General features: G+C 63.4%; 136 protein-coding genes, 2 tRNA genes and 1 pseudogene (2 of these 139 only partly in view). 61 read left to right on the forward strand and 78 right to left on the reverse strand.

What is annotated here, in order from left to right:
* From eat to GL4_RS06795, 4 genes are all read right to left on the reverse strand, one after another.
* On the reverse strand, positions 1 to 1,333 hold the 5' portion of the coding sequence (gene eat, locus GL4_RS06780; protein WP_045365939.1) for an ethanolamine permease. It extends 77 nt beyond the left edge of the window; the window shows 1,333 of its 1,410 coding nt (coding positions 1–1,333); it begins with the start codon at positions 1,331 to 1,333; its stop codon lies beyond the left edge, outside the window.
* 186 nt (positions 1,334 to 1,519) lie between these two features.
* Positions 1,520 to 2,284 (reverse strand): Crp/Fnr family transcriptional regulator, encoded by a 765-nt coding sequence (locus GL4_RS06785; RefSeq protein WP_045365942.1) that lies wholly within the window; start codon positions 2,282 to 2,284, stop codon positions 1,520 to 1,522.
* 187 nt (positions 2,285 to 2,471) lie between these two features.
* Positions 2,472 to 2,720: a zf-HC2 domain-containing protein gene (locus tag GL4_RS06790; protein WP_045365946.1), complete on the reverse strand. Its 249-nt coding sequence runs from the start codon at positions 2,718 to 2,720 to the stop codon at positions 2,472 to 2,474.
* On the reverse strand, positions 2,704 to 3,246 hold the full coding sequence (locus GL4_RS06795) for a sigma-70 family RNA polymerase sigma factor (RefSeq protein WP_045365949.1): 543 nt from the start codon (positions 3,244 to 3,246) through the stop codon (positions 2,704 to 2,706). The genes GL4_RS06790 and GL4_RS06795 overlap by 17 nt, the downstream gene beginning before the upstream one ends.
* Before the next feature lie 617 nt (positions 3,247 to 3,863).
* Here GL4_RS06795 and GL4_RS17160 point away from each other — a divergent pair.
* Complete coding sequence (locus GL4_RS17160; RefSeq protein ID WP_045365952.1) at positions 3,864 to 4,022, forward strand: DUF3309 family protein; 159 nt, start codon at positions 3,864 to 3,866, stop codon at positions 4,020 to 4,022.
* A 34-nt stretch (positions 4,023 to 4,056) separates the two neighbouring features.
* Here GL4_RS17160 and GL4_RS06805 read toward each other — a convergent pair whose 3' ends face one another.
* Positions 4,057 to 5,187: a YihY/virulence factor BrkB family protein gene (locus GL4_RS06805; RefSeq protein ID WP_045365955.1), complete on the reverse strand. Its 1,131-nt coding sequence runs from the start codon at positions 5,185 to 5,187 to the stop codon at positions 4,057 to 4,059.
* Positions 5,188 to 5,377: 190 nt separating this feature from the next.
* On the opposite strand from GL4_RS06805, the gene GL4_RS06810 reads away from it, so the two are divergent.
* Genes GL4_RS06810 through GL4_RS17455 form a run of 3 tightly spaced genes read left to right on the forward strand, consistent with a single transcriptional unit; the run spans position 5,378 to position 6,302 of the window.
* Positions 5,378 to 5,656 (forward strand): DUF883 C-terminal domain-containing protein, encoded by a 279-nt coding sequence (locus GL4_RS06810; protein ID WP_156137425.1) that lies wholly within the window; start codon positions 5,378 to 5,380, stop codon positions 5,654 to 5,656.
* Between the two features lie 12 nt (positions 5,657 to 5,668).
* Positions 5,669 to 6,070 carry a hypothetical protein gene (locus tag GL4_RS06815; protein ID WP_045365961.1) on the forward strand — a complete coding sequence of 134 codons (402 nt, stop codon included), beginning with the start codon at positions 5,669 to 5,671 and terminating at the stop codon, positions 6,068 to 6,070.
* A gap of 25 nt (positions 6,071 to 6,095) precedes the next feature.
* Positions 6,096 to 6,302 (forward strand): hypothetical protein, encoded by a 207-nt coding sequence (locus GL4_RS17455; RefSeq protein ID WP_156137426.1) that lies wholly within the window; start codon positions 6,096 to 6,098, stop codon positions 6,300 to 6,302.
* Between the two features lie 81 nt (positions 6,303 to 6,383).
* Here the strand turns inward: GL4_RS17455 and GL4_RS06820 are convergent, their stop codons facing one another.
* On the reverse strand, positions 6,384 to 6,587 hold the full coding sequence (locus GL4_RS06820) for a CsbD family protein (RefSeq protein ID WP_045365964.1): 204 nt from the start codon (positions 6,585 to 6,587) through the stop codon (positions 6,384 to 6,386).
* Positions 6,588 to 6,752: 165 nt separating this feature from the next.
* On the opposite strand from GL4_RS06820, the gene GL4_RS06825 reads away from it, so the two are divergent.
* From GL4_RS06825 to GL4_RS06835, 3 genes are all read left to right on the forward strand, one after another.
* Positions 6,753 to 7,661 (forward strand): adenylate/guanylate cyclase domain-containing protein, encoded by a 909-nt coding sequence (locus tag GL4_RS06825; protein ID WP_052464203.1) that lies wholly within the window; start codon positions 6,753 to 6,755, stop codon positions 7,659 to 7,661.
* 33 nt (positions 7,662 to 7,694) lie between these two features.
* A complete protein-coding gene (locus GL4_RS06830) occupies positions 7,695 to 8,534 on the forward strand; it encodes a transglutaminase-like domain-containing protein (RefSeq protein ID WP_045365970.1) in 840 nt (279 codons plus the stop codon).
* A gap of 157 nt (positions 8,535 to 8,691) precedes the next feature.
* Positions 8,692 to 9,762 carry a SphA family protein gene (locus GL4_RS06835; RefSeq protein ID WP_082025538.1) on the forward strand — a complete coding sequence of 357 codons (1,071 nt, stop codon included), beginning with the start codon at positions 8,692 to 8,694 and terminating at the stop codon, positions 9,760 to 9,762.
* Between the two features lie 155 nt (positions 9,763 to 9,917).
* On the opposite strand, the gene GL4_RS06840 is transcribed toward GL4_RS06835, so the two are convergent.
* Positions 9,918 to 10,586, reverse strand: a complete 669-nt coding sequence (locus GL4_RS06840; RefSeq protein WP_244462696.1) for an ion channel — start codon at positions 10,584 to 10,586, stop codon at positions 9,918 to 9,920.
* Between the two features lie 162 nt (positions 10,587 to 10,748).
* On the opposite strand from GL4_RS06840, the gene GL4_RS06845 reads away from it, so the two are divergent.
* From GL4_RS06845 to GL4_RS16655, 4 genes are all read left to right on the forward strand, one after another.
* Positions 10,749 to 12,032 carry an SDR family oxidoreductase gene (locus tag GL4_RS06845; protein ID WP_045369673.1) on the forward strand — a complete coding sequence of 428 codons (1,284 nt, stop codon included), beginning with the start codon at positions 10,749 to 10,751 and terminating at the stop codon, positions 12,030 to 12,032.
* Positions 12,033 to 12,034: 2 nt separating this feature from the next.
* Positions 12,035 to 12,511 carry a DUF2269 family protein gene (locus GL4_RS06850; RefSeq protein WP_045369675.1) on the forward strand — a complete coding sequence of 159 codons (477 nt, stop codon included), beginning with the start codon at positions 12,035 to 12,037 and terminating at the stop codon, positions 12,509 to 12,511.
* A 314-nt stretch (positions 12,512 to 12,825) separates the two neighbouring features.
* Positions 12,826 to 15,111, forward strand: a complete 2,286-nt coding sequence (locus GL4_RS06855) for an efflux RND transporter permease subunit (protein ID WP_045365976.1) — start codon at positions 12,826 to 12,828, stop codon at positions 15,109 to 15,111.
* Positions 15,112 to 15,177: 66 nt separating this feature from the next.
* Complete coding sequence (locus tag GL4_RS16655; RefSeq protein WP_052464205.1) at positions 15,178 to 15,633, forward strand: hypothetical protein; 456 nt, start codon at positions 15,178 to 15,180, stop codon at positions 15,631 to 15,633.
* Positions 15,634 to 15,668: 35 nt separating this feature from the next.
* On the opposite strand, the gene GL4_RS06865 is transcribed toward GL4_RS16655, so the two are convergent.
* The 3 genes from GL4_RS06865 to GL4_RS06875 all read right to left on the reverse strand — a co-directional run bounded on the left by GL4_RS06865 (position 15,669) and on the right by GL4_RS06875 (position 18,727).
* Positions 15,669 to 16,661: an SMP-30/gluconolactonase/LRE family protein gene (locus tag GL4_RS06865; protein WP_045369678.1), complete on the reverse strand. Its 993-nt coding sequence runs from the start codon at positions 16,659 to 16,661 to the stop codon at positions 15,669 to 15,671.
* 44 nt (positions 16,662 to 16,705) lie between these two features.
* Positions 16,706 to 17,335 (reverse strand): SGNH/GDSL hydrolase family protein, encoded by a 630-nt coding sequence (locus GL4_RS06870; RefSeq protein WP_045365979.1) that lies wholly within the window; start codon positions 17,333 to 17,335, stop codon positions 16,706 to 16,708.
* Positions 17,336 to 17,404: 69 nt separating this feature from the next.
* Positions 17,405 to 18,727, reverse strand: coding sequence for a PQQ-dependent sugar dehydrogenase (locus tag GL4_RS06875; protein ID WP_045365982.1), 1,323 nt, complete (start codon positions 18,725 to 18,727; stop codon positions 17,405 to 17,407).
* Between the two features lie 250 nt (positions 18,728 to 18,977).
* Between GL4_RS06875 and GL4_RS06880 the strand changes: the two genes are divergently transcribed.
* The 8 genes from GL4_RS06880 to bcsS all read left to right on the forward strand — a co-directional run bounded on the left by GL4_RS06880 (position 18,978) and on the right by bcsS (position 29,769).
* Positions 18,978 to 20,279, forward strand: a complete 1,302-nt coding sequence (locus GL4_RS06880) for an efflux RND transporter periplasmic adaptor subunit (protein ID WP_082025540.1) — start codon at positions 18,978 to 18,980, stop codon at positions 20,277 to 20,279.
* Positions 20,276 to 23,437: an efflux RND transporter permease subunit gene (locus GL4_RS06885; protein ID WP_045365985.1), complete on the forward strand. Its 3,162-nt coding sequence runs from the start codon at positions 20,276 to 20,278 to the stop codon at positions 23,435 to 23,437. Before GL4_RS06880 ends, GL4_RS06885 begins: the two co-directional genes overlap by 4 nt.
* A gap of 216 nt (positions 23,438 to 23,653) precedes the next feature.
* Positions 23,654 to 25,111 (forward strand): circularly permuted type 2 ATP-grasp protein, encoded by a 1,458-nt coding sequence (locus tag GL4_RS06890; RefSeq protein ID WP_045365988.1) that lies wholly within the window; start codon positions 23,654 to 23,656, stop codon positions 25,109 to 25,111.
* Positions 25,105 to 26,064 carry an alpha-E domain-containing protein gene (locus GL4_RS06895; protein ID WP_045365991.1) on the forward strand — a complete coding sequence of 320 codons (960 nt, stop codon included), beginning with the start codon at positions 25,105 to 25,107 and terminating at the stop codon, positions 26,062 to 26,064. Before GL4_RS06890 ends, GL4_RS06895 begins: the two co-directional genes overlap by 7 nt.
* Before the next feature lie 3 nt (positions 26,065 to 26,067).
* Positions 26,068 to 26,877, forward strand: coding sequence for a transglutaminase family protein (locus GL4_RS06900; RefSeq protein WP_045365994.1), 810 nt, complete (start codon positions 26,068 to 26,070; stop codon positions 26,875 to 26,877).
* An 11-nt stretch (positions 26,878 to 26,888) separates the two neighbouring features.
* Positions 26,889 to 27,635: a proteasome-type protease gene (locus tag GL4_RS06905; RefSeq protein ID WP_244462697.1), complete on the forward strand. Its 747-nt coding sequence runs from the start codon at positions 26,889 to 26,891 to the stop codon at positions 27,633 to 27,635.
* On the forward strand, positions 27,632 to 28,816 hold the full coding sequence (locus GL4_RS06910; RefSeq protein ID WP_244462698.1) for a calcium:cation antiporter: 1,185 nt from the start codon (positions 27,632 to 27,634) through the stop codon (positions 28,814 to 28,816). The genes GL4_RS06905 and GL4_RS06910 overlap by 4 nt, the downstream gene beginning before the upstream one ends.
* 164 nt (positions 28,817 to 28,980) lie before the next feature.
* Positions 28,981 to 29,769, forward strand: a complete 789-nt coding sequence (gene bcsS, locus GL4_RS06915; protein WP_172653314.1) for a cellulose biosynthesis protein BcsS — start codon at positions 28,981 to 28,983, stop codon at positions 29,767 to 29,769.
* Between the two features lie 353 nt (positions 29,770 to 30,122).
* Here bcsS and GL4_RS06920 read toward each other — a convergent pair whose 3' ends face one another.
* From GL4_RS06920 to GL4_RS17825, 6 genes are all read right to left on the reverse strand, one after another.
* A complete protein-coding gene (locus GL4_RS06920; protein ID WP_208430906.1) occupies positions 30,123 to 31,325 on the reverse strand; it encodes an extracellular solute-binding protein in 1,203 nt (400 codons plus the stop codon).
* A 57-nt stretch (positions 31,326 to 31,382) separates the two neighbouring features.
* Positions 31,383 to 33,158: an AsmA family protein gene (locus GL4_RS06925; RefSeq protein ID WP_045366002.1), complete on the reverse strand. Its 1,776-nt coding sequence runs from the start codon at positions 33,156 to 33,158 to the stop codon at positions 31,383 to 31,385.
* A 139-nt stretch (positions 33,159 to 33,297) separates the two neighbouring features.
* Entirely contained in the window at positions 33,298 to 34,995 is a 1,698-nt protein-coding gene (locus GL4_RS06930) for an ABC transporter permease (RefSeq protein WP_045366005.1), read from the reverse strand.
* Between the two features lie 61 nt (positions 34,996 to 35,056).
* Positions 35,057 to 35,578, reverse strand: coding sequence for a hypothetical protein (locus GL4_RS17725; protein WP_052464208.1), 522 nt, complete (start codon positions 35,576 to 35,578; stop codon positions 35,057 to 35,059).
* A gap of 10 nt (positions 35,579 to 35,588) precedes the next feature.
* Complete coding sequence (locus GL4_RS06940) at positions 35,589 to 36,638, reverse strand: Fe(3+) ABC transporter substrate-binding protein (RefSeq protein WP_045366009.1); 1,050 nt, start codon at positions 36,636 to 36,638, stop codon at positions 35,589 to 35,591.
* A gap of 317 nt (positions 36,639 to 36,955) precedes the next feature.
* On the reverse strand, positions 36,956 to 38,443 hold the full coding sequence (locus GL4_RS17825) for a sensor histidine kinase (RefSeq protein WP_045366012.1): 1,488 nt from the start codon (positions 38,441 to 38,443) through the stop codon (positions 36,956 to 36,958).
* 316 nt (positions 38,444 to 38,759) lie between these two features.
* On the opposite strand from GL4_RS17825, the gene GL4_RS06950 reads away from it, so the two are divergent.
* From GL4_RS06950 to GL4_RS06970, 5 genes are all read left to right on the forward strand, one after another.
* A complete protein-coding gene (locus GL4_RS06950; RefSeq protein WP_052464209.1) occupies positions 38,760 to 39,266 on the forward strand; it encodes a phasin in 507 nt (168 codons plus the stop codon).
* A 391-nt stretch (positions 39,267 to 39,657) separates the two neighbouring features.
* Positions 39,658 to 39,734 (forward strand) — tRNA-His (locus GL4_RS06955).
* A 181-nt stretch (positions 39,735 to 39,915) separates the two neighbouring features.
* The gene (locus tag GL4_RS06960; protein WP_045366015.1) at positions 39,916 to 41,229 is read left to right on the forward strand and encodes a DUF6538 domain-containing protein; all 1,314 of its coding nucleotides are present in this window, start codon (positions 39,916 to 39,918) and stop codon (positions 41,227 to 41,229) included.
* A 31-nt stretch (positions 41,230 to 41,260) separates the two neighbouring features.
* Complete coding sequence (locus GL4_RS06965) at positions 41,261 to 41,446, forward strand: hypothetical protein (protein WP_045366018.1); 186 nt, start codon at positions 41,261 to 41,263, stop codon at positions 41,444 to 41,446.
* A gap of 2 nt (positions 41,447 to 41,448) precedes the next feature.
* On the forward strand, positions 41,449 to 41,691 hold the full coding sequence (locus GL4_RS06970) for a hypothetical protein (protein ID WP_045366021.1): 243 nt from the start codon (positions 41,449 to 41,451) through the stop codon (positions 41,689 to 41,691).
* On the opposite strand, the gene GL4_RS16660 is transcribed toward GL4_RS06970, so the two are convergent.
* The 14 genes from GL4_RS16660 to GL4_RS17735 all read right to left on the reverse strand — a co-directional run bounded on the left by GL4_RS16660 (position 41,688) and on the right by GL4_RS17735 (position 52,444).
* On the reverse strand, positions 41,688 to 42,209 hold the full coding sequence (locus GL4_RS16660; protein ID WP_052464210.1) for a host-nuclease inhibitor Gam family protein: 522 nt from the start codon (positions 42,207 to 42,209) through the stop codon (positions 41,688 to 41,690). The genes GL4_RS06970 and GL4_RS16660 overlap by 4 nt on opposite strands.
* Positions 42,206 to 42,511, reverse strand: coding sequence for a hypothetical protein (locus GL4_RS17730; protein WP_045366024.1), 306 nt, complete (start codon positions 42,509 to 42,511; stop codon positions 42,206 to 42,208). Before GL4_RS17730 ends, GL4_RS16660 begins: the two co-directional genes overlap by 4 nt.
* A 63-nt stretch (positions 42,512 to 42,574) precedes the next feature.
* Positions 42,575 to 43,069, reverse strand: a complete 495-nt coding sequence (locus GL4_RS06985) for a hypothetical protein (RefSeq protein ID WP_045366026.1) — start codon at positions 43,067 to 43,069, stop codon at positions 42,575 to 42,577.
* A 71-nt stretch (positions 43,070 to 43,140) separates the two neighbouring features.
* A complete protein-coding gene (locus GL4_RS17165; RefSeq protein ID WP_082025543.1) occupies positions 43,141 to 44,190 on the reverse strand; it encodes a phage tail tip lysozyme in 1,050 nt (349 codons plus the stop codon).
* A gap of 108 nt (positions 44,191 to 44,298) precedes the next feature.
* A complete protein-coding gene (locus GL4_RS06995; RefSeq protein ID WP_156137430.1) occupies positions 44,299 to 44,667 on the reverse strand; it encodes a hypothetical protein in 369 nt (122 codons plus the stop codon).
* On the reverse strand, positions 44,633 to 45,133 hold the full coding sequence (locus GL4_RS07000; RefSeq protein ID WP_045366032.1) for a hypothetical protein: 501 nt from the start codon (positions 45,131 to 45,133) through the stop codon (positions 44,633 to 44,635). The genes GL4_RS06995 and GL4_RS07000 overlap by 35 nt, the downstream gene beginning before the upstream one ends.
* Before the next feature lie 2 nt (positions 45,134 to 45,135).
* Complete coding sequence (locus GL4_RS07005; protein WP_045366034.1) at positions 45,136 to 46,062, reverse strand: hypothetical protein; 927 nt, start codon at positions 46,060 to 46,062, stop codon at positions 45,136 to 45,138.
* A gap of 1 nt (position 46,063) precedes the next feature.
* Positions 46,064 to 47,440, reverse strand: a complete 1,377-nt coding sequence (locus GL4_RS07010) for a hypothetical protein (protein ID WP_045366036.1) — start codon at positions 47,438 to 47,440, stop codon at positions 46,064 to 46,066.
* A 2-nt stretch (positions 47,441 to 47,442) separates the two neighbouring features.
* Positions 47,443 to 48,600, reverse strand: a complete 1,158-nt coding sequence (locus GL4_RS07015; protein WP_045366039.1) for a hypothetical protein — start codon at positions 48,598 to 48,600, stop codon at positions 47,443 to 47,445.
* Positions 48,593 to 49,465 carry a hypothetical protein gene (locus GL4_RS07020; RefSeq protein ID WP_045366042.1) on the reverse strand — a complete coding sequence of 291 codons (873 nt, stop codon included), beginning with the start codon at positions 49,463 to 49,465 and terminating at the stop codon, positions 48,593 to 48,595. Before GL4_RS07020 ends, GL4_RS07015 begins: the two co-directional genes overlap by 8 nt.
* Positions 49,466 to 49,476: 11 nt before the next feature.
* Positions 49,477 to 49,755 (reverse strand): hypothetical protein, encoded by a 279-nt coding sequence (locus GL4_RS07025; RefSeq protein WP_045366045.1) that lies wholly within the window; start codon positions 49,753 to 49,755, stop codon positions 49,477 to 49,479.
* Positions 49,748 to 51,247 (reverse strand): hypothetical protein, encoded by a 1,500-nt coding sequence (locus GL4_RS07030; RefSeq protein WP_045366047.1) that lies wholly within the window; start codon positions 51,245 to 51,247, stop codon positions 49,748 to 49,750. Before GL4_RS07030 ends, GL4_RS07025 begins: the two co-directional genes overlap by 8 nt.
* Positions 51,248 to 51,253: 6 nt before the next feature.
* Entirely contained in the window at positions 51,254 to 51,877 is a 624-nt protein-coding gene (locus tag GL4_RS16665) for a phage adaptor protein (protein WP_052464211.1), read from the reverse strand.
* Positions 51,878 to 51,880: 3 nt separating this feature from the next.
* Positions 51,881 to 52,444, reverse strand: a complete 564-nt coding sequence (locus tag GL4_RS17735) for a hypothetical protein (RefSeq protein ID WP_045366050.1) — start codon at positions 52,442 to 52,444, stop codon at positions 51,881 to 51,883.
* Between the two features lie 87 nt (positions 52,445 to 52,531).
* Between GL4_RS17735 and GL4_RS17740 the strand changes: the two genes are divergently transcribed.
* Positions 52,532 to 53,119, forward strand: coding sequence for a sulfotransferase family protein (locus GL4_RS17740; RefSeq protein ID WP_172653315.1), 588 nt, complete (start codon positions 52,532 to 52,534; stop codon positions 53,117 to 53,119).
* Here GL4_RS17740 and GL4_RS07050 read toward each other — a convergent pair.
* From GL4_RS07050 to GL4_RS07150, 22 genes and pseudogenes are all read right to left on the reverse strand, one after another.
* On the reverse strand, positions 53,116 to 54,414 hold the full coding sequence (locus GL4_RS07050; protein WP_172653316.1) for a sialidase family protein: 1,299 nt from the start codon (positions 54,412 to 54,414) through the stop codon (positions 53,116 to 53,118). The two genes, GL4_RS17740 and GL4_RS07050, sit on opposite strands and share 4 nt — an antisense overlap.
* Positions 54,415 to 54,512: 98 nt before the next feature.
* Positions 54,513 to 55,016: a hypothetical protein gene (locus GL4_RS07055; protein WP_045366060.1), complete on the reverse strand. Its 504-nt coding sequence runs from the start codon at positions 55,014 to 55,016 to the stop codon at positions 54,513 to 54,515.
* Positions 55,017 to 55,021: 5 nt separating this feature from the next.
* Entirely contained in the window at positions 55,022 to 55,882 is an 861-nt protein-coding gene (locus tag GL4_RS07060) for a hypothetical protein (protein WP_045366063.1), read from the reverse strand.
* 17 nt (positions 55,883 to 55,899) lie between these two features.
* The gene (locus GL4_RS07065) at positions 55,900 to 56,313 is read right to left on the reverse strand and encodes a hypothetical protein (RefSeq protein WP_045366066.1); all 414 of its coding nucleotides are present in this window, start codon (positions 56,311 to 56,313) and stop codon (positions 55,900 to 55,902) included.
* Between the two features lie 49 nt (positions 56,314 to 56,362).
* A complete protein-coding gene (locus tag GL4_RS07070) occupies positions 56,363 to 56,695 on the reverse strand; it encodes a hypothetical protein (protein ID WP_045366069.1) in 333 nt (110 codons plus the stop codon).
* Between the two features lie 93 nt (positions 56,696 to 56,788).
* Positions 56,789 to 57,232 (reverse strand): Bbp16 family capsid cement protein, encoded by a 444-nt coding sequence (locus GL4_RS07075; protein ID WP_045366072.1) that lies wholly within the window; start codon positions 57,230 to 57,232, stop codon positions 56,789 to 56,791.
* Between the two features lie 83 nt (positions 57,233 to 57,315).
* Positions 57,316 to 58,323 (reverse strand): major capsid protein, encoded by a 1,008-nt coding sequence (locus GL4_RS07080; protein WP_045366075.1) that lies wholly within the window; start codon positions 58,321 to 58,323, stop codon positions 57,316 to 57,318.
* A 95-nt stretch (positions 58,324 to 58,418) separates the two neighbouring features.
* Positions 58,419 to 59,507: a hypothetical protein gene (locus GL4_RS07085; RefSeq protein WP_045366078.1), complete on the reverse strand. Its 1,089-nt coding sequence runs from the start codon at positions 59,505 to 59,507 to the stop codon at positions 58,419 to 58,421.
* The gene (locus tag GL4_RS07090; protein ID WP_045366086.1) at positions 59,504 to 59,809 is read right to left on the reverse strand and encodes a hypothetical protein; all 306 of its coding nucleotides are present in this window, start codon (positions 59,807 to 59,809) and stop codon (positions 59,504 to 59,506) included. The genes GL4_RS07085 and GL4_RS07090 overlap by 4 nt, the downstream gene beginning before the upstream one ends.
* The gene (locus GL4_RS07095; protein ID WP_045366089.1) at positions 59,809 to 61,917 is read right to left on the reverse strand and encodes a portal protein; all 2,109 of its coding nucleotides are present in this window, start codon (positions 61,915 to 61,917) and stop codon (positions 59,809 to 59,811) included. The genes GL4_RS07090 and GL4_RS07095 overlap by 1 nt, the downstream gene beginning before the upstream one ends.
* A 2-nt stretch (positions 61,918 to 61,919) precedes the next feature.
* Positions 61,920 to 62,444, reverse strand: a complete 525-nt coding sequence (locus GL4_RS07100; RefSeq protein WP_172653317.1) for a chalcone isomerase family protein — start codon at positions 62,442 to 62,444, stop codon at positions 61,920 to 61,922.
* A 7-nt stretch (positions 62,445 to 62,451) separates the two neighbouring features.
* Complete coding sequence (locus GL4_RS07105) at positions 62,452 to 64,023, reverse strand: terminase TerL endonuclease subunit (protein WP_045366094.1); 1,572 nt, start codon at positions 64,021 to 64,023, stop codon at positions 62,452 to 62,454.
* Positions 63,968 to 64,477 (reverse strand): hypothetical protein, encoded by a 510-nt coding sequence (locus GL4_RS07110; protein ID WP_045366097.1) that lies wholly within the window; start codon positions 64,475 to 64,477, stop codon positions 63,968 to 63,970. The genes GL4_RS07105 and GL4_RS07110 overlap by 56 nt, the downstream gene beginning before the upstream one ends.
* Before the next feature lie 138 nt (positions 64,478 to 64,615).
* Positions 64,616 to 64,978 carry a hypothetical protein gene (locus tag GL4_RS07115; RefSeq protein ID WP_045366100.1) on the reverse strand — a complete coding sequence of 121 codons (363 nt, stop codon included), beginning with the start codon at positions 64,976 to 64,978 and terminating at the stop codon, positions 64,616 to 64,618.
* The gene (locus tag GL4_RS07120) at positions 64,950 to 65,411 is read right to left on the reverse strand and encodes a hypothetical protein (RefSeq protein WP_045366102.1); all 462 of its coding nucleotides are present in this window, start codon (positions 65,409 to 65,411) and stop codon (positions 64,950 to 64,952) included. The genes GL4_RS07115 and GL4_RS07120 overlap by 29 nt, the downstream gene beginning before the upstream one ends.
* On the reverse strand, positions 65,408 to 65,674 hold the full coding sequence (locus GL4_RS07125; RefSeq protein WP_045366105.1) for a DUF2829 domain-containing protein: 267 nt from the start codon (positions 65,672 to 65,674) through the stop codon (positions 65,408 to 65,410). Before GL4_RS07125 ends, GL4_RS07120 begins: the two co-directional genes overlap by 4 nt.
* A gap of 13 nt (positions 65,675 to 65,687) precedes the next feature.
* Positions 65,688 to 66,077, reverse strand: coding sequence for a hypothetical protein (locus tag GL4_RS17975; RefSeq protein ID WP_045366107.1), 390 nt, complete (start codon positions 66,075 to 66,077; stop codon positions 65,688 to 65,690).
* 79 nt (positions 66,078 to 66,156) lie between these two features.
* Positions 66,157 to 66,747: pseudogene (locus GL4_RS17980) on the reverse strand (DNA cytosine methyltransferase); the annotation flags it as partial.
* The gene (locus tag GL4_RS07140; protein WP_208430907.1) at positions 66,708 to 67,472 is read right to left on the reverse strand and encodes a DNA-methyltransferase; all 765 of its coding nucleotides are present in this window, start codon (positions 67,470 to 67,472) and stop codon (positions 66,708 to 66,710) included. The pseudogene GL4_RS17980 and the gene GL4_RS07140, both read right to left, overlap by 40 nt.
* A 43-nt stretch (positions 67,473 to 67,515) precedes the next feature.
* Positions 67,516 to 67,713, reverse strand: coding sequence for a Com family DNA-binding transcriptional regulator (locus tag GL4_RS18205; protein ID WP_172653318.1), 198 nt, complete (start codon positions 67,711 to 67,713; stop codon positions 67,516 to 67,518).
* A 193-nt stretch (positions 67,714 to 67,906) separates the two neighbouring features.
* A complete protein-coding gene (locus GL4_RS07145) occupies positions 67,907 to 68,200 on the reverse strand; it encodes a hypothetical protein (protein WP_045366112.1) in 294 nt (97 codons plus the stop codon).
* 2 nt (positions 68,201 to 68,202) lie between these two features.
* On the reverse strand, positions 68,203 to 68,664 hold the full coding sequence (locus tag GL4_RS07150) for a hypothetical protein (RefSeq protein ID WP_045366115.1): 462 nt from the start codon (positions 68,662 to 68,664) through the stop codon (positions 68,203 to 68,205).
* Between the two features lie 313 nt (positions 68,665 to 68,977).
* Between GL4_RS07150 and GL4_RS07155 the strand changes: the two genes are divergently transcribed.
* Positions 68,978 to 69,184 carry a hypothetical protein gene (locus GL4_RS07155; RefSeq protein ID WP_045366118.1) on the forward strand — a complete coding sequence of 69 codons (207 nt, stop codon included), beginning with the start codon at positions 68,978 to 68,980 and terminating at the stop codon, positions 69,182 to 69,184.
* A gap of 303 nt (positions 69,185 to 69,487) precedes the next feature.
* On the opposite strand, the gene GL4_RS07160 is transcribed toward GL4_RS07155, so the two are convergent.
* Positions 69,488 to 70,000, reverse strand: coding sequence for a DUF6362 family protein (locus GL4_RS07160; RefSeq protein WP_156137435.1), 513 nt, complete (start codon positions 69,998 to 70,000; stop codon positions 69,488 to 69,490).
* A gap of 279 nt (positions 70,001 to 70,279) precedes the next feature.
* Between GL4_RS07160 and GL4_RS17470 the strand changes: the two genes are divergently transcribed.
* Complete coding sequence (locus GL4_RS17470) at positions 70,280 to 70,435, forward strand: hypothetical protein (RefSeq protein WP_156137436.1); 156 nt, start codon at positions 70,280 to 70,282, stop codon at positions 70,433 to 70,435.
* Between the two features lie 9 nt (positions 70,436 to 70,444).
* Here GL4_RS17470 and GL4_RS07165 read toward each other — a convergent pair whose 3' ends face one another.
* The 15 genes from GL4_RS07165 to GL4_RS07230 all read right to left on the reverse strand — a co-directional run bounded on the left by GL4_RS07165 (position 70,445) and on the right by GL4_RS07230 (position 76,523).
* Entirely contained in the window at positions 70,445 to 70,882 is a 438-nt protein-coding gene (locus GL4_RS07165; protein WP_045366124.1) for a hypothetical protein, read from the reverse strand.
* Between the two features lie 13 nt (positions 70,883 to 70,895).
* Complete coding sequence (locus GL4_RS17475; protein WP_156137438.1) at positions 70,896 to 71,045, reverse strand: hypothetical protein; 150 nt, start codon at positions 71,043 to 71,045, stop codon at positions 70,896 to 70,898.
* Entirely contained in the window at positions 71,042 to 71,293 is a 252-nt protein-coding gene (locus GL4_RS07170; protein WP_045366127.1) for a hypothetical protein, read from the reverse strand. The genes GL4_RS17475 and GL4_RS07170 overlap by 4 nt, the downstream gene beginning before the upstream one ends.
* Entirely contained in the window at positions 71,290 to 71,514 is a 225-nt protein-coding gene (locus GL4_RS07175) for a hypothetical protein (protein ID WP_045366130.1), read from the reverse strand. Before GL4_RS07175 ends, GL4_RS07170 begins: the two co-directional genes overlap by 4 nt.
* A 4-nt stretch (positions 71,515 to 71,518) precedes the next feature.
* Positions 71,519 to 71,758 (reverse strand): hypothetical protein, encoded by a 240-nt coding sequence (locus tag GL4_RS07180; RefSeq protein WP_045366133.1) that lies wholly within the window; start codon positions 71,756 to 71,758, stop codon positions 71,519 to 71,521.
* Positions 71,755 to 71,949: a hypothetical protein gene (locus GL4_RS07185; RefSeq protein ID WP_045366136.1), complete on the reverse strand. Its 195-nt coding sequence runs from the start codon at positions 71,947 to 71,949 to the stop codon at positions 71,755 to 71,757. Before GL4_RS07185 ends, GL4_RS07180 begins: the two co-directional genes overlap by 4 nt.
* The gene (locus GL4_RS07190; RefSeq protein WP_045366139.1) at positions 71,946 to 72,233 is read right to left on the reverse strand and encodes a hypothetical protein; all 288 of its coding nucleotides are present in this window, start codon (positions 72,231 to 72,233) and stop codon (positions 71,946 to 71,948) included. The genes GL4_RS07185 and GL4_RS07190 overlap by 4 nt, the downstream gene beginning before the upstream one ends.
* The gene (locus GL4_RS07195) at positions 72,230 to 72,514 is read right to left on the reverse strand and encodes a hypothetical protein (RefSeq protein ID WP_045366142.1); all 285 of its coding nucleotides are present in this window, start codon (positions 72,512 to 72,514) and stop codon (positions 72,230 to 72,232) included. The genes GL4_RS07190 and GL4_RS07195 overlap by 4 nt, the downstream gene beginning before the upstream one ends.
* A complete protein-coding gene (locus tag GL4_RS07200) occupies positions 72,511 to 73,629 on the reverse strand; it encodes a DnaA N-terminal domain-containing protein (protein WP_045366145.1) in 1,119 nt (372 codons plus the stop codon). Before GL4_RS07200 ends, GL4_RS07195 begins: the two co-directional genes overlap by 4 nt.
* Entirely contained in the window at positions 73,626 to 73,832 is a 207-nt protein-coding gene (locus GL4_RS07205; protein ID WP_045366148.1) for a hypothetical protein, read from the reverse strand. Before GL4_RS07205 ends, GL4_RS07200 begins: the two co-directional genes overlap by 4 nt.
* Positions 73,829 to 74,005 carry a hypothetical protein gene (locus tag GL4_RS17480; protein ID WP_156137439.1) on the reverse strand — a complete coding sequence of 59 codons (177 nt, stop codon included), beginning with the start codon at positions 74,003 to 74,005 and terminating at the stop codon, positions 73,829 to 73,831. Before GL4_RS17480 ends, GL4_RS07205 begins: the two co-directional genes overlap by 4 nt.
* Entirely contained in the window at positions 74,002 to 74,256 is a 255-nt protein-coding gene (locus tag GL4_RS07210; RefSeq protein WP_045366151.1) for a hypothetical protein, read from the reverse strand. The genes GL4_RS17480 and GL4_RS07210 overlap by 4 nt, the downstream gene beginning before the upstream one ends.
* A 238-nt stretch (positions 74,257 to 74,494) precedes the next feature.
* Positions 74,495 to 75,172 carry a hypothetical protein gene (locus GL4_RS16670; protein ID WP_052464214.1) on the reverse strand — a complete coding sequence of 226 codons (678 nt, stop codon included), beginning with the start codon at positions 75,170 to 75,172 and terminating at the stop codon, positions 74,495 to 74,497.
* 153 nt (positions 75,173 to 75,325) lie between these two features.
* Positions 75,326 to 75,796, reverse strand: a complete 471-nt coding sequence (locus tag GL4_RS07225) for a hypothetical protein (RefSeq protein ID WP_156137441.1) — start codon at positions 75,794 to 75,796, stop codon at positions 75,326 to 75,328.
* A gap of 469 nt (positions 75,797 to 76,265) precedes the next feature.
* Positions 76,266 to 76,523, reverse strand: a complete 258-nt coding sequence (locus GL4_RS07230; RefSeq protein WP_045366160.1) for a hypothetical protein — start codon at positions 76,521 to 76,523, stop codon at positions 76,266 to 76,268.
* A 114-nt stretch (positions 76,524 to 76,637) separates the two neighbouring features.
* Here GL4_RS07230 and GL4_RS07235 point away from each other — a divergent pair, with 114 nt between their 5' ends.
* From GL4_RS07235 to GL4_RS07340, 24 genes are all read left to right on the forward strand, one after another.
* Positions 76,638 to 76,922 carry a helix-turn-helix domain-containing protein gene (locus GL4_RS07235; protein ID WP_045366163.1) on the forward strand — a complete coding sequence of 95 codons (285 nt, stop codon included), beginning with the start codon at positions 76,638 to 76,640 and terminating at the stop codon, positions 76,920 to 76,922.
* 468 nt (positions 76,923 to 77,390) lie between these two features.
* Complete coding sequence (locus tag GL4_RS07240; protein ID WP_045366166.1) at positions 77,391 to 77,741, forward strand: hypothetical protein; 351 nt, start codon at positions 77,391 to 77,393, stop codon at positions 77,739 to 77,741.
* Entirely contained in the window at positions 77,738 to 77,989 is a 252-nt protein-coding gene (locus tag GL4_RS07245) for a hypothetical protein (protein ID WP_045366169.1), read from the forward strand. Before GL4_RS07240 ends, GL4_RS07245 begins: the two co-directional genes overlap by 4 nt.
* A 50-nt stretch (positions 77,990 to 78,039) precedes the next feature.
* Positions 78,040 to 78,459 (forward strand): hypothetical protein, encoded by a 420-nt coding sequence (locus GL4_RS07250; RefSeq protein WP_045366172.1) that lies wholly within the window; start codon positions 78,040 to 78,042, stop codon positions 78,457 to 78,459.
* Positions 78,456 to 78,749 (forward strand): hypothetical protein, encoded by a 294-nt coding sequence (locus GL4_RS07255; protein WP_045366175.1) that lies wholly within the window; start codon positions 78,456 to 78,458, stop codon positions 78,747 to 78,749. The genes GL4_RS07250 and GL4_RS07255 overlap by 4 nt, the downstream gene beginning before the upstream one ends.
* On the forward strand, positions 78,746 to 79,162 hold the full coding sequence (locus GL4_RS07260; RefSeq protein WP_045366178.1) for a hypothetical protein: 417 nt from the start codon (positions 78,746 to 78,748) through the stop codon (positions 79,160 to 79,162). The genes GL4_RS07255 and GL4_RS07260 overlap by 4 nt, the downstream gene beginning before the upstream one ends.
* Positions 79,162 to 79,326, forward strand: a complete 165-nt coding sequence (locus GL4_RS17485; protein WP_156137445.1) for a hypothetical protein — start codon at positions 79,162 to 79,164, stop codon at positions 79,324 to 79,326. Before GL4_RS07260 ends, GL4_RS17485 begins: the two co-directional genes overlap by 1 nt.
* Positions 79,323 to 79,649 (forward strand): hypothetical protein, encoded by a 327-nt coding sequence (locus GL4_RS07265; protein WP_045366182.1) that lies wholly within the window; start codon positions 79,323 to 79,325, stop codon positions 79,647 to 79,649. Before GL4_RS17485 ends, GL4_RS07265 begins: the two co-directional genes overlap by 4 nt.
* A gap of 115 nt (positions 79,650 to 79,764) precedes the next feature.
* Positions 79,765 to 80,076, forward strand: a complete 312-nt coding sequence (locus GL4_RS07270; protein WP_045366185.1) for a hypothetical protein — start codon at positions 79,765 to 79,767, stop codon at positions 80,074 to 80,076.
* Positions 80,073 to 80,588 (forward strand): ASCH domain-containing protein, encoded by a 516-nt coding sequence (locus GL4_RS07275; RefSeq protein WP_052464215.1) that lies wholly within the window; start codon positions 80,073 to 80,075, stop codon positions 80,586 to 80,588. The genes GL4_RS07270 and GL4_RS07275 overlap by 4 nt, the downstream gene beginning before the upstream one ends.
* A gap of 17 nt (positions 80,589 to 80,605) precedes the next feature.
* Entirely contained in the window at positions 80,606 to 81,040 is a 435-nt protein-coding gene (locus GL4_RS07280; protein ID WP_045366188.1) for a helix-turn-helix domain-containing protein, read from the forward strand.
* Positions 81,040 to 81,438, forward strand: a complete 399-nt coding sequence (locus GL4_RS07285; protein ID WP_045366191.1) for a hypothetical protein — start codon at positions 81,040 to 81,042, stop codon at positions 81,436 to 81,438. Before GL4_RS07280 ends, GL4_RS07285 begins: the two co-directional genes overlap by 1 nt.
* On the forward strand, positions 81,438 to 81,830 hold the full coding sequence (locus GL4_RS07290) for a hypothetical protein (RefSeq protein ID WP_045366194.1): 393 nt from the start codon (positions 81,438 to 81,440) through the stop codon (positions 81,828 to 81,830). Before GL4_RS07285 ends, GL4_RS07290 begins: the two co-directional genes overlap by 1 nt.
* The gene (locus GL4_RS07295) at positions 81,823 to 82,221 is read left to right on the forward strand and encodes a hypothetical protein (protein WP_156137447.1); all 399 of its coding nucleotides are present in this window, start codon (positions 81,823 to 81,825) and stop codon (positions 82,219 to 82,221) included. Before GL4_RS07290 ends, GL4_RS07295 begins: the two co-directional genes overlap by 8 nt.
* Positions 82,218 to 83,987: an ATP-binding protein gene (locus GL4_RS07300; protein WP_045366200.1), complete on the forward strand. Its 1,770-nt coding sequence runs from the start codon at positions 82,218 to 82,220 to the stop codon at positions 83,985 to 83,987. The genes GL4_RS07295 and GL4_RS07300 overlap by 4 nt, the downstream gene beginning before the upstream one ends.
* Positions 83,984 to 84,241 (forward strand): PadR family transcriptional regulator, encoded by a 258-nt coding sequence (locus GL4_RS07305; protein WP_045366203.1) that lies wholly within the window; start codon positions 83,984 to 83,986, stop codon positions 84,239 to 84,241. The genes GL4_RS07300 and GL4_RS07305 overlap by 4 nt, the downstream gene beginning before the upstream one ends.
* Complete coding sequence (locus GL4_RS07310) at positions 84,238 to 84,438, forward strand: hypothetical protein (RefSeq protein WP_045366206.1); 201 nt, start codon at positions 84,238 to 84,240, stop codon at positions 84,436 to 84,438. Before GL4_RS07305 ends, GL4_RS07310 begins: the two co-directional genes overlap by 4 nt.
* 69 nt (positions 84,439 to 84,507) lie before the next feature.
* On the forward strand, positions 84,508 to 84,744 hold the full coding sequence (locus GL4_RS07315; protein ID WP_045366209.1) for a hypothetical protein: 237 nt from the start codon (positions 84,508 to 84,510) through the stop codon (positions 84,742 to 84,744).
* The gene (locus GL4_RS07320) at positions 84,737 to 84,973 is read left to right on the forward strand and encodes a hypothetical protein (RefSeq protein ID WP_045366212.1); all 237 of its coding nucleotides are present in this window, start codon (positions 84,737 to 84,739) and stop codon (positions 84,971 to 84,973) included. Before GL4_RS07315 ends, GL4_RS07320 begins: the two co-directional genes overlap by 8 nt.
* Before the next feature lie 253 nt (positions 84,974 to 85,226).
* Positions 85,227 to 85,529 (forward strand): hypothetical protein, encoded by a 303-nt coding sequence (locus tag GL4_RS17750; protein WP_045366215.1) that lies wholly within the window; start codon positions 85,227 to 85,229, stop codon positions 85,527 to 85,529.
* 14 nt (positions 85,530 to 85,543) lie between these two features.
* On the forward strand, positions 85,544 to 85,759 hold the full coding sequence (locus tag GL4_RS18210; protein ID WP_045366218.1) for a DNA-directed RNA polymerase subunit alpha C-terminal domain-containing protein: 216 nt from the start codon (positions 85,544 to 85,546) through the stop codon (positions 85,757 to 85,759).
* Positions 85,760 to 85,956: 197 nt separating this feature from the next.
* Positions 85,957 to 86,289, forward strand: a complete 333-nt coding sequence (locus tag GL4_RS17895; protein WP_052464216.1) for a hypothetical protein — start codon at positions 85,957 to 85,959, stop codon at positions 86,287 to 86,289.
* A gap of 96 nt (positions 86,290 to 86,385) precedes the next feature.
* A complete protein-coding gene (locus GL4_RS17760) occupies positions 86,386 to 86,553 on the forward strand; it encodes a hypothetical protein (RefSeq protein ID WP_172653320.1) in 168 nt (55 codons plus the stop codon).
* Between the two features lie 65 nt (positions 86,554 to 86,618).
* Positions 86,619 to 86,807, forward strand: a complete 189-nt coding sequence (locus tag GL4_RS07340) for a hypothetical protein (RefSeq protein WP_045366221.1) — start codon at positions 86,619 to 86,621, stop codon at positions 86,805 to 86,807.
* 137 nt (positions 86,808 to 86,944) lie between these two features.
* Here GL4_RS07340 and GL4_RS17490 read toward each other — a convergent pair whose 3' ends face one another.
* On the reverse strand, positions 86,945 to 87,112 hold the full coding sequence (locus tag GL4_RS17490; protein ID WP_156137449.1) for a hypothetical protein: 168 nt from the start codon (positions 87,110 to 87,112) through the stop codon (positions 86,945 to 86,947).
* Between the two features lie 569 nt (positions 87,113 to 87,681).
* Between GL4_RS17490 and rpoD the strand changes: the two genes are divergently transcribed.
* Positions 87,682 to 89,694 carry an RNA polymerase sigma factor RpoD gene (rpoD, locus tag GL4_RS07345; RefSeq protein WP_045366224.1) on the forward strand — a complete coding sequence of 671 codons (2,013 nt, stop codon included), beginning with the start codon at positions 87,682 to 87,684 and terminating at the stop codon, positions 89,692 to 89,694.
* Here rpoD and GL4_RS07350 read toward each other — a convergent pair.
* Positions 89,691 to 90,185, reverse strand: a complete 495-nt coding sequence (locus GL4_RS07350) for a septal ring lytic transglycosylase RlpA family protein (RefSeq protein WP_082025549.1) — start codon at positions 90,183 to 90,185, stop codon at positions 89,691 to 89,693. The genes rpoD and GL4_RS07350 overlap by 4 nt on opposite strands.
* A gap of 125 nt (positions 90,186 to 90,310) precedes the next feature.
* Positions 90,311 to 91,306 (reverse strand): AI-2E family transporter, encoded by a 996-nt coding sequence (locus tag GL4_RS07355; RefSeq protein ID WP_082025550.1) that lies wholly within the window; start codon positions 91,304 to 91,306, stop codon positions 90,311 to 90,313.
* A 399-nt stretch (positions 91,307 to 91,705) separates the two neighbouring features.
* On the opposite strand from GL4_RS07355, the gene GL4_RS07360 reads away from it, so the two are divergent.
* Entirely contained in the window at positions 91,706 to 92,512 is an 807-nt protein-coding gene (locus GL4_RS07360; protein WP_045366227.1) for a bestrophin-like domain, read from the forward strand.
* 189 nt (positions 92,513 to 92,701) lie between these two features.
* The gene (locus GL4_RS18215) at positions 92,702 to 93,289 is read left to right on the forward strand and encodes a sce7726 family protein (RefSeq protein WP_045366229.1); all 588 of its coding nucleotides are present in this window, start codon (positions 92,702 to 92,704) and stop codon (positions 93,287 to 93,289) included.
* Here GL4_RS18215 and GL4_RS17180 read toward each other — a convergent pair.
* Both GL4_RS17180 and GL4_RS07370 read right to left on the reverse strand, forming a co-directional pair.
* Positions 93,263 to 94,258, reverse strand: a complete 996-nt coding sequence (locus tag GL4_RS17180; protein ID WP_082025551.1) for a beta family protein — start codon at positions 94,256 to 94,258, stop codon at positions 93,263 to 93,265. The genes GL4_RS18215 and GL4_RS17180 overlap by 27 nt on opposite strands.
* Positions 94,259 to 94,950: 692 nt before the next feature.
* Positions 94,951 to 95,619, reverse strand: coding sequence for a GNAT family N-acetyltransferase (locus GL4_RS07370; protein WP_172653321.1), 669 nt, complete (start codon positions 95,617 to 95,619; stop codon positions 94,951 to 94,953).
* A gap of 594 nt (positions 95,620 to 96,213) precedes the next feature.
* Between GL4_RS07370 and GL4_RS07375 the strand changes: the two genes are divergently transcribed.
* Positions 96,214 to 97,509: an adenylate/guanylate cyclase domain-containing protein gene (locus GL4_RS07375; protein ID WP_045366235.1), complete on the forward strand. Its 1,296-nt coding sequence runs from the start codon at positions 96,214 to 96,216 to the stop codon at positions 97,507 to 97,509.
* Positions 97,510 to 97,675: 166 nt separating this feature from the next.
* Positions 97,676 to 98,032 carry an aspartate 1-decarboxylase gene (gene panD, locus GL4_RS07380; RefSeq protein ID WP_045366238.1) on the forward strand — a complete coding sequence of 119 codons (357 nt, stop codon included), beginning with the start codon at positions 97,676 to 97,678 and terminating at the stop codon, positions 98,030 to 98,032.
* Between the two features lie 22 nt (positions 98,033 to 98,054).
* On the opposite strand, the gene GL4_RS07385 is transcribed toward panD, so the two are convergent.
* Both GL4_RS07385 and GL4_RS07390 read right to left on the reverse strand, forming a co-directional pair.
* The gene (locus tag GL4_RS07385) at positions 98,055 to 100,139 is read right to left on the reverse strand and encodes a protein-L-isoaspartate(D-aspartate) O-methyltransferase (RefSeq protein WP_425283188.1); all 2,085 of its coding nucleotides are present in this window, start codon (positions 100,137 to 100,139) and stop codon (positions 98,055 to 98,057) included.
* A gap of 118 nt (positions 100,140 to 100,257) precedes the next feature.
* Complete coding sequence (locus tag GL4_RS07390; RefSeq protein WP_045366244.1) at positions 100,258 to 100,977, reverse strand: SIMPL domain-containing protein; 720 nt, start codon at positions 100,975 to 100,977, stop codon at positions 100,258 to 100,260.
* A gap of 174 nt (positions 100,978 to 101,151) precedes the next feature.
* Here GL4_RS07390 and GL4_RS07395 point away from each other — a divergent pair.
* The 3 genes from GL4_RS07395 (at position 101,152) to GL4_RS17495 (ending at position 103,060) form a co-directional block, all read left to right on the forward strand.
* A tRNA-Ile gene (locus GL4_RS07395) sits at positions 101,152 to 101,228 on the forward strand.
* Between the two features lie 245 nt (positions 101,229 to 101,473).
* Entirely contained in the window at positions 101,474 to 102,769 is a 1,296-nt protein-coding gene (locus GL4_RS07400; RefSeq protein WP_045366247.1) for a dicarboxylate/amino acid:cation symporter, read from the forward strand.
* 150 nt (positions 102,770 to 102,919) lie between these two features.
* Complete coding sequence (locus GL4_RS17495; protein WP_156137451.1) at positions 102,920 to 103,060, forward strand: hypothetical protein; 141 nt, start codon at positions 102,920 to 102,922, stop codon at positions 103,058 to 103,060.
* Between the two features lie 68 nt (positions 103,061 to 103,128).
* On the opposite strand, the gene GL4_RS07405 is transcribed toward GL4_RS17495, so the two are convergent.
* Positions 103,129 to 103,824, reverse strand: a complete 696-nt coding sequence (locus GL4_RS07405) for a sulfotransferase family 2 domain-containing protein (RefSeq protein ID WP_045366250.1) — start codon at positions 103,822 to 103,824, stop codon at positions 103,129 to 103,131.
* A gap of 74 nt (positions 103,825 to 103,898) precedes the next feature.
* Complete coding sequence (locus tag GL4_RS07410; protein WP_045366253.1) at positions 103,899 to 104,291, reverse strand: TerB family tellurite resistance protein; 393 nt, start codon at positions 104,289 to 104,291, stop codon at positions 103,899 to 103,901.
* Between the two features lie 171 nt (positions 104,292 to 104,462).
* Here GL4_RS07410 and GL4_RS07415 point away from each other — a divergent pair, with 171 nt between their 5' ends.
* Entirely contained in the window at positions 104,463 to 105,506 is a 1,044-nt protein-coding gene (locus tag GL4_RS07415; RefSeq protein ID WP_045366256.1) for a mitochondrial fission ELM1 family protein, read from the forward strand.
* Between the two features lie 107 nt (positions 105,507 to 105,613).
* Entirely contained in the window at positions 105,614 to 107,272 is a 1,659-nt protein-coding gene (gene ettA, locus GL4_RS07420) for an energy-dependent translational throttle protein EttA (RefSeq protein WP_045366259.1), read from the forward strand.
* Positions 107,273 to 107,278: 6 nt separating this feature from the next.
* Here the strand turns inward: ettA and GL4_RS07425 are convergent, their stop codons facing one another.
* Positions 107,279 to 107,354 carry the 3' portion of a class I SAM-dependent methyltransferase gene (locus tag GL4_RS07425; RefSeq protein WP_045366262.1) on the reverse strand. Its footprint extends 761 nt past the window's final position, so 76 of the gene's 837 nt are visible here — the last part of the coding sequence; its start codon lies off the right edge, out of view; the stop codon is at positions 107,279 to 107,281.

A 107,354-nucleotide genomic window follows, 5' to 3' on the forward strand; every position in this document is an offset into this window, starting at 1 on the left:
TGGCGTAAACGACCGCCGCGCCTATGAGCACCCGCGGGTCGACAAGGAACCCGGCCACCACGGCGGCGCAGGCAAGCACCAAGGCGACGCCCGAGGTGAGTATACCACCCGGCGTTTTGTACTCGCGCTTGAGATGCGGCTCCCTGATGCGAAGTGCGATATGCGAGGCCATCATCATCACATAGGAGACGGTCGCCCCGAACACGGCGACCAGGATCAACAGGTCCCCTTGTCCCGTAAGCGACAGAAGGAAGCCGATGATGCCGGGCACAATCAACGCCACGTAGGGTGTCTTCCGCTCGCTTGTGAGCGACAGGAAGCGCGGCAGATAGCCAGCGCGCGACATGGCAAAGGTCAGCCGCGAATAGCCGAAGATGATGGAGAAGAAGCTGGCCACAAGTCCGGCGAGGCCGACAAAGTTCACGAACCGGCTCACCAGCGTCGGCCCGTTATAGACGTTGGGCGACTCGAGCGCGGCGACCAGCGGGTTGCCGGAATCCTGCAACGCCGCCGAGCCTGCGCCACCGGGCCCAAGCACCAGGATCAACGCCGCGAAGAGAAGCAGCACGGCCATGCCGCCGATCAATCCTCGCGGCAGATCCCGCTTCGGATCTTGCGTCTCCTCCGCGGCGAGAGGCACGCCCTCGATCGCCAGGAAGAACCACATCGCGTACGGGATCGCCGCCCAGATCCCGAGATAGCCGAAGGGTAGGAAGCTGCTGGCCCCGGCCGCGTCGGTCGCGGCGATGTCGAACAGCTTGTCGGCACTGAAATAGGGAACCATGGCGACGCAGAACGCGATCAGCGCCACCACGGCGACCGCGGTGATGATGAAGATGAGACGCAGCGCTTCGCCCGCGCCATAGACATGGATGCCGAGAAAGACCGCGTAGAAAGCGAGATAAACCGGCCAGCCGTCGATGCCGAATAGTGAGCCGCAATAGGCGCCGATGAACACGGCGATCGCGGCCGGCGCGATGGCATATTCCATCAGGATGGCGACGCCGCAGAGAAAGCCGCCCCACGGGCCGAAGGCCCGCCGGGCAAATCCGTAGCCGCCGCCGGCAGTTGGAGCGATGGTCGAGAGCTCGGCGAGGGAGAAGCACATACAGGTGTACATCGTCGCCATGAGCAATGTTGCGACGAAGAGCCCGCCCCAGCCGCCTTGCGCGAGGCCGAAGTTCCAGCCCGCGAAGTCCCCGGAGATGACGTAGGCGACGCCGAGGCCGACGAGCAGCATCCACCCCGCTACGCCACGCTTCAACTGTCGATGTTCGAAGTACCCTTTGCCAACCTTTTCGTACTCGACTCCACTCGAATGAGGCGTTTCCATTGGTCACTCCCCCTGGGTAGCCGTGGCTGATCGCCGGCAATTGAGAATAGTCCTCCCGCGCCATCCCTCAAATAGCTATCTGCGCAGTCTGCACCGCCATTTGCGCGGCCGGCCCATCGGCCATACGCACGGAGAGGGCGTAGGCCGACGCCCGATCGTGTCGCGAGGAAGCCGTGGCCCCAGGAACTAGATGAACGGGCGCACCGGCAGCGATGCCAGCTCGGCATTCGCCACCCGGGCGAGACCCTCGAGATCCTTGATATGAAGTTTCGGCGGGTGCCAGTCGATCAGGTTCTCGCTCGTGAGCTTCTTGATGGTCTTGTTGGTGTGCACGTGCGAGAGGCCGAGCGCATCGGCCAATTGTTGCTGCGTGAACGGAACATCGACACGGCGCCCGCGCGCCATGCCGAGCTGCTGAATGCGCAGGAAGACGTTCAGGAGAACCGAGGCGACCCGCTCGATCGCCGTCCGCCGCCCCACGGTCAGCAGGTTCTCGTCGAGCATGAACTGCTCGCGCGCCGCAAGCCAGGTCAGGTCGAATCCGAGATCGGGGTAATGCTCGTAGAGGTGCCAGACCTTCTCGCGCGGAAACACGCACAGGACGACGTCCGTCAATGCCTCGACGGAATGATCCATCTCGCCGAACATAGACGATTGAAGGCCGAAAAAGTCGCCGGGAAGTCCGAAGTTCAAGATCTGGCGCCGCCCGTCATCGAGCAGCTTGTAGCGGAACACCCACCCGGACAGTATCGTGTACAGGTGCGCGCTGTTGTTGCCCTCCAGGAAGATGGTCGTGCCGGCATCGGCGACCAATTCTCCGCTCTTGAAGGTCTGAACGAAGTCCAGCTCCTTTTCAGTGAACGCGCGAAAGGCTTCGTTGCCCCGGAGAGGGCAGTGCTTGCATTTGATCTGCTCTGTATTGGGGGAGCGGCCCGGCGGTGTGAGTGTCATGGCCCGAGTCTCAAAGCGAACGGCGCGCGGGAGTTTAGTCGACCGGGAGCGATAGGTCACTGAAACAAATATGGCCCCAAAGGCCACCCGTTTGGAGCTTCTTGCATGTCGGCTCCATGTTTGTTGTAGCGCCGCGGCTCTGCTGCGCCTTCATGTGGCCGGCGCACGTCCGGCAGGCGGGACGTTGCTAGGCCTTCGAGGAACTGCCGGCCGCCGCTGCACAGGACCTCAGCGTGTCGGTCAACCTGTCGGGGACCGGTTCATCCAAGATGTTCTGTCCGAGGCCGCGTATCATTTGATTGGTCAGCCACAGCGCAGCCACCTTGCGTCTCAGGCCGGGATCCGCTGCGACATGGGCGGCAAACGCTGCGGCCTCGCGCGCCGAAAGCCTGCCGTCCAGGAAAGCGTGGATATTGTCGTCAGAGGGCGTCAGCAACGGTCTTACTTCGTTCATAGGGGCGCGGTACGCCGTAGTCCATGAGCGCGCTCAAGCTGCCGCGGGCGCGCGATAGTCGCGATTTGATCGTTCCCATCGTCACGCCGAGAACTTCGGCAGTCTGCTCGTAGGTCATCCCTTCGATGACGATGAGGCTCAAAATCTCGCGGTGGTCTGGGCTCAGGGACATAAACGCCCGTTCGAGCTCCGAGAGCATCAAACTGTCCTCTTGTTGCGCTGGAAGCTCCCGTGGCGCGGCCGTTCCCAGCTCCTTGAGCGACAGGCGCTCCCGCTTGGCTCTGCGACATTCGTTGAAGAACACATTTCTAAGGATGACGATCAGCCAGCCTTGAAGGTTTGTGCCCGGCTCGAAAGAGTCGATCCGCGCGATCGCTCGGGCAAGACATTCCTGCACGAGGTCGTCTGCCAGTTCGACATCGCGCGCCAGAAAGCGCGCGTAGCGCCGTAACATCGGAATTTCCGACTCGACCTGCGAAACCGTCTCAGTTTGTGTGCTTTCCGGCATCGTTGCTTTTCCTAACCGCCACGAGTGGCTCCACGACCGGACAAAGCCGATCGGTGGACTGCAGCACGAGCGCGGTCCCTCAAAGCGCCGATGCGCATGAGCAAAGTGGTTTCCAAGAGCGAGTGCGCATTGCATGAGGGGGCAACACCCGCACTCCATGTTCGTTCCCCCGGCAAGAACAAAGAAGTTCGCCGAGGTTTCGCTCGGAGTCATAGCAAGCCGGTGCGGGATCCGAATTAAGCTATGCTAATTGCACCGCGAATTTGATTGGTTGGACCGATCACGGAAAAAGGGATGCGAAAGTGTCCTGAACGCCGGCGCAGGTCGTGAACAAGGCGCCGCTTTGCGCATCGGGTCGGCTTGACTTCATTGCCCCGACGGATGCTAGCCGACGCCCAATGCAGGCCTGAGGAACAAAGCCGGCCGTCTCGTGTTGCCCGTCGAAGCATCAGGAAAGGCGGAAGGGCAACATGCACAACATTTTCTACCTCATCGGGGTCATCGTGGTCGTGGGCTTCATCCTGTCGTTCCTCGGCGTTCTCTAGGACGAAGCCTTCACGCTTCGGACGGTTCCAACTAGGCGCCCGCCCACCCAAACAATTTAGGAGAACTACGACATGAGCCTTGGGACAATTCTCGTCATTATCCTGATCCTCGCCCTGATCGGCGTGATCCCCAATTGGGGCTATAGCCGCGGATGGGGTTACGGTCCGTCGGGGATCGTGGGTCTCATTCTCGTCATTGTACTGATTTTGGCGTTGCTCGGACGGATCTGACGCTTCCTAACGGGACGTCCCTTGCCGCACGTCCTTAGTGCCAGGCTTTGCCGACCGTGTCCGCCATGACGGCGCCACGCGCTCCGAGCGGTTGCTCGGGGCGCACGGTCGTGTCTTCCGCCGTCTGATGCTCGAGCTCGGCGTTCAGTTCCGCACCGAACAGGACGATGATGACTGAAACCCAAAGCCACATCATCAACCCGATGACCGCCCCAAGCGAGCCGTAGGTCGCGTTGTAGTTCGCGAAATTGGAGAGATACCAGGAGAACAGGCTGGACGCCGCGAGCCAGCATAAGGCCGCGAACACGCTCCCGATACTGAGCCACTGCCATTGCGCCGCAGTTCGGCTGGGGCCGTAGCGGTACAACAGCGCCAGCCACAGCAGCACGACGATCAGCAGCGCGGGCCAGCGAAGAAGCGAGATGATCCGCTCGTTGACGGTTTCGAGCCCCAGCCACGGCAACAGGATCGGGGTGACGACCACCGCCGCCAAGGCCAAGAACACGAAGACGAGACTTCCGATCGTGAAGGCGAACGAGACCAGCGTCAGCTTCACGAAGCTGCGCTTCTCGCGCTCGTCGTAGACAACGTTCAAGGAATCGATGATCGCCTTCATGCCGCCGTTGGTGCTCCAAAGCGCGAAGGCGAGTCCGATCAAGAAGCCTAAACCCAGCGACCCGGACCGCGCTTCCGACACGCGCGTGACCTGGTCGCGAATGATTGCGACGACGTCGTTGGGCACAACCCCTGCCAAAACGGAAAGCTGCGCGTTGATCTCGGCGGGATCGGATACGAGCCCGTATAACGAAACCAACGCCGTCAGGGCAGGGAACAGCGCGAGCAGCATGTAGAAGACGACGCCCGCGGCCACGGCAAGCAGGCGGTCCTTCTGGAGTTGATTGTAGATGCGCCACAGCACGTCCATCCAGCCCGTGCCGGTGATGCCAGTCGGGGACGAGGCTGCGCGTCCGCGGCCGGGCTCGCTCTTCCGGCTTTCATGAACACGGTGGGGTTCCTGGGAGGGCCGCAGCTCGCTGTCGTTCAATGTTGCTCCCGACGCGTCCGTGCCCCGGTCCCGCCGGGAACCGTCTAGTCGGAATGCGAGGGCAAAAAGCCCCGCGAGCAGAACGATGTCAGTCAATAGTGAGTTGCGGCTGTTACTCATGGTTCGAGATTTTCCGGCATGGTCCCCGTCGTTTCAATTGCCGCCGACGGTCCTGGAACTTCGCGCCGGCGCGCTCGGACGCATCGTAAGGGTGCGCCCCCGGGGCGCCCATCGATCGCACATCTCATCGAGCAGGGAACAATGAGCGCAAGCTGGTGTTCCCAAGCCATTCATGACCAGGGGAGATACAATGTCTACAGGAAGAGGCGACCAAAGTCGAAACGACGCCACTGCCATGGCGCGCGAGCATTTCGACAAGCTTGTCGACGAAGTCGGCAAGATGCAGTCCGAGTTGAGCGCCATGGGCGCGAAGGTCAGCAAGCTCGCAAGCGAAAGCTTGAGCCACGCTCGGGCGGGCGCTGCGGAAGGCGTGCACGAAGCCGAAGAGGCTGTACGGCGCAACCCACTGGCTGCCCTCGCGATTGCCGTGGGGCTCGGGCTGCTGCTCGGCGCCTTCATGCGGCGATAAGAGCCGCGCACGATGGTTCTTACGCTGATTTCCCAAGCCAAGCAGCGCATCGAGCAGTCGGTCAGCGCGCTTGTTCACAAGGCCATCGTCATCTCGGTTGCGATCGTCTGCCTTCTGTTCGCCGCCGCTTTCGGTCTCGTGGCCGCCTACTATGCGCTTGTCGAATCCATGGGCTTCCGCCCCATCGAGGCCGCAGGCATCATTGCGGGATGTCTGTTGGGGTTGGCTGTCGCCGTTCTCGCGATACTGCCGTTGGCAGTGCGCTCAAAACCTCGCGCGGCATCTGCCGTTGCGGCGCCTGCGGAGGTTTTGGCGCTCGCGGACAAGGGGCTTGCCAGCGCCACGCAACGCGTCGGAGCCCTTCCGTTGGTAGTGATCGCCTTCGTGTCGGGCTTCCTGGTGACCAGACGGTAGCGCGTGGCCGAGTGAGACAGCAGGCATGGAAAAACTCACCGATCGCGAGTTGCGCAGCGCTCTTTTCAAGGCCGATCTGAGTGCGAGGAAGCGGTCCTACGCCAGAGAGCTTCTGCGGCGGCGCTACGACTCGAAAGGCAAGCATGCATGGCGAAAACTCTGGGTCGGGACGCTCTATTGGCTGGGCTCGTGCCGCGCCGCGCTTTCCCGACGGCTTTCAGGCGCGCGATGAAACCTCAACCGGCCGTACCAACAAAGAAGGGGCAGCCCGTTGGGGCCGCCCCTTTGGATAGGAGGGGGGACGTGAGCGATGCTATCCCGAGATGCTTTTCATCCAATCGTCGACTTGGCGTTCCGCCTCTTCTTTGGCCACGCCATAGCGCTCTTGCACCTTGCCCACGAGCTCGTCGCGGCGACCTTCGACGACATCAAGGTCGTCGTTGGTCAAATTGCCCCATTTCTGTTGCGCCTTGCCGCGCAATTGCTTCCAGTTTCCTTCGATCTGATCCCAATTCATTTCCTTCGATCCTCCTTGCGATGCAGTTGAATGCTTTGAGAACATCAAAGGTGCTGTCATGTTCCCTCCGATTTTGGGACGCACGGAACCGGAGCAGCCGCATAGGAATTGTCAGTGCAAGGTCCTGCAGGGTGAGTGCAGATGTCACACGATTCGAAAGATCTAATGGAACCGGTACCAACATCGCCGCGCATCGAACGAAAGCTCGTCGTCATACTGGCCGCTGACGTGGTGCGTTTCTCGTCTCACATGGAGCATGACGAGGAGCGAACGCTGCAACTTCTTACGGAGCGTCGGAAGCTGATCGATGAGCTTATAGAGGCTCATGCCGGTCGCATCACGGGCACCGCCGGCGACAGTGTGGTCGCGGAGTTTGCGAGCGCCGTGAATGCCGTCGACTGCGCCGTGAAGATCCAGCGCAACATCATGCGTGTGAACGCCAAGGAGGGTGAACATGGCGGCCTGTCCTTCCGTATCGGCGTGAACGTAGGAGACGTCATGGTCAAGGACGCCGACATCTTCGGCGATGGCGTCAATGTCGCCGCGCGCCTCGAGTCGCTGTCGGAACCGGACGGGGTTTGTCTGTCGCGTGGCGTACATGAATATGTGCGCAAGTTGACGAGCTACGTCTTCGCGGACCTGGGTGAGCAGTACGTCAAGAACATCGAGCAGCCGGTACGCGCCTACCGCATCGTGTTCGAGGATGGCGAACCTGTCATGTCCGAAGAGGACGAACCGAGTCAGGAAGCGCTCGACGTGGAACCGCATGAGCCACCGGAATACGAGCTCGCGTTTTGGGAAAGCATCCGGGACAGCGATGTCGTTGCTGAGTTCGAGGCGTATCTCGACAAGTATCCGGAAGGTGCATTCGCCGCACTCGCCGCCGAGCGACTACGGGCGCTTTCCGAGAAGAAAGACGAGCCGGAGTTGCCTGAGGCGGATCCCGTCGAACTCGCCTACTGGGAGAGTATCAAGGACAGCGAAAACGCTGCGATGTTCCAGACCTATCTGGAGACCTACGCTGAAGGCGCCTTCGCTGCCATTGCCCGGCTAAAGGTCGCGCAGCTCGGTTAGCGTCGTCCATCACACCTAAGGAACACAATAAAGATGACGGTCAAACTCGGCTGCAACCTGACCTATGAAGTCACCGCGGATACGATTTTCGTTTTCAATGTCGAAGTCGCGCGCTTGGCAGCGAACGCCAACCTAAAGGACACGGTCACGGTCAATCCCGGCGCCAATGTCGAGTTCTACGAGAGCCCGGTTCGGAGGAACCGTTATCTGCGCGTTCCGGCCTCCCCAGGGACGTTGTCGCTTCACTACGAGGCGGAGCTTACCCTCGATGTCGTCCGAGCGGATCCTCAGACGCTGGCCGAAGTGCCGGTCGCCGAGCTTCCGTTCTCACTACTGCCATACCTCTTGCCGACGCGCTTCGTACCCTCGGATCGGGTTGCCGGTTTCGCTCAGGCGGAGTTCGGCCAGCTCCCCAAAGGTCACCAGAGAGTCAGCGCAATTTGCAATTGGATCAACGATCATATCGCCTACACGCCGGGGAGCAGCGACGCGGAGACCACGGCGGCGGAGACAATCATGAACCGCGCGGGCGTGTGCCGCGATTTCGCGCATCTCGGGATCACCTTCTGCCGCGCGCTCGGCATCCCCGCACGCTACGTCACGTGCTACGCATACGGCCTCTCGCCGCCCGATTTTCATGCGGTCTTCGAAGCCTATCTCGGTGACCGCTGGTGGCTGTTCGATCCGACGCGTCAGGCCGCGCTCGACGGTTTGGTGCGCATCGGTGTCGGACGTGACGCCGCCGAGGTTGCGTTCGCGACGCTCTTTGGCGGTGGAACAGCCTCGCCACCGGAAGTCTGGATCAATCGGTCGGACCGCACTCCTTCCGATGTGTGGACGACCGACGCTATTAGCCTCGAGGGGCTCTCGTGACGCGACAGCGACCGGTTGCATGTTGAAGCGGCAACGATTTGTGCGCTTCGGGTCGAGGAGCAATTCAGGCTGCAGACGGGAGGGGCAAAGACGTCTAAACTCTGACGCCTGAGCATTTGTAAGGCCGGAGGTTGAGACTTACAAAAGGGGGGGATAGATGGCGATACACCGCAATCTACTTGCTGCCTTGGCGGTAGGGATCACAGGCTTCGGGGCGGCTGATACTCAGGCGGCTGAGAATGCGAGCGGCTGGTATGCCCTTGGGACAAAGGCATCCATGGCCGGCTTCCTGCCTCCGCCCGGCACCTATTTCGTCGACGTGAATATGTATTACGAGGGCACTGCGAGCGCCACGTCCGCGGTTGGCGTCGCGTTGCGGGACATCAGCCCGGCGGCGCGGCAGCTCAATCTCAAGGGCGAGCTTTTGGTTGAGGCGACCGCCGACGTGACTGGCAAGGTCTACTACAACCTGCCGTCCGTCTTGTGGGTCGCACCCGAGAAGGTGCTCGGCGGCAATGTCGGCTTCGGTGCGATTGTTCCCTTTGGTACGAAGGACGTTGATCTCGATCTCGACGCCCTCGCGACTCTCAGTCTGGGGCCGCCGATCAATCGGACCTTCACTCGGGGACAGACCTTCAGCGAAACGGACAGTTCGACCGATTTTGGCGATCCGGTTCTGAACGCGGTCATCGGCTGGCACGAGGGCAACTTCCATTGGAACGTGAGCGCGCTCGTCAATGTGCCCATCGGTCCATGGAGCAACAGCAGCAGCTCGAACCTATCCTTCAATCATTGGGGACTCGATACGACGGCGGCAGTGACGTGGCTCGACCCGAACATTGGATTGGAGCTCTCCGCGGCGCCTGGCTTTACCTTCAACTGGGAAAATCCCGACACCGATTACACGACGGGAACCGAGTTCCATGTCGAGTTCGCGGTCCTGCAGCATTTCTCTCCGAAATTCGCCGTCGGTGTCGCAGGGTTTCACTACCAGCAAGTCACCGGCGATAGCGGCGCGGGCGCCAGGCTGGGAGACTTCAAGGGGCGCGTGACGTCGATCGGTCCTGTGATGACGTACAATTTCCAACTCGGAGAGATTCCGGTCAGCACGCAGCTCATGTGGACGCACGACTTCGATGTCGAAAATCGCCTGAAGGGCGACCTTGGCCTGCTGACGGTATCGCTGCCCCTTTCGGGGAGTTCGCCGGCGCCGCCGGATATTGAGTGATCGCCGCGCCGTAGGCTCCAGGTCGCCGCAGGTCCGGGTAGGGTCGAATGCCGAGCCGCGAGCCGGCACCGTTCGAAGCCGGTCTTGGTCTCCACTGCGAGCCCGACTGTAAAAGCAAGGCGAGCACCGGGCCGGCCGATCGGCTGAAAGCTTGGCTAGGGCCGGCGCCGGTCCTCGATCTCAAGCGTCACAATCCGCGCCAACAGCGTCGCGGGGTAGAGCTGTCCGACCATGGCTTCCACCAGGACGAGGCTTCGCGCCACAGGATGCAGTGCCGTGATGTCGCCTGAGCCGATTCCCGTCAGCGCCCCGAAGCTGAAATAGATCATCGTGTCCGCCAGAGACGCACTGTCCTTTACGATATAGCCGGAGAAGGCATTCTCGGACGCGGCGCCGATGAACGTGAAGATCGCGCTGAACGCTAGACCGATGACAAGATAGAGCAGGATAGCGCCCACCACCCGGTGATAGGTCACACGTCCGGGTGCGAAAACCACGCGTCCCACCTCGCTCATGAGCGCCAGGCTGATCAGCAGCCACGCCGTCGCATCGAGATACACGTCGACCATAGAGGGATGGAAGTGCCGGCGAACGGAGGCGATGGCCGCGAGCAAGAGGGCGACCAGCAGAGTCCAGAGAGCGACGCGTTTTCCGGACAGGACAAGGACCGCGCCGGTGAGAACGGTCACGAGCGCGAACCCGATTTCTTGAATACCGGGAATTCTCTCGGCGCGAAGGGGCGCGAGGACGAAGATCAACACTGCAAGCAAGATGGTCAGCGCCGTAAGCAGTGGGTCTTGCCACCGCTCCCGCAGTTCGCTCATGCTCCGGACCATAGCGTTTCCCCAATTCCCTGATCACGCCGGCGGCGGACGCGCGGCACGCGACCGGACTATACTAGGCGTTGGGTCATCGGGGGAGTGATGCAGGCAAGTCAGAGCAAAGCACAAGATGTGGGCGCGAGCGCGCCGCGCGCCGCTGCCCGGTTGCGCATCCTCGTCCTTGGCGGAACGGGCTTGATCGGCGCGGCGGTGTCGGCGCGGCTCCTGGCCGATGGACATGATGTGGTCAGGCTCGCTCGTTCCGTCCCTGCGCACGCGGACCGTAGCCGTGCGATCGCAGCCAATATCGCAAAGCTCACGCGGGAAGAGGACTGGTTCCCGTACCTCGAGGGGGTCGATGCCGTCGTCAATTGTGCCGGTGTCCTCCAGGACAGCGCACGAGACTCGACCGCGGGCGTTCATCGCGATGGAATGGGCGCGCTGTTTCGGGCGTGCGCCGCGCGGCAGGTGCGGCGCATCATCCAGATTTCGGCGATAGGCGTGGACAGCCCCAACCCCACGGCATTCTCCCGGACCAAGCAAGAAGGCGACACGCTTCTCATGGGCTGCGATCTCGACTGGGTGATCCTGCGCCCGGTCGTCGTGATCGGACGGGCGGCCTCTGGCGGGAGTGCTCTGCTGCGGGCGCTTGCTGCGTTTCCCGTCCTGCCGGTCCCCGCGGACGCAGAGCCCTTCCAGACGGTTCAACTTGATGATCTGACTGAATCGGTGGTCTTCTTCCTGAAGCCCGAGGCGCCGTCGAAGCTAACGTTGGAAGTCGCGGCGCCGGAGCTTCTGCGCTTCCAAGACGTCGTCGCCGCGTTCCGCCGATGGTTCGGTTGGAAGCCGGCCAGGATCATTCGCCCCCCGAAAGTGATCGAGCGCCTCGTCTACAGGCTGGGCGATGCCGTCAGCTGGCTCGGCTGGCGTCCGCCCCTGCGCAGCACGGCCAGGCTGGAGATCGAACGGGGTGCCGCCGGCGATCCCAGCGCCTGGATCGAGACAACCGGCATCCGCCCGATGTCTCTCGAGGATGGGCTCGCGGCCGAACCGCCCTCGGTTCAGGAGAGATGGTTTTCGCGGCTCTACCTTGTGAAGCCCGTGGTCTTCGGCGTCTTGGCCCTGTACTGGGTCCTCACGGGTTTGATTGCGCTCGGTCCCGGATGGCAGGCGGCCGTGGGCCGGTTTAACGCGAGCGGCGTCGGCGCTCTCGGGCCGTGGCTGGTCGTGGCGGGTTCGGTGGCGGATATCGCGGTCGGGCTGGGGATCGCCTACCGGCGGACGGCGCGGCTAGCGCTTTGGGCCGCGCTGGCGCTGTCCGCCGCCTATCTCGTGGCCGGAACGATCCTTCTGCCGGCGCTTTGGATCGATCCGCTAGGGCCGCTCATTAAGGTCGTTCCGATTGGCGTACTGATCTTCGTCGCCCTGATGATCCTGGAAGAGCGCTGATGCTGACCTATCTCGCGCTCAAATACCTGCACGTCATCGGGGCTTGCGTCCTCTTGGGGACTGGCGCGGGCATCGCCTTCTTCATGCTGATGGCCCATCGCACCCAGGACGCAGGCGTCATTGCCGGGGTGGCGCGCATCGTGGTGATTGCCGACTACCTCTTCACGGCCACGGCGGTTGTCCTGCAGCCGGTGACAGGTTTGGCGCTGGCGTGGCAGGCGGGGTACGCGCTTCACCAAGGATGGATCGTCGTTTCCGTCCTCCTGTATCTGGCAGTCGGCGCACTGTGGGTGCCCGTGGTGTGGATGCAGGTGCGTATGCGGGATTTGGCCGCCTCGGCACTGCGGGCGGGGACGCCCCTCCCGCCGCAATACCACACGCTCTTTCGCTGGTGGATCGCGTTCGGCATTCCCGCCTTCGCCGCGGTGCTCGTCATCGTTTGGCTGATGATCGCCCGTCCGACGCTGCAGCTTTATTGAGTGGCCCGAAAACGCCATTCCCCGCAGGCGGGTCCGCCCACGGACCATGGGGGCGGAAATCTGGCGTTGCAGCCTCGCTAACGTCTTAATTTGCGCTTCAAAGTCAACGGATTCGGAGCCTGCAGAGGGGAGTGGGCCCTCTCGAGCCCGCGGGACCGGGCCCTGGGCATCGGCCCCTCGCTCGTGCTCTAGTGGACTGAAAGGGGGCGCGATTCTAGGATCTGCGCCGGCCGCCGGCGTGGGCGGTCAAGTTTGGGGGGAAATGCGATGTCGGCGATGCAGCCCATTTCGAGGCCTGGGAGACTCTGCGCCTGATGTCGGCTGGGTTTGGCCTTGAGAAGATTGGGCTGCTCGCCCTGCGGTTCCCGCGCGCGACCCTTTTGCTCATTGTCTTGATTACGCTGCCGCTGGCCTACTTCTCGACGAAAGTCGGCTTCTCGAGCGACATTCGCGAGATCTTTCGTTCCGGGACCGTCGACTATGCCAAGTTCCAGCTGGTCGAAGAGCAATATCCCGACAGCGGACAGGATGTTCTGCTGCTCATCCAGTCCGACAACCTCTTCACGGTCAAGAATCTCGAGCGGCTGCGGGATCTCCACCTGGAGCTGAGCTTCGCCAATGGCGTTAGGGATGTCGTGTCGATGTTCTCGGCCCGCCATCCGCCGGACAATGCCGGCGGCGCCGAGCCTCTCTTCCCGCCGGAGATTACCGAGGAGGATCTGCCGGAGGCGAAAGAAGCGATTCTCGACCACCCGCTCGTGGCCAGAAAGCTGCTGTCGCCTGACGGGAAGACCACGCTCTTCGTGATCGCGATGCAGCCTTATCCGGATATCGAAGAACTGCGGGTCGTCGCGCGTGAATTGCGCGATGTGACGGAGCGCATGCTCGAAGGGACCGATATGACGGTCCAGTATTCGGGGCTGTCGTTCTTGCGCCTCGAAATCGTCTCATCGCTCATGGCCGACCAGATGACCTTCATCTCTGTCGGCTTCCTGATCGTCCTGCTTATCTCCTGGCTCTTCTTTCACAGCATTACCTATGTCTGCGTCGCAGCGCTTCCATCCGTCGTCGCCGTCATCTGGCTGAGCGGGGTCACGGGTTGGCGCGGAATGGAGGTCGACGTTATGAGCGGGGTCGTGCCGGCCCTCGTCATCGTGCTCGTGGTGGCGAGCTCGCTCCATCTTCTCTTCAAGGTCAGACGCGAACTCGCCGGGGGCGCCGACGTCTACGACGCGGTGGACCGGTCCGTGCGCGAGATCGGGCCTGCCTGCGTGCTGGCCTCGCTGACGACGGCCATTGCGCTGTTCTCGCTGACCCTTGTGCCGCTGAAGATCGTGGCGGGCTTCGGCCTCACGGCGGCGATCGGGACCGCGATTGCGTACCTTGTCACCATCACGGTCGTGCCGTCGCTAGCCTTTCTGCTCCTCAGCCGTGTGAAGAGGAAAAAGTCGCTGGGGAATAAAGCCGACCTGGCCTTCGGCGCGGCAAGCCGTTGTTGCCACGGCGTTGCGCATTTCGCGCTGGTGCGGCCGCGGTTGGTGCTCGGGTGCGGTCTCGTCCTCTTGGTCGGCGCCGGCATTCTCTATGCGCAGATCAGTCCGCGCTACCAATATCGGGAATACCTGCCCGAACGCAGCCCGGCGCATCTCGCCATGAATGCCATCGACGACCGGCTTGCGGGAACCGAGAACATCTTCGTCCATATTCAGATGCCGCCGGGCACGCGGATCGACAGTCCCGAGAGCGCGGAGCTCGTGAAGAAGGTCGATGCGATCGTCGCCGGGTTGCCTTTGGTTCGCAGCGTGACGTCGCTCTATGGCATCGAAAGTTGGGCGGTTGCCGGCGAGATGACTGAAGACAGGTTCTTCAGCCTGCTCCAGGAAGCCAAGACGCCGCTCATGGACAGAATCCTGTCGGTAGACGACAACTCGACGCTCGTCACCGGATATTTCCCGGGCACCGATGCCGCGGACCTTCTTCCGGTGGTGAAGGAACTGGAAGGCAAGCTCGACAAATTGCGCGCCGCCTATCCGAACGTCGTCTTCACCGCGACGAGCCTCTCGGTTCTATCCGCGAAAGCCAGCTACGAGATGATCGCCCAGTTGAACAGAAGCCTTCTTCTGGCAATCTGCCTCAACATCATGCTTGTCGGTCTGGTGTTCCGCTCGGTGCGCGCGGGCCTCTACTGTATTTTGCCCAATCTGCTTCCGATCATGGTTGTCGCCGGGTTCCTCTACCTTTCCGGGTTGGGCTTGCAGTTCACCAGCGTCGTCGCCTTCACGATCGGGTTTGGTATCGCGGTCGACAACACGATCCACATCCTCAACTACTACGGGCTGATGCGCTCTCATGGCCGGGCCGTCGGACCCGCACTCGAGGAAACGCTGACCACCATCGGGCCGGTTCTGACGGTCGGGACGGTAGTTTTGATCTCCGGATTCGCCGCGACACTCCTGAGTCAGCTGCCGAATCTGCGCCTTTTCGGCGAAGTTGCGATTATGTTGCTTGCCACAGCCCTGTTGGCGAACTTACTGATACTCCCCGCGACGATTGCAATCCTGGAAGGTGGTCCGCTAAAGAAGAGCGGATCGCGGCATTGATGGCTGATTGGGGGCTTTAGCCATCGTGCCTTGTGGGCATTGAGCGGAGGTACATTTATGCAAGTGATGGGGAACCGTCTTTCGCGCGGGTATTCGATGGTGCCGGGTCGAGAATTTGCGCAGGTCACCGGACGCGCGTTTTGTGGGTTCGCACTGCTTGCCCTCACGGTGGCGATGGCGCCCTCCACGGCGGCCTCGGCGGCGGCGCTGGCTGGAGAATGGAGCGGCGAGGGCACGGTCACTCAGACCGAAGGGCCGACGGAGAAGGTCCGCTGCCGCGTAAGCTACAAGCAGGAAAGCGCCAAGGTTTTCGGTGTCGTGGCCAAGTGTGCCTCCACCTCGCAGATGATGAATCAAACCGGTGAGCTTCTGGAGGTCCGTCCCGGGGTCTTCACCGGCGAATTCAATCTCACCCAGTATGATGTCAGCGGCCGCGTCCGCGTCGTCCTCGACGGCGAGACGCAGACCGTGACCTTCAAGAGCCCAAAGGGCGAGGGCGAGGTTATCCTCAACCGCCAATAGGGGCGCCGCTCACGAGTTCATGCCGCGCCCGTGGATCACGCGTTCCTCGAGGTCGAGACGCCTTTCGCCTTGACCTTGGCCTGCCAAATCTGCGTGTCGCCTAAGATCAAGAGCACATCGTTGTCGGGGCCGCCGAAGGTGAAGTTGGCGACGCCCGGCGCGACTATCTCGCCCAGAAGGTCGCCCTCCGGTGAGAAGACCTGCACGCCCGTCGCCGACGAGGTGTAGACCCGTCCCTTCGTATCGAGCTTGATGCCGTCCGGGCAGCCCGGCGACACCGTTGCGAACAGTCTGTCGCCGCGCAGATGGCGGCCCTTGTGCACGTCGAAGGCGCGGATGTGATGCGGCAGATTCACGAAATAGGTGCCGGGGGCCTGATTGGCGCCCGTGTCGGTAATGTACAGCACGCTCTCGTCGGGCGAGAACGCAAGGCCGTTCGGCTTGTCGAACGAGTCCGCCACCACGGCCGTCTCGCCGCTCGCGGGGTCGTGGCGATAGACATACGCGCCGATCTTCGCGGCCGGTTTGAAACCTTGCAGTTCGCCGTAATTGGGATCGGTGAACCACACGGTGCCGTCCGACTTCTCAACGACATCGTTCGGCGAGTTGAGGGGCAGGCCGCGCCAGGCATCGACGATCGTTTCCAGGGCGCGCGTCGCAAGATCCATCCGGCTGATCTGCGCCCGCTCATCGAGCGTGCCTTGTTCGCAGATCAGAAGCCGCCCCTTGCGGTCGAGGCACATCCCGTTCGCCATGTTGGACGGTTGCCGCACGACCTCGAGCCGGCCGGCTTCGAAGGGGAAACCGTCGCCCTTCAAGGCAAGCCGCATGATGGCAATGTTCTTGGGGCCCGGTTCCGGCACGGTGGTGAAATAAAGCGCGTGTTCGGCGGCCACATAGACCGGGCCCTCATGGGCGTTCGTCTCGATCAGGACGCGCCGTTGGAAGTTCTTGCCGAGGACCTTCCGGAATTCGGCCTGGAAGCAGGTGTAGCTGTCGGCTTCTGGCTTGGCTCTTTCGTCCGTCATGAAAGACCTCCGTTCGAGCGGCGCGAAAACGCGCATGCATGCGTCTATAACAAGGGTTCCACGACCTTGCCGATCGCGATGCCGAGCGTGCGCTGTGCGTCTGGGTCGAGGTGCACGCCGTCGACGGCACTCACCTTGACGACTTCGCCCGCGTTGAAAAAAGCAATGCCGTAAGACTTGGCGACGGTCTCGTAGGCCGCAGCCAGTCCTCGGGACGTCCCCTGTCCCCCGGAATACATCAGCGCCATTTCAGGGTTCAGCGACCCAAGCGGCGGCGGCGCTACAAGGACCATTTTGGGCGTGGTGCGGCCGGGCCCGCTCTGGCTCGCATTGACCGCCTCGACCAGCGCCGCGCTGTTCATGGCGATCCGTCCCGCTGACAGGCCGTAGCAGGGCGCACTGTCATTCGTTCCCAACATGACCACGACGACGTCGAGGGGCGCGTGTGCCTCCAGGAGCGGTGGGAACATGGCCATGCCATTTCGATAGGGTTGCGCAGGATCGTCCGTTGCGATGGTTCTCCCATTCAGGGCTTCATCGATCACGCGAGCGCGTCCCTGTAGCGCGGCTTCCAGAGCGCGGGGCCAGCGGTCTTCCGGCGCAAACCGCGTTCCGTCCTTGGGATTGTAGCCCCAGGTGATCGAATCGCCGAAGCACAGGATGGTTTTCGTCACGGATGTCTCCTCGGTCCCTTGGTGCCGCCCGGGCGGCTGTGGTCAGTCTCAACAGCGTCAGTCTCGACGTCATTGCGTGGCCGGCGCAACGCGCCAAACGGTATTGCCCACATCATCGGCCACCAGCAGGGCGCCGGTCCGGTCTTCCGCGACGCCAACGGGACGCCCATAGGCCTTGCCGTCCGTCCCGAGAAATCCCGTCAGGATGTCTTCGGGCTCGCCCGACGGCGTGCCGGCCTCGAACGGCACGAAGATCACCTTGTAGCCGCTCGGCGGCCGGCGGTTCCAGGACCCGTGCTGGCCGATGAAGGCGCCGCCCCGGTAGCGCTCGGGGAACAGGTCGCCTGTGTAGAAGGCAAGCCCGAGCGAGGCGGTGTGCGGTCCGAGCGCGTAATCGGGCACGATGGCCGTCTTGACGAGATCGGGGCGCTGCGGCTGCACCCGCGCATCGATGTGGTCGCCGAAATAGCTGTAGGGCCAGCCGTAGAAGCCATTCTCCTGGACCGAGGTCATGTAATCCGGGACGAGATCGCTGCCGAGTTCGTCGCGCTCGTTGACTGACGTCCATAGCTTTCCGCTGTCCGGATGGAACGCGAGGCCCACCGGATTGCGAAGGCCCGACGCGAACAGCCGCGACGATCCGCTTTCGAGGTCGATCTCGTGGATCGCCGCGCGTCCTTCCTCGCTGTCGAAGCCGCGCTCGCCGACATTGCTGTTGGACCCCACCGAGGCATAGAGCTTCGTGCCGTCGGGGTGCGCGACAATGTTCTTGACCCAGTGAATGTTGACCGGGCCGGCGGGGAGGTCCGCGATCGCTTCGCCCTTGGCCGTAATCTCGGTGTCGCCGCTGCGGTAGGGAAACCGGACGATGCCGTCCGTGTTCGCGACATAGAAGCTGTCGCCGACGAGCGCCATGCCATAAGGCGAATTGAGCCCTGAAAGAAACGTCGTGCGCGTCTCGGCCACGCCGTCCCCGTCGCCGTCGCGTAAGAGCGTGATCCGGTTGGGGCTCTCCACACCGGCGCCCGCCCACCACATGCCGAGCTTCATCAGGTGCCCCATGATGCCGTCGGTCATGCCAGGTTGCGGCGGCGCGGCGCTCTCGGCGGCCAGCACATCGCCATTGGGAAGGACATAGAGCATCCGCGGATGATCCAAATTTGCCGCGAAGGCGTTCACCGCCAGGCCGTCCGCGGCTTCCGGGGATTTCCCGTCGGGCCAGCCCGTCGCTTCGGCGATCACCACGGTGGGCAAGGCGGTTTCCACGGGCGGCGGCAATTCGGGGTTCGGGCCCATTCCTGCCGAGACAGGCAACGTGGCCTCCTCGCCGCAGCCCGTCAGGAGAAGGCAAGCCAACGCGGCGAAGAAACCGGCGATCAGACGTCTATGCATGGGGCTTCAGATCCTCGCGGCCGCCAACTTTGGCCAATTCTGGGCAGGGACGGGACGTCGGCGGTCAAATTGGTGTGAAACGGCCGTTAAGTGCCTCGGCCGTTTGAGTTTTTGCGTGTTCAACTGCGACATTGCGGCCTTTCAGCCTATGGGACCGTGCAGGCGAGTGAGATAATGTGATAAGCCCCACCGCGAAGTCGTGAATCGCAGTTTTGCGGGCGACCGCAGTCATCCTCCTCGGATCAACAGAATGCAGCAGAGAAACGAAAGCGCCAAGCGCGAGGCACAGAACTCGAAGGGCGGCAAGCCCTCCGCGTCCGATACGCCTGCATCCACGCCGCCGTCGGCGTCGGGCCGTGGCGGCAGGCTCCTCTTCATCACGCTGGCTGTGCTGGCCGTGGCCGGGCTCATGTACTGGTACATGTCGGCCCCTCAAGAAGCGCAACAGGCCGGCGCCCCCGGCGGCGCGCCGCCCGCGCCCCCGGTGACCGTCTCCACGCCTCTGGTCGAGACGCTGCGGGAGTGGAGTGACTTCACGGGTCAATTCAATGCCCAGGAATCCGTCGAGATCCGCGCCCGGGTCAGCGGCTACCTGGAATCAGTCAATTTCAAAGACGGCCAGTTGGTGAAGAAGGGCGACCTTCTCTTCGTTATCGAGCCGCGTCCGTTCGAGATCGCGCTCGACTCGGCCAAGGCCGATCTCGCCCAAGCAGAAGCCCAGCTCGAACTTGCCAAAGTGCAGCTCGAACGCACGTCCGAGCTACACAAGAAGAACTACGCATCGGGGCAGACCTTCGACGAGCGCGCCGCGGAAGTGAAGAACGCGACCGCGGCCCGCGATCGCGCCCGCGCGGAAGTCGATCAGGCGCAGTTGAATCTGGACTACACACGCGTTCTGGCGCCCGTCTCCGGCCGCGTGAGTCGCCACGAAGTAAGTGTCGGCAACCTGGTGGTCGGCGGGACCGGCGATACGACGCTGCTCACGACCATCGTTTCGCTCGATCCGATCTGGCTGACGTTCAACATCAGCGAAGGCGACGGCATGACCTACAAGCGCCTTATCCAGAAAGGCGAGGTCGAATCCGCCCGCACCAACAGCGTCGCGGTCGAAGGTCAGCTCATGGACGAGACGGACTGGCCCCTGAAGGGCACGATCGACTTCGTCGACAACCAGTACGACCGCTCCTCCGGCACGATCCGCGTCCGCGCGTCGTTCCCCAACAAGGACCTATTCATCACGCCCGGGCAGTTCGGCCGCGTGCGCGTGCCCATGTCCCAGGAAAAGCCGACGATGCTCGTGCCCGACGCCGCCGTGGTTACGGATCAGTCGACAAAGCTGCTGTTCACCGTGGCCGAAGACGGAACGGTCGTGCCGAAACCCGTGGAGCTCGGTTCTGTGACGGATGACAACTTGCGTGTCGTCCGGAGCGGCATCACGCGCGACGACAAAGTTATCATCAACGGCTTGTTGCGGGCGCGGCCCGGTCAGAAGGTCACGCCGCAACCGGGCGAGATCAAGCCGCAAGGTCAACAGGCCACCGCTCAACAATGAAGCTCTCGCACTTCTTCATCGACCGGCCGATCTTCGCCGCCGTCATCTCGATCCTCATCACGCTGATCGGCGGCGTCGCCTATTTCAGCCTGCCTGTCGCGCAGTATCCCGAGATCGCGCCTCCTTCGATCCAGGTGACGGCGCAGTATCCGGGCGCGTCCGCCGAGATCGTCGCCAACACCGTCGCCACGCCCATCGAGCAGGAAGTGAACGGCGTGGACGACATGATCTACATGACGTCCCAATCCACCGGCGACGGTTCGATGGCGCTGACCGTGACCTTCAAGCTCGGCACGGATCTCGACACGGCGCAGGTGCTCGTCCAGAACCGGGTTGCGATCGCCACGCCGCGATTGCCCGAAGAGGTGAGGGCGCTCGGCGTGCAGGTCGTGAAGCAATCGCCGGACCTCATGATGGTGATCCATCTGAGTTCGCCCGACGACAGCCGCGATCTCCTCTACGTCTCGAACTACGCGACCCTGCACGTGAAGGACGTGTTGTCGCGTATCGACGGCGTGGGCAACGTCACGATCTTCGGCGCCCGCGACTACTCCATGCGGGTCTGGCTCGACCCCGATAAATTGGCCGCGCGCAATCTCACTGCCGGCGATGTGCTGGCGGCGTTGCGCGGACAGAACGTGCAGGTCGCGGCCGGCGTCATCAATCAGCCCCCGGTGCCCCAGCCGGGCGCCTTTCAGCTCAATGTCGAGACGCAAGGGCGACTGACCACGCCCGAGGACTTCGGCAACATCATCGTGAAAGCCGAGGATCAGGGGCGTGTGGTGCGCGTGCGCGACGTGGCGCGCGTCGAGCTCGGGGCGGCAGACTACAACCGCAACGGCTATCTCGATGGCCGCATCGCGATCCCGATGGGTATTTTCCAGCGTCCCGGCTCGAACGCACTCGCGACCGCCGCGGAGGTGGAAGCGGCCATGGAGGAAATGTCCAAGTCCTTCCCGAGCGGTTTGCGCTACGACATCGTCTACAACCCGACGGTCTTCATCTCCGACTCGATTGAGGCCGTGCTGCATACGATGTTCGAGGCCGTCATCCTCGTGGTGCTCGTCATCGTCATCTTTCTCCAGACGTGGCGCGCCTCGCTCATTCCGATTGTCGCCATCCCGATCTCGCTGATCGGAACGTTCACGGTCCTGTCGGCGATCGGTTATTCGCTGAACAACCTGTCGCTGTTCGGCCTCGTGCTTGCCATCGGTATCGTGGTCGACGACGCGATCGTGGTCGTAGAGAATGTCGAGCGGAACATTCGCGAAGGATTGAAGCCCCGCGAGGCCGCCTATCGCACCATGGACGAAGTGGGCACGGCGCTGATTGCCATGACCTTGGTCGTCTGCGCGGTGTTCATTCCGACCGTCTTCCTCAGCGGCATTCTCGGCCAGTTCTTCCGCCAGTTCGCTGTGACGATCGCGACCGCCACGCTGATCTCGCTTGTTGTGTCGCTGACACTCAGTCCAGCCCTTTGCGCGTTGCTCTTCAAGCCGCACGGCTCCAAGGAAAACAAGGGTCCGATCGGACGGGTGCTCGACCGATTTTTCGGCGTGTTCAACCGCGGCTTCGATTGGGTGGCGAACAAGTACGGCGCGCTCACGGGACGGCTCTTGCGCGTCTCGGGGATCATGCTGGCCGTGTATGCCGGGTTGATCGGATTGACCGTCTTCCAGTTCCGGTCCGCGCCGACAGGCTTCATCCCGAACCAGGATCTCGGCTACCTCATCAACATCATCCAGTTGCCGCCGGGCGCATCCTTGTCGCGCACCGACGAGGTCGCACTCAAGGTAACCAAGATCGCGCTTGAGACGCCGGGTGTCGCGCATGCGGTGCCGATTGTCGGCCTGGACGGCGCCACTTTTACCACCGCATCCAACTCGGCCGTGGTGTTCACGCCGCTGGAGCCTTTCGGCGAGCGGGCCAAGAAAGGGCTGAGCGCGGAGGCGATCTCCGGTGCGCTCAACCAAGGTTTCGCCAGCATCGAGGATGCGTTCATCCTGAGCATCTCGCCCCCGCCGGTGCGCGGTATCGGTACGACGGGCGGCTTCAAGATGGAGGTCCAGGACACGAAGGGCTCGGCTCTGTCTCAGCTCGCCGAGGTGGCGCAATCGCTGATGGGGGCAGCCAACCAGGACCCGGGCCTGTCGCGCGTGTTCACGACGTTCAACACGGGCACGCCCAGCGTCTATGGGGACATCGATCGCGTGCGTGCGGAGATGCTCGGCGTGAATTCGGATGACATCTTCGAGACCCTCGAAGTCTATCTCGGCTCCCAGTATGTGAATGACTTCAACTTCCTTGGCCGTACATACAGAGTGACGGCTCAAGCGGACGGGAAGTTCCGCCAGGATCTGCATGCGATCTCGCAGCTCAAGGCACGCAACGCGGCAGGCGAGATGGTGCCGCTGGGCTCGGTCGCCTCGTTCCGGGATATCACCGGGCCGTACCGGGTCGAACACTTCAACCTTTTCCCGGCAGCCGCCGTCCAGGGCGCAACGAAACCGGGCTATTCGAGCGGCTACGGTCTCGAGGCCATGGAACGGATCGCGGAGCAGGTCCTGCCCGAGGGCTATTCCTACCAATGGACGGAGCTCGCCTATCAGGAGAAACAGGCGGGCGACACCGCCATCTTCGTTTTCACGGCGGCCGTCGTGTTCGTGTTCCTTCTGCTGGCCGCGCAATACGAAAGCTGGGGGCTGCCGCTCGCGGTCATCCTGATCGTGCCCATGTGTCTGCTCGCCGCGGTCAGTGGACTGTTGCTGCGCGGCATGGCCGTCGACATCCTGGGCCAGATCGGTTTCGTCGTGCTGATTGCCTTGGCTGCGAAGAACGCCATTCTGATTGTCGAATTCGCGCGGCAGAACGAGGAGAACGGGCAGGACCGTATCCAGGCGGTGGTCGAGGCGGCGCGTGTGCGGTTGCGGCCGATCCTGATGACGGCCCTGGCCTTCATTCTGGGTGTGGTGCCGCTCGTCATCGCGACAGGGGCCGGGTCGGAAATGCGCCAGTCGCTGGGGACGGCCGTGTTCTCGGGCATGCTCGGCGTTACAGCGTTCGGCCTGATCTTCACGCCGATCTTCTATGCGGTGGTCCGGAAGATCATGCCGGACCGCAAGTCCCCCGAGGAAGAGAGCGTCAAGCCCGCGGAGTAGGGGTGTTTTACGCCCAACGGCCTTGGGTCCGGACGCGCATCGTGCGTATGGGACCGCTTTGCGGTGGGCAAGCTCAGCCCGCTGTTGCCCAATCCGGTAGCATCCGATTATGATGCCTAAAAAATACGACCACGGGACGGAAACGGACGCGAGGAACGGGAAAACCAAGGCGCATAACGGAGACGGCTGAGTTTGCCGCAAGACACAGAGACGCTGATGGCAGGGGAAGTCCCAACGGACTCTGCTGAGTATTACGCCAAATTTTTCAATGAGATGAAGGATTCCGAGGGCAATGTGCGGCCTGCTTATAAGCAGCTCGCCGAGTTCCTCGACGGCCTTTCGCTCGAATCCCTTGCAACCAAGCAGGAAGCCGCCGACGCGCTCTTCCGCAGGCTTGGCATTACCTTCGCTGTCTATACGGAAGGCGGCTCCACCGAGCGGCTGATCCCGTTCGATTTGATCCCGCGCATCCTGCACCACTCCGAGTGGGACTTGGTTGAGCGCGGCTGCCTTCAGCGGGTGAAGGCGATCAACATGTTTCTGCATGACATTTATCACGATCAGGAGATCCTGAAGGCCGACCTCATTCCGGCGGAGCTCGTGTTCAAGAACTCCGCCTACCGGCCCGAGATGATCGGGGTCGATCTTCCCAAGGACGTCTATGCGCACGTCGCCGGCGTCGATCTCGTCCGTACTGGCGAGCGCGACTTTTTCGTGCTCGAGGACAATGTCCGCACCCCGTCCGGCGTGTCCTATCTTCTCGAGAACCGGGAAATCATGATGCGGCTGTTCCCGGACGCCTTTAACGGCCAGGCCGTGTCGCCGGTCGGAAACTATCCCGAACGGCTGCTGGAGAATCTGCGCGCCGTCGCGCCGGGTGGGGCCGAAGATCCGGTCGTCGTGCTGCTGACGCCCGGCCGCTACAACAGCGCGTATTTCGAACACGTCTTTCTGGCCGAGCAGATGGGCATCGATCTTGTCGAAGGCGTCGATCTGTTCGTGCGAGACGGCTATGTCTGGATGCGCACGACCGAGGGTCCGGTCCGCGTCGATGTGATCTATCGCCGTCTCGACGACGACTTCATGGACCCGCTGGCCTTCTATCCCGGATCCTTGCTCGCGGTTCCGGGCCTGTTGTCGGTGGTGCGCGCAGGCCGCGTCGCCCTCGCCAACGCGCTGGGAACCGGCGTGGCCGACGACAAGGCCATGTACACTTACGTGCCCCGCATGATCGAGTTCTATCTCGGCGAGCACGCGATCCTGAACAACGTTCAGACCTATATGCTGCGCGATCCCAAGCAGTGCCAGTACGTGCTCGAGAATATAGAGAACCTCGTCGTGAAAGAGGTCCAGGGCTCCGGCGGCTACGGCATGCTGATTGGGCCGGCGTCGACCAAGGCGGAGCAGGAGGCCTACAAGGCGCGCGTCCTGCAGGACCCGGCCAATTTCATCGCTCAGCCGACACTGACGTTGTCCACGTCGCCGACCTTGTGCAACGGAAACATCGAGCCGCGTCACGTGGACTTGAGGCCGTTCGTGCTCTCGGGCAACGAGACGTCCGTCATCCCAGGCGGTCTGACCCGCGTGGCGCTTCGCGAGAAGTCCCTTGTCGTCAATTCGAGCCAAGGCGGCGGGACCAAGGACACTTGGGTTTTGGAGCGTGGAGCATGCTGAGCCGGACCGCCGAGGATCTGTTTTGGATGGCGCGTAACATGGAGCGCGCCGAAAACACCGCCCGCATGCTGGAGGTGAGTTTCCGGCTGACCTTGCTGCCGACGTCGCTCGGCCGGGAAGAACAGTTCGAGCCGATCCTGACCATCGCGCCGGGTGACGATAATTTTCACGAGCATTATGACGCGCTGACGCACGAGAACCTCGTCCGCTATGTCGCGCTGGATCCGGAAAACAACGGTTCGATCTACTCGCTCATTCGCAACGCGCGCGAAAACGCGCGTGCCCGCAGGGCCTCGATCTCGAGCGAGGCGTGGGAGACACTGAACGCGACCTGGCTGCAGATGCAGAGCTTCGACTACGACGAGGTCGAGCGCTGGGGCTTCCGGGATTTCTTCGACTGGGTCAAGGAGCGGTCCCATCTCTTTCGGGGCGTCGTCTTCGGCACCATGCTCCACGACGACGGGTTCCGGTTCTTGCGCCTCGGCACCTTCATCGAGCGTGCCGACAACACGGCCCGCATCCTCGATGTGAAGTACCACGTCTTGCTGCCCGTTACCGAAAAGGTCGGCGGCTATGTAGACTACTACCAGTGGGCGGCGCTGCTCAGGTCAGTGGGCGCGTACCGCGCGTACCGGCGCATCTATCACGACACGATCTATCCCTGGCGCGTCGCCGAGCTCCTGATCCTGCGGGAAGACATGCCACGCTCCCTGCATCACTGCTATGCCATCGTGCTGTCGACCCTGGACGAGCTGGCGAAGGAGAAGCCGCTCGAGTGCCGCCGCCTCGCGGGCCAGAGCCATGCGCAACTTTGCTACGGGCAAATCCAGGATGTGTTCCGTGAAGGCCTGCACGAGTACCTGACCCGATTCATCGAGGACAACCACGCCTTGGGATCGCAAATCCAAGAGGACTTCCTGATGACCCCGATGGTGATGGCGGAGGCCGTCTGACGCATGCTGATCCGCATCGAGCATTCCACGTCCTACGAGTACACGGAGCCGCTTCTGGCGACGACGCAGTACCTGCGCATGACGCCGCTGTCTGGCAGGACCCAGGCGGTGGAGAATTGGGCCCTGATTTGTCCGGGCGCGTCGACGACGCCCTGGCAAGACCAATACGGCAACGCGTGCCACACGCTCACGATGAGCAAGCCCGTGGATCGTCTCGATATCCGGGTCAGCGGCCTTGTGCGGACGCGCGATACCAGCGGCGTCGTCGGCGTGGCCTCTCCGGAGCTGCCTGTCATGCTGTATCTCCGCGAGACGTCGGCGACGGTGGCCACGGACCCGATCCGTGAGCTCGCAATTGCAGCCCAGGGCAAGGACGAGAGGGACCGGATCGAGGTGCTGCACGACATCATGTTGGCCATCGCCAAGGCGGTGGCCTACAAGCCCGGCGAGACCCACGTCCACACGACCGGCGCCGAGGCTTTGGAGCAGGGCAGCGGCGTGTGTCAGGATCTCGCGCATATCTTCTGCGCGGCCGCCCGCTCTCTGGATATTCCGGCCCGCTATGTCAGCGGGTACATGACCCAGGGCATCGGCCACGACGCCCATGCGGCAAGTCATGCCTGGGCAGAGGCATTCGTTGACTCTCTCGGCTGGGTAGGGTTCGATCCCACCAATCGCGCTTGCCCCGATGAGTCGTATGTCCGGACCGCAATCGGTCTCGACTATTCCGAAGCCGGTCCCATGCGCGGCGTTCGGGCAGGCGGCGGTGAAGAAGAAATGAGTGTCCGCGTCAGTTTTCCAAATCAGCAATAAAGCCGGGGACGGTGGGATCAGTGACGTATTGCGTCGGTATTCTGCTCGATGAAGGGGTGGTGCTCGCGTCGGATTCCCGCACCAACGCCGGCATCGATCGCGTTTCAACCTTCCGAAAGATGTTCACCTTCGAGCGTCCGGGCGAGCGGTTCTTTACCCTTCTCACGGCGGGCAATCTGTCGCTCACACAGGGCGTGATAAGCCTCATCGGCGAGTGGCTGGAGACCGACGACCCGGAGAAGGATCTCTACGCCGCGACCTCGATGTTCAACGCCGCGCGGATCATCGGCCGGGCCCTGCGCGAGGTGCACAAGGTCGATTCAGGCTATTTGCAGCAGCACGACATCGACTTCTCCGCCTCGTTCGTACTCGGCGGCCAGGTGCGGGGCGGCAAGCTGCGGCTGTTTCAGATCTATGACGCGGGCAACTTCATCGAGGCCATGGGCGACACGATCTATTTCCAGATCGGTGAGGTCAAATACGGCAAGCCTATCCTCGACCGTGTGCTGCGCCGGGAGACGAGTTTGAAGGACGCCGCCAAGTGCGCCTTGATCTCCTTCGATTCGACCATGCGCTCGAATGTTTCCGTGGGGCCGCCCATCGATCTGATGATCTACCGGCGCGACACGCTGAACCGCGCCTTCACCATCCGGCTTGAGGAGGACAACCCCTATCTGCAGGAGCTGCGCGAAGGGTGGGGGACCGCGCTGCTAAACGCCTTCCATACTGTCGGCCACGACCCAGGCTGGGTCCTGTGAGCTCGGCGGCCGCACCCCGAACACTTCTCGGCATCCTGCGCGCCGAGCTCGGTCTCATCGCCGGTATCGTCACCACGGTGCTGTTTTTCACCGTCGGCAAGGGATGGCTCGGCTACCTGGACAGTTTGCCGTGGCTTGCCCTCATGTTCGTATGGCTGTTCGGGGTCATGATTTGGTGCGCGTTCGGCGTCGTGCGCCATGCGGACGCTCTGGCCGAACTCTTGGGCGAGCCGTACGGCACGCTGATCCTGACCCTTTCGGTCATCAGTATCGAAGTCGCAATTCTCGCGACCGTCATGCTGGGCAAGACTCCCAACCCCACGCTGCCCCGCGAAACCATGTTCGCCATTCTCATGATCGTTCTCAACGGGATGGTCGGGACCGTGCTCGCGGTCGGCGGGTTGCGCTACGTTCAGCAGCAATACAATCTGCAAGGCGCACTGGCTTATCTCGCGGTTATCACGCCGCTCGCCTTCTTGGCGCTGGTGATCCCGACGTTCACGCAATCGACATCGGGGCCGACGCTGCAATGGCAGCAGGCAATCGTCATCGGCGCGATGACCGCGCTTCTCTACGCGGCGTTTCTCAGAATCCAAACGACGCGGCATCGGAAATTCTTCGTGCAGCCGAAACTCACCAGCGCGGGCAAGAAGGTCGGGAAAACTCCTGCCGTAACGCCAGCGGGTACCGACGCGGACATAGCCGACTCCGCCGATCACGGCCTGATCTATTCCGGCCCGGCCCATGCCGTGCTGTTGCTCGCGACGCTGCTGCCGGTTGTTCTGCTGTCGAAGCCCCTGGCGGCGCTGCTCGACCACGGCATCGCACAGATCGGCTTGCCGAATGCCCTGGGCGGCGTCGTGATCGCCATGCTGATCCTCTCGCCCGAATGGACGGCTGCGCTCCAAGCGGCCATGCGCGATCAGCTGCAGCGTGCCGTGAATCTCAGCCTTGGCAGCGCGCTCTCGACGATCGGACTGACCGTTCCCGTCATGCTCGCTATCAGTGTGTTCACCGGAACCCCCCTCAAGCTCGGCCTCAACTCTGTCGACATCGTTCTGCTGTCGGTGACGCTGTTCGTCTGTCACATCACCTTTTCGGGGGCGCCTACCAACATTCTGCTGGGCTTCGTGCATCTGGTGTTGTTCGGCACGTACTTGCTCCTGATCTTCAAGCCATAGGGCCGGCCCTCGCCCTCGACTTTTTTTCGAACTTTGTGGAGAACAAAGCACGCATCCGCTTACCCATGGTTGTGGCCTGAGCGCTTCCGCGCAGCATGGTTGCCGGGCTTTATGCAACGCACCGTCTACGATGGCTGATCGACAACCACAGGTGGAGCGGGTGGGTGACGGCGGACGGGCTACGCGACGCGGCGGATGGGGCCACCTGCCGCGCCTGGGTCGGCGGTTTGGGGTTACTGCTCGCTGTCGCCACAGGCGCCGTGTTTGCCGCTGGGGCCGCCAGGGCAGGCGAGGCGGCAGCGCTCCGGCACGAAGTCTTCGGCGGCGTCGAAACCGCAAATAACTACACAAGCATCTATGCCGGGGGCGGGTATGCGTTCGGCGCTGGTTTCGGTGCGCCGGGCTGGCGGCTTCGGACCGTCGCGGCCTGGAGCCCCTACGACTATGACGGTGCGCTGTTTGACGGCGCCGCCTATCGCCGTACCGCGTTCAAGGGCGAGGCCGCGTTCCTCACCGTGCAGGCCGGGTACGAATTTCACCAGGGCCGGACCGTCGCGCGTGCCTTCGCGGGCATCGAAGCGGCCGACCAAACCATCACGCCTTTCGATCCAGGCAATTCGGTTCAAGGAACCGAACTCGGTCTCAGGCTCACGGTCGAGACTTGGACGGACATCTCCGATCGCTGGTTCCTGTCTGCGGATGGCGCTTATGGCACCGCTTTCCAAGAGTACTGGCAACTCACCCGCATCGGCTGCCGCGTCGGGCCGATCTTTGCGGTCGGTCTCGAGGGCGGTGTGCTCGGTAATCAGGAATATGACGCAGGACGCGGCGGCGCTTTCGTTCGCGGTGCGTTCAAGGCTTTCGAAGCCACCGTATCGGGCGGATTCACGGGCGACTATCTCCTAAGCGACCCGAGCGGCTATCTCGCGCTTGGCCTCTATCGGAAGTTCTAGAGAAGATCGTTGCCGTGCGGCCGAACCGTCGCCGAAAGAAAGCTCAGCCTTGTCGCAGCTGGCTGGCGCCTGGCCTCGGCTGCCGGTCAAAGTGCACTGCCGGCCCCGCCCCGGCAGTGCTTTGAAACGCGAACCGCCCCGGCGGGCGGCCCTTAGGATGGTGCGTTCTGTGTAGAGAGTGTCCAGGAAGGGACTCGCCTCGAAGATGTTTGCGCTTCGAAAACGAAGACCCGAAGACTCGCTCCATCGGAAAGGATGACACGAAGTTTGCAGACAGCGCAATTGGACGATGCGCTTATACCCGCACTTTCTTGCGTGCTGTGGATGCGCGCAGACGTCCGAGCGCGCGCCTCTCAAGGAGCGTTTGTTTCAGGCGTCGCAGACTCATCCGACGCATTGCGCTTAGGTTGCTCGGGGCTTGCGGTTTTCGGTGCGCGCAAACTCGCAGCCCATGCGGCGAAGCGCTTGTTGAGAGCATCGCCGTTCTCCTCCCACCAAGCCTCATCGAATCGCAGGGCCTTCCGAGAGTTGTCGGGCGCCGTCGGGAGAAATCGCTGCATATCAACGCCGATTGCCGGATGCTTGCCGACCAGCGCGAGGGCCGATGTCCGCATGGGACCGTAGGAGGTGAGCCTGGCTTGGGCAGCCAGTTGAGCCGGCTCGATTGCGAAACGGATGAAGCGCATCGCTTCGTCCTTGTTCGGCGCACTCGCCGGAATGGCCCAGGCATCCAGGTCGTAGATTTGTCCGTCCCACAGGATCTCGAGATTGCGGTCGACAACCGCGGCGCGGAAGATACGGCCGCTATAGCCGGCAGCCATCGCGGCCCGGCCTGCCACGACCCACGCCATCGGCTCCTCGGGCTTGGTCCACAGAAGGATGCTGCCTTTGATCTTATCGAGAGCGGCGAAGGCCCTGTCCGCGCCTTCGGGTGTCGCGAGCTCCTGGTAGAGGCTGCCCGGCGCAACCCCGTCCGCCAGCAGGACCAGTTCGAGCGTGCGCTGCGCGTTATTGGGGAGGGCGCGTTTGCCGGGGAACCGGGTCGTATCCAGCAGCGCGCCGATGGTATCCGGCATGGTGCCCTGGAACGCTTTACGGTTGGCGACGATCGCCATGGCCCAGGCTAAGGAGGCCACGCCGCATTTCGATATGGCGCCTGGCAGGAAATCGTCCGATGCATCGCCATCCGTCTTGAGCGATTCCGGATCGATCGGTTCCAACAGGCCTTCGTTGCAGAGCGTTTCGAGTGTCCCGGCCGACACATCCACGACGTCGACCGGTGTCTTGCTGTTCTCAATCAGTGATCTGACGTTCTCAATGTCGCCGCCATAGATCTCCGTGGCGATCGCGGTTCCGGTCTTCTTCGCATACGGTTCCAGCAGCGCAATCTGCTGGGCGCGGCCATACGCGCCGCCCCAGGTGGCGATGTTCAAGGTCTGTTGCGCCCATGCCCCGGTCGGCCCGCTGCAGGCCAAGACGAACGCGAGCGCTGCGGCAACGCGGCGGCGTGGGGGCAGGCCGTTGGAAACGCGGGGCGGGGCGGAGTGGTGCAACACAAGCAATGACCGTCGGTTGTCGTCGTGTTCGTTATAGTCAGCCGTTCAAGGCGTGCGCTACTGTTTCTCCGTGTCCTGTTCCGGTACAGCGGCACCCGGAGCCACCGCCGGCGCGCGCGCCATCTCCGGTGCCGTGAGAGAACCGTTGATCGTGATGCCTGGCTTGGTCCCGGAAACGGGTTCGTCGGCATCAGGAGGTACCTCAGAATCCGCCATTCGCAGATCCCAATCAAGGGTCTGGCGCGCGATGTCCAGGCCGCCCGCGCCCGAGACGGGCTTGCCGCCGGTGGTCATGCGGAAGCTCTGACACCACAAATGTCCGGCCGAGAGGCTGCAGTCCGCTTTCAGCTCCGAAAACGGGGTGGCCGCGCCCTGGCTCCAGCCCGTTGCTTCGGCGTCCGGCTTGGACAGGAGCGTCGACAGATCGATGGGCAGCGTTCCGTCTTCGGCCGTCACCATGACGTCGCCTGCAAGGCCGCGAATGAGTTCGTCTTGGGTGGTGCCCCCTGTCGACACATCGGCGTTCACCGTGCCCGATCCCGTCATCGGCACGCTCAGTCCAAGCGACTGCCGGCAGGAGTCGATCGCGACACCTGCGAGGCTGCCTGCCAATGCCGCTTCCACGCGGGGCGACGAGAGGTCGAGATCGAACCGACCCTCGGCCTGACCGCCGCAAATCTCCAACGCGCCGATCTCGCTGGAAACGACGCCCTTTTTTGCGTTGATCGTAAGTCCGCCGCCGCCGAGCTGGAGACCGCCCGCCGATAGAGCCGCCGCCGAGACGCGGAGGTCTGCATCGAGATGCTTGAGCAGCACCCAGTCGAAGAGAGGCGCGTCCGCCTGCGCGGGCGCGGCGCCCAAAAGGTACGGGTCGAGCGACAAGGCTTCGAAGGCGAGCGTGCCGTCGATGCGCGGACGCGCTCCTGCGGTGAGCGCCAGAAGACCCACGGCCTCGTTGCCGTCGAATTCGAACGTGCCGTCGTCGAACGTCAGGGTCGATCCGAGCCAATGCACGCGTCCGGTGGCGCTCGCATCCTTCAGGCTTTCGCCCTCGGGCAAGGCGACCCCGACCCAGGCCAGGAAGTGGCGGATGTCGGGCAGCTTGGCCTCCAAACGACCTTCGCCGCCGAGTTCCTCGCCCAAGTGCATCGTTCCGGTGAAGCGGGCCGTGAGAGGAGCGGACGTGACTTTCAGCGTGAGCGGCGAGCTTTGCCCGGTTTCGGTCGCCCTCGTCCTGCCCCGGTCCATCGAGAAGGTGACCTGCTCGCCGTTGAAGACGAACGAGCCCATGGCCTCCAACGCGCCAAGTTTGCCGCGCGTGTTCAGGCGCAGATCGAGCTTGCGCAGGAGCGGCTGGCCTGCGGTGGGCTCCACGACACCCCGATGGATGCGCACGCTTTCGATGGGCGCCCCCGCCAAAAAGGCCGTGAGCTTCCCGAGCACCGCCTTGGCAGTCCGTGCCTCTTCTCCGGGCTTAAGCGTGAGTGTCGGCCCATCCAGACGCATCGCGCTGAACGAGACATTCCCGACAAGCAGATCCGGCAGCGACAAGGTGAGGCGGAACTTGGGAGCGGTGATGGATTGGACGCTTGGCAGTTTTTCGGCGTCCGATAGTGAGAAGCCACCCTCGATCGAGGGCGGCAGGTAACGCACCCGAAGCGGTTCCGCGAGCGTCACGCTTCCGCCGGTCCAGTCCGAGAGGGATGCCTCGACACGGCCCCGGAGGTCTGCCGGCGGACCTGCCGGCCGCAAGAGCAGAACCACGACGCCGACGGCGATGACCGCGAGAAGTCCGGCAAGAAGCCATTTCCAAATAGATTGGCGCGGCCCCATCCCGACCCTTCCACGTAACGCGCTGCATGGGTTCGTCCCGCGCGGATCGGCTGTCCGTGAACGACCGGCGGACAGTGCACCCCCACAGGTGCCGAAAACCGAGACGTGGCAAACCCAAGAGCCTCATTCTCTTGGGTTATCAGGAAATTGGCAACGCCAATTCCTCCTTCGTTTCGATCGCTTGGACGCGCGAGCCCGTCATGCCGGGCCGGCTCTTGGCAATGATTCCATGGAGAAAAAGTACCGGCACCAGGCTGACCAGGACGATGGTCAGAGCCGATAGACCGGCCTCTTCGAAGCGGTAGAGCGAGGCCAGGGTGAACACCTGAGTAGCCAGCGTGTCGAAGTTGAAGGGGCGCAGCAGCAACGTGGCCGGGAGCTCCTTCATGGAGTCAACGAAAACGAGCAGCGCGGCCGCACCCAGCGTGGGGCGGAGGAGGGGAAGATGGACGCGCCAAAGCATCTGGGTCACCGACGCGCCCAAGGTCCGGCCGGCCGCGTCGATATTGCGCGTGATCTTGCTGAGACCCGCCTCCACGGAACCGAGCGAGGCCGCCAGAAAGCGGATGGTGTACGCGGCGACGATGGCGAAGGCCGAACCCGAAAGGATCAGCCCCGTGGACACGCCGAACAGCGAGCGGGCGGCTTCGTCGATCGTGTTGTCGAGACCGGCGAGCGGGATCAGGATGCCGATGGCAAGAACGGTGCCCGGCACGGCGTAGCTTACTGCGGGCACGAAGCTCGCAATGTGCACGAGCTTGGAACGGGTCTGACGCCGCCCATAGGCGAGGATGACGGCGAAGATTACGCCGAGCACGGCCGCCGCGAGCGAAAGCCCAAGGCTGTGCATGGCGGCGCGCCAAAAGTCCTCGGTCAATCCGGACGCAAGATGCACGATGGCATCGGCCGCCAGCACGTAGGTGGGCAGAATGAAGCCGATCAGGATGGGGAGGGCGCAGGCCAGCGTCGCCAGGGCCGCTTTCCATCCTGAGAGCCGCGACTCAGGCAGGTCCCGGTATTTCCCGGTCGTATGATGGAACCGCCTGCCGGACCGCAACGCGCGCTCAAGACCGAGAACCGCCAATACGAAAAGCAGCATCACGCAGGAAATCTGGGCGGCGCCCGCGAGACTGCCGCGATCGAGCCACGTGTCGTAGACGGTGACCGTGAGCGTCCGCACGCCGAAGAACTCGACCGCGCCGATGTCGTTCAGCGTTTCCATGAGCGCCAGCGCCGTTCCCGCGGCAAGGGCGGGGCGTGCGAGTGGCAAGGCGATTTGCCAGAACGTCTCGGCGGCGCTGCGGCCCAGCGTGCGGCTGGCCTCGATCACGCAAACCGATTGGGCGACGAAGCTGGCGCGCGCGGTGATGTAGACGTAAGGGTAGAGCACAGCCCCCATCACGAAGATTGCGCCGGTCAGGGTCCGTATATCGGGGAACCAGTAGTCCCGGGCGTTCTGCCAGCCGAACAGGTTCCGCAGCAAAGTCTGCACCTCTCCGGAGTAGTCGAAGAGCTCGATGTAGCAAAAGGCGATGATGTAGGTGGGCATCGCCAGGGGCAGCAGCAAAAGCCACTGGAACAGCCCCCGGCCGGGAAAGCGGTACATCGTCACGAGCCACGCTGTCCCTGTCCCCGTTACCAGCGCGATGGCTGCGACGCCGGCCATGAGGATCAGCGTCCGCCGCACGGCGCCCGGCAGGACGTTCTCGATGAGATGGGGCCAGGTGTCGCCGCTTGAATTTAACGCCATGATGGCGATTGCGAAGAGCGGCGCCGCCGCGAGCAAGGACAGGATCAAGGCGCCTGCGGACCAGGAGAAATTGCCCTTCTCCAACATCCTTGAGAGCCGGCGCCTCAAGGACGCCGGCCGAGTTTGTGCAGCGTGCCCCGACGGCAGATCAGCGCGGGACAGAGAGCGTGCCTCCGTGGCGGGCCTCGGAGGCGACCAGCGCGGCCACGATCTCCTGGTTGAGCCGGTAATCCGCTTCATCGAGCGCGTCGGCGAAGGCGTTGGCGGCATCGATGACCGGGTCGACCGTGTCCGATCCCGTCAGCGCAAGCGCGCAGGCCTGCATGGCCGGGCAGCGATGGTGCTGCGACGCGGCGATCAGTGACATGGCCATGCATTCGTCGGCGCAGAAGCGTCTGCTGTCGAGCGCGTTGTACTCGATCTTGCGGGAGGCAGCGGCGCGCGTCGCGCGCACCCAACAGGCAAGCTCGGTGACGGCGCGTTTCGCCCGCGCCGAACCGAGAACCCGGTTGAAGGTGTTCCAGCCGTTCTCCCAGCAGGTGATGTCGCCGGTATCATACCCGGCGAGCCAGCAGCGGAAGCCGACGCCCACGAGCCATTCGGGCCCGGAGAAGGCGTGGACTTCGCCTCGTGTTTCTTGGTGGTTGGTGAATCGTGGTTGAAAGCTCATTGCCGCCCCCTTATGAGCTCGGCCCGTCGTCAAAGCCGACTTTGTCGATCATCTCACTTGCCGCCTTACGCAGTTCGGCGATCTCGTTCAGCGATATTGGATCCGCCTTGAACGTTCCCCAGGACTCGACAAGGTCCGACCACGGAACGCCGTCCTTGGTCGGGTATTCGTGGTTCACTTCCGCGTACATGTTCTGACCCGTGTCCGAGGCCAGAAATTCGATCAGCTTGAGCGCGTTGTCCTTGTTCGGCGCGTTCTTCGCCAAGACGACGCCGGAGACATTCACATGCGTGCCGCGGCCGTTCGTGTTCGGGAAGAGCATCTTCACGGACTCGGCCCACTCCTTCTGCTCGGGATGGTCCTCGTCGGTCAGCATCTTGCCCATGTAGTAGGTGTTGCCGATCGCAAGATCGCATTCGCCCGCGTAGACGCCCTTCACCTGAAGGCGGTCGTTGCCGGCGGGCTTGCGGGCGAGGTTGGCTTTGACGCCGCGCAGCCACGTTTCGGTCTCGTCGGGTCCAAGATGCGCGATCATCGAAGCGACGAGCGCGACGTTGTAGGGGTGCTGGCCGGAGCGGATGCAGATCTTGCCGCGCCATTTCGGGTCGGCGAGTTCCTCGTAGGTGATGCTGTTCTGCTCGACCCGGTCCTTCGAGGCGTAGACCACACGGGCGCGCCGCGTCAGTCCGATCCATTCGTCGTCGGTGCCGCGGTAAGACGCGGGGATCGACTCATCGATCGTCGCAGACGTCACGGGCTGTGAAATGCCCGATGCGACAGCCTGGCTGAGATTGCCGATGTCGGTTGTCAGCAACAGGTCGGCGGGGCTGTTGCGCCCCTCGGCCTGGATGCGTTCGATCAGGCCCTTCTCGGCGAAGATGACATTGGTCTTGATACCGGTCTCGGCGCTGAACTCTTCGAGCAGCGGTTCGATCAGATAGGGTTGCCGGTAAGAGTAGATGTTCACTTCGCCGGGCGCTTCGGCGCGGGCCGGGATGTGAGTAGCGGAAGTAACGAGAAGTGCCGCGGCGGTGGCCGCGCACGCAAATGTCCAGCGCATTCAATCCTCCAATGGCCAGGGTTCAAGGCCCTGGTATCGGACAGTGGTACCTCTCCCCGGAGCACGCCGGGGACACATATATTCGCTTAAAGCTGCCGGACTGGCGGGTGTCAATAAGATTATGTAAATGAAACGGAACTTAGAAGCCTTCTAAACCAAAGCTTGGATTTAGAAGAATTCAAAGAACTAAGTATTCGCAAGAAAAAGCCTCCATACCTGACGGTTTGTTCTTGTAATGCAGACCCGTCATCTGGCTGCGGGAGAGCAAGTTTGCCGCCCGGTCGTGGTCGTGGACGTTGGGGCGCGTCGCTTCGCCGCTAGCGTCGGAACAGGCGTTCCTTGGGGAAAATCACGTCGGCCGAAGTACCGACGCCGGGCTCGCTCGTGAGCTCCAGCCGCGCGCGAATCGCGTCGGTCAACGCCTTGGTCAGCGGAAGGCCGAGACCTGTCCCCGATTGGTGCCGGGGTGAGGTGTCCAACTGGTGGAAGGGCTGCATTGCGTAGGCGATGTCGTTCTCGCTCATGCCGACGCCGCTGTCGCGAACGCGCAGGCGCAATTCGTTCTCGACCATCGTTCCGGAGACGATGACTTGTCCGCCCTCGCGCGTGAACTTGATGGCGTTGGTGAGGAGGTTGAGCAGGATTTGCCGCAAGCGCCTTGGGTCGGCCAGCACGAGGGGCAGGTCGTCGGCGAACGAGGTGCGCAGCACGATCCGGTTCCGCTTGGCGAGCGGCTGCAGGCTTGCGACGCACACATCCACCACCTCGGCCACGTCGACCGAGGTGAAGTCGAGTTCGAACTTTCCGGCTTCGATCTTCGAAATGTCGAGCAGGTCATTGAGCAGGCTGAGCGCGTACAGGCCGCTCTGGTGAATGTCTTCCGCATAGCCCTTGTATCGGGAGTTGCCGATCGGGCCGAAGCGCTCGTGCAGCATCAGCTCGGCGAAGCCGATGATCGAATTGAGCGGCGTCCGCACCTCGTGGCTGACCTTGGCGAGGAAGTCGAACTGCCGTGCCGCGGCTTCGCGGGTCCGCTCGCGCAACGCGGCCGCTACGGCGGCGGCTGTATCCGCCTCGCCGGTCCTGTCCTTGGCAACGGTCGTGTCTGTCGCCGCCTGCACCGGCGCTGTCTCGTGCGGGCACTCGGCGGGCGGCGCAGCCAGGGCAAGCGGCGCGGCCGGTGGCGCGGGTTCGGAGGCCTGAGGTTCCGGGGCGGTTGCCGCTTCGGTGCCCGTCTCGGTCTCAGCCTCGGGGGCGGGCGGCTCGGGTTCGAGATCGGAGGGATCGACCAGACGCAGGAGCTGCAGCTGCCCGCCCTGATCGAGCGGGGTCAGCATGAAGGTCACGCTCAGGCGCCGCCGCGACCGGGAGACGGCCGCGATGCCGCTGGCCGGTTCGTACGGCTTGTGTCCCCGCAAGTCGGCCACCCCGCCAGGCAGGATCGCGTCGAGGCCGCCCGCTTCGATCAGCTCGGCCGGCGAGCGATAGCCGAACGCATAGGCGAAGGCGCTGTTGAGGGAGTTGAGGGCATCGCCCTTGAGAATGCCGATCGCGGCCGGCATGGCTTCGATCAAGGCCGCGACGCCCGCCGGGTCGAGCTGCGGCGTGCCCTCAGGCTCGTCCGCGCGCGCGTCGTTGGCTGGGGGCACGGGAAGACTGCCGCCGACGTTCTCGCCATTCACGTTGGCAGGTTCGCCGACCGAGGCAGGGCCGGACAGAACCCGGCCCTCGAGCGCGCGCGCGATGTGCTCAAGCGCTTCCCGGTCGTCCTGTCCTATCCGATTTTGCAGCCTGAGGTCGGTCATGATCCGCCCCGGTGAGACCCTTCCTGAGCACGTCCTGCGCACATTTGATGTGCATTGCTGCCCAGCCAAATGGTGCCTGTTTAGCGGCGTCGGATCGACTCAACCACTAAATTTAGGTCAATTGGATTCGATACATAGGCCGAAAGCAAGGAATTCGTCCAGCGCCGGCAAACAAAGCCATTTTTGACGGCTCTGTCACTTGAATCAGCGCGGCGCACAAAATATAGTGCAGTGCAACAAATACGGCGGCTGAGAGTTTAATCCGAGTCCATTCCCATCACTGGCGAATTGAGGAAAACAACGGAGAGGTGCCCCCATGGCCGAGACTTCAGAACTGCCCCAGACACCCGCGGAAACCGTGGAGAAAATGACGGAGTCATTCGAGACCGCCGCCAAGGAATTCGACGCCCTGAAATTCGATGCCGAAGTGCCCGAGAGCGTGCGCTCGATGGCGGAAAACACCGTCAATCAGACTCGCGAGGCATACGAGCGTGGCAAGGAAGCACTCGACGAATCGATCGATGCGCTGGAGCGCTCCTTCGATGCGGCGGGCCAGGGCGCCACGGCCTTTAACCGCAAGCTGATCGACATCGCGCAGCGCAATCTGAATTCGGGTTTCGACTACGCCAAGAGCTTGGCAGGCGCCAAGACCCTTGCCGAGATTGTCGAGCTGCAGTCGTCCTACATCCGCAACCAGTTCGAGGTGTTCGCGGGTCAGGCGACGGAGATCCAGGAGCTGACCAAGAAGATTGCGAGCGACACCTCCGGTCCGCTCAAGGATCAAATGACCAAGTCTTTCGAGACGGTGCGCAAGGCCTCTTAAGCCGGGTGCCGCCGCCTCGCGTGGCCAAGTATGAGTAGCGTAACCGAGTCCCGCGTCGGGTAGCTTGCGTATCAAGCCTAATCCAGTAGCAAGAAGTCGCGTGTAGTAGCGTTTGTCAGTCGCGTATTGCGTTGTCACTTTTGAGGCCCGGGCCGTTCCCCGGGCCTTTTATTTTCGGTTTATTTTTGGGGGCTCTTGATTTTCCGCCCCTGTCGTGAAATCTGCGCCTCCCGGCATGTTGCGAAGGTGATGCGGGCTTGCTTGCAAGCGCAAAGGCCTGCCCTTAAAAGCTGCCCTTAGGGCCCGGCCAAGGGTCCAGTCTAGGGGCCCGCCCGGCGACTGCTCCGAGATGCCGGCGCCAAAGCCGGTCCGTCCGCCGGAAGGCAGATGTGCCGCTGTAGCTCAGTTGGTTAGAGCGCTTGATTGTGGATCAAGAGGTCACTGGTTCGAATCCAGTCAGCGGTACCAGCACCCCTCCGGACGGAAGCGCCCAAGGCGCTGAAACTTTGGAAAAAGTGAGGAATTGCGGGGTTTTCCGGCTTGCCGAATCTTCTGAAACGGGCCACAAATCAGGCCACAAAGGAGGCCACATTCACCTATCGGACGTCCCTGGCGGCGGGGCGCGTCTAACACGGGGGATGGGCGCCGCATGCCTTCACACCTGAAGCAGTTCGGCGGCCGCTGGTACTATTACCGGCGCGTGCCGAAGCTCTTTTCCGAGGCCGTCGGGAAGGCCTTCGTGAAGATCCCGCTGGGGACCAGCGACAAGCGCGAGGCCGAGCGGCGCAAGGCGGGCGTCGCCGCCGAGGTCGAGGCCTCGTGGCGCGCCAGGCGCGAAGGCAGGACCGACGACGCCGACGCGGCCTATAACGCGGCCGTGGAGCTCGCTCGGCTCGCAGGCTTCCAATACCGCAGCGCGGCCGAGCTCGCGCAAGGATCCTGGGCGGATATCGACAAGCGCCTGCGCCGCGTCGAAGAGAGCGGAATCATGGACGGCCAGACCGCCATGGCTCTTTTGGGCGGCGTCGAGAAGCCCAAGCTTAAGCTCTCCGAGGCACTCGATAAGTTTTTCGACCTTACCCGAGACACGCAACAGCGCTACGCGCCGGACCAGCTGAAGCGCTGGAAAAACCAACGCAAGGCATCGGTCAAGAACTTCATCGCCTGTCTCGAGGAGGACAAGGTAGTCACCGAGATCACGCGGGCGGACGCGCTCGCCTTCCGGGACTGGTACATCGAGCGCGTCGAGGCGGGGGAGATCAAGGGCCACACCGGAAACAAGCAGATGGGCCAGGTGGCCAAGATTCTGCGGACCGTCGCGGAGGCCCTCGAGCTGGAGCTGGGGGAGCCATTCAAAGGGCTCGGCCTGGACGAAAGCGATTCGGAGCAGGGGGTGTCCTTCACCACGAAATGGATCCGGGAGAAGATCCTGCGCGCGGGCGCGCTCGACGGCTTGAACGATCAAGCGCGGGACATGGTGCTGGTGATGGTGGAGGAGGGGATGCGGCCGAGCGAGGTCTGCGGACTGCTCCCGCAGGACATCATCCTCGAGAAGCCGGAGCATTGGCCGGAGGAGGACGTGTTCGTTCCCCACGTGAAGATCCGCGGCGGCAAGGGACGGCGGCTGTTGAAGACGCCTTACTCGCAGCGGGACATGCCGCTGATCGGCTGCGCGCTCGAGGCAATGCAGCGGAACCCGGAAGGCTTCCCGCGCTACCGGAACAGCCCCACGGCGCTGTCGGCCGCGGTCAACAGCTTCTTGGAGGAGAACGGCCTGCTGCCGACCGACAAGCACTCGCTGTACAGTCTGCGGCATTCATTCGCGGACCGGCTTCTAACGGCGAATGCGCCGGATCGAATCGACGCGGATCTCAAGGGCCACAAGTTCCCGCGGCCGAAATACGGAGGTCCGACGCTCGTGCATCGGCACGAATGGCTGCTCAAGATCGCCGTGTCTGTCTAGGGGAAAGTTTCAACCGGGAAAGGGAAAGCAGATGAGCGAATCGACACAGCAGTTCGTGCGCGCCAAAGTGGACGAGTTTCGTCGGAGCGTCGAGGCGAAGCGGAAGGACGAGCGGATGGAGTTCATTCTCCAGGAGCTCGTCGTGCAGCTGATGTATCTAAACGGGGAAGCTGGAGACATTGTCGGCAACCTCGACCTGATCGCCGAGAAGGGGTGACCATGACGCCACTAATCGATGCCATTAGAGAATTGGCAACGTGCGTCGAGGCATCGCGTGTTGGTAACAAGGGGCTGTGTCCTGTTGTCGAGGTCGTGGTGGACTACAGCACCTATCGCGACTTGGAGCGCGCTGTCGCGCGCGAGGCCGAAGAGTCGGCGGGACAACTCTTCTTCTTGCCCCCAGATCGTTTGAAACTCCCCTCGATCGAAGTGTGTGGCGTGACCGTGCGGCCGAAGCTCTAAGCCACCTTCGCGGCCGGCTTCTCCGTGAGGGGAAGCTCGGTCGGTTCGATTGAGAAGGACTCGGCGCCCGGCACGATCTTCAGGCCGCGAATACCCTTGATCTTGGCGGGATCCTTCTTGATCGCGTTGGCGTCGATCTCGGTCTTCACGCGCAGGAAGCGAGCGAGCTTCTTACCCTTCAGCGCTTCGATGATCTTGTCGAGCCTGGTCTTGTCGATTTCGAGCTTGTCGGCGCCCTTGCGCCAGCTGACCTTGCCTGTCGGGAATTCGCCGAACTTGCGCTTGCCGGAATCGGTCAGGGCAGCGCGGTTCGCCGTGCAGTAGGTTTCGACGCCGGCGGCGAGCTCCTCGCGCTTCGTGGTCAGCGGTGCGGCCTTGTCCTCGGCTTCCTTCTTCAGCACGGCGACCTTCGTGTCGAGATCCTTCTGGATCTCGGCGAGATCGCGATCGATGCCGCCGATATCGGCGATCGCCGCGGCGCAGGCGTCGGCATTCTTGATGGGCGTGGGCTTTGTCATGGGATCACCTTTGGCCTGAAATCGTCGTGGGATGGTCCGGAAGGCCGCGCGACGCACCTGGCACCGAGATAGACACGGTCCGGATGGCGCGGGATCCAGCCCGGCATGAAGAAGAACAGGGCGCCTCGGTTGCATTCCTCGACCGTGGACGGTCCCTCGATCGGCTCCGGCGCTTCCGCCCAGCACACGTCGCTGTGCTGCTCGACGAAGTGCTCGACCGCGTTCACGCGGTGCGGGTCGAACGCGTCGAACGGCGCGGAGGGAAGGCACGCGAACACGACGATCGCGATGGCGGTCTTCATGGCGCAGCTCCTGCAGAAAAGGGAGAGGCCTCCCCGCGGGCAACGGAGAGGCCGGGGCACGCGTCAGCGCGCGATGACGTTCTTGAGGTAGTCCCCGAGATTGAAATCGGCCTCGAGCAGGTCGTACTCGGTCATCCGCGCGAGGATCATCTTGACCAGCTTGGACGGATCGCCGCCCGTCGCCCAACTGACGAGCATTGGCGCCTGATCGACGGCGTACTGGATCGCCGTTCGCAGGACCTCATTGGACACGGGGATCTCGAGCCGCTGTCCGAGCGCTGCCCCCTTCACCTGGGCTACAGCCGACAGAACGGCCCGGTTGGCCAACGCTTCGAAATTGTGCTGCAGCTTTTCGCCGTACGCGGCCTTCAGCCAGGCAGGCATGTTGGGGGCGACGAACCAGGTCCAGACGACGCCGATGCCGGTCAGGATCAAGGGCACGGCGGTGTCTACAGCCGCTACGGCCCAATCGCCCCAAGGGACGGTCACGGTGTCGGCCGCCAGGACGGCGGTGGGGAGCAGGCACACGGCGAGAACCGCGAGCAGAATTGAGCGCATGAACTTCTCCTGTTTGTCATGAGTGGCCGGGCCTCCGGCCGAAGGATCCGCCGCCTCGGTGCGGCGAATGGTTAGCGCGGCAAGCGCGCGTCGAGCGCGATGGCGTAGTTGAGCCGGTTGCTCCAGCCGTGCCCGCCCTGCGGGTAGAGGAACGACCAGCCGCGCGGACGCTCGAAGGCGATCGCGCCGATGGCGGCCGAGTAGGGCCACACGGCGCCCTCGAGTAGGTTGGCGGCCGTCTTCTCCGTGGTCTCGAGCTCGTGGACGACGAAGCGCATCTGCGCCTCGAGATCTCGCCAGTCACGTCCGGTCTCGCGGCAGAACTGCAGGAAGGCGGTCCGGCGAGATCCGCGCCATTGCGGGACCCCGATGGACTCGCCGTTGTCGCCGACCGCGGCGGTGTTCAGATCCGGAAAGGCCTCCTGCTGGAAACCGCCGACGAGGCCGATCGCGGCGATGCGGGAGATCCCGAGCGCCCGCAGCATGGCGACGGCCGTGGCGGGCCGATCGCCCGGAACGGGTGCCACAAGCAGAGGATCCAATGGCTCGCCGGTGGGATCCACGATTTCCATCGGGTTCTCCGGCTTTGGTGCCAGGCGATCAGAGACGTCAGCCCGGAGTTTGTCGCCCACGGCGCGCGCGCCCACGATCTCCGCATCGAACGGCAGGCGGGTGATGTCCCATTTGCCGCGCTGGGAGATGTGGAGATTGTCCTCGACCTCAGCATGGGTCAGGACCGTCTTGCGGGTCACGGGGATGCCGTAGCGCTTGCAGAGCTCGGCCACGACCCGGACCATCTTGTCCCACTGGAGTGGCGTCAGCGGGTACTTCCCGGCGTGGAAGGGACGTTCGCGGGCGCCGTGCATACCGCACATGGACACGCCGATCGCCCGGCTGTTGGCGTGGAGGGTGTGGGCCGCGTATCCGGAGCGCAGCGGCGGATCGTTGTCCGCAACGGTCGGGTAGCCGCGTTCGAGGTCGCCGTCGCCCTCGATCAGGAAGTGATAGTGCCGCTTGTCGAAGCTCGTGGCTTCGTGCGCGCCGGCGGTCCAATGGACATGGATTCGCTGCGGGCTTGCGTCTGGCATCCAATCGGGGGGAAGCACGGTGTCGGCCTTCATGAGTGGCTCCAGGCATGAAAAAGCCCGCCTCGAGGGCGGGCTGGGCTTCAGAAATGGCTGTTGGGGTCTAGTCCCTCAAAAATGGCAGTTCAGAGCCGCACAGCGGCCTCAGGACGCGTCTTCTGCGTCCCTGTCTGACTTCGCGTCGTCGGCCGTCCGGTGCCCCATGCGGGCGATTTTGCGCCACCAGAAGACCGCCGTTCCGACGAGGGTCACAAAGCTGGTCAGGACCATGAGGCCCTGGCCGGCGACGCCGAGCCAGCTGCCCACGAACTCCGGATCGATCGCGCCGGCGCTGCCGCCGAGGATTGACCCCGTGGCGCCGGCGGCAATCAGCTTCGTCACGCTCATCTGTTCGGCCGCCTTGTCGAGATTTTGCATCATGGTTTTTGCGCGCTCCGGATTGCGGGCGCGCCTCTGTGCCTGGACGCGGGCCAGCCGGTCAGGGAGCGCCGCCGTCTGGATCTGTCTTGTCATGGTCCTTCTCCGGAGGGCCCGGCTCGACCGGAGTCGTTTCGACCCCGTCTTCTGCGTACTCGTCGCGGACGATCGCGGCCGGGGCCCTCCCGATGAGTTTCGGATCTTCGCGCGGGGCCGCGATGGGCGCGATCCCGCCCGCAGCCTGCAGGATCGGCTTCAGCTGCTCGACGATCTGCATATTCGGCCGGGCCATGCCGTTGTGCAGATCCACGACGCGGTTGTTGACCTCTTGTGTTGCGATCACGGCTGAGCGCACCTCCGCCGCGGTGTTGAGTATGCCCGCGGCCGCGACCAGGTCCGCGCACGCGTAGCCGATCGACTTCAGCTTGCCCTTCTCGTCGTGGCTCTTGACCTTCATCCAAAAGTGGCAGGTCTTGCAGACTTCCGAGCACGGCCTCTGCCAGCGCGGGCAAAACTCGTCGTCCGGCCCGTCCGGTTTTTCGATCTTGGCTTCGGTGACCACGGCTATTCCTTTATGCCCTTGTAGGCGTCGTGGTAGTTCACGCGAATATCCATGTCGTGATCGTGGACACCGCCCGCGCCAGCGTTGTTCGTGCTGGTCGCATCAATGGTCAACTGGCCGACGTCGACGCTCGGCGCCCACCCATTTACGCGACTTATGCCGCCACCGGCATCGCAGGCGGCAAATTCGAACCACGCCGACGCGCCCGTTCCGCTCGAGTTGCGGAAAGGAAGGTACCGATTGCTTTCGCCTTTTATCCTGACGTTGAAGGCGCTCGAGACTATGGGGTGGTCGTGGGTCGCTAGTTGCGACTCGGTGAGCGCATGGCCATCCGTCTTGGTTCTTGCAAAGACGGTCGAAAAACTCGATTGATCGGTGCGGGAACCGGGCGACCCGGTCGTTAGACGCAGAGCCGTGTCGTCCAGGTTCGCCGTCTCGTCCTTCAGCCATCCGGCCTGCACTGGCTCCGCCATGAATAGCATCTCTGCCCCGGAATCGAACTCTCCACTCTGCCCGCCGACCGTCTCGAAACGATCCGCGGTGGCGTTGTAGGCAACGGTCACGAGCTGGTCGGGAATGAGGCCGCCCGAAGCATAGGCAAGCCCCGCGCGTTTCTTCCAGGGCTTCGCCCCAAGGCCGTCGATATTGAGGGTCGCGGCGCCCGTGTTCGCGCGGTCCACGCGAAACGAGGTGACCGGTATGTCGGTCAGCGTCGTGTGGCCCTGGTTCGTCGTAAGCGTGTACGCGTTGCCCGTACCGGCCGTGACAAGCGAGCTTGGTCGCGTGTCCTGGTACCAGCGCGCCAGCGCGGCCATCATTTCGCGCATGACGTCGTTCACGGCCGAGCGCGCCATGCCTTCGGGCGCCCCATCGGGCGGCGAGGCGTCGTTGTTGCCGGCGGCGACCGCCCACTCCGAAACATTACTCATTCTAATCTCCGGTCAGCGTGTTGACCTTGGCTTCGAAGGCAGACCGTTTGCGCATCTTGGCGATGGTTTGCCCCAGCGAGATCTTCTCGCTCTTCATCGCGCGCTCGAGCTGGCGCTGCTCGTTCGGTGTGAAGAGCTCCGGGTTTGTTGCCAGGGCGCCGACCACGGGCTCAATCACGCTCTCTCCGCGCTCCCGCTCCGCGGTCAGATCCTTGATCAGCGACACCGACGCGCCGCGGGGAATGCTGGCGATGGCGTCCGTCAACTTGGGGAGCTCCTCGGAGAGTTTCGCACCGCGCAGCCGGCCCGCGCCGGCGATGCCGGCGAGGGCGCCCACGATCACCGTGTGCTTGATGTGGTTGAACGCCTCCTCGGTCGACTCGAGGATGTAGTTGTGACCGCCGGGCACCACGGACTTCGTCATCTGGATAAGGGCCGTGATGCCGGCGGCCGTCGCGACGAGGCCCTTGGCGGTCAGCGGGACCTTGCCGAGAGTCAATGCGAGCGATCCGGCGGCCTGGCCGCCCGCGGCGAATGCGGCGGTCTCGAGAGGGTCGCCCCCCTGCAGGATCGAAAGCGTCGCACCCTCGAGGCCGGTCTCGGCAGATCGGCCGAGCCCACGGGCGAGCCGCTTCACGGGCTTGGACTCGAGCACGCGCTTGAAGGTCCGCGCCGCTCCAGGCGCCATGAGCTTCGAGGCGGCCGGTGCAGCGGTCACGACCTTCTCAGCCGCCGTGATGCCGCGGGCGAGCGGAAGCCGCCCGGTGACGATCGTCCCGATGTCGCCGGCGATCCCGCCGGCGGTGGTCGCGATCGGGTGTTGCTCGGCCAGCTGCGCGTCGGCCGCTTCTTGGTTGGCTTTCGCCTGCATGAAACGGTCGCCCACATTCGGATCCGCCGTCACCACCATGTCTGGCACCTGGCCGGCCACGTCGAGGCCTGCGCGCATGTCCTGCATGGTCACGCGAGGCGTCGAGCCGGGTATGACCGGCCCGGGGCGTCTGCCAGTGGCGGCGCCGTAAAACGCCCTGACACCGTCGCCAGCGGCTCCCACGCCTGGCATGAAGCGGAAGGGATTATCCCGCACAGCGTCGCCGGCGACGGCCGGAACGGCGAGAATGTTATTCACGAACCGGTCGAGCGCGGCGCGGCCGAATGCCTCCATCGGCCCGCGGCCCGGTTGCTCCGGCTCTTGGGGGGGCGGGAGCGACTCGAAGCCGCCCTGCGGCGGCGCCAACGCCAGATCCACTTCGGTTCCGCTCGCGCCTTTGGACGCGCTGGACGGCGGGGCGCCCGTATCGAACCGGTCGAACACATTGGCGCCCGATTTGCCGGTCGGCCCGGCGGCCTTATCGAACTGGTCGAAGACGTTTGCCATTGCTACCTCAGAAACGCCTCGGGGTCGTGGCCGTACTTGGAGCGGAATTGCTCTCGCACGGCCGGATCGTCGGCGTTGTCCTTCAGGAATCGAACCGCGGCTGGCGGGATCATGCCGCCGGCGGTCCGGAGACCTATTTCAGTGCTCTGCTCGGCCGGCTTCTTTGTCCGCCGTGCCGCGATTTGCCGGGCTGTGGGCGGCGGCTTCGCATGGCTCTTCGCGTCTGTGCCTTTGTCGCCGAACCCTTGGACGTCGATTGCGCTGCTGGTTCCGGCGAGCTGCCGCTTCGCGCGATCGAGCGCCTGGCCGAACACCTCGAGCTGAACGTCCAGCCCGGCTCCCTGGCCGAGAGACAGGAGCCGGGACCGGAGTCCGGCGGCGCCTGCCTGGGTGCTCAGACCCTGGCCGAGCGCGTTACGCTGCTTCTCGACGGTCTCCGCCGCGTTCAGGGCCGTGCTGAGCTGGTCTTGGGGAATGCCACTGACCTTGCTCGGAAGCCCCTTCAGGATCCCGGTCGGGTCGAGCTCGCCGACGGCCAGGGCCTGGCGCGTCGTATGGATCAGGTCGGGATTGGTCAGGAAGATGTCGGCGCCTGGAATGGCCTTGATCGTCTCGAGCGCGTTGATGCCGGCATTGGCGGAAATCGCCGTGTCTTCGAGGGCGACACGCTGGGCGACCTCCTCGTTGAGCAGCCCCCGAACCTGCAGCTGGTTGAGTATGTCGCGCGTCGATCCGCCCTGCAGCTTCGAAAGAAGAATTTCCTGGCCCTCAGGGCTCCTTGGGTCGATGCCCATGGCTTCCAGAAGCCGCAGCTCCGGCGGTGCGGTCCGCTCGGAAGGGAACGCGCGGGAGACGAGCCCCTGCGCCACCTGGTCCGGCGCGATGTCGGCCAAGAGGCTGAGCTCTCCGGGGAGCAGTTCCTTGAGCTTCGCCTGGGCTTCGCGCTTGCGCTGGTTGTCGACGATACGGTCGCGGACGAGCTGGTTCTGCTGGCTCAGTTGGACGGCGCGGTTTGCCTGACCAACACCGGCCCCGATCGCCTGGCCTGTCGACACGGGCGCGGCCGATGGCCCGCTCGCTGCCAGGATCCCGAGACCCAAGTTGAGCAGCGGGTCGCCCAACGCGTCGCTGAGAAGACCGAAGTTGATGTCGTCAGCCATTTCCAAGAAGTCCCAAAAGGCCGCCCGAGAGTGCTTCGGCGCCAAACAAAGTGCTGCCGAGACCGCTGGCGAGACCGAGGCCGCTAAGGGCCAGCCCCAAGCCGCTTGCGGCCTCGTTCTCGAAATACGGCTGCTGCTGGCTCGTGGTCCCGCTCGAGGTGCCCGTCTGGCTGCCTGTCGACGTCTGGCCGAGCAGGCTGGCGATCGGCAGTCCGCCGAGCGCGGTCCGGAACAGATCTTGTTGGGCCGCGATCGGCGCGGTGATTTCCCGCTGCGCCTGTCCTTGCTGGGCCGCGCCTGTCTGCAGCAGCAGGTCGATCGGCAGCAGGCCGAGCTCGGGCAGGAGCGACGCCGCCTGCACCTGTCGGCCGCGTTCAGTTCCGTACTGTTCCGCAAAGGCGTCGGTCGCCGCCCTGGCGATCGCCGTTTGCGCAAGTCCGCCTGTGCCGCGTCCCGCAGCGCCGAACGTCGACAGGATATGTGGTTGGGCCGCACGGACCGACGCGTCGACTGCAGCATCGAACGCATCGCCCCCGAACAGATAGTCGCCGCGGGCTGTGCCAAGGATGGTGTCGAGGGCCGTACTATAGGGCTCGGACCCGCCGAAACCGCGTGCCAGGTCGAACCCGGCGAGCTGGTCGTCGGTGAAATCGGCTACGAGGTCTCCGTTCGACAAACGGCGCAGCTTGTTGAGAGCGCCGGCGCCCGTGGACGCACTTCCATAGAGGAGCGACTTCAGAAAATCTGGCACGTCCGTTTGCGTCGACGACCTGGACCTGCTGGAGGTTTTCTGGCTCGTGGTTCCGGTCGTGTCGATTGTGCCGGCCGGTTCGCTGCCACCGCCGAGTATGTCAAGCAGGCCCATTGTTCGTGCCCTTATCCAAGTATGATCCAGGTATTGCCGTCGCTGTAACGGAGCTTTTGGCCCGCCGAGCCGTCGCTCACGAAGACGAGCGATTCCGCCCAAAGCGACGGCGCGTAAACGTCTGTGCTCAGATCCGCGACGGTCACCGGAAACAGCCGCAGTGGCGCACGCATGCCCTCCGAGCCGTCCTTCGGAAAGGAGGCGTTTGCCCTCTGCGCGAGCTGGCGCCGATGTTCGACGTCGTTCGGGTTCTCGAGCGGGACGTGCGGCTTCGTTGTTCGATCAACCACGTTGCTCGCCTCGCTTGATGTCTTTCGGGTTGATCTCGAAGCCGATCGCGTGACGCCAATCGCCGCTCAGGTGGAAGCGGAAACGGTGATATCTCGCGTTCGAACGCTGCGTGAACCGCCCCTCGCTACGCGGGTTCAGAATCGGGCCCCAGACCACATCGTCCGCAAGCGAATTGCGGGTCCCGATTTGGGCCGTGACCGACCCGCCGTTCACAAGCGCGCGGAAGCCCCGGATCTTCGTGCGGGCGCCGTCGTTGAACTCATACTCGGCACTATCGATGCGAGCGGTCCTGGTTGCACCGTCGAAGAATCCGCTGCGATAGCTGTGATCGAATGCCGCCAGACCGGGCGTGCCACCGATCCAGCGGGGATCGTCGAAGGAGATATTTTCGAGTTCGTCGTCAAGCGTATCGGGGTCTGTATCCGTCGCCGCCGCGTCGAGCGTGATGTTGCGCCCCGCGCCGGGCCAAAGCAGCTCCGCGGGCTCGTCCAGAATGGTCCATCTGCGCCGCACGCGATCGAAGATCGCCATTCGGTTTGGACGCCCGAGGGTCGAACCGGATCCAGGATATAGCCAGGCCACGCGCTGGCTCGTGGGATCGGCGACGCAGCTGATGCGGTGCAAGTAATTCTGGTCGAGGTCCTGCTTTAGAAACTCATCGACCTGGTCCGCGCCGATAGGTACGGGACGAATGCCCTGCTCGAGCGCGTAAAGGCCCTGGTTCGACCAGAAGTACACGATACCCCCGGCGCGCGCGGCCGCGCGGGGGGCGATCAGGCCGACGCCGTCGAGCACCTCGTCGAATTGGAAAACGACCGGCGCGCCCACAAAGGACATGCGCCACACCCGGTCGGGCTGAAGGATCACCCCGTACTCGCCTCCGAAGACCCGCTGGATCTTCGATATCTTCAGGTCCTGGAAGTCCGAAAGCGTCGCCGGCGAAACGGTATAATCCGTCTCGTCGTTGAAGGCGCTCCATCGGACTCGCGACGGCACTTCGCCGTCGGTGCTGTCGAACGTGTTCGCGAAAACCACAAAGTCGCGGATCACGGCAATCCGCCGTGCCCGCAATGCAGCCGTGAGCTGAGTGTACTCCGTATCGCCGAACGTGATCTGCTGCGGGGAATCCGAGTAGTTCGTCCCCAAGACCTTGTTTTTCCAAACGGCGAATTCCCAGTGCTCGTCGGGTGCCGTTGTATAGATCGCCGGTGTGCTGGAGCCGCCGGATCCCGCGGATCGAACAAGCCACGTCCCGTCGACATTCTCGTAGAGGTGGTCGGCGTCGCCGGCGTATTGGAAGGGCACGCCGCTTTGGTCGATCGCCGCGATCGCGCCGAGAGGCCGCCCGCCGATCGCCTCCGTGGATGGCGCGAATTGCCTGTAGGGTATGTAGCCGCTCGGACCGGGCAGGGCGCCGCGTACCGCGATCACGCCGGGGTTGCCCGTCGGTGCGTGGTCCGGCAGGAGGGCTCCAAACTGAAATACGGGCATCGTGGGTTACGGAGTTGCTCCGGCCACGCGGGAGAGCAGCGGGCCGGAATGGCGGGCGCGCTGGGTGGCCATGTTGAGGCGATCGACAATGCCTTCGTAAAAGTCGCGCCAGGTCGGGATCCGCTCATCGTTATCCAAGAAGGGGGCGGCATGGAGCAGCGACCCGTAGAGATAGGCGCCCGGAGAGCGGACCAGCAGCACATTGCTCTGGTTCTCCTCCGACAATGGCGTCGGCGACGCGTAGAAGATCATTTCCGCGGTATATTCGGTGTCCGGAGGGCGGTCGAACTCGACCTCTTCGTGCACTGTGAACCTTGAGGGACGCCCCGGCGTTTCCTGGCGCAGCTCGTCCATTGTCGCAAGATTGCAGTACTTCACTTTCGTGATGCGCGGCGTCGTGAGGAGCCTCAGCGTCTCCATTTCGACGAAACGTGGCGGCACGGCGATGTAGCGGCCCGTCTCGTCGTTCAACGTCGCCTGAGAGCGGGCGAGCATTTCACGGATCCGAATGCGGTCTGCGTGGTCCTCTTCGGCAAGCAGTATGAAGTCCGGGATATCGTCCACGAGGTCGTCGCGGTCGAGCGTGGACTCGATCTTGTTCTTCAGTTCGTCGTAGGTGCCGATAGCCATCGCTCACTGCCACGTGGTTTGCTTCTGTGATTGCTCGGTCCAGATGTCCGACTGCTCGTCTTGATCCGACCATGGATTCGGCGCTTGTGCCCGCGCGATCCACGAAGCGCCGAAAACGCGAAGGCTGCCGGCGCCCGTGTACGCATATCCAGGGTGAAACGTGGCCAGTGTCCCGCTGGCGAGGAGACCGCCGCTCGGCACGTGATGGATCTCCACATGCCACGGGGCGATGCCCGCGATCGCAAGGCCGCCTTGCGGTACGTAAGCGAAACCTTGCGCGGCTTGGCCATTCAGTACTGCACCGCCTGCCGGTACGTGATGGATGTCGATTTGCCATGGGGCGGAGCCGCCCAACAGGGCGCCGGCTGTCGGTGTATGGTGGATCTCAATATGCCAGGGTGCGGTGCCGCCGCCGCCGACGCCACCAGAACCGGTGCGGTGGACTTCGGCCTTCCACGGCGCGTCCCCATCGATGACTATGCCGCCGGTACCGACGTAAGCCCATTCCAGATACGAGGGACGCGGCAGCGGCAGACCGGTGCTAAGGCCGACAGATGCGCCGATCATTGCTCGCCCCTCCTTGCCAGACCGCCTGCCTCCGGATTAGACCTCTTCTCGAGCCATGGCCGACGCGGGATGAAGGATCAAAGTACGATGCGGCTTAGTGACCGTCACCGGTTCGTCTTCATTTCAAACCCGCGATGCGGCAGCACGTCCATCCGTCAGATGCTCGATCCGTTCTCCGACGTGAGGTCGAAGACGCCGCCTCCTGCCCCGTGGCTGCACCACCACGCCGGGGCCGATCTGATCGAGGCAGGCATGAAAGAGACCGGGCGCAACCCGGACGATTACGTGTTCTTCACGACAATCCGAAACCCGTGGGCGCGGGTGTTCTCGGCGTACAAGTTCGGGCTCAAGAACTCCAACTCGACGTGGCACGCGCCGGCCGTTTCGGAAGGCTCGGTCAATGGCTTCGTCCAGCACCCGCATGTGATCGGCAAGATGCGCGGCCACACGCTGGAGAGCAAAACCACGAAGCGGGTCAAAATCTTCCGCATCGAAGACCAAGGGGATGAGATGCTGACCCTCGCATCGTCTGTCGTTGGGGCGCCTCTTTCTCTCCCCTACGTCAACACGACCGAAGACAGTCGCTACGCGGACGCCTTCACCGAGGCGAATGCAATCGGCCTTGTGGCCGAAATCTTCGCATCGGACATCGCGTTCGCGGGCTACAGCTTCTAATCGCAGAGGATGTCGTCTTTGGGGAACTTGAACACCCGCACGTCGTCGTCGTGGTCGGGATGCTTGTCGTTCATCACAAACAGATAGTCGTCCCCGACCTCAATCGGGGCCGGTCCCTGCATCCGCCGCTCGATGTTCATTTGAGCTACGATTGCCCTCGGACCTTTGTTCCAGATGATCTTGCCCGGTACGGTCTGGCTTTCCTCGCCCGTGTAGATCCAATAGGTGTTGCGGCCTTTCCCGAGATCCCCGGACGTGTTGTTGTGGACCCCTAAGAGCCACTTACCGTTCCCGGTGTTCTTGACCCACGGCGTGGCTCTGGGATGCGGAACAGGTCTCCCCGTTGCGCCATCCTCGCGCTGTGCCCAGCCCGTGGTGACGGTCTGCTCGTCCGCTGAAATCCTGAACTCCCCGAGATAACCAGAGTCGTTTCGGAACACGCCGTAGATGCGCCCGTCGTCGAAGAAGTCGAACGCCGGTTCCTCGTTGCTGTCCCCGCCAGGAGCGTTCGATCCATCCGGCAGTTGGTTCAGCGCCGTCATCCCGTAATTCCCACCGGGGAGAAACTCGATCTTGCCGAGAGCGTCCGTGGCGTTCAGCGGAAACTTGAGGATGAAGGCTTCGCTGTCGTCCCACGTCTTGCCCCACAGGACCTTGCCGCGCTTCGCATAGGGTGCGTAGAGCCAGCCATTGCGGACGCGGGTCGTCCCCGGGGGGAACCAGGCCAGCTTGTGCAGCCCGCCAAAGGGATTGCGATTGTCGGCGGCCGTCGGCTGATAGTTGGCGTAACCCGGAGGCAAGACGTTGAGCGTCTGGCCTTCGTCGTCGGAGTATTGAAGGCGCGGCCAACCGATTGCGACCACCTTTTTCGAAGTGGCGTCGCGGTCGTTGTAGGGAATCTCGCGGACGTTGTTCTTGTTGAACATGCCGATGAACCAGAGCCGATCCGCAGCCGGATCGTAGCTCGGCATCCACCAGGAACTCTCCACCATCGAGGGAGGATCAATGTCCCGAACATAGGACCACGTATCCCCTCCGTCCGTGGACTGATAGATCGCGGCGTGCTGATCGGGGTTGCCCTCCTTCACCGCGCTTTCCGTCACGGTCAGGATGATCTTTCCAGAGGGAAGAACCGCGAGACCGCCAACTTCTCTGTAGGTGCCGTTGGTGACGACAATGCCGTCCCTGTCGAAATCCTTGGCGTAGAGCGGCGGGCATGTCTGCGCCGCGGCCGGGAAAATCGGCGCAGCAAGAAACAGTGCCGCGCCTAGAAGGCGAAACAGGTGCATCTTCATGTCCAGTCTTGGTTGTGACGGTTCGTAAATGCTCGGCCAGATTTGCATCTGATCCGCGATCATGCAATCAGAGATTGGCCACCTACAACGCACAGGTGTCAGGACGGCTTGCGAAGACCCAAAGCGAGGGCAACGTCCGCAGCCGTGATTTCCGCGTCGGACTTGGCGCCCGCGATGCGCCGGAAGGCCCCCTCTTCCGCGGACACGCGCCTCTGCTCTTGCGCCTTGAGAGTTTCGTCTTCGACCCAATCCCCGACCCGGCGATCGAACTTCACGTGACGCGACGGCGGCTTCTTTGCCGTGTAACCCTCCGGAATTGGGCCGTATTTCGGGTAGCTGGTTTTCCCGATCTTCAGCACGACCGCGACGCCGGTTTCCTTGTCATAGACGGTGTGCTTGTGGTGGTTCTCTTCGTAACGCCACGATTGCGCGGCGCGATCGAAGACGCGCATATACCCCTTCTGGGGCTCCGGCGCGGGAACCCCAGTCAGGCTCTGGTGGCCCGTCTCCGGCAAAATCGGGGAACCGTCTTCGCGAACCTTGGCGTCGTACTCGGATAGGTAGGCGCCGGTCTCGGGATGATATCTGTAGATCCTGGCCATGATCCTCACCGATAGTAGATGCCGACAAGCACGCCGATCGCGTTCACGCGGATTTCGTCGACGCTGTCGGAATAGGTCGGATCATCCGCGGAGGCTGCGAATGTGTAGCTGTAGCGACCGTCGGCGCTGCCGGAGGCCGGCCGGTTCTCTAGGTCCTTGGTCCTGCTCATGGCTCCGGTCGCCGTGCCGGATCCGTAGGCCGTCACCTCCGTGAACGTCGCATCGATGTCCGGCGCGCCGTCGGCCTGCACTTCGCCGACGTCGAGGTTTGTGCCGTCTGCTGGGCGCGAATGCTTGTTTCCCGTTAGGACGTCCGGCAATGCGAGTCTCTTGTTGGCCGCAAAGTCCGCCGCGGCACTGGCGCCGAAGGTCGATGCTGCTCCCGCGCTGGTGTAGATGGCCAGCGTGCCGTTGGCATTTCCGACTGCCCACAATTTCTCGAACAGTGCCCACGTGTCGGCGTTGGCTCGCGACGTGGCGCCGGACGATGCGCTGCCGATTGTCAGGCCATCGCAAGCGAGACATACGTCCGGGAGATCGAGCCTAAACCCCTCCCAACGCTTGCCTATGCGGTCGTCGACCGCGAGATCGCTTGTCACATCCTTCGTGCCGGCCGACCAAGTCGGCTCGGACGTCCCGTTGGAGCCGTCGAGGACGGCATCGATCACGAGTGTGTCGGACGCGCTCAAGTGTCCGAGCGCTTCCATCCATTCGCCTGGAACCTGCCGGTTTATCATGTACACGTAGAAGACGGACGCTCCGCCGGTGCCGAAGGCGTCATTGAACGACCGGGCGACATTGGTCAGCGTGTACGGAGACGCGGTGTCGCTGGTCGTCTCCCACACCAAAGCGGCGGACTTCGACATGGTTCAGGTTCCGTCCGCTAGTCGCCCGTATCCTGCGCGGTAATGCGCGGTGTAATCGAGATGCGATCGCCGTTGTTCTGGATGATCTGAGACGTGGGAAGCCGTTCCGCCCACACGGCTTCGCCGCCCGTGAGCCGGGTCAGGTAGTAGCCGTAGATCGTCTGCTGCGTCTGGTTGGCGCTCGAGGTGAAGTCCTGCTCCGCATAGGTCGCGACTGCGGGGTCTCCGTCCGTCACGGTCCAATTGGCGCCGGTCAGGGTGAGTGCCGCATACCCGGTGAAGTCGGCTTCCGTGAAGTCGTTTTCGTCGGTTGCTTCGAGCAGCGTGAGATCGTTCTTGAAAAGCCGGAGCACGAGGTCCTCCGGCGTCCCCTTGTTCACCAAGTACTCGAGTATCAGGCCCTCGCCCCGGTCGAGAAGTTTCAGTGTCATGCGTTCGTCCTTCCGTCAGCGCGAGGGCTTTCGCGCGCGCGGCGTGCGGTTACTTGCCGGGCTTCTTGGCCGGAGACTTCGCGGGCTTCTTTGGCGGGGCCTTCGCCTCGGCTTCCGCCTTGGCCTTCGCCTCGGCTTCCGCCTTGGCCTTCGCTTCGGCTTCCGCCTTGGCCTTCTCTTCGGCCTCCGCCTTGGCCTTCGCTTCGGCTTCCGCCTTGGCGTTCTCCTCGGTCTCGGTCGCATCCTCCGGGAACGGTTCGTCTAGCCGTGCCATCGTGTCCGGATTGAAATGCTCTTTGTCGACGTTGAACTTCCAGCCTGGCGGACGCAGCTGGCTGCCGTCGAACCGCTTGCTCTTGGAGCGGACTGTGATCTTGGTCATGGGTGTCTCCGTTGCGTTGAATCGGCATGAAAAAACGCGCGGGGGCCGGAGCTCCCGCGCATCAAGTCGTCAAACTCTGGCTGTCACGCCGGCTTAGGCACCCGGTACGGTGTCGTTGGTCTGGACAGCGGCCGCAATGCCGGCCGTGATCTTGCCGGCGGTCGGATTGGTGCCGTTCACCGTGTAGAGGAGGCTCAGATAGTCCTCGTCGACACCGACCGGCACATTGACGATCGGCGAGCGGAAGCCCGCGACGAGAGACGCGAGCAGAAAGTTCATCGACAAGACGGTCTTTGCGGAGCCGAACGCCACGTCGTCATCGGTCTGGATGGCGACGTCGAGCGACGTGAGGTTGTCGAAGTCCTCATCCACCTGGATGAAGAGCGGCAAGAGGTTGCCCTTGCCGATATCGCGCACGAGCGCCGCCGGTGCACCCAATACGGTGCCGGGCGAACCCAAGGCGATCACGTTGGTGGAACGGGCGGTCGCGGTGATCGCCTGTTCCTCCGAAAGCATCTGCTGTTTGGACAGGATCATGGGTCTTCTCCTGAAAGAAGGGTCTGAATGTGAGTGAAGGGCGGCGGCCCCGCCATCGCCGGGCCGCCGTTACTAGCCTGGGCTTAGGTGACGCGCGCCTCGGTGCCGAGGATGGCGTCGCACTGGCGCACCGGGAACGTGCGGTAGGCCATGACCTCCTTGCCGTCGACCTCCGCGGGCCGCAGCCGCACGTAGGAGGCCGAGGTGCCGGTGGTCGGTGTTGAGTCCGCGTCCAATGCCTCGCAGACGTCCGCGTTGCAGTAGATCGCGATCTTGCCGCCGCTCAGCCGGTGCTTGTTGAGCTTCCAGAAGCCCTTCCGCAGCCATTTGTAGATATCCACGTTGCCCGCCATCAGCTCGGACACGTCGATATTGGCGATGCGGACGACCTGGCGCCAATCCCGGACGCAGAGGCCGACGTTCTGGCGGAACATTTCCTCCTTCACGTAGTAAGGATTGCCGTCTCCATCGAGAACGCGCTGTTCGCCCTTATCCTTCCGGTCGATGCCGGCGCGGCTTCCCTTGGGATAGATCAGGTGGGTCTGGTTCTCACCCCAGGTTACGATCCAGATCGACGTATTGTCGGAGCCGGTACCGCCTGCGTCGACGATCTGACCGCCGTTGGGGGCGCTAAGGCTGTTGAACCGGGGGGCGAGGCCGGTGAACTGCTCCGGATCCGTGACCACGTTGCCGTAGAAGATCCGCGACGCAACTTCCTGGCTGATGGCCTCGAGGAACGCCCGAGCCTCCGACATGCGGACCGCATTCGGGTTGGCCGCCAGGTCGAGGAGACGGGTGTCGACCGAGGACAGGGCCTCGGCGAAGCCGGTGGTGTCGTCAACCTGCGCCGTCTCGCCCTTGGACTGGCTGATGCCCTTATAGAGCTGACCCCAAGTCACCGACGGCAGTCCGGTGCGGATTGTGGTGCGGTGCTTGACGCCGAGATTGCATTCGACGGCGATGGCGTCGTCGAGGATCGGGTTTGTTTCAGCGAGCATCTCGATGATTACGGCCGTCTGCCGCAGCGCTTCGTCGTCGTGCTGCTTATAGAGGTCGATAAGGTCGAGGTAGCTCTGGCCTAGCGTTGCCATTTCTGATCTCCAGGCTAGGCGTCAGGACGTGCGGAATCGCCACGCCGGCGTGGCCGGCATGGGCGTGCGAACGTCAAGTCTCCGCTGGTGGGCGTTTACGACCCGTAGAGGAGTTCGACGTTGTCCTTCGGCTTTGGTTGGGTTCCAGGCTTGGTGCCGGGTTTCATGGTCTTCGGCACCTTCGCCACTCGCTTCTTGGCGGTGGAGACTTTCTTCTGGCTTTCTTCGAAGAGCATGGAATTGCGAGCCATCACCAGCACGCGATGGTTGACGATGTTCGCAAGTTCATTTTCGGAGAAGCCCATGTCCGACAGGTATTTGATGACTTGGACTTTGCCTGCCTTGGCCTTCTCCGCGTCCTTCCACTCGGGGATCGCCTCGAGCAGGGCTGCGTGTTCCGTTTGGGCGTGCTGCTTCAGGGCCGCGATACGGTCGTCGTTGGCCTGTTTCAGAGTCTCCTGGTAGGATTCTGCGGCCTGCTGCTTGACGGTGTTGAGGCGGTCCTTGCGTTCCGCCACGTCCGCCTTTTTTGCAGCGTATTCCGCCGAGTCCTCCTCGCGGAGTTTGTCCCAATCGATCGCCTTGATGTCGCGGTCCAGCTCGTCCTCGAGGGTCTCGAGCATCTTGGCCGCGACGGCGTAGGTAGCCTCGACTTGCTTGCTCTTCTCGGCCGCGTCCTCGGTGATGGACTGAGCCTTCGCTTTCGCGTCTTCCAGGCGGCGCTCTGCCGCTTCTCCGATCTGGTAGGATTTCACCAGATCGCCGATTGAGGCCTCGGCTTGTTCACCGTTGACCTTTACTGGCACCTTGAGGCCTTCGAACCATTCCGGGTCGGCCTCAAGGTGTTCGACAAGCTGCGCGGAGGTCGAGATGGTGTTCTCGTCGTCCTCGCCCTTGTCTGGATCTTCGTCTTTTTCGGGGTCCTCGCCCTTGTCGGGGTCGTCGGGATCCTCACCCTTGTCGGAGTCGTCCGGACCCTCGCTCTTGTCCGGATCGTCGCCCTTCTTTGGGTCGGCCACGTCGGCAGCGTCGACCTTGTCGGGTTCGGCGGCTTTTGCCGGATCTTCGCCCTTGTCGGGATCCTCGCTCCCGCCGAGCTCGCCGTAGAGGAGCCCCACGGAGTCCGCGGCTTTCGGTGTTCCTTCCGACCCCTGGTGTGGGGCCTTTCCGGTTCCGTCTGTCACGATTGCTTCTCCTTGTCCTTGGTCTCTTTCTCGATCTGCAGGAGCTGCTTCGACGCCGCGTCACCGGTGCGGACGCAGTGCTCGAATTGCTCCTTCAGGTTCGCCAGAAGGCGCTGCATGAGGTAGGCGTTGTGCCGGCCCTCGTGATCCTCGGCCGCGCTCTCTTTCCAGCCCTCGAGGATCCGGGCTTCCATCTTCTCGAAAGCCTCGTTGAAGAGCGGGTGATTGATGATCGCCGAGGCTTGTGCGCCCCGATTGGCTTGCTCGGTGAGCTTGGCGGTATCTGGTTTGTGGTCTGGCATCACACCCCGGATCCCGGCACGTCACGGCCATATTTAAGTTCCATCTCGGTCAGCTGGTTCTTGAGGGCTTCCATGCCGAGAACGAGCTTGTTCTGGCTCTCCTCGTGCTTCTGAGCGAGCTCGAGCATTGCCTTGTCGTGCTTGTGCTGGAGATCGGCCATGTCGAGCTGCTGCGAGCGCATATCGAGGTCCTGCTGCCGCTTCTGGAGCTGAGCCTGCAGCTGCTCAAATTGCTTCTGCTCGTCTGTCGGGGGCGGCGCCAACGCGTCGCCGGGGTCAGAGAAGAAGCTGTCCGGTGGCTGCATCGTCGCGTTCTTGACGATCGCCGCGGCTGTGTTGAACAGGTTGCGGGGCTTCACCAGCAGGTTCTGGCCGCCGTGCTTCATGGCGTCGATCTGCTTTTGCCAAATGGACTCGAGGTGCAGCAGGTTCTGCTCCCGCGTGCCGATCCCAAGCCCGATGTTGACCGTCATGTCGTAGCGCTGACGCCACTCACGCGGATCGACCGAGACCCACTTGTTGCGCAGCTTGACGCGACGCTCCTTGTTCTGGTGCTTGAGCTCGAGCTCGTGGATATGCAGGAACAGCGACTTGACGCCGGTCTCCGCGAAGATCCGGGCGATCGCCTCGATCTTCATCTTCGACTGGTCCATTTGGTTCGCCAGGACCGAGATCTGGATGTTCTTGAGGGCGTCCGGTGTCAGGCCCTGTCCGTCCGAGCTCACGCCCGTCCGATCGCGCTTCTCCTTGTCGAAGTGCTCGAGCATCGGGAAGCTGGCAGCCGCGGTAAACGGCGTCGTCATCGGCATGTATGATTCCGACGGCGGCCGACGGAAACGCGCCACGCGGCCGACCCGCGTCGTGAGCAGGTCGTCCAGCGTATTGTCGCCCATGCCCATTTCCCAAACGGCATGGCCGGGATTGTTCGTGTGATACAGGTTGTCGAGAATCTGCCGCGTCAGCGTCGTCCGGACTTCCTGGATATCCATCACCTTTTCGGCCGTCGCTCGGCCGAAGTGCTTATGCGGCAGCGGATGGGGCGAGATCACGTGGTAAGGCTGGCGATCGACCTCCTCCTGCGACATAAACCGGCTTGTGATGTGGCTCTTGCCGTTGGTGTTCGAGCCGCCACTCGAGCCGCGGGCCACGAAGACCTGCCGAAGCTCGGAATAGCCGTCGCCGTCGAAATCCACGCGGATATAGGCTTCCCGAACCAGGACCTCTTCTTGGGACCAATCCGGCTGCGGCTCGTCGCGCTCGTCGCTCTTGTCGCGGCGTGCGTCGCTTTCCGGATTTTGCTCCGTCTCCGCCGGCGCCGTCGGCAGACCCTCTACTAGGGCCTTGTCGAATCCCATCTCGAGGAGCTCGGAGCGTGTGATGGGGCGCTCCTCGCCGACAAAGCGGGAATCGCAAGGATCCAAGGACCGGGCGTTCCTCGAGATCCGGTAGTGCTCAGGCGGCACCGGTGCGACACGGGTCCGGCCCTTCTTTGTCACGCGCCGGAAGATGACGTCGTGAACGGTCTCTTCGACTTCGACGGGAAGCACGCCGATAACGGTCTGGACGTCCTGGGTGACACGTTCCGTCCGCTCTTCGTGCTCTTCGATCTCGAGCTCCTCGTCGTCCGTGAGAAGCGCAAGCTCCGTGTCCGTCAAACCGCGATAGCGTTCCTGGCTGCGAGCTTCGCTCTCGTCCCACCAGGCCTTGACGATCCCGTTCTTCTGGACCATCGCGTCGAAGAACCAGAAGAACAGCGTCATGAACGCCGGATTGCGCTTGAAGAAAACATGAGTGATGTAATCGGATTCCTGCTCGGCGGCCTCCTCGTCCTCTTCTCCCTCCGGCTCGAAGCTCACAACGTTGTCGGCCGTGGTGAATATCCGCAGCATCGACGGCATGATCGAGTCGACCACTTCGGCGACGTCGGCCGTCACGACTTTGCTCTGTCCTTCCTCCTCGTTGCCGAGCAGTTTCGACAGGAAATAGTCCCAGGCCTTCGCGCGCTCCGCGGCGATGTCCCCGCCGGGAACGCCTTGCGAGTTGTCGAATTCCCGGTCGACCAGGTTCACGAGTTCCTGCTCGGTCATCGTCTTCGTTTCGGTGGCCATGGTCAGACGATCGGAACCTTTGGATAAGCGATCTTGTGCGCGGAGAGGCTTGTGATCGCCGCGGCGTACTCAAGCCTCGCCACCGCGTGGCGTGTGGCGGTCATGAGCGGGTGACCCACGAGGGGCACCTGTGCCTCTTCGCGGAAAAACGTCTTGAACTCGTCCAGCCATTCGGCCAGGCGCTTGTCCACCTTGAAGCGCCCCGTACGCATGCGGCCAAGGATCTCGCGCGACGTCATGTCGGCGAGCATAGGCGTGTCCTTCACCGGCTCCTTAAGCAGGTTGCAACCGCGATCGAGGAGCTTGTCGGCTACCTCCTGAGCGGAGGCCTCCCAAGAGATCCCGACACCGCGGCCGCGGGCATTGAGGCCTTCGGCTATCACCGCCAGCTGCTCGCCTCGGAATTTGGCGCAGTCGTAAAGGTGCAGGACGTCGGAATCGCGGTCCTGCGCCAACCAGACCGCCGCCATATCTCCGGACTCGTCGCAATGGAGGCCGGCTATTCGGCGCCAGTCATCTCTGATCATGTCGTTGCTACTCGGTTATCTGTGCGATCGGGACGTCGTAGACATGCCGCTCGTGGAGCACTTCTCCGGCGATCGAAGTGGCCATCGCCAGGGCAACCATGCCGTCGATGCGGCCGCCGGCGCGCGATTTGTCGAATTTCCGGTTCCCGGCCGGATCCTTCGTTGCGCGCGCGTTCTGAGCGCACATGGTCAGGACCGGGTTGTTGCCGTGGCGGAGCTTACGGTTCAGCAACAGCGACTCGAGCGTTCGCAGCGCCGGACCCATGCTCAGATAGCCTTGGCCAAACGGTACGAACCGCGAGTCGATAAAACTATCCGACAGCCCAGCCTTTACGAGCCAAGGACGAAACTGACGCATGTATTGCCGGTCGAAGGCGATCTTCCGGATGTCGTGGTCCCGGAAGAGCTCTGCGATCTGGCCGGCTACGAATTCGTATTCGATCGACTGTCCCGGCGTCCTTTCGATAAACCCATCCCGCGCCCAAACATCGTAAGGCACGCGGTCTTGCCGGGAGCGTTCTGCCAGTCCTTCCTCCGGCAACCAGAATCGCGACGTCACATCGAACCGTGAGCGCCGCGGCGACACTAGAATGAGCGCCGTGAGGTCGTTGACCTCGGAAAGGTCGAGGCCTCCGAAGGCTCCCTTCGGTTCCTTCGGATCGGCCCCGTTGGCGAGCCAGACTGTCTTCGTCACGAACGGATTGATCGCCTCCACGCGCTGGTTGAGCACGTAGTTGCGATATTCCGCCTCCCGCGCCGGCATGGCGCGGGCGTCCTCGGCCATCTTCTTGACGACCGACGCGTTGAGGAAGTCCCCGTACGCGGGATTAGCCAGCGCGATCGTCGCGTCTTCGAACGGGTCGGCCTCCATCGGGGCCGTGTAGAGGCTTATCACCGTCTGCGGGTCGCGATTGCTGAGCGCGTCGTCGATCAGAATCGACAGCAAGTCTCCGTCGTTCGGCGCCTGCGTCGAGATAATGATCGACAGCGGCTCTTCGTGGGCGCCGACGGCCGTCTCAAGCGCGTCGTACATATCGTGCCGCGGCCCGCGAACCTGTCCGAGCTCGTCGTGCACGATGAAAACCGGCGACTTGCCGAAGTTAGTGCCGGCGTCGGCCGACAGGGCCGAATAGAGCGTGCCGATCGCGGGGCACCGGATCTGCTTGAACGAGTCCAGAATATGCAGGTGCTCGTCCAGCGATGGGTTGAGCCGCGCCATCTTGGCCGCAAGCCCGAACACCAACGCGGCCTGGTCGCGGGACATTGCCGCGCTGTTCAGCTGCGAGTTCCAGCGCGCCTCCGGTCCGCAGAGGTGCAAGAGCAGCAAGCACGCTGCCAGCGCTGTCTTTCCGTTCTTTCGGCCAAACGAGATGATCGCGGTCCGTGTGCCGGCCGGATTGTCGTAGATCTTCCGGATCTCGCGCTTCTGCCAGGGACGAAGCTTGAGCGGCTTCCCGACATCCTTGCCTTCGGGAACGAAGCACCAGGTCTCAATCCAGCGGATATTGCGTTCGGCGCGTGTCTCAGCCTTCCCACGGCGTCTTCTTGCCGGAGCCTCCTTTCGCTTTCGACTTGTCATAGGTCGTGGACTGCGAGATCCGCAGCTTCACCGACAGCGAAGCCAGCGTCCCGGATTCCCGGGCCTGCATCTTGAGCAGCCGGTCGTAGTCCTTGAACGGGAAGGGCGCGTCATCGTCTTCGGCGTCCTCGCTCTTGGCCTTGCGGGTCTTCTTCTTGGACTTCCTGGCGATCCGTTCGGATTCCGCGAGCTCCATCTGCTCGATAAGCGCCGCCACCCGGCGCGACTGAACAGCGTGTCGGCAGTAGGCCTCGAGGAGCGGAAGGGTTTCCGCCTTGAACCAGTCCGCAGGCAGACGATTGACGACTTGGCGCCAGATCTCCGCCTGTTCATCCGTCAAGACGTCCGGCGGCGGCGGCCGCTCGATTCGCTCAATCGTTGGTGCCTCAGCTGGAACCGATCCGCCTTTTTCGGCGGGTTGCGTCTTCTTGCTTTGGCGGCCGCGCTCGCCCATCGATCCTCCCGCCGCTGGTATTCCGGCGTCGAAAACGCTAGCCCGCAAAATCCAAAAAAGAGGGCATTATTCAGAGTTGAGGCCCCGCTCCGCAGCCCCTTCGACGATCGAAGGGGGGGGAGGGGACCCCCCCCGGTCTCAGCGTGTGGGGGAAGTTTCAGCGTTCCAGTGATGGTCTGGGTTCAGCGGCAAGCCGTGCTCGTCGCAGCCGCGGTCGAAGCCGGCGCCGCCACGCTCTTGGCTTTGCTTGAAGCGGTCATGGCATTCCTTCGCCATGCTCTGCAGGTTGCGGCGATCGAAGAACAGCTTCCGGTCGCCGGCGTGCCGCTCGATATGGTCGACGACCTCAGCCGGAAGACCCTTCTCCTTGCAGTGCGGACACTGGCACATGGGATGACGGCGCAGCTGCGCCAGCCTCAGCTGACGCCAGCGCTTGGTCTTGTAGAGATGCGCCCAAGCCTCGCGGCCTCGGCTATGCCCGGCGGACTTCGACAGCGTCATGCCGCAGCACGCTGATGTCACCGGCGCAGTGTGCGTTGTGCTCGATCGCAGCTCGCACGGCGGCTTCGGCATCGGCGCCGACAAACATGGCACCGAGCGCTACAGCGTCTCCGCCGCCGGCTGCGTAGTATCGAGGCAGCAAGTCGAACGACCCTTCGTCATCGAAGACTGTGATCAGTCCGCTTGGGTGAAACAGGAACCCCGTGCCCGAACAGGTTCCGTCTTTGTCAATGACCGATGGTTTCGGCTGGTCATCTCGCTCTCCGGTGACCCACTTCAGCCACTCACCTACGAAGGAGGCAGCTCCACAGGCCGCGCCTAACACGCCGTCTTTGCGGCGTGCGATCTTGACCATACCCTCGACAACTCGACTTCCGCAGCTGCAGGCCGTGTCGGCCGCGAGCACGCCGTCGCGATAGGCGATGACGGTCACGGGGTAACGAGCTCCCAATCCTCGTCGAGGAGGTCGGACTGCGACGCGAGCCACGGCACGATCGTGCCATCGGCCGTGCGCATAACGAGGTGGGCGTGGTAGGTCACCTGCGTCCCTTCGCCCAGCATGGAGAGCAGCGGCTCGCGGTTCACCTTGAACACGCTTCCCGGCACGAGGAACACATACATGCCCTTGCCGTTCCAACCCTTGCGGGCAATGCGGTGACCGCGCTTCACGGCGGCCAGTGCGTCGGAGAAGTCCATGCGTTTCCCTCGTCTATAGTCCGTCAAACAGTCCTGCAACCTGCGCGGCACTCATCCTCGAACGCAGCCTTGAGAGTTGACCACGCGAGCGCCGCAACCAGGGGCGAAACCCCGTTACCGGATGCGCGGGATCGCTCCATCCGGGAAGCCAGCCCATCACCCAGTCCGAAAAGGCAGGGTTGAAGGTCAGGTCTCCGATCGAGGATCTCGGTCCAAGCCGGCATGTCACATGGAGAGGGCGCGTAAAGCGGTATCTCTCGGGGCGCCGCTGCGCCGTACACCCTAAGCTCTTGGCGATCAGCCAGAAGGCGCTCCAGACCTTCGCGGCTTCCTTCAGGCCGATCTGGTTGCCCAGCTGCCCCGGATCGGACAGGAAGGCCAGGCGATTTGCGTCGATGCGCATGTCCGCCCTGTTGCCGCAGTTCTTGCAGGTCGGCGTGGGCCAGTATGAAGAGGCGACGCCTCTGGTGGCTCGCTCCAGCTTCATACGCCGAGAACAGGCCCGCTTTAACCGCAAAGCCCAAGCGTCGAAAGCCCTTGCCGACCTCGGCAAATCCCAAATCGAGATGACCGTCGACGTTCTCGCAGAAGACCCACTCGGGCTCGACTTCGCCGATGATCCGTTCGATGTCCGGCCAGATGTGGCGCGGATCCTTTGCTCCTCGCTTTTGGCCGGCGACGGAGAACGGCTGGCATGGGTATCCGGCAGTGAGGATATCCACCTTGCCGCGCCACGGTCGGCCGTCAAAGGATCTAACGTCGTCCCAGACAGGCGCACGATCCAGGGCTTCGTCTTCCATCCGCGCCACGAGGGTGGCCGCGGCGAAGGCTTCTCGCTCGACAAAGCAATGAGTTCGATACCGGGGTTCCGCAATGTGGAGGCCGAGCTCCAGGCCTCCAAATCCAGCACACAGTGCAAGGCCGCCGAGCGCTCGTCCGCGCCCAACGCCTGTTCCGGAATGTAGAGCCACACGCGTGCCCCTCCCTGTTGGTGGGGCTCCGATGGCCTCTGTCTCGATTGTCGTCTGTTCCTCTAGAGCCGCACCGCTTCGCGGCCCGTCTCCGCTTCCCATCGTGCAACGATCACGTCGCACCAGTGCGGCTCGAGCTCGAGCCCGTAACAGATGCGTCCCTCGCGCTCCGCCGCGATCAGCGTAGTGCCACTCCCGAGAAAGGGGTCGTACACCAGCTCGCCCGGGGCGCTGTTGTTGCGGATCGGCCGCGCCATCACCTCGATCGGCTTCTGTGCGCCGTGCCCCGACTTCGTCTCGGTCGGGTCTCGCTTCAGGGCGCCCGGCATGGCGAGGATCTGCCACACGGTCGTCTGCTTCCGGTCGCCACGCCAGTGGCCGGTCCGGCCCTTGCGGACCGCGTAGTAGCAGGTCTCGTGCTGCCAGTGGTAATGCCCACGGCTTATGGCGAAGCGAGACTTCGCCCAAACGATCTGCGCTCGCAGCTGAAACCCACTCTCGCGTAGAGACCGCGCGACGATGTCCGCCTGCAGGCCTCCATGCCAGACATAGGCCACGTCGCCCGGAAACAGGCGATACGCATCCGACCAGTCGACCCGGTCGTCGCCGGCGATCTTACTGCGCGCGTCGCTGCGATTCACGAGACCCTGGCGCCAGCTGGGATCGTACTTCACCCCGTAGGGCGGATCCGTCGCCATCAAGTGCGGCACGGAACCATCCAGCAGCCGTTCCACGTCGGCCGGCGACGTGGCGTCGCCGCACAGGAGGCGGTGGGGCCCCAGCTGCCAGAGCGTTCCGCGTCGCGTTCGTCGTGAGGCTGGATACACGTCGGCTGCCCTCCCTATGCGCATGTCCGCGCAAGTTCGGGCTCTATCGGCCTCTCGGTGCTGAGGAGGCCGTGAAGCGGATCCGCGCGTCGTCTGGCGCGGTGTCGGGCTCTTCGGGCCTCAGGATGTTCAGATGGCCGCAACGGCGGCATTTGATCTCTAGCCGGCCCGAAAGGGCCTTTGCCGCCGCCTTGAACAGGAGGGCGGCGCATTTACCACAGCGAATGCTTTCCAATGACACGGGGGACAGGCCTCGGCGAGCCTCGCCGCTGCCGCCCGAGAGGGCGGTGGCGGGAGAAGCGTTGTCCTGTCCTACGCTTGCCGGGTTCGATCTTGGCGGATGGTCCCGGCTCCGCAGCGGCTGAGCTGCGGCTCTCGTCTTCCCTTTGCCGCCCTATCGCCCTAGCGGGCTACTAGAGGGCGGATGTTCTGTATCACGCGGCCTTTCGTTCCGCTCGCCGCGCCGCGCGACGCAACTGAGCGTCGTAGGCCGCCGCGATGTGGCGGGCGGCGAAGACGGGGAAGTCGCACGCCTCGAGCACGCCTTGAGCGTAGTCGATCCGCTTGCAGCCGTCCTTCAGCGTCGCCACGGCGACAAGGTCTCCGTGGTTCATGGTGTAGACCTCGAGGTCCACGCCAAAAACTACGCGCCGCGGTAGCCGGTCGCGAAGAGCGCACAAGGCTTCGATCTCGCGATGCGGATCTCGCCAGGCGTTGCGATGCGCCATGCTCACCCCATCGGGACGTTCAGGTCTTCCGGCGGTGCTGCCGGCGGGCCGAGCTCGGTGCCTTCGTGGCCGCAGGCTTTGCACTCCACGCCATACGCTGCGCGCCGGGGATCCGGGTGCATCTTCCGGTGCACGAACACTCGGGTAGAGCCGCAGGCGCGGCAATGCCGCGGCGGCCATTCCAGCCGCGGCATCTGGTCAGCGGCATGCACGCGCTCGATGCCGAGCCGCGCCAAGGCGATCAGCGTGTGCGCGTTCTCGAGCAGCAGCTTCAGCGCGTCCCGGAGATGCGGGTCGCTGCCGGTCTCGATCGTGGCCCCTTCGGCGCTTTCCGCCTGAACGAGGAGGTATTGGCCCGCGCTCTCGCGATACAGGGGGCGCCAGTCGTACGCGTAATGGTGGGCGTTCGTCTCCAGCCGCTCGAGGATCTCGAGCGCGGCGCTGTCGCTCACCTGGCGGGTCATCGGGTCCCTCGCGGGCGTGGACAAAAAAAACCGCCCGAACCTCTTTGGTCCAAGCGGCCTAAATTTCTGCAATTATCGCTTGCTAGTGGCCTAAATTTAGGCCACTATAATTATGCGCTGAGGGGGATGGATGGGCCATCCCCGGCGCAACGGAAGGAAAAGGCAATGTCTACTTTCGAGACGATTAGCCTGATCCTTCAAGCTTCCCAAGTAGCGATTGGACTGGCCGGTCTGATCTACTTGGTGAAGTAAGAAGGGGGCCGGGGGGCCCGCAAGGCTCCCCGGTACCCCTCTTACTATAGCGGAGTCTCTCATGAACCGTAAATATATCAGCGCCGAAGATTTCGCCGCCTGGGTCGAGAACGTCGCCGGAAGCGACCGCAAGGCCGCCGCGATGCTGTCATTGGCGCGGGACACGGTCGCCAAGTACCGCGACGAAGGCGCGCCGCTCTATATCGGCCTCGCCTGCGCCGCGCTCTATCACCGCCTCGATCCCTTTTCGGCTTCCGCCCTCAAATAGCGCGCTGGCGCGATAGGGCGTCCAAAACTCCAAAACCCCCGGAGACGGGGATCTCCGGGGGCCGTGGGGTGTCCAGTCGTGGGAAAGGATCGCAACCTCGAAAGGCCGGAACGTATCCGGTGGCTGAAATTCGTCCAGCTCACCATGACGAGGCGCAGATATACCCGAATAGCGTGAAAAATAGCCAGGACACAATCTAGCACAATTTGTGGCGGGGGGTTCTAATCCCCCACGCGCTCAAGCACCCGCTAGGCGGTAGGACAATCAAACCGTCCTCAAGCAGGCCGCTATGCCGGTAGGACGTCAAACAAACAGCCGGTCGATTTCTTTCCAATGGCGCGACAGGACCTGCGCGACCGCGGATCTGTGCCAATTGCGCAAGGTCGCTTCGCTGCGGCCGTATTGATGCGTCAGGCGCCACCAGCTCACGCCATGAGCCCGGGCGATGATCAGCTTCACGTCGCGCGGCCCGTTGGCGGACCTCCAGAGTTCGCTCAGCCAGGCCAGCACGTCGAGATACCGGCCGACGTCGCGCGGGGAGGGGCGGAAGCGCCGCAGCTTGCGCGTGGGCTCGCCTTTCGACGCCCGCAGCTGCGCCTCGAAGTCTGCCGCCGCGTCGAGCTCCTGCTTCGTGTAGACCGGCTCGGGAAGTCCGGATCCCGGCGATCGCTGGAAGCGCCGCTCCTTGTCCGGCAGGGCGGCCAGCGTCAGCACCGACCGATCGATCAGGATCAGGCATTTCTTCTGGAGCTCGACCGTCTGGTCGAGGCCCAAGCCCGGCCGAGGTTTCAGCCCCGGAATCTCAGTAGCACCCATGCCGGCCCTTTCCCAAGTGGCCGGCCTTCCGATGTCGTCCCGTCCCCCACACCCGACCGCCCTCGAGCAGCCCGCTAGGGCGGTAGGGCAGACAATAAACGCAGAAAACATAAGGCGTTAGCGTGACAGAGTCGAGAAGGCGGCGTGTGGTGCCTTAACGGGCGCCGCCACGAATGAGCGCGCGGAAATGAACACGCGCCCGAAACCCGTGTTGCACGGTTGTGGCGCGCCGTGCTTTGCTACCGCTGGGGAGGCGGCGAAATCCGAAGGGGGGATCCCATGCGCGCACTCATATTGCCTGCTTTGGTCATGTGCTTCTTCAGCCACGAGGTCGCCTCGGGCATGAACAAGATCTGCTATTACGACTGCCTGGGATCGCCGGCTGCGATCACGATCTCCAGCGTCTCGCTCTGTCCGCTGAACATCAATCGCTAGGCACCTACCCTAGAGGTTCACCCAACTCTTCCGGAGCACCTTGGGGTCTCCATAGGTGTCGCACCCGTCGACCATGATCCGTTCCGGCTCGTGTTCGCCACGGTAGGACTGTGACACCAGGCGCCGTTTCGGCACGGGCATCGGCTCCGTATCCCGGCCGCAGTACTTTGGGTTCGGCCCGAAGTCTACGGTCGGTGGCGGACCAATCAACTCCTCCCGCACCGCGTCGTCTTCGTCCACACGCTCGCGATAGCCTTGCGCCTTGGCCAACTCGATCTGCATTTGGAGGAGCTTCTCCTTCAGCGCCACGATGCTGCCCCGTGCCTCCCGTAATTCTGCGGACACTCCGGCGACGGCATTCTCGGATGCCGCGAGATCTGCGGCGAGACGTCCGTTCTCCGCGATCAGCTCGTCCTTGGTCATGGGCTTCTTCTTGGTCTCGGTCATCGTCTTCTCCTCATCAGGCCGGATAGGCCAAGCTCGCATACGTCACCATGGCCGTGGCAGAGACCACGGCCGTGATCTGCCAGTCCCGCCACAGCGCCAGGACCGTGAAGCCGATCAGCACGAACAGAACGCCCGCCTTCAGGGCCTCTGGATCGATCGTCACAGCAAGCCGCCCCGCGTGGCGCGCGCTTGGTTCAGCGCTGCCCGCCCATCAGCAGTGATCGATGCGACCAGCGTGCCGTCTGTCATCTCGTAACAGTTGCCAACGAGCGGCGGCCACATGAGCGCCATGGCCTTCACGTTCTCCTGGTCCTTGGCGTCCCGGATCACGGCGCCGTTCGGTCGCATTGCGAGACACTCGAGCAATCGCAGTCTGTCGTCGCTCAGCCCGGACATGCTTGGACCCGTCATGGCGCGCGCCTCTTGGTGGCGCGCGGCCGTCGGATCCCGCCGATCTTGTCGATCCGCTCGAGGAAGTCCGAAGGGACCGCCATGTTGACGCCGCTCGGTCGCGCGGCCTTCAACGCCTCGAGAATTTCCTGCGCGGCGCTGCGGCGTCCATCCTCACGAGCCGACCAGATCACAAGGCCGATTGCTACGGAGATCGCCGCCCACATCATGATCAGCTGCACGTGACTACTCCTTCCGCGATTCTTTCGATGCATCCTGGATCCTCGCCAGCGCCAGTTTGGTGGCCTCTTCGATCTGACCGATCGGGCACAGTCCCCCGTGCGCCGTGCCGCCGATATCGAATCCATGCGTCTCGCAGCGCGCGCCAACACGCGCCGGCGCATCTGTCGGGAACGCAAACGGGCGGCCGTACGAATCCAGCGCCGGGAGCGCGTAGCAGACGATCTGGCAGGTCGGCTTACTCACCGCTGGCCTCCGTCGTTCGCCTGCTCGCCGCGGGCGAGAGCGTCGTCGCAGATATCGCGCAGGACGTCCCGCAGGCCTGCGTAGAGCTCGCCGCCGCGATTGTGCGCGTGGACCTTGTTGCGGATGTCCCGCAGCGCCTTGCGGTAGATCTCTGCCTCACTCGGAGGGGTATGACCCAAGAGACTGCTCATGGGCTGTCACTGTTGTTGTCGCCATCGAGGAAGCGCCGCTTCGCGGCATCGATGAGAGCATTAAGCGCGGCCTTTCCCTCGTCGGTCGTCGGCGCCTTACCGCACAGCGTGACGACGATCTCCGGGTCCTCGTCCTCGGGCGTCGCGGAGTCTGACAAGATATCTGCTGCCGTCTCAAACACGCACTCCACCAGGTGTTCGCAGAACATCGTTCTGGACATCTGGCCGACAGGCTTCGCCTGATACCGCTTCTGCAGCAGCTCGAGCACTTCGTCCTTCGTCACGGCTGTTTGTCCTCCACCGGCTCGTAAGTCGCCTCGAAGACGTCCGGCTTGCAGGGGTAGATCTCGCCCTTGACGCCTCGGATGATCCAGTCGTCTGGTTCGGCGCTCATCGTGCCCTCGAGCGTAGCGATCTGCAGTCCGACGTTCGGTGCGACCTTGACGATGCGGCGCCCGTTGATGGCCATCTGCATCCAAAACGGCAACGAAGGGTAAGGTTCGAACAGCACATCCCTGCACCGGACCGCCTCGATCTCCACCGGCTTCTTGCGAAACGTCGTCACGATTCCACCTCCACGTCGTCCGCGTCCTGCGTTCTTGCCGCTGCATGGCGCAGCGCCTGCTCGTGGTGCCGCCGCACCCAATCGGCGTGGAATCGCGACGGCGCCCTCAGCTTCAGTGTTCCGTCGGCCGTGACGCAGACGAATTGCAGCGGCGCGATCCAGCTCGCAAAGGTGTCCTCGCCCATCGCGGTCTTGAGCGCGGCGCGCATGGCCAGCCATTGCGGCGGGCCATCCGGTTCTGGCGCCCGCTGGCCGATCGGGGCCCCAGCCGTCTCAAGTACGCCAGAGGCGGCTAGACGGCTGGGGGATCTAGAACCTGAAGCGCGGTAGCTGCGTGGGGGACGAGAAGCCTCTTCCTGAACGAGCTCGGTGAAATAGCCGACCCACAGCGGCGGCTCGAATTTGCGTCGGCCGGCCGCCCGTTCGATCGCGGACCGCACTTGGGCCTCGGTCGCGCCGTCGTCGAGCCAGCCGCGGACGACGCCCAGCGCTCGGTCGTCGTGGTGGTAATCGACGCCGAGCCTTGTCGAGATCCAGCGGAGCAGCGACAGGGCGCCTTGCGTGTTCTTGCGCGCCCCGCCGCCGGGATCCTTTCCCGAATCCGGATCGGGAGCAGCTGCAGCAGCTACGTTAGATAAGCCGTTTATATGCGATGCGACTCCTGGGAGTCGCATCTGATGCGACTCCTGAGAGTCGCTTCTGCTGCGACATTGGCGCACCTGATGCGTCACTTTTGGCGCACCTGATGCGTCATTCTTGGCGCACCAGCGGAGCTCGAGCGCACGGCCCGTGGACCGCTTCGCAAGGTGTCCGCGCTCGACAAGGCCGTTCAAGGCCCGCTGCACGGTCCGCCGCGACAGGCTCGCCTTGTCCGCGATCGTCGCTTCCTTCAGGAAGCACCGGCCGGTCGCGTTCGTGTGGAGGCCGACAACGGCCGCGACCTGGCGCATGGCCTTGGTGAGGGAGAAGTCCAGCGCCACCGAACGGGGCATCCGGGATTCGCGCGGGCCCGAATCCTGGCGCGCGGTTTCCAAATACGCGGAATCGGCTTCCATATCCGCCGATCCGGTTTCGGGGCGCGGAATATGCGCCTGCTTATGCGCCCCTTGCTTCACCGTTGCGCCCCCAGCCCCATGTCGAAGACCTTGGCGACCTCGTGCGGGCCGAGAAACAGCCACGCGAGGCCGATCGCCGCCCCCACGAAGCCGCCGATCGCCAGCGCCAGGAATCCCTCCCGTGGATCGTCGATGCCGTAGTAGCCCGCGAGGGCGAGCACTAGGCTGATCACGAGGGTCTCGAGCGCGGGCGGGAAGATCATGAAGTCCCCTCGTTCAGCCGCTTGCGGATGGCGTCCATCCGCTGCTCGTCCTCGGGCGCAACCCCGAACATCGCGACGTCGGCCTCGAGGACCTCGAGCCATCCGACCAGCTCGTCCCGCTCGAAAGACGAGAGCGGCTCGGCCTTCGTCAGAATGGATTGCAGGTAGCTCATGCCGCGCCCTCGCTCTCCTCGACCAGGCACTCTTCGAGCAGCCGCGCGGCCGCGTCGCTCGGGCTGATACCGTCGCGTTGGGCGATAACGACGAGCTCGCCATAGGCGAGGTCGGACAGGTCCGCGATCACGCGCGGCGGCAGCACCAGGATCTCCGCTGGCGACGTTACCGGCCGCTTGCCCTTGCGCCGCGTGGCGCGCTTCTGCCGGCGTCGCGTGCGGCGTTCCTCGAGTCGCGTGATCGTGGCCATCAAGTTTGCCCTCCGCTGTAGAATTCCGCTGCGAACGCGGCCGCGGCCTCAATCCTGTCACCAGCCCAAACAAGAGTTCGCGGAAAAGGCCTCGCCCCCTGATCGAAAACGAAGTCTGTTGCGCCGAACCGCGAAGCCGCGCATCGCGCTCGCGTGCCACGGACTTCGTAGATGGGCATACCGATAAGATCAGGCTGACCGTCCAGGCTTTGCCGCACGTAGAAACCGTCGTGTTCCACTACGCGGCCCTCCTACCTGGCGTCCTTGGCGAACCGATCAGGCCGCGCTCGAGCATCGCGACCGCGTCTTCCTCGCTGCGGTAGACGTCGCACGGCAGGCCCTTGCCCGCCTGCAGCCAGTCCCATACGAGCCATTGGTGGGCGCTCGAGGGGCCCGCGGGCTTCTGCTCGACATTGGTCCAGCGCAGGCGAAACGTGAGCACCACGCGGGCGCAGAAGGCTTCGTTGTCGCGGAACAGATGGCGGCGGCTTTCGCGCGTGTCGAAGCCGATCGGGAACAGCGCGGCGACGGCGCCGGTCGGATAGCATTGCGCGATCAGGTGGGGGAGGATCTCGAGGGCCGTGCGGAACTGGAAGCCGTAAGGCAGGTTCGTCACGGTGACGACGCGCTTGCCCTCGAGCGGCAGAACGGGGAGGGCCGTCTTCAGCGCGCACGACTTGATGATGTCGCCGGTCCAGACGCTCGCGTCCGGCAGGGGCGCGATGTCCGATGCGAAAACGGGACCGCAGCCCATCTTCTCGAGCGCCGCGCAAATATGCCCGGATCCCGCGCAGGGCTCGTTCCAGGCGTCGACGTGGCCGAAGTCATAGGCGGACAGGAGCGCGGCCGGCGCCGCCTCCGGTGTGAAGTACCGGTCCCACTTCATGGGCTTGTAGCCGGATTTTCTCTGCGCCATCACAGCCCCCCTTGGGTCGGATGGTGCAGATCGCGCTCAAGTAGGCCGAAGGCCGGTAGCGCCACGGAGAAGGTCGCCATCTAAGCCCCCCCTTTGCGGGCGCGCCGTGTCTGGCGGGCGCGCTGCCGGGCTTCGATCAGCGCCTTGTAGCGGTCAGGCGGGAGTAGCCACTGCGCCTTCCGATGGCACGTCAGGCTGCGGTCCGCGAACGCGGCGCCGATCTGCGCAAACCGGTCGCCGACTGCAATCAGCAGGGTCGCCAGGAATTCGGGCCAGCAGCTCGTAAACCGCGTCAATCTTCCGCTCCAGCCTGTCGAGGCGCTCGGCGACCTCCACCGTTCGCGCCTCTTGTTTCTCGAGGCGCTCGATCACCTTCTCGGGCCGCGCCTCGTCCTCTTGCCGCGCCAGGGCGTCCTGTTCCGCCTCGTACAAGGCGCGGAACAAGACGTTGCCGCAGCGTCTCTGATAGGCGCGCCAGCAGCTGTTGAACGGCATGTCTAACTCTATGGACGCATGGGCTATTCCGGCCTCGACCGTGTCGCCCTTCATCCACCGTTGAACCAGCTTCCGACCCTGGGTCACGAAAAATGACCGCGGGTCCGGACACGGCTTTTCACGCGCCATGACGCATACTCCACGCTACTGATCCGCCTCGGCCGGAAGCGGCTACTGAACAGGTTCGGGGAGGATCAAAGGTTTCGCGTGATCTCCCCCGGGCCGAAACTGAACTAGCCGGGCCCGAACGCGACCCGGCGCTGTAATGGGATGGGTTTCGTGTTCCCGATTGAACTGCGCACACGCAGGCCAGAGGCCGGTCGCGCATTAGAACAAGCGCTCAAGCAGCCGCTCTTTTCAGTCCCCGGCCGTCTACCCGCCTTCGGCGTACTTGAGACGGCCGGGGCCCCAAATGCCCCCTCGCCCTCAAGTAGCCCAGAGGGTGGTAGGGCCCTAGAGAGAGGCGTCCCGGCTCGTGGCCTCAGAGCCGGGACGCTGGGGCCAGGTCCGCGCACGCAAGAAAGGTCGCGCTCCCCTGGTCCGAATGGTGTGGAGGCGGCCGGCTCGATCGCGGCGCCCGGTTGTGGCGGGACGAACCTCATGCGGCCGAGCTCCCTTGGTGGTCGTCGCTCGAGCGCTTGGCGTCGATCGCCGCAAGCATGTCCGTGGTCACTTCCTTGCCGAGCTCGGCAGCGGCTTCGATGAGGCCGCTCCAATAGCCGGATGGAATCTTGTCCCGGGTCTTCCACTGGCGGGCCTTGTAGATCCCGACGTCGTAACCGAGCCGCTGCATGTGCTCGGCTAGATCGTCGGGCGTCTTCCAGAAGCCGATGACGTCTCGAAAGGTTCGAATCATGGCAAAAACTGATAAGACAAATTGGATTATATTTCAATGTTGGAATGTCCAGTGACTTCGCCCGTGCCGGTCGGACAAATTGTCTTAACCAGCAGACATCGAGGGCGAAGCATCGTGACGCCGACGGAATACCGATGGGCCTACGCCGAGCGCGTAAAACAGGCGCGCAAGGAGTCCGGCTACACGCAGGACCAGATGGCGCGCCTGCTCCGGCTGACCCAGCCGACTTACAGCAAATACGAAAGCGGCCGCGGCGAGGATGCGCCCAGCCTGCTGCCGCAGCACCTGATCCAGGACTTCTGTCTCATTTGCCGCGTCAACATCGAGTGGCTCGTGACCGGGGAAGGGCCGATGAAGGCTAGTCGGCCCTCGAAGGAGAGGGGCAACGACGCCGCCTGAGAGCAGCGACCTGCTCTTCGACTTGCTCGTCGGGATCCTGAAGTCGGTCCTCCAGCGCAGACACTGAATAATTTAGACATCGGTCCAAGGCTCGCACGGGCTGGCGTCGCGCGGCCTTGGCAGGGGCGCCGGCACAGAGGGTGCTCGCATGAGGGCTGCTGAGTCGTGACACCCCCTGATCGTATGGATTGACTACGGCAAGTAGCAGCAGAATCCGCCCATCGATAAAATAATCCAAATTGTCTTGACGGCGTTATACGAATTGTCTTAGCGTTCGAGTCGCGATGCCGATTCTCCAGATCGGTTTCGTATCTGCGATATGGCTCTCCAGGCCGTATCGCTGCCCTCCATCGGGCTCGCACCCGGAGGACCTGGGCGTTTCCTCCCTAGACTTGGGCAGCCGCAGTTTTGCGTATCCGGCGGCCCACTTTTCGGGAGACGGGGATCCGAACCGGAAAGGGGCTGCTGGTGGACAAGCTTGCAATTGTGACCCACGGGGAGCTTGAAGACTGCAAATCGGCCTTCGAAGCACAATTGGAGCACCTCCCGCCGGAAAAGGCGCGGATCGGTAGGATCGTCGCCGCAGGCTTGACTCCCTTGATCAGCGCAATTGCGGCCGAAGTCGAAAGTCCGGAGAGGCTGCCAATCGGGGCACTGCTAGACGCCCTTGCGTGCCTATTTGTCTCGATCACCAAGACGAGCACCCACAACTTCCTGCCGGCCGATTTCCACGATGAGTTCAAGGCGGACCTTGCGAGACGCTTCTCCGCGTCGATGAACGACTTGGACAATTTCGACACCGTCGGAGGCCGCCAATGAGTGCCCAGGTCGACAACGACTTCCGGACCACACCCGAATTTCAGGAGATCCAGCTGATCGCCGCGAACATGTCCGACGAGCTCGGCCGCATGCTGGCGCTGCTCGACCGCTTGGATCCCGCGCCGGCAGCAAATCAGTCGCGCTCAAGCAGGCCAGAGGCCGGTAGCGCCAGTCCAGTGAGTACCCAGGCCGGGGAAGACGGCCGCGCCGGTCAAGGGCCTTCCGCACTGCCAATGCCGGCCAGCTAGGGACGGGAGCGGGCGCCGGTCTCGGGTTCGGCGCTCGCATCCGATTGAACATGCCGGGGATCACGGATCCGAAACTGCCGGCCCTCGAGTTCGGGGCCAATCCACACAAATTGACGGCCGCGCTGACGCTCCTCTTGGGCGCTTACCGGGAAGAGCGGCTCGCCGTCTTCGAATGCGTCGCCGACGAGATCGGCGCCGTCCACGACGAGACCGACAAGCTGCGCCTCACGTTGATGGACAATCTGATCGCGTCCGGCGAGCAGGCGCTCGCGTCGGGCGATCCGGTCACTTGCAGCGGCGCCCTCGGGCAGCTGCTCGGCGCCTACCGCAGCGAGCGGGCCTTCGTCTTCAAATGCGTTTCGGATGGCTGCGGCGCCGTGCGCGAACCGGAGGACCAACGCCTTCTCGCCACCATGGATGCGATGATCGCGTTCGCCACCTGCGCGTTGGAACCGGCGGTGTCCGCATGACGAAGGGCCGCAGCACAGAGCTCTCGCACCGGGAGTCGGCGAAGATCCACGCGATCAATCGCCTTTGGCAGCGGGCGGGAATCGTCCTCTCCAGCCCCGATTACGAGGGCCTCTGCGAACAGATCGGCGCGACTGTCGAAGACGATTGTCTCGTCGAAGTGCCGGTGCGGGACGAGACGGTGGTGGCGGTATGGTCGGCCGAGCTCGACTGTATCGTCACGTTCTTCCGGACGCCGACGCCGAACCAACGGTCCCGCGTCATCGGTCTCGAGGGAGGGCGCGCGGCATGACGGAGACATGCCGGAGGACGCTCAATTCCGTCGGCGAGGTTGCCAAGCTGCACCATCAGCTCGCGCGGACGAATCCCAACGACCACATCGCCTTCGCCACGACGATCATCGCCCATGGCGGCGCCATCCTGGCGTCCGTGGTCGGGGAGAGGGGAGCGGCGTTGACGCTGTACGAGACGGCCGACCGGCTCGCCGTGAAAGGACAATCGTCCGCCGAAAGCCTCGCCGATCTGCTGGCCCGCTTCGAACCGCTGCCGGAACCGAAAACGCCAGCGGCCGCTGCTCCGCCCCGTTGGGCGCGCCTGCGCCGCCTGTCGAGGATCCTGCTGTTCGTCTGGATCCCGGGCGCCGCCGTGGGCCTGTTGCTCGCCAAGCTGCTCGTCTTCGCGCTCCAGTCCGTGGGGCTCATGTGATGGGTACGCGGGTCATGGAAGGCGCGCCGGCGGACCTGGCGCAGCAGGTGCGGAGGATCAACTCCGAGATCATCCATCGGGAGACGCCCGAGGGGCGCTTGGAGAAGCGCGCCGAGCGGGCGCGGATCAGACGGCAATCGAAAAGCGAAGGGAGGAAGGCATGACGTCACTAGATCGCTTGGTCAATCTCGTCGCCGAGCACTTTGACCTGGCGCCGGACGTTCTCACGGCGCCCGGCAAACAGGCGCGACGCATATCCTACGCGCGCCATGTCGGCGCCTACATCGCCATCGCGGTGCAGAAACAGACCTACGAGGACACCGCAGGCGCCTTCGGCTTGGGTGAACAAACGAGCGCCCGTTACGGCTACCGCCGGATACGCGAATACCTCGAGCTCGGCCATCCGCGGATCTTTTGCGGACACTGCCCTGCAGAGGACGTGGCAACGCTGACCAAGCTCATCGAGGCCGACCGGAGGGCCGCATGATCAAACGGAAGAGAACATAATCATGGCATGGACGGCACTGAGCGCGCCTCAAAAGGCGGCCGCGAGCAGAAAGGTAGGATTGTCGGCACGCGAGACGCCAAGCGGACGAGTGACTATGAGGCTCTCGATTAGTGGCGACACGCTGTCCTCCATCGGCAAGGTGACCGATGCGTACACGTTGATGTGTGGCGAGGGCGTCAACGCCGGCTGGCTTCGGCTCGCAAAGAGCGATGCAGGGCTATTCGTTCCTTCGGCGATGAGGGGCTCGGCTTGCTTCAATCTTGGCGAGACTGCGTTCGCGCCGGACGGCGCGCAGAAGCGGACGGAGTGTGAGTTCCGATCCGATCCAGACGATGAAAAGGCGCTCCTGATCCGGCTCCCGAGATGGTGTTTCGTTGAACGCGAAGAGGACAGCGAGGCCGCATGAAGGCGCTGACGATCTACCAGCCTTGGGCCTCACTCGTGCTGATCGGGGCGAAGCCCTACGAGTTCCGCAAGTGGAACTTCATCGATCGTCCCGGCGGCCGCGCGCTGCTGAACAAGCGCATCGTCATCCACGCGGCCTCGCGGCCGGTCCACGACGATGAGGTGGCCGACCTGCTCCGGAAACTCGCCGTGGCCGAACAGCGTGGCGCGTCCCAGGATCTCGACCATGGCACGGCGTTGAAGGTGGATCTGGCGCGGACACTGCTCACACGGGTCTACGCCGCGCATTCGCACGTGCCGATCCTGCCCTTGCGCTGCGGTCTCGGCACGGCCGTACTCGGCCGGCCACGCCGCCCGGAGGCTCTGTTCGGCGGGTCCGTCGCCGACTCCAAGCGGTTCGATCAGCACGTTTGGGCATGGCCGTTGTCGGACGTGCAGCCGTTCGACGCGCCGATACCGGCGCGCGGTCAGCAAGGATTTTGGGATTGGGAGCTCGGCCAACAGGCCGCTTAACGGAAGGGAGAAAGACCATGGACGGAAGACGCGAACGCCCGAAGAAGACAGGCCCGGTCGACGGCCATGTGGGGCGGCGCATCCGGCTGCGGCGCATGCAGGTGGGTCTCAGCCAGACGGATCTCGGCGACGCGCTCGGGCTGACGTTTCAGCAGATCCAAAAATACGAGAACGGCGCGAACCGCATCGGCGCCGGCCGGCTCGTGGAGATCGCGGCCGTGCTCGGCATCGAGGTTGGCTGGTTCTTCGAAGATGCGCCGGCGCCCGAACGAGGCGCCCCGATCGGCGCCGCGGCCGCGGAGGATCCGCTCGCCCTTCTGGCGACGAGGGACGGCCTGGCGCTCGCCGAGGCCTTCGGCGCGATCACGGATCCCCGTCAGCGCAGGGCCGTGCTGCAGCTCGTGCGGTCCATGGCCGGCCTCGAGCAAGAGCAGTTCGCGGAGGCGGCGTAGTGGACTGCGTAAAGCCACCATACTTCGCCGAGACACCCGACGACGCGCAATGCCTGACGGGTTGGGAGGGTTTTGGGGCGTTCACGCAACTGCTGACGCAGAGCGGCGGAAAGAATGTCGAGGGCGGGCTGTGTTGGGACGAGAAGACGGGGTGGCGCGTCTACGCCCGCATCGGCGAGTCGCTTGTGACTTTCGGGCCCGAGTGGGCCGCCGATTTCAACAAGCGCGTGCTGAACGCGTTCGAGGCTCTGCCGGAAGAGCAGCGCAAGAAGATGTCTTTCATAGAAGAGTTCCACCGGTCACAGCTGGAGGCGGCAGAGCAGGCGCAGGACAAGAACGCGCGCAACGAAGATCCCGCCGAGGAAGTGCTCCGGGTGGCCTCGAAAGGACTTAATTGATGGAACGCAAGCCGATCCTCTGCCTCGACTTCGACGGCGTGATCCACAGCTACACCAGCGGCTGGCAGGACGCGGACGTCATTCCGGATCCGCCGGTGCCCGGCGCGATCGCCTTCCTGCGGGAGGCGGTCGACCACTTCCGCGTGGCGATCTTTTCGAGCCGGAGCCACCAGCCGGGCGGCATCGAGGCGATGAAGGACTGGCTAGGCCGCTGGGTTCTCGAGGAGGACCCGTTCGACGTCGCCTGGGTCAACGCGATCGAGTGGCCGACGGAGAAACCGCCGGCACTCGTGACGATCGACGATCGCGCGCTGACCTTCGACGGCACATGGCCGTCCATGGACGTTCTGCGGGACTTCAAGCCTTGGAACAGGGGAGGGGAACGTGGCTGATCAATTTCCTGACTACACTCCGCGCGACCTTCCGGGGGGCGTCTATTGCTCGCCTGGATGCGGCCTGGGTTGTTCTCGGACGGCGTTCGATGAAGCCACCGCGGCCGCGATGCAGCTGGCCCAGCGTATGGGCCAAGGCTGGGAGCCGGACGTTTGGGAAAATCTTGGTTGGCACTACGCGGTGGTCAATGGGCCATTCAAGATTACGTTCGACGAACGAAGCCAGCGCTATGAGGCGGAATACACATTGGAGGCGAACGATGGCTTCGTGTTTCAGGTCTTCACCGATGCGGACCTGCCTGAAGATGCCTTCGGCTTTGCCGTCCAAGAGATCCGCACGCGGTTAGTGCGTATCGAGCAGTCTCTGCGAGAGGTAGGCGGCGAGCAATGAAGCAGCCCATCCCCGACGCAGGACTGGACGATCGGCTCGGCTATGTCGGCACGGCCGGCTCAGGCAAGACCTACAACGCCATGAGCCGCGTCGAGCGGCTGCTGAAGCGGCGCGCGCGCGTCGTCATCGTGGATCCGCTCGGTGTGTGGTGGGGCCTGCGGCTGCTCGATGACGGCAAGACGGCTTCGCCGTTCGACGTCGCGATCTTCGGGGGGCAGCGTGCGGACCTTCCCTTGACGGAGCACGCCGGCGCGCTGATCGGCGAGACCGTCGCCGGCATGAAGGAAAGCGCGATCCTCGATTTATCCGAGCTCGGCACCAAGGCATCGGAGCGGCGGTTCATGCTCGCCTTCCTTACGGCGCTCTACAAGAACGCCAATGGCGAGCCGGTGCACGTCATCTTCGACGAGGCGGATATGTGGGCGCCGCAGCGGCTGCTCGATAAGGAAGGGGAGGCGGCCAAGCTGCTCGGCATGATGGAGACCATCGTGCGCCGCGGCCGGATCAAGGGCTTCATCCCCTGGCTGATCACGCAGCGGCCCGCGGTGCTTTCGAAGGACGTCCTGAGCCAGGTCGACGGCCTCGTCGCCTTCAAGCTGACCTCGAGCCAGGACCGCGACGCGATCGGCGATTGGGTGCAAGGCCAGGCCGACAAGGCGCGCTGGCGGGAGATCTGGAGCGACCTGCCGACGATGCCGGTCGGACACGGGCTCGTATGGATTCCCGGCCGCGGCGTCCTCGAGTCCTCCCCGTTCCCGCCCAAGATCACGTTCGACTCCTCGCGCACGCCGAAGCGCGGCGAGCGCAAACTGAAGGCGACGGCGCTTGAGCCGCTGGACGTGGCCGGCCTCAAGGACAAGCTCGCGGCCGTCGAGGCGCAGACCAAGGCCAACGACCCGAAGGCTCTCAAGGCGCAGGTCGCCGCCAAGGACAAGCGCATCGCCGAGCTCGAGAAGGATCTCGAGCGAGCCAAGACGCAACGCGGCGTGAGCGCGTCCGAGCGCCAAAAGATGCACCGCGAAAGCTACGACGACGGCCACGAGGCTGGAGTGACCATCACGTGCAACAAGGCGATAGAGATCCTCAATGGGGTCGTTGCGGGCATCGAGATCATGCGCGACCGCCCGTCGAAACCGGATGGCTACACGGCCCCGCCGAGCAGCGAGTTCCGCGAACAGCACCGCGCCGCGCCGCCCGCGTTGACTTCTAAGTCAATTTCCCATGCACCCCAGCAGACCGCGAGACGGGAGGCGGCGCCGGCTCGCGACGGCGTCGCCTCCGCCGAAGGCATCACGCCGGCGAAGCAGAAGATCCTCGATGCGATCGCCTGGGTTCTGTCGTTGGGGCAGGGCGCAGCCGACAAGACGACCGTGGCCATCCTCGCCGGCGCGTCGGCGAGCTCGGGCGCCTACAAGAACAATCTCGGGTCGCTGCGCTCGGCCGGCCTGATCGACTATCCGAAGCCGGGCATGCTCGCCTTGACGGACGCGGGTGCGGGCCTCGCCAATCATCCGGACGCCGCGCCGACCCACCAGGACGTCATGGCGAAGCTCGCCGAGCGGTTCCCGCCGGCGCAGATGCGGATCCTCGAGGCGCTGGCCGCGATCTACCCGAACGCGGCCGGCAAGGAGGAGCTAGCCGATTGGATCGGGGCCTCCTCGAGTTCCGGCGCCTACAAGAACAATCTCGGCCGCCTGCGCAGCTTCGGCGTGATCGACTATCCGGCCCAGGGCCAGGTGGTCGCGACGGAAAGGCTGTTCCCATGAAGCGTCGCGAACGACAGATCCTGGCGGTGCTGACCTACTCGGCGACGCCGCTCTCCGGCGCGCAGATTTGGGCCGCCACAGGTCTGCGGAGCGCTTCGATCTACCCCACCCTGAACGAGCTCGAGAAAGCCGGCGACGTCGAGAGCTGGTGGGCGCCAGGGCCGTATCCAAGAACGCGGATATACCGGCCGACGATGAGCGGCCGTGAGCGCTTTCTCGATGCGTTTCCCGGCGCAGGAGGGCAGCCAGAATGATCGCCTCCGTTCTCGTCGCCGCGCCGCTCCCGCCCGCCGGCGGTCCGTGTTCAAACGCCGGCCAGAAGGTCGAGACTTGGGAGCTCAGGGCAACCGACAAGGACGCGGCGATCGTGGAATGCCGGCAGCGCGGCGGGATCTTCGTCCGGGCCATCATTCCCGACGACGAGCTGAGCAACGGGGGCGGCAATGGGTAAACCTGTCCGCATCCAGCGCAAGCGCACAAAGGGCTGGAAGATGCCACCGAACAACGCCGGAGATCCGCAATGACGCCCGAGCTCGCCCGTCTCAATCGCGCAGCTGTGCTCTACGTCCGTTCGGACCCCGACAAGCGCCAGGCCGTCATTGGCGAGCTCGGCGCCGCGCGTAAGGCGGTGACGCCGAAATGCGAGGCTGGGCGGGCGCTCGTGTCGGCGGCCTTTACGGTCGCCGTGTATCCCCGGAGCGAGGCCGCGATCGACCTGCTCGAGGCGGCCTACCGGCTGGTGTGCGACCATGGCTAGGGCCCGCGCCACTAGACCTGCGCCGGCGGGTCAGCCGACGCCCGAGGATCTCGATCGGGCCATCAGGCTGATCTCGGACGTGATCCGTCTGCACGGGCCGGCCTACACGCCGCTGCTGGCCCGGGCGCTTGCGGAGAAGGAGAAGGCGGACCGCCAAGAGGCCCTCGTGGCGAGGGCTCTGAGGATCTCGCAAGGGGGCGAAATCGGGGGTCTCGAGGGGCAGCGATAGGCGGCCGAATCGGGCTACAAATCAGGCCACAAATCAGGCCACAGCTGATCGGCCGAGCTCCGCTATTCCCCGCAATTCAGCAAAAAATCATCCGTTCAGGCGTAGGTTCGAATCCAGTCAGCGGTACCAATAACTTAGCCCTATTTCAGCCTCTGCTTTTTTCTCCATAGGTAACCTCACAGGTAACACTTATTGGAGGAACCCATGCTGCAAACATCTGAAAAGCGAAACTCGGCCCCTCACCAACTTGGAGATGACTGACCGGCTCACCAGACTGGCCGACCTGGCCAAGTTGATCCAACTTGCAATCGACGGGCTGGAAGACAAGTACGACACCCCAATGATCTCCAACGAGGCGCTACGCCTCTGCGCGTCCCTTCAGGTCCTCCGCGACGAGGTCCATCCGGTGAATATCGAAGATGAGATTGCCTTCGTGAAGCGAGACGCTGATCGCAAGATCGCTGAGTTGCGGGAACGAGAGGTAGCCGAGCTGTGCGAATCCCAGACCGACTACGGGCCGTCGCCCAGGATCTGTGCGAACTGGCCGACGAACTAGACGTAGACAAGAAAGTGGGCGGGCGGCGGCTGGAAGACCTCGGCCGGTCTGCACGTTGCGCGAACGTCTTTGGGGCTGAGCGTATCGAGACAATCGGCCAGCTCGTCCAGCGGACGGAGATCGACTTCAGGCGAATCCCGAACATCGGCAATAAAAGCATCCGCGAGATAAAAGAAAAACTGGCTGAGTTAGGGCTTTCGTTGAGACAAGGCGAAATAAAGCTGACATAGTGCCCGAGGCTTTGGGAATTATCCCCCCAAGCTCACCTGCTGCCCCGGTCGTTGCTCCCTGCGCGATCGGGGTTTTTCTTTTGGTGCGATCATTAGTTTGTTCGCCACCGCCAACTCGTCAATCTCCCATAGTCAGTGAACGGCCAGATGGCTACATTTCCTTGTGACATGGGGTGACAATTCAAAGGGGAACACCAATGAAACACGTGGCATTGATTGCTGCCTTCCTGCTCGCTGGCTTCCTTGCGGCTTGCGATCAGGCCGAGGACACAGCCGATGAATCCGCAGAAACGCCAACGGAACAATCTGCTGATCCGGCGACGACAACGGATGACGAACCAGCGGCAGAAGCGCCAATGGACGAACCGCCAATGGAAGAAGCGCCTGCGGACGATTCCATGATGGATGAGCCCCCGGCGGCTGAAGAACCCATGATGGAAGAAGAGACAATCGAAGAAGACACGACCATCGACGAGGACGGAACCGTCGAGGAGGATGAGGTCATCGAAGAGGAAGTCCAGCCGCAATAGCGTCGGCCGGTACTAAGACACGGGCGTCGGCTTCCGGTCGGCGCCCTTTTTCGTATAAGCTCAACCGACGCGGGGGGAAGCACAGAGGGGCTTCCCATGACAGGCGACGAGGACGCTGAGGCGCGGGAGATCGCGCACGGGCTGATACAGGGTTACATTGGGCCGGATCACAAAGTCATCCAAATGAGGGCATTCTACGCGGCTCTGGTACAGGCCTTGAAGCAAGCGCGGGACAAGGGCCGCGAAGGACCGGAGTCACACTAGGTGCTCCTTGGCGACCGAGGTCTTCTACTGTCTGCTCTGGCGATCTCGGAAATGGGAGGAGCCCAATGCTAAGAGCCACGCTAATTGGAGTTTCGCTGTTGGTCCTTTCTGGCTGCGACGACGAGAAGAAGAGCCACGAAGAAGCCATAGCGTATTGCACGGCCAAGGTGGCGAAGGACCATCCAAAGGCTCACTTCGACGATATTGTGCGGCATACCGACGAGTGTATGGCCGCTGAGGGTTGGGACTACTAGCAGACCCGGCCTTTCTCCAAGTCAGGGAGAATCGGGGTCGGTTTCCAACTAGGTCACCCCCTAAACCAATCCTGCTCACCCCGTCGATTCCTTCCCGCCCCGCGCGAGCGGTCCCTATTTTGGTTGCTGCTGGCAATTCAGCCCTTGGATCGGGTCTCGAGATAGATTTCGAGGTTGTAGTGCCCGAAGACGTAGCTGGCTTCGCGCGCCAACTCGGCGGCGATGTCCTCCGGATCACTCCCGCCATCGATGTATCGCTTGATGAGCGCGTTGAGTTCTTTTGCGAACTCCTTGGAGTCTGCCATCCGACGATCCTCCTATTGGATTATCCCTCAAGGATGTTCCCTTGCCGAGGTCGACACAAGCGTTTAGGCGGACTGCTCGGTGTTCCGGAACGTTGGCCTCGGTTCTGGCGGTCGTGACTAGGGCACCTCGTCGCACCTTCGTGAAGCTCGAAAAAACCAGCTAGGTGCGCGGATTGCGCCCTTGACAGGGGCCGGGCCGCTCGCCAAGTCATCTTGGTACGTCAAATATGAGACGCCTGAGTGCGCGCTTTTTTTCGCAGTGCCCGCGTCGGTAGAAAAATCCCGGAATTCCGGGCGAAAACCGGACAATTCTCCGGGCTCGAGGGTTTCCGGGCGGAAAACGCCGCCCGCATCAGGTGCATGCTTAATTGACGATTAAGGATGCGCCCGTTAATCGCTTCTGGTCCGTCTGGAGGGTTGGGCGGAACCAGAGACAACCGAAGAGGCTTTAGCCTTGAGACGCGCCTGACCACAGGCACGGCTAAAGCCGACGATCGGCGAAGCGCTTCCAAGTGCTTCCCGCCACGATACTGGCGCCGTTTTCGCCCGCGCGCCCCGGAGTGACATGCATGGCCACCAAGACCGCCCAAGCCGAAGATCAAGAGACCGAGACTCAGTCCCAGGACGGACCTGTTCTCGACATGTCCGACGCCGCCGTCAAGAAGCTTATCAAGACGGCCAAGCAGCGCGGCTTCGTCACCTATGACGAACTCAACGAGGTGCTTCCGTCCGAGGAAGTCTCGTCCGAGCAAATCGAGGACACGATGTCCATGCTCTCCGATATGGGCATCAATGTGATCGACTCGGAAGAGGCGGAGGAAGGCGATCACGCGGACGGCGAAGGCGGCAAGGCCATCGTCGCGCAGTCGGCCGTGGCCAAGGCCGAGACCACCACGCGTGAGCCGGCCGAGCGCACGGACGATCCGGTGCGCATGTATCTGCGCGAGATGGGTTCGGTTGAGCTGCTGTCCCGCGAAGGCGAGATCGCCATCGCCAAACGCATCGAGGCCGGACGCGAAGCGATGATCGCCGGGCTGTGCGAAAGCCCGCTCACCTTCCAGGCCATCATCATCTGGCGCGACGAGCTGAACGAAGGCAAGATTCTGCTCCGCGACATCATCGATCTCGAAGCCACCTATCAGGGGCCCGACGCCAAGCAGGTCCCGTCCCAGCCGCTGCCGGGCGAGGAGCCCGAGGAGGGCGAGGGCAAGGCCAATGGCGCCGCCAAGGCCGAAGACAAGGACGACGAAGAGTCCGAGGAGGAGGGCGCCGAGGGCGACACCGAGGAGGACGATGACGACGATATGGAGAACTCGCTTTCGCTCGCCGCCATGGAGGCCGAGCTGAAGCCGCAGGTTCTCGAAACCTTCGACCTCGTCGCCAGCAACTACAAGAAGCTCCGCAAGCTGCAGGACCAGCAGGTCGAGAAGGCGCTCAAGAACGAGGACCTCTCCACCAGCCAGCATCGCCGCTACAAGCAGCTCAAGGACGAGATCGTTGCCGAGGTGAAATCTCTCCAGCTCAATGCGAACCGCATCGAGACCCTGGTGGAGACGCTGTACCTCATCAACAAGAAGCTCATGGGCTATGAGGGCCGGCTGCTCCGCCTCGCCGAAGGCTATGGCGTGAAGCGCGAGGACTTCCTCAACGAATACCAGGGTAACGAGCTCGACCCCAACTGGCTGCGCCGCGTGGGCCGCCTGAAGAAGAAGGGCTGGGCCGACTTCATCCACGACGAGCGCGGGCTCGTGAAGGAGTTGCGCGGCGAGATCCACCAGCTCGCCACCGAGACCGGCCTGCAGATCGCCGAGTTCCGCCGCATCGTCTCCATCGTGCAGAAGGGCGAGCGCGAGGCACGCCAGGCCAAGAAAGAGATGGTCGAGGCGAACCTGCGTCTCGTGATCTCCATCGCCAAGAAATACACGAACCGCGGCCTGCAGTTCCTGGACCTGATCCAGGAAGGCAATATCGGCCTCATGAAGGCCGTCGATAAGTTCGAGTATCGCCGCGGCTACAAGTTCTCGACCTATGCCACGTGGTGGATCCGACAGGCGATCACCCGCTCGATCGCCGATCAGGCGCGCACCATCCGCATTCCGGTGCATATGATCGAGACGATCAACAAGATCGTGCGCACCTCGCGCCAGATGCTTCACGAGATTGGCCGCGAGCCGACGCCGGAGGAGCTGGCCGAGAAGCTTGCCATGCCGCTCGAGAAGGTCCGCAAGGTCCTGAAGATCGCCAAGGAGCCCATCAGCCTCGAGACGCCCATCGGCGACGAGGAAGACAGCTATCTCGGCGACTTCATCGAGGACAAGAACGCGGTGTTGCCGATCGACGCGGCGATCCAGTCCAATCTGCGCGAGACGACCACCCGCGTGCTCGCCTCGCTGACGCCGCGCGAGGAGCGCGTGCTCCGCATGCGCTTCGGCATCGGCATGAACACGGACCATACGCTCGAAGAGGTCGGCCAGCAGTTCTCGGTCACCCGCGAACGCATCCGCCAGATCGAGGCCAAGGCCCTGCGCAAGCTGAAGCACCCGAGCCGGTCGCGGAAGCTCCGGAGCTTCCTCGACAACTAATCCGGCTGACCGGCCGGTGACGAAGCGGCGCCTTCCTGGGGAGGGGCCGCTTTTTTGATGCGCACTTTCGCCACCCCGTCCTCGATCATGTCGAGCCGCTCGGCGGCCTCCTCTGACACATCGATGATCCGGTCCTTTGCATAAGGCCCGCGATCGTTGACGCGCACGGTGACGTCCTTGCCGTTTTCGAGATTTTTCACGCGCAGCTTGGTGCCGAAGGGCAGCGAGCGATGCGCCGCCGTCATGTCGTCCTCGTCCATGATCTCGCCGCTGGCCGTCTCTTCGCCCGAGAAATCGTACCAGGAGGCCTTGCCCGTCTTCCGCAGTGGCTTGCTCTGGCTGGGTACATCGCCTGGCGGCGATGCTTGCTCGGGCGCGGGTGGCTGGCCCGGTTCACTCGGCAACACGACGAGTGCGAGGACGACGGCCGCGACGGCGCCGGCCAAGACTGCGGCCCAAAGCACGCGCCCTTTGCTTATGTTTCTAGCCATATCTTTGCACCCATGACTCAATACCTATGACCTTGGGAACGTCGCTTGTGCGCTACCAACACCGAAAAGCCGGCGCGTGTTCCTTATCGCGGCGGCCGGCCCATCATTGACGGAGCATCGTTCGGTCAGCCGACCGCCTTGCGGATCAGAACGAAGACGGCGACGGTCAAGGGACCGGCCAGCAGCACGCCGAACATGCCGAACAGGATGCCGAACGCCAAGACCGAGAACAGGAACAGGGCCGGGGGTATACGGATCATCTCGCGCTGCACCTGCGGCAGCACGATGTTCGACTCCACCTGCTGGATGACGACGAACAGCAGGATCGTCCACAGCGCCATGTTCATGCCCTCGGTTGTCGCCAGCAGCACGGCGGGAATGGCGCCCACAATGGCCCCCAGCATGGGCACGAACGCGGCGATCCCTGCGATGATGCCCAAGGCGAGCGGCGCGGGCAGGCCGAGCGCCCAGGTGCCCAACGTCACGAGGCTGCCGATCAGCGCCATCGAGATGAGCTGCCCGAACAGCCACAGGCGCAGGCCGTTCGCACTGTCGCTCATGGCCTCGTCGACCCGATCCCGGTAGCGCTCAGGAACGAGCTTGAGCGTCCCACGGCGATAAACGTCCGGATTGAGCGCAAGGAACACCGCGCCCATCAAGACGAGAAAGAACGTGGTCGCGACGCCGGCCGCGGTCCAGCCCCATGACGCGATCGTGCCGACAACGCCGGAGAGGAAGCCTGAGCCGCCGCGCGAGACGATCTCCGATGCGCTCGGCAAGGACAGACCCGTGACTTGCTCGAGCGACTGAACCGCTTTCGGCAGCTGCGCATAAAGCTCGCCGAGCTGGGCGGAGACTTGCGCGCCGACCAGCCAGCCCAGCAGGCCCAAGACAGCGACGATAACCGCAAGGGTGATCAACACGGCCCACGTGCGGGGCAGCTTCGTGGCGAGCAGCGGCCTTGCCGCCGCATCGAGCGCGATGGCGAGGACGACGGACGCGAAGGCGAGCAGAAACGCCTCGCGCAGCCACCAGATCGCGATGATGGCAATGATGCATCCGAGCGCGAAGAGGATGAGCGCGGCCGGGCTTTGAGGCTTGGTCGTTATCTTTTCAGCCATCGTCGATGAGTTTCGCAGCCGGAGATAAAATGCCGATGATGCGGACGCTGTCTATGCGATCGGACCGCAAGCGCGTGACGCCGCGTTGCTGGATCACGCCCCCATGTTAGCCGCTAACCCCGCCATGAGCCATGTGTTCCGCCCAGACAATCGGCGGCGCATCGAACACCGCCCTGAAGCAGCCGCAAAGCGGCAGGGCATTGAGCGTCGCCCGAGCCCCTAGATGGCGCGAATCGCCCGCGCAAAGTAAGCTCGACCTCAAGTAGCGCAGAGCGCGGTAGGGCAAAGGGTAATGCGCTCAAGTAGGCCGCTAGGCCGGTAGCACACGAAACAAGCGCTCAAGTAGGCCGCTAGGCCGGTAGCGCACCAAAAGAAGCGCTAGGCGGTAGGGAAAATAATATGAGCGGTCTGGAGATCATCAACGCGATGCCGGTCTGGCTGCTTGCCGCCCTTGTCATCGGCGTGAGCGTCGTCTTCTCCGTCGGGCTGCAGCTCCTGGTCCGCCGGCGCTTCGGCGTCAAGTTCCTCTCCTCGAACCACGAAGTCGCCGGCTTCAAATATGCGGTGGTCGGCGTCGCCTATGCGGTGCTGCTGGCCTTCGTCGTGGTCGGCGTGTGGCAGGAGTTCGAGGACACCAAGCACGCCGTCGATGCGGAGGCCGAGCGCTTCTACAATCTCTACCGCAACAGCTACAACTATCCGGACGCGGACGGCGCGAAGATCCGCGCGGCGCTCATGGCCTATGCGGTCGCCGTGCGCGACGACGACTGGCCGCAGATGGAGCTCGGCCGCCACGGCAGCGACAAGGCGTCCAAGGCCTATGCGAAGCTGAGCTACACGCTGGGGCAGATCCAGTCCAACGACCTCGCCCTGATGCCGACCATCCTGCACGGCATCGATCTGTTGCAGCAGACGGCGGATTTGCGGCTGGAGCGGCTCTCGGACGTGGGCGGCCACATGACCCCGGTCATCTGGGGCGTGCTCGTCCTCGGCGGCGTCATCACGCTCGCCTATCCCGCCTTCTTCGCCACGCAGAAGGTGGGCCCGCAAGTGCTGATGACGGCGGGCCTCGCCATGATCGTCGGCGCGACCTTCTTCCTCGCCATCCACCTGAACTTCCCGTTCTCAGGCCCGGACCACATCACCCCGGAACCGATCGACGCGGTCATCAAACGCATGAAGACCGAAGGCCCGGTGGGGGCGTAGGGGGCACCTATTGGTGCATGGTTGGGCAGTTGAGCGATCCCGCTCAACCGGTCACGGCGCGCAAGCGCTAGAATGCTACTAAGCCAAAATACTTCTCTCTGGTGTGATCTGGCTACACGTCAACGGCCTATGACAAAAAACAACCCACCACTAGAATTTATGGTTAACGTTCTAATATAAACTGCTCCCATGCGCGATTCGGACGTACGTGCGGCAGTCCGCAGGAAACTCAATCAAAAGCACTGCAGCGATCCGAGTACTCGGATCGTGGAGGAGATGGGCATTTGGTCTGGTGCCGCTCGCATAGATATCGCAGTTATTAATGGTGAATTGAGTGGGTTCGAACTCAAGAGCGCGAGCGACACGCTGCATCGGCTCCCTGACCAAGCAAGGCTCTACAGTCAGGTCTTCGATCGAGTCACTCTCGTGGTGGCCGACTGTCACCTTGATAGGTCATTGAGCACTATCCCCGAGTGGTGGGGTGTTTGCTCGGCTGCACCGATGAAAACCAGTAGTCGGCTGGCGCTCCGATTGAGACGACGTGCCCGCAGGAACCCCAATGTTGACCCTCTTCAGGTCGCGCGTCTGCTTTGGCGTTCAGAGACTCTGACGCTCTTGGAGCGTTACGGTCTCGACAAGGGGATTCGCAACAAGACCGTCGAGGTCCTCGCCTCAAAGGCGGCCGACAGCTTGCCGAAACGGCTGCTATGCTTGGAAGTCCGAAAAGCTCTGAAGACCCGCCAAGACTGGTTAGGGCAGCCGATCTGTAACGAGTGAAATGTGACGGTTCATTCCGATTGAGACCCAAGTCGTTCGGTTTCCAGAGCGTGTTTTGCCGGAGGCAATTTCCTTGATCCGGTCGTCAGCCCAACAATTAGGAAGCGCATCAAACTGAGGGTCACGCGACAGAGTTTGCGCATGCTGGCGGTACTGATCAGCCATCGGTTTCCCGTTGCGACCGCTGGTGGGGCGTCCCTTCAGAATTATCCAACACTCATCGACCGTATAGCGGACGCTGACCGTAGCCTTGGCCATCGCGAATCCTGGTGGTTCCTCCATGCTTGGATGAACTTGGCCCGTGTCACCAAAGTTCAGCTCGAAAGGAAGGGCAGGTGCAACTGCCTGCCAAAGTGTCCACTCTCGTCTTGGTACGTTGGTTCGGCCACTTGGTAGGCCGCTATAGTTTTTAGGGGCCGAGGAGGCCACAAGCGTTACAGTGCGCCATTCTGGCGTCTTGCCCAAATTGGTCTGAATGGCGTTTGCGACGAAAGGGTGGAACATTTCGGACTCGTAACCCGCGATATCGCCCAGAGTGATAACGAGATCAATGTCCTTCGTATTCCAACCCTGGTTTGAGCACCAAGCGGCTATGACCCCTAGATCATTGAGCTTCGCCTTCAGCGTGAGGCTGTCAGAGTATTTTCCCAAGGCAGTGTTTACCGCCTTCAGATACGTGGTGTCGGCTCTTACAGACACAGATGGCGAAACTTCTACGCCAGCTTTGCCAAGCGCCTTAAACATGTCTGAGAAGTTGGTGGCACTTCCGGTCAGAGTGGTTGTTAGACGACCATCGAGAGCCAATGGCAGTCCCGCCCACGCCGGACCTACCGTCGACGCAAATGATGCTGGTGGGGACTCCATCACGACGCAGATTGGAAATGTACGGGCCTTTGAGGAGCTTGCCAGGTGCTTCAGTGCGGCAGCCTCTCCAGCCTTGCTTCGCATCACTGGACGATAAACATACATCTGAAACAATCTCAGGTTGTTATAAAGGTGCCATCAATAGTTTAATCCTGTGTAACTTTCAACCGTTATAGTGTTTCTGTTTCGACCTTCGGAGAAACCTTATCCCCCTCCCCAAAACCTGCCGTAGACTGCCTCCCATCCCTCGTTCGTGAGGACGCGAGCTGCAGACCGTCTGCTCTCGGGGCGGGGGATGCGGCGCCCGAGGTGGCGCGGTACGGATGGGCCCGATGAGAATGAGCAAGCCTGGACAACCGCGTCGCGGCTAACGGACCAGCCCCGGGGGTCTCTAATCCGCCCGCCTGCGCTGTAACGCGTGGGCCGTCGGGTGAGGCGTGTGCTTCTTCGCATGCGCCTGTGCCACTGGAGATAAGCGCGCGGTATGAGGCTCTAAAACATCGCCGCGGCGTCGAGGGTCGCTTCGCGATAAGCGATGCGCATTCGATACGCCATGCGGGGCGCCGGAAGGCTGCCCACACTAAAAAACGGACGGCGGCCGACCAGCGCCCCGCAAGTCCTCACTGCGTGAGGGCTGTTGTTTTGAGACGTAGGGAGGTTATGGCCAGCTCGGCGTGTTTCCACGCGCCGGGATGCTTTCGCGCGCCTGCGCTTCTCTTATTTGCGCTACCGGCCTAGCGGCCTACTTAAGCGGGTTTTTCACTGCGCTACCGCGCTTCGCGCTACTTGAGCGCGATTTACAAATCCCCTTCGGATACCATCAGCGCGGCGTCGTTGGGGTCGCGGTGCACATGCAGGTTGAGGCTGTGGGCGAGCTGGAGCATGGGGCCGTTCTCAGAATGGATCGTGCCCCAGATATGGGTGTAGCCCATCTCGCGCGCGGCTTCGAACACGAGCTCCAGCGCCTTGTGGGCGAGGCCGAGCCCTTCGGCTTCCGGGCGGAGCGTCACGGAGTACTCCGCCGTCTTGCCGTCCTTGTCGCCGGTGATGCGCGCGCCCCCTAAGATCTCGCCTTCGAGCGGCCCGTCGCCTTCCAGGACGATGCAGAGGTCGCGCTCGGGGTCGGGCGTGCAGAATTCGCGCGCCATGTCCTCGCTGAGGTGGGGCAGGTGATGGAGCACGCGGAACCAGCGGCCCCGGTCCGTCATGGCGTCGTAGCAGCGGATGAGCGCGCCGGCGTCCGTCTCGTCGATGGGGCGGGCCAGATGAGCGTGGCCGTCCTTGCCGGCGATGGTCACCTTGCGGCGGAGGAGCTTCTCGCGCAGGGGCGAGAAGGGCCGCGCCGAGGTCAGCGTCGAGACCTTGTTGATGGGCGCCGAGGCGGCAGGGGCCGCATTGACGGCGGCCGTCTTGTTCGCCGCCGCCGCGATGGCTGCCGCGGGGCCCGTGCCGAGCTCGTGGCTCATCCGGATAGGCTGGCCGGTCTGCCCGGCTTGGCCGTTTCGGTGGGCTTGGATGTTAGGGTGGGCTTGGCCCATAGAATTCACGTCCGGTCTAGTTGCTCTCAAAAAGCCTCTCGCGAGGCTCGGCCTCCTGCGAGGCCCTCTGGCCGACCTTGACGTTGCTCCCTTTCGGTTTGCCGCCGATTCGCTCGGCTGTTGCTCTTGGAGATAGGCGTAGCTTGGGCAAAAGCCATGGCCGGATGGTGAAGTTTTTGCGGCGCAACAAGCGGCTTTTCGTCTCACGCCCTAGGTGCCCGACGCCTGGTTCGGCGCTGAATCCGCGCTCAAGTAAGCCGCTAGGCCTCAAGTAGCGAAGCGGTAGGCCAACAAAGAAGGCGGTAGGGCAACGACCACGCCCTCAAGCAGCCGCTAGGCGGTAGGGCAACGAACCCGCCCTCAAGCAGCCGCTAGGCGGTAGGGCAACGAACCCGCCCTCAAGCAGCCGCTAGGCGGTAGGGCAACGAACCCGCCCTCAAGCAGCCGCTAGGCGGTAGGGCAACGAAAATGTGAGGCATCGGCCCGGATGCGGACACGGAGTTGCGTGATAAGGTCCGCGTCATGACGGATACATTGATTCATCATCTCAAGGATGCGCCGCCGCCCCCGCTGGGGCCGTCAGACACGGAGGCGTGCGTCTCCGGGCAGATCGCCGATGCGATCATCGCCTCGGGGCTCACCGATCGCCCGATCGGCGACCTGATCCAGACGGTCATGGACCGGCTGACCCAGGCCGGCGTGCCTTTGGCGCGGATGATGGTCGGCTTTCGTATCCTGCATCCGCTTTTCGACGGCATGACGATCGCCTGGACGGCTGAGAAGGGCGTGGAGGTGGAGTACTTCCAGGCCCTCACGGAGGACAATCCGGATTTCACGCTGAGCCCGTTCTACTGGATGATCAAGGGTCAGGTGGCGGAGCTGCCGCTGCGGCTCGACCGGGATGCGATGGTCGACAAGTTCCCCCTGCTGCAGCGCCTGCGCGATCAGGGTTTCACGGGCTATTACGCGCGCGTGGTCTCCTTCGGGGACGGGCCCATGCAGGTCGGCACCACGGACGGGCTGGCGCTGTCCTGGTCGACGAAATCGCCTGCGGGGTTCTCGGAGCGGGATATCTGCATCATGCAGCAGATCCTGGCGCCCCTCTCTTTGGCTTTGCGGGTGATGATCAAGGATCAGATCGCGAAGAACACGCTCAACGCGTTCCATGGGCCGCTTGTGGGCGAGCGTATCCTGTCCGGTACGGTCAAGCGCGGCGACGGCGAGCGGCTCGCGGCGGCGCTGTGGTACAGCGACTTGCGCAACTCGACGGGGCTTGCGGACCAGCTCTCCGTGGAAGGCTTTCTCGAATTGCTGAACGTCTATTTCGACTGCGCGGCCGGCGCCGTGATCGAGGAGGGCGGTCAGGTGCTCGATATCGTGGGCGACGCGATCCTCGCGTTCTTCCCGGCCGACGGTGCCGGCGAAGAGGCGGCGGCCACGTCCGCCTTGCGGGCGGCGCTCAAGGCGCAGGAGCGGCTGGCCGATGCCAAGGCGCAAGATTGCAAATGCGCCGTCGAGATCAATTTCGGCGTGGGCGTTCATTTCGGCGAGGTGGTGTTCGGCAATGCGGGCACGCGCGAGCGCCTGAAATTCGGCGTGATCGGCCGCGCCGTGAACGAGGTCGCCCGGACCCAGGACATGTCGAAGCTGCTGGGCCAGCCCATCGTGGCGACGGACCAGGTGGTCAGCCGCGCGCGGCCCGAAGCGGGCCTTCGGCTGAACGATATGGGCCTGCACGATTTGCGGGGAATTCCGGTGGCGAAACGTCTCTGGGCCCTGCGGCACAATGCCGATATTGCGCCCGCTAACGGCCAGTAAATGTGGATTTTTTGGTTGAACTGTCATAATTGACGGGTAGAAAATCGCAGTTTCGCGCGGATGTTGCGTTGCAACACCCCGGCTCTTGCTCTATATGCACAGGCAAGAGCAATGGGCCCCGATGAGGGCCCGCTTGGGATTCGTACTGGAATCTTGGGGCGGACAATTGTTCCTGACCATGCTGAAGACAAAGCTGCACCGGGCCACGGTGACCGGCGCTGACATGCATTATGAGGGCTCGATCGGGATCGATCGGGACCTTCTCGATGCGTCCGGAATATTGCCCCATGAGCAGGTCGATGTGCTGAACATCAACACCGGCGCGCGCTTTACGACCTATGCGATCGAGGCGCCGCGCGGGTCGGCAGAGATCGCCGTGAACGGCGCCGCGGCACGTCTCGTCCAGAAGGGCGACAAGGTCATCATCGTTGCGTATTGCCAGCTCCCGGCAGAGCAAGCCCGCAACTACCACCCCAGCGTGGTCCTGCTCGGCGAAGACAACGAGATCGTCTCGAAGTCTTAGAGAGCGTTGCGCGCGAGCACACCTACAACCCGAACGGAAACGTCTCATCAGGCCCATGAGGATGGGCTTGCGGCCTTGCGTCGACCGCCTGCGTCTCGGTGAACCAGATCCACGCGTCGAACTGCTTCGATAGTTCCGCCTGGAAGTAGTGAGACAGCAGTTCCGTTTCCGGCCGGTAGATGACGCCGATGGCCCGTTCCAGCATGGGCTCGGCAAGCGCTTCGCGGATGCTGTCCTTCTGTCCCCCTCCCGTCTCCAGGAAGAAGGCCTCGATGCCGGCATCGCGCGAGCGTCCCTCGTAGGAGTCGTTGCGGGCCGGGCGAACGCGTTTGATCTCCATGGGCTCGTCCCAATTGGAGGCGGCGGCGACCGTTCCGCGATCCGTGCCGAAACCGATGAGTGCGCAATCCTCGCCGAAACGTGCGCGCGTCAATTGCCCGATGTTCAGTTCGCCGCGCACCTGGCCCATCTCGGTGAAGACCGCATCGCCGATATGCGAGTTGTGCGCCCAGACAACGGCCTTCGCGTCGGGCCCGCGGTGCTTCAGAAGGCGCTCCAGCGTGTCGAACATGTGCTGGTCCCGCAAGTTCCAGGACTGAGCGGCGCCGTAATACATGATGCGGTAATACTGCTCGGCCGCTACGACGATGCGGGCATTCTGCTCCGCGTTGAAAAAAGCGCTGCCGTCGCGGGCCAGATACCCCAAACGCTTCCGCAACAGATCGACCAGGGCCTGGGTGACGGGTCTCTCGCAAAGCGCATAGCCCTGCGACAAAGCCATGCGGCCATAGCGGGCCGGGTCCGATCGGAACGGGGCCAGGCAGCCATAGCGCTCGCGGGCGATGCGGGCGGTCTGAGGATCGACGTTGTCCAGGTAGTTGAGCACCACGCCGATCGAGGTCGCCAGGCTGTAGACGTCGAGCCCGTAAAACCCTGCGCGCCTGTCGGGATCGGCGACGCTTTCGTTGATGGCTTTTAGCCGCTGGAGGAAGGCGTTGACCTGACCGTTACGCCACATCCAGTCGGGGAAGCGAGTGAAAGCACTGGCGGGAACTTCCGGCCGGGGACGGCCCCGCACGAAGGCGTCGTAGACCGCAGCGTCCGGCCAGTCGGCCTCTACTGCGACGATAGTGAACCCGTGTTTTGCGACAAGCATCTCGGTGATGCGTGCGCGCGCATCGTAAAACTCGGCGGTGCCGTGCGTTGCCTCGCCGAGAAGGACCACGCGCCGGTCCGCGAAGCGCTCCGCCAGTGCAGTCAGTTCTGTGAGGTCGCCGAACGGCTCCGCAGCGCCGGCGATCAAGTGACTGAGGTCGGCGCGCGGGCCCCGTGCCTGTGGCGCGGGCGTCAGCAGCCCATTGGCGAAGCCCGAGGTTTCGGAATCGATTTGGGTTTCCGTCTTGGCTTGGCGCGGTGCCTCCCAGCCTTCTTCGCCGATAAGGGGAACGAAGGTTACGCCGCCATGGTCTTCCTGTTCGAAGGTATCCTGTCCCGTACGGCGAACGCGCACGAGAGTCTGGTAGAGATCCCGGCCCACGGGGATGACGAGACGTCCGCCAATCGCGAGTTGCCGCTTCAACGCGTCCGGAACTTTCGGACCGCCTGCCGACACGATGATGGCGTCGAAAGGCGCCTGTTGCGGCCAGCCCTTCGTGCCGTCGCCGCAGATGATCTCGACATTGTCGTAGCCGAGCCGGGCCTCCCTCTCGCGCGCCAGGTCGGCAAGCTCCTCGTGTCGCTCGACGGCGTAAACGGACGACGCTATGCGGCTCATCACGGCGGCGGCGTAGCCGGACCCGGCACCGACCTCGAGCACGGTGTCGCCCGGCCTGATCTCGGCCAACTCGATCATGCGGGCGACGATAAAGGGCTGCGAAATGGTCTGTCCCGCCGCGATCGGCAGGGCAGAGTCCTCATAGGCGAACTCGGAGAGGGGCTGCGACACGAAGGCTTCGCGCGGCACCTGCGCCATTGCCGCGAGCACATGGGCATCGCTAATCCCGCGTGCCTCGAGATGGCGCGTGACCATTATCGCCCGGTCGTGGGCGTGCGGGTCTTGGGCATGACTGTCTTCCACGCCCGGGGAGTCTCCGAGTGGCGACATCATGATCGAAGATTACACGATGTCGCGACCGCCGACCTTGATTCTGATCAGGGGACGGCGCGTTTTGGAGGGGGTCCGAAACCGACCGAGACGCGCCGTTGCCCGGTATGTCAAATGAGCCTTACCTAAGCTCCCAAGTGACCTGGACTTTCGCTTCGACCGACATCGTGCCGCCCTCGACGGGGACCTGCTTCGCTTCGGCCATCATTGGGGCCGCATCCGCCATGGCGCGATAGGGGCGGGGCGTATAATCGCCGTTCTCGGCGATCTTGACGACCGGGCCGAGTTCGACGCCGGCCGCTTCCGCATAGAGCTTGGCGTTGTCGGTCGCATTTTGCATGGCCAGTTTCCGGGCTTCGTCCTTCATCTTCTCCGGTTCAGCAATTCCAAAGCTGATTGAGTTGATCTCATTCGCGCCCGCTTGGACCACCTTGTCGAGGACATCGCCGAGCTTGTCGGTGTCGCGCACGGTGATGTTCACGTTGTTGCTGACCCGGTACCCGGTGATGAACGCGGCCTGCTCGTCTTTTTTCCGTTCGTAGATCGGGGACACGGAGAAGTCCGTCGTTTGGATGTCCTTCGCCTCGATGCCGGCCTCCTTGAGCGTGTCGACCACCTTGGTCATCGCGTCGGTGTTCTTGGACAGCGCGTCCTGCGCGGTCTGCCCCTCGGAGGTCACGCCGGTCGAGATGCTCGCCATGTCCGGCGCGGCCTTCACGGTGCCGGAAGCGGACAGCGAGATGACCCGCTTGCCGCTTGCCGCGGACGCGGAAAACGGGAGCGCTGCGGCAAGCACGGCGAGGGCGGGGACAAGCAGCCGAAGTGGACGGGTGTAGGTCATCGATAGGCTCCAGAGATTGCGGGTTGGTCCTTGAGTTTGGGCGCCATAAGGAATCTGCTATGAGGCGGAATTGTGAGGTTGGGCAGAACGCTCTACAAGGCCAGCCTCTGTCGCGCACGAATCGTTACGCGCGGCGTGTGACGTTCGGATTATCATCCGTCTCTCGCATATAGGGGGCCCGTAGCTCAATTGGTTAGAGCCGGCGGCTCATAACCGTCTGGTTGCTGGTTCGAGTCCAGCCGGGCCCACCAAATCATTCGTAACCAGTTGTTTTAATGTTGCAAACGCCGACTGTCTGGAGTCCTGCACTTGGGCCGCTGCAAGGTGCAGGCTCGGCGTTCCGGCCAACACGGCCCGCGCTTCCGAACGCAACTCTCCTTGGCAGTATGGCAGTCGCAAGCGAAGACCTGTCCCCCGACATTCGCGGTTGACACCGATGCGATAGAGATGCGGCACTCGAACCGCTTCCTTTCGGCCCGCTTGAGGAGAAATCTCGGTGCGCAAGCTTGCCCTCCACTGGCAGATACTCATCGCCATCGTCCTTGCGGCCATCGTCGGGTCGATCGTCAAGCATTTCACCACTGAGACTTTCGCGCCGGGGTGGTTGGGTGTCAGCTTTGTTTCGGTGTTCGAGTTTATCGGCGCGATCTTTCTCAACGCCCTGAAAATGATCATCGTGCCGCTGATCACGTCGTCGATTGTCGTCGGCGTGGCCGGGATCGGATCCGGCGGCAATATCGGCGCGCTCGGCATCCGCACGCTGCTTTTCTACGCCGTGACGACGCTCGCCGCGATCCTGATCGGTCTCATTGCCATCAACGTCATGACGCCCGGCTATGTCGATGGGCGGCCCGCCGGCGACATTCTATCGCTCGAGGCGCCGGCCAACGATATCAGCGAGAGGATCGAGGGAAGGGGCGCCGGCGACGTCGTGGAGCTTTTCAAGCGCCTGGTGCCGCCGAACATCGTCATGGCCGCCGCTGAAGGACAGATGCTTGGGCTGATCTTCTTTTCCATTCTGTTCGGCTACTTCATGACCACGCTTTCGCATGACTACGCGGATCCCTTGTTCAAGTTCTGGAACGGCGTGTTCAACGTCATGATGCACATGACCGAGTTCATCATGAAGTTCGCGCCCATCGGCGTGTTTGCCCTCATTGCGGCCGTGATCGCCGAAACGGGGTTCGCGGCGGCAAGGCCTTTGGCCAATTTCGCGCTCGCGGTTCTCGCAGCGCTCCTGCTGCATTCGCTGATTACGCTGCCACTGCTCTTGCGGTTCATCGGCAGGGTCAAACCCTTTGCGACGATGCGGGCCATGTCGCCGGCCCTGCTTACCGCGTTTTCCACGTCTTCGTCCTCGGCGACCTTGCCGGTCACGATGGATACGGTCGAAGAGAAGGTCGGTGTGTCGAACCAGGTGTCGAGCTTTGTGTTGCCGCTCGGCGCAACGGTGAACATGAACGGGACGGCGCTCTACGAATGCGCGGCGGCCATGTTCCTGGCTCAGGCCTACGGGCTGGAGCTCAGCTTCGGCGTGCAATTCACGATTGTCACGATTGCGCTCGTGACATCGATTGGCGTCGCCGGGGTGCCGTCCGCCTCGCTGGTGGCGATTGCGATCATTCTTGCTGCCGTCGGGTTGCCGGTGGAAGCCATCGGGGTGCTCCTCGTGTTCGACCGGGTGCTGGATATGTGCCGCACCAGCGTGAATGTCTGGGGCGATGCGTGTTGCGCCACCATCATCGCGCGGCTGCGGGGAGAAAAAACCAACGTCGCCATCGACGCGCGCTAAGCTCCAACGCCTCCGGGCGTCCGAGCCACAATTCGGGTCATTTCAGGGCACACTGCCTTAGTTTGTGTCCGTGCGGAACCAACCCCAAAGAGCCGCGTTCTTCCGTCCGCCTGCAGCGATTGCGGGCGCGTTCAAACGGAGGAATAGACCATGAAGTATTTCGTCACCATGCTCGCTCTCGCCACCACACTTGCCGCCGCTGCACCGGCTTTCGCCGGCCCGGACAACCAGGCCGACTGCGAGGCCGCTGGCGGCACGTGGAACGCCGACAGCAACTCCTGCACGGAGTAGGTCGTCGCGCGGAGCGGCGGGCCGGACGCGGCCTGCCGCACGCGCTCACGAGACCATCAGACAACTGATTAGAAATCGTAACCCAGCAGCTTGATTTCGGGCTGATACCAATTCGCCACCTGCTCTTGGAGCGCCGGCGTGTAATAGCTGCGGTAGCTGCGTTCCGAATCCTTGTTCGGCGTCACATTGACTTTCGGCACGCTGACCGGGGTTTCGACGCCGGCTTGCCGGAGTGCCGTGTTCAGATCCTCTTCCAAATTCTCGTAGCGGCCGAGGAAATCGACGGCCAGCGCTCCGTCCAGCATGTAGAGCTCGTGATTGTCCACATAGGCGGTGGGCCGCTGCATGTAGCGCTCGAAGCTGGGGCGCGTCTTCTTCGACTTGGTCTTGTAGTGGTACCAGGACACCTGCCGGTCCCACGGATTCCGGTCGAACGCGAACTTGAAGTAGCTGTTCCAAACATCCTCGCCCACATAGTTGCGGACGCGCCAGGCGGGCATGTGCTCGTAATAGCCGATGGTTGGATGCCAATAGCGTTCGGGCCGGCCGAGAAGCTTTCGCCAAAGCGGCCGTTGCGGCTTCAGCGGATGATCGATCCGGTAGTTCTGCGGACCGAGGCCTTTGCGGTCTTTCTCGCTCGCCGCGCGATAAGGCGTAATGACATCGTCCGGCCCGCAGAGCTGCGAAATCGCGGCTTCGATCGCCGTGCCGGCCGTCTTCTTCGTCTTGATGAAGATGAATTTGTGCTTGTGTGAGAGGATCATGGGTCCGTGTGCCGCGAGCCGTGCGGGCCGGACCCTAGTCGGTTCGGGGGCGCTTTCGCAAGCCGGATTGCGGCCTACTCGTGAAGAGAGGCCGCGAGTTCCTCGAGAAGTGCGCTGAGATGGATCTCCGAGATATGGAGTGCCCTGGCCATCTCGTGCAGTTCCTTGCGTTCTTCACCGGCCACGCGGTTGTCCGCGAGGAGCACGCGATAGGCGGCGCACAGGATCTCGTCTTTCGTGGTGAGGTCCAGAGAGGGAGCCAGATCCGCGAGAACGTCGCGGATATCCTCGGCTTCGTTCTGGTGCGCCGCGCGCGCGACCGCATCCGCCCCCAGCGCGTTCCCGGTGCAATCCTTGAAAATCTCCTGAATGAGACCAACCTCGCGCGAATCCAGGTGCCCGTCGGCGCTCGCCATGGCGACCATGGCTTTCAAGATCACATCGCAACTGCTCGTGTCGTCGCTCACGGAGGGCTCCTTCTCTGGCGTGACGGCTCGGCCGCATCGCGGCTGGGCGGATTGTGCGGAAACAGGCCCGGTTTGCCAAGCGCGCTTGAAGGTCTTCGACTTGAAGGCCTTTGAAGAGGCCGCCAGGGTGCGGTATCAACCTGCCGCCGGACCAGAAGGGTTGCCGCATCGATGTCAGACACAAAGCCCCTTCGGGTCATCTTCCTCGCCGACACAAGGCCTGGGCATTACCACATCGCCCAGGGCGTGATCGCGGCCCTGGCGCGGTTGCGGCCCGTCGAGGTGACCCGGATCGAGGTGAAGCGCAAATGGATCGTCCCGACCCGGTGGCTGCGGGCGCGCATCAACGCCGACACCTTCTATCCGCCGCGTATGTTGCGCATGGCCTATCGCATCGACGCGGACACGCTCCCCGAAGCCGACCTCGTGGTCTCCGCCGGCGGCGAGACGCATATGCCGAATATTTGCGTTACACGGCTTCTGGACGTGCCCAACATCTTCTGCGGCTCGCTCTTGCGGGGGCTGGAGCCGGACAATTTCAGTCTGATCATCTCATCCTACGAGCGCGACGAGGGCAGCGACCGGCACCTGGTCGTGCTGAAACCGTCCTCCATCGACCCCGACGAACTCGGGCGGCCCAAGACCGTGCCGCGCTACGGGCCGGAAAACCTGCCGAAGACCCTGGGCCTCCTCATCGGCGGTCAGGCCGGAGGATTTCGCTATCGCGACAGCGAGTGGGCGGCGCTGCTCGCCTTCGTCGCGGCAGTGTCGAAGGCTTGGGGAACGCGCTGGCTGATCTCGACCTCCCGGCGCACGCCCGACAGCGTGGCCGACCGGATCGACGAAATGGCGCGCGATGAGAGCGTGGTTCAGAAATTCATCGACTTCCGCACCGCCGGACCCGGCACGCTGCCGCAAATCTTCGCCAAATCGGACGCGATCGTTTGCACCGAAGATTCCAGCTCAATGATCTCCGAGGCGGTGTCGGCGCGGCTGCCCGTCATTGGCGTGTCGCCCCGTGCCGCACGCTTCACCGAGGACGAGCAGCTGTACAGGGACTTCATGATGGGCAAGGGCTGGTCGCGCACCATCCCCATTGCCGACCTGACGCCGGAGCGCTTCGCCGAGGTTCTGTCCACAATCGAACCCTTGCAGGAAAACCCGCTCGACGCCCTGGCGCAGAAGCTGAAGGCCCGCCTACCGCAGCTCTTCTAAAGGGCATGTCACCACGTGAGGTTTATCCCGCATTGAGTTGGTCCGCCCAATTGGCTACAAGCGCGGGCAAATTTCCTGAATTCGACTAACACGCCAAGGGACCCTGAATGGCCAACCCGCAATACGTCTACGTCATGACCAAACTCAACAAGACCTATCCCGGCGGGAAGCAGGTCTTGAAGGATGTGACCCTCGCTTTTCTCCCGGGCGCCAAGATCGGCGTCGTCGGCGTGAACGGCGCCGGTAAATCCACACTGCTGCGGATCATGGCGGGCGACGAGAAGGAGTTCACTGGAGAGGCCTGGGCCGCCGAAGGCGTGCGCGTCGGTTATCTGCCCCAGGAGCCCCAGCTCGATCCGGCAAAAGACGTGATGGGCAACGTCATGGAGGGCGTGGCCGAGAAGAAGGCTAAGCTCGACCGCTATAATGAGCTGGCCGTGAACTATTCAAACGAGACCGCAGACGAGATGGCACAGCTCCAGGACGAGATCGATGCCCAGGACCTGTGGGACCTCGACAGCCAAGTCGAGCAGGCCATGGATGCGCTGCGCTGCCCGCCTGGCGATGCGGACGTGAGCAAACTGTCGGGTGGCGAGCGGCGCCGCGTGGCGCTCTGCCGGCTGCTGCTGGCGAAGCCGGACATCCTGCTGCTCGACGAGCCGACCAACCATCTCGATGCGGAGAGCGTCGCTTGGCTCGAACATCACTTACGCGACTATCCTGGCACCATCGTGATGGTGACCCACGACCGCTACTTCCTCGACAACATCACCGAATGGACGCTGGAGCTCGATCGCGGGCAGGGCGTCCCCTACAAGGGCAACTACTCGTCCTGGCTCGAGCAAAAGCAGAAGCGGCTCGAGGTCGAGGGCAAGCAGGAAGAGGCCAAGCAGCGCACGCTCGCCCGCGAGCTCGACTGGATCCGCGCGAGCCCCAAGGCACGGCAAGCCAAGTCCAAGGCCCGTATCAAGGCCTATGACGAGTTGCTTGCGGAGGCAGGCACGGACAAGACCGCCAAGGCACAGATCACCATTCCGCCGGGCCCGCGGCTCGGCGACGTGGTGATCGAGGCGGACGGGCTGGAAAAGGCCTTTGGCGACAAGCTGCTCGTGGACGGCCTGTCGTTCAAGCTGCCGCCCGGCGGCATCGTGGGCGTCATCGGGCCGAATGGCGCGGGCAAGACCACGCTGTTCCGCATGATCGTGGGGCAGGAGACGCCGGACAACGGCGATATCCGCGTGGGCGATACCGTCAAGCTCGGCTACGTGGATCAGTCCCGCGACGCGCTCGACGAGAAGAAGACGGTGTACGAAGAGATTTCCGAAGGCGCCGAAGTGGTGACGCTGGGCAAGCGCGAAGTGCCGTCGCGCGCCTATGTGGGTTGGTTCAACTTCAAGGGCGGCGATCAGCAGAAGAAGGTCGGCCAGCTCTCGGGCGGCGAGCGCAACCGCGTCCACCTCGCCAAGATGCTGAAGTCAGGCGCGAACCTCATCCTGCTCGACGAACCGACCAACGATCTCGACGTGGAGACGCTATCTTCCCTCGAAGCGGCATTGGAAGACTTCGCGGGCTGTGCGGTCATCATCAGCCATGATCGCTTCTTCCTCGATCGCATCGCCACCCACATCCTCGCCTTCGAGGGCGACAGCCACGTGGAGTGGTTCGAAGGAAACTTCGAGGATTACGAGGAAGACAAGAAGCGCCGCCTCGGCGAGGACGCGGTTCTGCCCAAGCGCATCAAGTACAAGAAATTCGCGCGAGGGTAGCCGGTCCTAGTTCTCAGGCTTCACGAATTTCAACGTCATCCGGTCGCTCTCGCCGATGGCCGCATATTTTTCGCGGTCCTCG

The sequence above is a fragment of the Methyloceanibacter caenitepidi genome, from assembly GCF_000828475.1.
Lineage (GTDB): Bacteria > Pseudomonadota > Alphaproteobacteria > Rhizobiales > Methyloligellaceae > Methyloceanibacter > Methyloceanibacter caenitepidi.

Coding starts and splice junctions, on each gene's coding strand:
- GL4_RS06970 (WP_045366021.1), top strand. CDS start 41,449: ATGACGCCACTAATCGATGCCATTAGAGAATTGGCAACGTGCGTCGAG.
- GL4_RS07320 (WP_045366212.1), top strand. CDS start 84,737: ATGGCTAGGGCCCGCGCCACTAGACCTGCGCCGGCGGGTCAGCCGACG.
- GL4_RS07050 (WP_172653316.1), bottom strand. CDS start 54,414: ATGAAGATGCACCTGTTTCGCCTTCTAGGCGCGGCACTGTTTCTTGCT.
- GL4_RS16660 (WP_052464210.1), bottom strand. CDS start 42,209: ATGACAAAGCCCACGCCCATCAAGAATGCCGACGCCTGCGCCGCGGCG.
- GL4_RS07360 (WP_045366227.1), top strand. CDS start 91,706: ATGAGCGGTCTGGAGATCATCAACGCGATGCCGGTCTGGCTGCTTGCC.
- GL4_RS07075 (WP_045366072.1), bottom strand. CDS start 57,232: ATGATCCTGTCCAAACAGCAGATGCTTTCGGAGGAACAGGCGATCACC.
- GL4_RS17480 (WP_156137439.1), bottom strand. CDS start 74,005: ATGAGCTACCTGCAATCCATTCTGACGAAGGCCGAGCCGCTCTCGTCT.
- GL4_RS07310 (WP_045366206.1), top strand. CDS start 84,238: ATGATCGCCTCCGTTCTCGTCGCCGCGCCGCTCCCGCCCGCCGGCGGT.
- GL4_RS06840 (WP_244462696.1), bottom strand. CDS start 10,586: ATGAGCGAACTGCGGGAGCGGTGGCAAGACCCACTGCTTACGGCGCTG.
- GL4_RS06925 (WP_045366002.1), bottom strand. CDS start 33,158: ATGGGGCCGCGCCAATCTATTTGGAAATGGCTTCTTGCCGGACTTCTC.
- GL4_RS07300 (WP_045366200.1), top strand. CDS start 82,218: ATGAAGCAGCCCATCCCCGACGCAGGACTGGACGATCGGCTCGGCTAT.
- GL4_RS07115 (WP_045366100.1), bottom strand. CDS start 64,978: ATGACGCTGTCGAAGTCCGCCGGGCATAGCCGAGGCCGCGAGGCTTGG.
- GL4_RS07090 (WP_045366086.1), bottom strand. CDS start 59,809: ATGCCAGACCACAAACCAGATACCGCCAAGCTCACCGAGCAAGCCAAT.
- GL4_RS07080 (WP_045366075.1), bottom strand. CDS start 58,323: ATGGCAACGCTAGGCCAGAGCTACCTCGACCTTATCGACCTCTATAAG.
- GL4_RS07165 (WP_045366124.1), bottom strand. CDS start 70,882: ATGACCGAGACCAAGAAGAAGCCCATGACCAAGGACGAGCTGATCGCG.
- GL4_RS06795 (WP_045365949.1), bottom strand. CDS start 3,246: ATGCCGGAAAGCACACAAACTGAGACGGTTTCGCAGGTCGAGTCGGAA.
- GL4_RS06890 (WP_045365988.1), top strand. CDS start 23,654: ATGGCAGGGGAAGTCCCAACGGACTCTGCTGAGTATTACGCCAAATTT.
- GL4_RS07270 (WP_045366185.1), top strand. CDS start 79,765: ATGAGGCTCTCGATTAGTGGCGACACGCTGTCCTCCATCGGCAAGGTG.
- GL4_RS17485 (WP_156137445.1), top strand. CDS start 79,162: ATGGGTACGCGGGTCATGGAAGGCGCGCCGGCGGACCTGGCGCAGCAG.
- GL4_RS07315 (WP_045366209.1), top strand. CDS start 84,508: ATGACGCCCGAGCTCGCCCGTCTCAATCGCGCAGCTGTGCTCTACGTC.
- GL4_RS06960 (WP_045366015.1), top strand. CDS start 39,916: ATGCCTTCACACCTGAAGCAGTTCGGCGGCCGCTGGTACTATTACCGG.
- GL4_RS06930 (WP_045366005.1), bottom strand. CDS start 34,995: ATGTTGGAGAAGGGCAATTTCTCCTGGTCCGCAGGCGCCTTGATCCTG.
- GL4_RS07355 (WP_082025550.1), bottom strand. CDS start 91,306: ATGGCTGAAAAGATAACGACCAAGCCTCAAAGCCCGGCCGCGCTCATC.
- GL4_RS06900 (WP_045365994.1), top strand. CDS start 26,068: ATGCTGATCCGCATCGAGCATTCCACGTCCTACGAGTACACGGAGCCG.
- GL4_RS07155 (WP_045366118.1), top strand. CDS start 68,978: ATGAACCGTAAATATATCAGCGCCGAAGATTTCGCCGCCTGGGTCGAG.
- GL4_RS07005 (WP_045366034.1), bottom strand. CDS start 46,062: ATGAGTAATGTTTCGGAGTGGGCGGTCGCCGCCGGCAACAACGACGCC.
- GL4_RS17725 (WP_052464208.1), bottom strand. CDS start 35,578: ATGAGCTTTCAACCACGATTCACCAACCACCAAGAAACACGAGGCGAA.
- GL4_RS17455 (WP_156137426.1), top strand. CDS start 6,096: ATGGAAAAACTCACCGATCGCGAGTTGCGCAGCGCTCTTTTCAAGGCC.
- GL4_RS06950 (WP_052464209.1), top strand. CDS start 38,760: ATGGCCGAGACTTCAGAACTGCCCCAGACACCCGCGGAAACCGTGGAG.
- GL4_RS07340 (WP_045366221.1), top strand. CDS start 86,619: ATGCTAAGAGCCACGCTAATTGGAGTTTCGCTGTTGGTCCTTTCTGGC.
- GL4_RS17825 (WP_045366012.1), bottom strand. CDS start 38,443: ATGACCGACCTCAGGCTGCAAAATCGGATAGGACAGGACGACCGGGAA.
- GL4_RS17180 (WP_082025551.1), bottom strand. CDS start 94,258: ATGTATGTTTATCGTCCAGTGATGCGAAGCAAGGCTGGAGAGGCTGCC.
- GL4_RS06965 (WP_045366018.1), top strand. CDS start 41,261: ATGAGCGAATCGACACAGCAGTTCGTGCGCGCCAAAGTGGACGAGTTT.
- GL4_RS16655 (WP_052464205.1), top strand. CDS start 15,178: ATGGGGAACCGTCTTTCGCGCGGGTATTCGATGGTGCCGGGTCGAGAA.
- GL4_RS07150 (WP_045366115.1), bottom strand. CDS start 68,664: ATGACCCGCCAGGTGAGCGACAGCGCCGCGCTCGAGATCCTCGAGCGG.
- GL4_RS07110 (WP_045366097.1), bottom strand. CDS start 64,477: ATGGGCGAGCGCGGCCGCCAAAGCAAGAAGACGCAACCCGCCGAAAAA.
- rpoD (WP_045366224.1), top strand. CDS start 87,682: ATGGCCACCAAGACCGCCCAAGCCGAAGATCAAGAGACCGAGACTCAG.
- GL4_RS07250 (WP_045366172.1), top strand. CDS start 78,040: ATGCCGGGGATCACGGATCCGAAACTGCCGGCCCTCGAGTTCGGGGCC.
- GL4_RS07055 (WP_045366060.1), bottom strand. CDS start 55,016: ATGGCCAGGATCTACAGATATCATCCCGAGACCGGCGCCTACCTATCC.
- GL4_RS07280 (WP_045366188.1), top strand. CDS start 80,606: ATGGACGGAAGACGCGAACGCCCGAAGAAGACAGGCCCGGTCGACGGC.
- GL4_RS17740 (WP_172653315.1), top strand. CDS start 52,532: ATGCGGCTTAGTGACCGTCACCGGTTCGTCTTCATTTCAAACCCGCGA.
- GL4_RS07255 (WP_045366175.1), top strand. CDS start 78,456: ATGACGAAGGGCCGCAGCACAGAGCTCTCGCACCGGGAGTCGGCGAAG.
- GL4_RS07405 (WP_045366250.1), bottom strand. CDS start 103,824: ATGATCCTCTCACACAAGCACAAATTCATCTTCATCAAGACGAAGAAG.
- GL4_RS17750 (WP_045366215.1), top strand. CDS start 85,227: ATGACTGACCGGCTCACCAGACTGGCCGACCTGGCCAAGTTGATCCAA.
- GL4_RS07145 (WP_045366112.1), bottom strand. CDS start 68,200: ATGGCGCATCGCAACGCCTGGCGAGATCCGCATCGCGAGATCGAAGCC.
- GL4_RS06820 (WP_045365964.1), bottom strand. CDS start 6,587: ATGAATTGGGATCAGATCGAAGGAAACTGGAAGCAATTGCGCGGCAAG.
- GL4_RS17895 (WP_052464216.1), top strand. CDS start 85,957: ATGAAACACGTGGCATTGATTGCTGCCTTCCTGCTCGCTGGCTTCCTT.
- GL4_RS06815 (WP_045365961.1), top strand. CDS start 5,669: ATGGTTCTTACGCTGATTTCCCAAGCCAAGCAGCGCATCGAGCAGTCG.
- GL4_RS06885 (WP_045365985.1), top strand. CDS start 20,276: ATGAAGCTCTCGCACTTCTTCATCGACCGGCCGATCTTCGCCGCCGTC.
- GL4_RS07290 (WP_045366194.1), top strand. CDS start 81,438: ATGGAACGCAAGCCGATCCTCTGCCTCGACTTCGACGGCGTGATCCAC.
- GL4_RS07390 (WP_045366244.1), bottom strand. CDS start 100,977: ATGACCTACACCCGTCCACTTCGGCTGCTTGTCCCCGCCCTCGCCGTG.
- GL4_RS07095 (WP_045366089.1), bottom strand. CDS start 61,917: ATGGCCACCGAAACGAAGACGATGACCGAGCAGGAACTCGTGAACCTG.
- GL4_RS07205 (WP_045366148.1), bottom strand. CDS start 73,832: ATGATCTTCCCGCCCGCGCTCGAGACCCTCGTGATCAGCCTAGTGCTC.
- GL4_RS07265 (WP_045366182.1), top strand. CDS start 79,323: ATGACGTCACTAGATCGCTTGGTCAATCTCGTCGCCGAGCACTTTGAC.
- GL4_RS06985 (WP_045366026.1), bottom strand. CDS start 43,069: ATGCGCTCAATTCTGCTCGCGGTTCTCGCCGTGTGCCTGCTCCCCACC.
- GL4_RS07100 (WP_172653317.1), bottom strand. CDS start 62,444: ATGATCAGAGATGACTGGCGCCGAATAGCCGGCCTCCATTGCGACGAG.
- GL4_RS07070 (WP_045366069.1), bottom strand. CDS start 56,695: ATGACCAAGATCACAGTCCGCTCCAAGAGCAAGCGGTTCGACGGCAGC.
- GL4_RS18215 (WP_045366229.1), top strand. CDS start 92,702: ATGCGCGATTCGGACGTACGTGCGGCAGTCCGCAGGAAACTCAATCAA.
- GL4_RS17975 (WP_045366107.1), bottom strand. CDS start 66,077: ATGCGCATCGACGCAAATCGCCTGGCCTTCCTGTCCGATCCGGGGCAG.
- GL4_RS06995 (WP_156137430.1), bottom strand. CDS start 44,667: ATGACAAGACAGATCCAGACGGCGGCGCTCCCTGACCGGCTGGCCCGC.
- GL4_RS06855 (WP_045365976.1), top strand. CDS start 12,826: ATGTCGGCTGGGTTTGGCCTTGAGAAGATTGGGCTGCTCGCCCTGCGG.
- GL4_RS16665 (WP_052464211.1), bottom strand. CDS start 51,877: ATGGCTATCGGCACCTACGACGAACTGAAGAACAAGATCGAGTCCACG.
- GL4_RS07225 (WP_156137441.1), bottom strand. CDS start 75,796: ATGGCGCGTGAAAAGCCGTGTCCGGACCCGCGGTCATTTTTCGTGACC.
- GL4_RS07370 (WP_172653321.1), bottom strand. CDS start 95,619: ATGAGCCACGAGCTCGGCACGGGCCCCGCGGCAGCCATCGCGGCGGCG.
- GL4_RS07105 (WP_045366094.1), bottom strand. CDS start 64,023: ATGACAAGTCGAAAGCGAAAGGAGGCTCCGGCAAGAAGACGCCGTGGG.
- GL4_RS17735 (WP_045366050.1), bottom strand. CDS start 52,444: ATGATCGGCGCATCTGTCGGCCTTAGCACCGGTCTGCCGCTGCCGCGT.
- GL4_RS07375 (WP_045366235.1), top strand. CDS start 96,214: ATGACGGATACATTGATTCATCATCTCAAGGATGCGCCGCCGCCCCCG.
- GL4_RS17760 (WP_172653320.1), top strand. CDS start 86,386: ATGACAGGCGACGAGGACGCTGAGGCGCGGGAGATCGCGCACGGGCTG.
- GL4_RS07245 (WP_045366169.1), top strand. CDS start 77,738: ATGAGTGCCCAGGTCGACAACGACTTCCGGACCACACCCGAATTTCAG.
- GL4_RS17730 (WP_045366024.1), bottom strand. CDS start 42,511: ATGAAGACCGCCATCGCGATCGTCGTGTTCGCGTGCCTTCCCTCCGCG.
- ettA (WP_045366259.1), top strand. CDS start 105,614: ATGGCCAACCCGCAATACGTCTACGTCATGACCAAACTCAACAAGACC.
- GL4_RS07275 (WP_052464215.1), top strand. CDS start 80,073: ATGAAGGCGCTGACGATCTACCAGCCTTGGGCCTCACTCGTGCTGATC.
- GL4_RS06895 (WP_045365991.1), top strand. CDS start 25,105: ATGCTGAGCCGGACCGCCGAGGATCTGTTTTGGATGGCGCGTAACATG.
- GL4_RS07385 (WP_425283188.1), bottom strand. CDS start 100,139: ATGATGTCGCCACTCGGAGACTCCCCGGGCGTGGAAGACAGTCATGCC.
- GL4_RS07160 (WP_156137435.1), bottom strand. CDS start 70,000: ATGGGTGCTACTGAGATTCCGGGGCTGAAACCTCGGCCGGGCTTGGGC.
- GL4_RS07350 (WP_082025549.1), bottom strand. CDS start 90,185: ATGGCTAGAAACATAAGCAAAGGGCGCGTGCTTTGGGCCGCAGTCTTG.
- GL4_RS07125 (WP_045366105.1), bottom strand. CDS start 65,674: ATGGACTTCTCCGACGCACTGGCCGCCGTGAAGCGCGGTCACCGCATT.
- GL4_RS07210 (WP_045366151.1), bottom strand. CDS start 74,256: ATGGCCACGATCACGCGACTCGAGGAACGCCGCACGCGACGCCGGCAG.
- GL4_RS07030 (WP_045366047.1), bottom strand. CDS start 51,247: ATGCCCGTATTTCAGTTTGGAGCCCTCCTGCCGGACCACGCACCGACG.
- GL4_RS06810 (WP_156137425.1), top strand. CDS start 5,378: ATGTCTACAGGAAGAGGCGACCAAAGTCGAAACGACGCCACTGCCATG.
- GL4_RS06940 (WP_045366009.1), bottom strand. CDS start 36,638: ATGCGCTGGACATTTGCGTGCGCGGCCACCGCCGCGGCACTTCTCGTT.
- GL4_RS07065 (WP_045366066.1), bottom strand. CDS start 56,313: ATGACACTGAAACTTCTCGACCGGGGCGAGGGCCTGATACTCGAGTAC.
- GL4_RS06825 (WP_052464203.1), top strand. CDS start 6,753: ATGGAACCGGTACCAACATCGCCGCGCATCGAACGAAAGCTCGTCGTC.
- GL4_RS06785 (WP_045365942.1), bottom strand. CDS start 2,284: ATGACACTCACACCGCCGGGCCGCTCCCCCAATACAGAGCAGATCAAA.
- GL4_RS17470 (WP_156137436.1), top strand. CDS start 70,280: ATGCGCGCACTCATATTGCCTGCTTTGGTCATGTGCTTCTTCAGCCAC.
- GL4_RS16670 (WP_052464214.1), bottom strand. CDS start 75,172: ATGGCGCAGAGAAAATCCGGCTACAAGCCCATGAAGTGGGACCGGTAC.
- GL4_RS06805 (WP_045365955.1), bottom strand. CDS start 5,187: ATGAGTAACAGCCGCAACTCACTATTGACTGACATCGTTCTGCTCGCG.
- GL4_RS06880 (WP_082025540.1), top strand. CDS start 18,978: ATGCAGCAGAGAAACGAAAGCGCCAAGCGCGAGGCACAGAACTCGAAG.
- GL4_RS17165 (WP_082025543.1), bottom strand. CDS start 44,190: ATGAAGGCCGACACCGTGCTTCCCCCCGATTGGATGCCAGACGCAAGC.
- GL4_RS07060 (WP_045366063.1), bottom strand. CDS start 55,882: ATGTCGAAGTCCGCCGCTTTGGTGTGGGAGACGACCAGCGACACCGCG.
- GL4_RS07305 (WP_045366203.1), top strand. CDS start 83,984: ATGAAGCGTCGCGAACGACAGATCCTGGCGGTGCTGACCTACTCGGCG.
- GL4_RS07170 (WP_045366127.1), bottom strand. CDS start 71,293: ATGACGGGTCCAAGCATGTCCGGGCTGAGCGACGACAGACTGCGATTG.
- GL4_RS17160 (WP_045365952.1), top strand. CDS start 3,864: ATGAGCCTTGGGACAATTCTCGTCATTATCCTGATCCTCGCCCTGATC.
- GL4_RS07260 (WP_045366178.1), top strand. CDS start 78,746: ATGACGGAGACATGCCGGAGGACGCTCAATTCCGTCGGCGAGGTTGCC.
- GL4_RS06865 (WP_045369678.1), bottom strand. CDS start 16,661: ATGACGGACGAAAGAGCCAAGCCAGAAGCCGACAGCTACACCTGCTTC.
- GL4_RS07015 (WP_045366039.1), bottom strand. CDS start 48,600: ATGGCTGACGACATCAACTTCGGTCTTCTCAGCGACGCGTTGGGCGAC.
- GL4_RS07185 (WP_045366136.1), bottom strand. CDS start 71,949: ATGAGCAGTCTCTTGGGTCATACCCCTCCGAGTGAGGCAGAGATCTAC.
- GL4_RS07020 (WP_045366042.1), bottom strand. CDS start 49,465: ATGGGCCTGCTTGACATACTCGGCGGTGGCAGCGAACCGGCCGGCACA.
- GL4_RS06875 (WP_045365982.1), bottom strand. CDS start 18,727: ATGCATAGACGTCTGATCGCCGGTTTCTTCGCCGCGTTGGCTTGCCTT.
- GL4_RS17490 (WP_156137449.1), bottom strand. CDS start 87,112: ATGGCAGACTCCAAGGAGTTCGCAAAAGAACTCAACGCGCTCATCAAG.
- GL4_RS07415 (WP_045366256.1), top strand. CDS start 104,463: ATGTCAGACACAAAGCCCCTTCGGGTCATCTTCCTCGCCGACACAAGG.
- GL4_RS07230 (WP_045366160.1), bottom strand. CDS start 76,523: ATGATTCGAACCTTTCGAGACGTCATCGGCTTCTGGAAGACGCCCGAC.
- GL4_RS17495 (WP_156137451.1), top strand. CDS start 102,920: ATGAAGTATTTCGTCACCATGCTCGCTCTCGCCACCACACTTGCCGCC.
- GL4_RS06830 (WP_045365970.1), top strand. CDS start 7,695: ATGACGGTCAAACTCGGCTGCAACCTGACCTATGAAGTCACCGCGGAT.
- GL4_RS06835 (WP_082025538.1), top strand. CDS start 8,692: ATGGCGATACACCGCAATCTACTTGCTGCCTTGGCGGTAGGGATCACA.
- GL4_RS07010 (WP_045366036.1), bottom strand. CDS start 47,440: ATGGCAAACGTCTTCGACCAGTTCGATAAGGCCGCCGGGCCGACCGGC.